This window comes from Rhizobium sp. 2YAF20 (genome assembly GCF_052114685.1).
Taxonomy (GTDB): domain Bacteria; phylum Pseudomonadota; class Alphaproteobacteria; order Rhizobiales; family Rhizobiaceae; genus Rhizobium.
On the sequence record NZ_JBFRFF010000009.1, the window covers coordinates 54,402 to 163,311 of the forward strand.

Here is a 108,910-nt window from a genome sequence, read left to right on the forward strand (position 1 = left end):
CCGGCTATGGCGGCGAGCTGGAGCTTGTCGCATGGGTGTCGCGCTACGACCGGAAAACGCGGTCGCGTCCCGCCGTCCTGTTCCTCCACGGCGGCAATGCCATCGGTCAGGGCCACTGGCCGCTGATGAAGCCCTATATCGACGCCGGCTACGTGGTGATGATCCCCTCGTTGCGCGGCGAGAACGGCCAGAAGGGCAATTTCTCCGGCTTCTACGACGAGGTTTTCGACGTTCTTGCGGCGTCCGACCGACTGCGGCATCTGCCAGGCGTCGATCCACAGCGGATGTTCATCGCCGGACACAGCATCGGCGGCACGCTTGCCATGCTGGCTGCAATGTCGACCAAACGTTTCCGCGCCGCAGCGCCAATCTCGGGCGTTCCCGATGCCTTCGCCTTCTTCGACCGCTACCCCCAAGACATTCGCTTCGACGACAGGAACCCGCGCGAATTCCAGATGCGTTCGGCGATCTGCTATGCCCACAGCTTCAAATGCCCGCTCAAGCTGATGTACGGCGCCGCCGAGACCCACGCCCCACCGCGCCTCGCCCTCCTTGCCAAGCGCGCCCGCGCTGCCGGCGTAGACGTCGAGGTCGCCGAACTCCCCGGCAACCACTTCTCCGCAATTCCCGCGGAAATCGAACAAAGCATCCAGTTCTTCAAGAGCGTGGCGGCTTGAGCGGTTCTGAATTGCATCCCGTTTTTGGCAAGCTGCTGGGGCTGGGACGTTGAGCCTCATCGAGAGGTGCAATTCGAAGAATTGCCTCGAAGGACGAGGGCGCTTGCGCCGATGTCTGTGGTTATTTCGGTCAATCAGCAGCCGGGCTACCCCTCGTGGTTCGAGACGGCCCTTTCTGCCTCATCACCACAAGGGTTTGAGCGAGTGTCCCGACCCGCCCGTCAGATATGGCATATCTGCTGTTCCGGTATCATACCTCGGTGAATTCCGAGGGCGCGGTTAGCCCACCATCAGCGTGTCGATCAGTGCGATCGCCGCCTTGGCGATCACTGTCCCGGGCGGGAATATGGCGTCGGCGCCGGCGATGACGAGCGCTGGGAAATCATCGGGCGGGATGACGCCGCCGACGGCGATCAGCGTCCTGTGACCGCCGCGGCGCGTCAGCGCCTCCTTGAGTTCGGGCACCAGCGTCAGGTGACCGGCGGCAAGCGACGACACGCCGACGATATCAGCGGCTTCGCGCATCGCAAGATCTGCCACCTCCTCAGGTGTCTGGAACATCGCGCCGACCACGACGTCGAAGCCGAGATCGGCAAAGGCCGTGGCGATGACCTTCTGGCCGCGATCATGACCGTCCTGGCCCATCTTGGCGACGAGGATGCGGGGCTTTTCGCCGCTTTTGCGTCGGAATTCCTCGACCTTCGCCACAGCCGCGTTGAACACTGGATCCCTGTCACCGACCTCGGTGCGATAGACGCCGGAGATCGTCTTGACCTCGGCGACATGACGGCCGAACGCCTTTTCCATCGCCAGCGAAATCTCGCCGACCGTCGCCCTGGCCCGCGCTGCCTTGATGGCGAATTCGAGCAGATTTCCGGTTCCGTCACGTGCGGCTGCACTCAGCGCATCGAGCGCACCTTCGACCGCAGATGTGTCGCGCGTGCCCTTCAACTGCTGCAGCTTTGATAATTGCCGGGCGCGGACTTCGGAATTGTCGACCTTCAGCACGTCGACCTCGATATCCGCTTCGGGCCTTGAGAAATTGATGCCGACGACGATCTGGTGGCCGCTGTCGATGCGTGCCTGGGTCTTCGCCGCGGCCTCCTCGATCCTCAGTTTCGGGATACCTTTCTCGATCGCCTTCGCCATGCCGCCGAGCGCCTCGATCTCCTCGATATGGCCAAGCGCGCGGGCGGCAAGGTCGTGGGTCAGCCGTTCGACATAGGCCGAGCCGCCCCAGGGATCGATGATGCGGCTGGTACCGGTTTCCTTTTGCAGCATGATCTGCGTGTTGCGGGCGATCCGGGCCGAATGGTCGGTCGGCAGCGCCAGGGCCTCGTCGAAGGCATTGGTGTGCAACGACTGGGTATGCCCCTGGGTCGCTGCCATCGCCTCGACCATGGTGCGCACGATATTGTTCATCGGGTCCTGTGCCGTCAGCGACCAGCCGGACGTCTGGCTATGGGTGCGCAGCGCCAGTGACTTCGGGTCCCTTGGCGCGAAGTTCTTCTTCACCAGTGCTGCCCAGATGAGCCTGGCCGCTCGCATCTTGGCGACTTCCATGAAGAAATTCATGCCGACTGCCCAGAAGAACGACAGCCTCGGAGCAAAGCTGTCGATATCGAGGCCCGCAGCAACCCCGGCGCGGGCATATTCGATGCCGTCGGCGATGGTATAGGCAAGCTCGAGATCGGCCGTCGCTCCGGCTTCCTGCATGTGGTAGCCGGAAATCGAGATCGAATTGAACTTCGGCATGCGCTGGCTGGTATAGCTGAAGATGTCGGAAATGATGCGCATCGAGGGTCGCGGCGGGTAGATATAGGTGTTGCGCACCATGAATTCTTTGAGGATATCGTTCTGGATCGTGCCCGACAGCTTGTCCTCGGAAACGCCCTGTTCTTCGGCCGCGACGATGAATAGCGCCATGATCGGCAGCACGGCCCCGTTCATGGTCATCGACACGCTCATCTCGTCGAGCGGTATGCCGTCGAATAGCTGGCGCATGTCGAGAATGCTGTCTATCGCCACTCCGGCCATGCCGACATCGCCGGCCACGCGCGGATGGTCGCTGTCATAGCCGCGATGGGTGGCGAGATCGAAGGCGACGGAAAGACCCTTCTGCCCGGCCGCCAGATTACGCCGGTAGAAAGCGTTGGATTCCTCGGCCGTCGAGAAGCCGGCATATTGGCGGATTGTCCAGGGCTGCTGGACATACATCGTAGGGTAAGGCCCGCGGATGAAGGGTGCGGCGCCTGGATGGGTGTCGAGGAAGTTCAAGCCTTCGAGATCAGCACTTCCATAGGTGCGGTTGACGGCGATGCCCTCGGGGGTCTGCCATTTGGCGCTGGATGTGTCAGCTGCGGGCGCTTTCGGGCGGGACCAGGGGAGGGCGGAGAAGTCGGGAATTTGGGTCATGGGGTGTATGCCTTTGATGATGCCAATTCCGCTGCACCCCCCTCTGTCACCGCAGGTGACAGAGGGGGGCATTCTTGCTCGATCTTCGCCTGCCACATCACGCCCGCACCCCCTCATCCAGCAGCACCGCCCTCAACCCGGCAACATCCACCATTTCAAGCAGGCCCAGCACCTTGGCCACTCGCTCGGCTTTTGCAGGAAACACCGTTGTTCCCACAATCAGTCTATCCGGCCGGTTTTTCCGCGCATCATCGATCATCACCTTGAGCGTCCCGTCGCTGATAACCGCAGCTAGTCCGCCGCGTCGCTCGATATCGCCGAAAATGTCCCAGGCTCTTTCCGCCAGCCCATCCGTCAGCGCCTCGACGCCGCCTGAGCCCGCTGCCGGGTCGTTGACGTGGTCGAGATGGCTTTCGGCGATGAGTATGGTCTGGGTGTTGCGGGCAAGACGGCGGGCGAGCGCGTCGGGGACGCCGTGGGTCAGCGTGTGCGGCAGGACCGAGATCTCGTCTGCCCCGCCCACACCGGCGGCAAAGGTGGCGATGGTGTTGCGCAGAATATTGGTCTCCGGGTCCAGCCGCGTCAGCATGCGGTAGCTGGTCTCCATGAACAGATGCGGCGTCAGCGACGGATCGCAACCGCAAGCCTCGACCATGCGCACAAAGATCAGCCGCGCGGCGCGCGCCTTGGCGATCGTCACGAACTGGTCCTGATCGGCGGAAAGGCAAAGGCTGACCGAGCCGAAGACCACCTCCGGTGCGATGCCGGCCGCGTCGAGCAGGCGGAGATAATTTGCAACGGCCGCGGCGATGACTGCAAGCTCTTGCGCCTCTGTGCCGCCGGCATTGTGCACGATCCTGCCATCGCCATTGAGGATTGTCCCCACGCGGGAGGTGTTCCGGAGATGCTGGAAGCGGTCCGCGAGCCCGGCAAGATCCGGCGCGGCTCCGCTATAGGCGGCGACCGACAGCGGATCGAGCCCGAAATGGACCGAATTGGCGCTGGCAGCCGTTGCCGCCGCGATATTGTCGGCCAACCCTTGATTGCGCGAGCCCGCCTCCAGCCGTAGCGATGAGGTTCGACCAGCCAAGACATCGGCAAGACGGGCAGGTCCGTCGGCCAGAGTGGCAAGAGCGATCCCCAACCCGAAGGATGAAGGGCTATCCCTGCTCACAAGGCTGATGCCGGTCGCCCCGTTGTCAAGGTCGTCCGTCAGCTGCGAAAAGGCACGATCCACTTTTGGGTCGTCCATGCGCTGGCTGATTGTCCAGGGGATCAGCGGCTTGCGGCGCGTCAGCGGCGCGGCGTCCACCCGGCGCTCGTAAAGCGGCTCGATCGCAATGCCGTCATCGCTCGCAGATGCCAGGCTTTCCGCAAAATCGGCGCCCTTCAGCGCCTTGGCGACCAGCTTCAGCCATACGTTGCGGTCCGTCGCTGCAAAAGCATTCGGGTCGAGAATATCAGCGTCCATGCAATCCTCCGTGGATTGCGTTTTAGAACAAGCCCGGCCGTGGGAAAACAGGACTTTGGCCTTCCGGCAAATTATCTTCGCACAGCTTGTGCAGAAATCGAACTCCAACGCCAGCCTCGCGCCAGCCGTGACTGGCATGGTCGTGATATGCGCTTGTCCTTCCCCGGGTTTCGATGATGGCTGATCCTATGTTCTTTTCCCGCCTTCTTCTGCTGGTTTCCGCCCTTTCCTGCCTCGGCCATCTCGCCAGCTGCAGCATCATTCCCGACACCGGTGCCACCGACCCTGATCGCTTTGCGCAGGAAACCGCGCCCGTCTTCTATCGGCCTGAAGGCATCGATCCCGACAAGGTCAAGCGCCTGCCGGTGCAGCCAGTGCCGCAGGTGCGCGACCTCTACCAGACGCAGTTCCACCAGACCTACGGCCTGCCGGTCTATAATCCGGTGCATGAGGCGATGTACGGTCAGCGCAGCGAAGACGATTTCACCTTGCCGGCCGTGCCCTACAAGCGCATCGACGAACGTTTTCTGCGCCAGGAAGTCAGCTATCAAACGACCGAAACGCCCGGCACGATCGTCGTCGATACCAAGCACTACTTCCTCTACTTCGTTGAGCCTGACGGCAAGGCAATGCGCTATGGCGTCGGCCTGGGCGCTGCCGGCTATGCCTGGTCTGGCAGGGGCGTCGTCCAGTGGAAACAGAAATGGCCGCGCTGGACACCGCCGACCGAAATGGCCGCGCGCGAGCCCGAAATCCGGCCGATTTCGGCTGAACGAGGCGGCATGAATCCAGGCCCGACAAATCCGCTTGGCGCCCGCGCGCTCTACATTTTCAACAATGGCAAGGACACGCTCTATCGCGTCCACGGCACGCCCGACTGGCAGTCGATCGGCAAGCCCGCCTCATCCGGCTGCGTGCGCATGCTGAACCAGGATGTCATCGATCTCTACAATCGCGTGCCGGCGCGCTCTGCGATCGTGGTGATGTGACGATCGCATGTCACAGAGGCCCGCAACAAATTTGTGTGATGTTGCATCTGCGTGATAGCGTAGGTTGTCAGACCTCTTTAAGTTCCTATTAAGCGTTGGCGATCTTCAATTGCGGGAACTGATTCGGCGCCATGCCGTTTCTGAGAATCCCGCCGCTCGCGCACCATGGAACGATGCCAGATGAACCTTCCTTCTTCTCTATCTCGCCGTAAGTTTCTGGCTCTGGCCGGCCTTGGAGCCGCCTCGACACTTGCCAGCTGTGCATCATCGGCAGGCCCCGGAATGCAGACCGTCGAATACCGCGACCCCATTGCGCCCGTGGGCGGTGGTCTCTTCGGCAGCGGCATGTTCGGCGGCGGGTTGGGCGAGCAGCCGGACCCGGCTGTCATCTATGCACCTGAGGAAGACAATGGCTTCCTGATCCCGGCCGTACCCTATCAGCAGATTGATCCGAGGTTCTATCGCCAGCGCGTCGCCAACACGACCGGCCAGCCTGCAGGCAGTGTTGTCGTCGATACCCGAACCCGCTTCCTCTACGTCGTCGAAAACGGTGGCGGGACCGCGATGCGCTACGGCATCGGTGTCGGCCGCGAGGGCTTTGCCTGGCAGGGCGAGGGCGTCATACAGTGGCGTCAGAAATGGCCGCGCTGGAACCCGCCGAACGAAATGGTCGCCCGCCAGCCGGAACTGGTCAAATACTCGATCGACAATGGCGGCATGGACCCGGGCCTCAAGAACCCGCTCGGCGCGCGCGCCCTCTACATCTTCCAGGGCAACCAGGACACGCTTTTCCGCCTGCACGGCAATCCCGATTGGCGCTCGATCGGCAAGGCCGTTTCCTCGGGCTGCATCCGGATGCTGAACCAGGACGTCATCGATCTCTACGATCGCGTTCCGAGCAAAGCACGTATCGTCGTCATTCAGTAGGCGGAAGTAAATTCACTCGGCTGCGGCAAGATTCGACCGTAGCCGGTGGAGCTGCTCGCGCAGGCTTGTTATCTCTTCCATGCTGCAGCCGGCCGCTTCGCCGATCGCGGTCATGATCATATCGGCTTCGCCTCTCATGGCGTTTCCCTTTTCCGTCAGCGAAACGTTGACCTGGCGCTCGTCTTTCGGATCGCGCGCCCGGGCGATCAGGCCGTTCTGTTCCAGCCGCTTCAACAGCGGCGACAGCGTGCCGGAATCGAGATCGAGTTGCTCGCCGATGGCCTTTACCGGCAGCCTACTTTTTTCCCAGAGCACCAGCATGACAAGATATTGCGGATAGGTCAGCCCGACTCGATCGAGGATCGGCTTGTAAGCGCGGGTGAAGGCATGCGCGGTCGCGTAGACGGCGAAGCAGAGCTGCCGCTCCAGCCGTTTTTCCTCCTCCGGTATTGTCTGTTTCAACGTCCTGTCTGTCATCTCGTCCTGCCGTTCAACATAGACATAGTGTCCCAGCTTCATTTTTCAAAAGCAAACGACAAAATCATATTGCGCACAATTTAATTGTACGATATACAAAGTCCATCCAGACACAAAAGGAGCTTGGACATGCCTATTCTCTACACCACAAGAGCATCCGCCACAGGCGGTCGTGCAGGCCACGCCGTATCCGAAAACGGCGTACTCGACGTAACGCTGACGGTTCCAAAGGAACTCGGCGGCGACGGCGCGACCGGTACCAACCCCGAGCAACTTTTCGCCGCCGGATACTCCGCCTGCTTCCTCGGTGCTTTGAAATTTGTCGCCGGACAACAGAAGATCAAGATCCCGGAAGACGCAAAGGTTACGACATCGGTCGGCATCGGCCCGCGCGCCGACGGCACAGGCTTCGGCATCGAGGTTTCACTCTCGGTTCACATTCCGGGGCTGGACAAGGCCGAAGCTGAAAAGCTCGCCGCTGCCGCGCACATCGTCTGCCCCTACAGCCACGCCATGCGCACCTCCACTGAAGTTCCGGTGACCGTGGCCTGACTTTTCATGCTCGCTGCGGGAAGGGGCGATGCAAGGTCTTGGGAAGTGATCTATTGTGACACCCAACGATCACCCGCAGCTTCGCTGCGACCTCCCCCATCAAGGGGGAGGTGAAGGGCCGCCGCTGCGGCATCGAACACCCTCCCTTTGATGGGGAGGGTCGGCACGCAGTGTCGGGGTAGGGTGACCTCTTGGGACAGGCAAGGCTCACCTACATCCACGCGTATCGCGCGACCTTCCTCATCAAGAAGCAAGTAAACCCTGTCTCCCATAGCCTGCGCTTTCGGAAACACCCACTTCCCGTCGAGAATCTCCCGATGTGGCTGGTAGAAGCGCACCATGTAGTTCCAGCCGCTCATGACAGGCAGGCAGTTCGGCGCCTTGCTGTCGCAGCCGCCGAACTGGATCGTATATGTGTCGACTGCGGCAGGCTTGGCGGTGATGTTGTTGAGCGTGTAGGCGTTCTGGTCGTTGGGCTCGTAGTAGCCCTTGGCATCGTAGACGCTGATCGACCAGAATCCATCGACAGCAACCTTGCCGACGTCAAGCTTGTAGACCGTCTTGCCGTCGTTCTTGTCGGGGGTGACGCTCAGATAGGTGGCGTCCTTCTGAGGGTTTCCGCCCCAGGCGGATGCCGAGCCGATCAACCGGCGAACAGGGTCGACCTGGTGTTTGGTACCGAACATTCCGTTGGTGTCAGGCAGCGTTTCGGCCAGCCCCAGCAAAGCGGTGCGCACCTTCTTCTGGCTTTCCTGATCCCACTTCGGCACCTCGAAGCTGCCGGGCGCCTTCTGCTCCACCTTGATCGCGTCCTGCAGTGCATGGGCCTTGGCGGCGTCTTCCGGCTCATTCGGGTTTATGAAAGTGCGAACTGCGGCGACCGTGTCCCGATGTTTTTGCGCGAAAGGACATATTTTCCGGATTTATAGGCGACCAGTGGGGTGTATTGATCCTCGTTGATGATCTGCATCGACATGAAGCGCTTGTCCGCGTCCGGCAAGTTGATCGTCACAGGTCCGGTATCGAGGTCGAAGACAGCGGCCGAATAGAGCGTGTCCCTGTTTGTCCTGATAACCAGCTGGTTCTCGATCGGACTTAGTTCGCGGTGGTGCTTGAACTTGCCGAAGCCGTCATCCTGGCGATGTTTCCGAAGTAGAGATCGGATTCGGCGCCGGGAAAATTGTCCGGTGTCACGGCGATGGTGTCACCGCCTGCAGATCGAGCGGGCGCACCGTTGAAAGCGACGGGCGTGAGAACGGCAGCGGTCGTCAAAAGCGTGTTGAGCATATCGGTATCCTCAAGGGTCAGCTTGCAAGCTTCAAAGGTGATACCTTCCAACAGGTGGCTCACAAAGGCAGTTCGAAGACTAGGTATCGGGCGGCGTCGCGCGTCCGCCTGCCGCTTGACATAACCGCGCCTCTTTGCGCATAATTTCGACATGGGGTTGCGATCACCCCACGAGGCGTCATGCTGGAGAATCGCGTCCGAAAGCACCGATCAACGGAGGACGCGTCATGCCGTCACATCTTGAAATTTCATCTGAAAAGCTCAGCCGGCTGGTGGGAATGCCGTCAGCGCCCGTCATCATCGACGTCCGCACAGCCGAGGACTTCGCGCTCGACCCGCGCCTGGTTCCAACTTCGCTTCGGCGCGACCACGTCGATGTCGGCTCATGGGCGAGAGAACTTGAACCGAGGCCGGTTATCGTCGTCTGCCAGAGGGGCGCAAAGCTCAGCCATGGCGTCGCCGCCTATCTCCGCAGCGCCGGCATTGCGGCGGAAAGTCTGGAAGGCGGTTTTGAAGCCTGGATTGCGGCGGGAGGGCCGGCTGTACCGGAAGAGAAACTGCCGCGCCGCGACATTCTCGGACGCACCGTCTGGGTCACACGCTCACGTCCGAAGATCGACCGCATCGCCTGTCCGTGGCTGATCCGCCGCTTCGTCGATCCCGATGCCCTGTTTCTGTTCGTGCCGACTTCGGAGGTCTCGGCGGTCGGCGACCGGTTCGGCGCAACACCCTTCGACATCGAGGACGTCTTCTGGAGCCATCGCGGCGATCGATGCACCTTCGACATCATGATCGAGGAGTTTGGCCTGTCCCTGCAGCCGCTGCTCCATCTGGCAACGATCGTGCGGGCGGCCGATACAGCAAGGTTGGATCTCGCGCCCGAAGCGGCTGGCCTGCTGGCAGCGTCGCTCGGCCTGTCGCGACTATATCAAGATGACCTCGAACAGCTTGAAGCAGGCATGCTCCTTTATGATGCCTTCTATCGCTGGTGTCGCGACGCCACCGAGGAAACGCATAATTGGCCCTCCGTGAAGAAGGGGGCGTGACATGGCAGAAATGGCTAGCAACACCTCTGCCGACCATGCGGGCGGCAGGCAGGATCACGGCGTCTCGCTAGGCGAGGCGTTCCTGGTCTGGATGCGCGTCGCAGCGCTCAGCTTCGGCGGCCCGGCGGGGCAGATAGCTGTCATGCACCGCATTATCGTCGACGAGAAGCGCTGGATCGGCGAGCACCGGTTCCTCCACGCGCTCAATTACTGCATGCTTCTGCCGGGACCTGAGGCGCAGCAGCTGGCCATCTATATCGGTTGGCTGATGCATCGCACCGTGGGCGGGCTCGTTGCCGGCATCTTGTTCGTCCTGCCCGGCTTCCTGTCGATCCTTGTTCTGAGCTACATCTACGCCGCCTATGGCAGCATCGGCGTCATCTCGGGGCTGTTCTTCGGGCTGAAGGCGGCCGTTCTTGCCGTGGTAGTGCAGGCCGTCATCCGCATCGGCAGCCGCGCCCTCAAGAACCGCGCCATGGTCGCAATCGCGGCTGTAGCCTTCGTGGCGATCTTCCTTCTGCATGTCCCCTTTCCGCTGATCGTGCTGACCGCGGGGATCGTCGGCTTTGTCGGCGGCAAGGCGGGCTTGTCGTCCTTCAAGATCGGCGGCGGCCACAAGGCGGGAAGCGGCCCGGCGCTGCTTGATGCGGATTCGGCGCTCGGCGAGGAAACGCCGGTACATGCGCGGCCGAATCTTGCCTGGTCGCTGCGGATATCGTCCATCCTGCTCGCCCTTTGGATCATCCCCGTCGCGGCGCTCTATGCGGTGCTCGGCCCGGAAAGCAGCTTCACCCAGATTGCGCTGTTTTTCAGCAAGATGGCCGTCGTCACCTTCGGCGGCGCCTATGCGGTTCTGGCCTATGTGGCGCAGGAGGCGGTCCAGCACTACGGCTGGCTGAAACCCGGCGAGATGCTCGATGGCCTGGGCATGGCGGAGACGACACCCGGACCTTTGATCATGGTCGTGCAGTTCGTCGGTTTCATGGGAGCCTACCGCGATCCCGGGTCGCTCAATCCCATGACGGCGGCGACGCTTGCCGCCATCCTGACGACCTGGGTGACCTTCGTCCCTTGTTTCCTCTGGATCTTTCTCGGAGCGCCGTTCATCGAGAAGCTGCGCGGCAACCTCGCGCTTGCAGGCGCGATGTCGGCGATAACGGCGGCCGTCGTCGGCGTCATCCTGAACCTTGCCGTCTGGTTCGCGCTGCACACGTTCTTTGCCGAGGTCGCGAGTTTTCGTTTCGGGCCCTTGTGGCTGGATATTCCGCTTCTCCGCTCGGCGGTTATCCCGGCAATGGCGCTGTCGCTGGCAGCGGCCGTCGCCATCTTCCGGTTCAAGGCTTCAACGATTGCGACCTTGCTTGCCTGCGCTGCCGCCGGAATGGTCTGGACGCTGGTCGCTCGATGAAGCGCTACCGCGTCGCCGCGCTCAGCGCGAACATGGCGCCCTGGGGATCGAGACACTGGACGATCCAAGTGCCACCTGGAACTTCCATCGGCCCGTTTATGATCGTTCCGCCTGAAGAGGTGACGCGCTCGGCGGCGGCATCGATTGCCGGGACGTTGAAGTAGAAGGTCCAGGATGGCGCTTGCATGCTGGGCGGTTTGACTATCATACCGCCCATGTCTCTGCCGTCGAGGCCGAAGATCTTGTAGACGCCCATCGGCCCCATGTCGAAATCGCGGCTCAGTTGCCAGCCGAAGGCGTTCGAATAGAAGGTGAAGGCTCCTTCGCTGTCGGCCGCATAGAGCTCATGCCAGCCGATATGGCCCGGGGTGCCTTGGGGGGCAGGGGGCTCCGGGCGAGATGTTCCCTTGAAAAGCGCGAAGGCAGCACCTTGGGGATCTCCGACGATGGCGAAGCGGCCGATGCCTGGAATATCGGCAGCGGCACGATGGACCACGCCGCCGTCGATGACGATATCGGCTGCCAGCGTATCGACGTCGTCAACGGCGATATAGCCGAGCCACAAGGGAGGAATGCCCATGCTGCGGGCACTGTCGGGCAGGCTCATGGCGCCCGAGACCGGACGCCCATCGACGGTGAACATGGTGTAGGCGACACCCTCAACGCCTGCGGCCTGCGTCTTCCAGCCGACGACCTCGGTGTAGAAGGTCTCGGCCGCGGCCATATCACTCGTCATCAATTCGTACCAGACGAACCTGCCATGCGTATGCGCCATTGCCATCTCCCCGGTCAGCGCCTACTTCCCGGCGAAATGGTATGGGGCAAACCCCGGGGATACAAGCTGCAAAACTGAATGTTTTCAGTCAAGGAGTGCTTTTCGGCCTATCGGGGAAGTTTGATTACCTTTCCGTTACACGCGACGGCGGTATTGCATCCGCATGAGCTGCCGCCAGCTGCCGTCCTCCGCCTGAATATGCGAGGTAAAGCTTCTGCTATTGTCGTTCTCGAAGGTGACGCGTTCCCGATAGCGCGCCGTGCGACCCTTGCTTTCCACATTGGGGCCCTCCGTCTCCAGAAGCAGCGTGCAGCCGTCATCCTCCAGCGTGCCTTCGTAGACCCACATGTAGTTGAGGATGCTGTCGATCCAGTTGCCGACATATTTTCCCTTGGACGGATCGTAGCCGAGCGTTAGCATCGTGGTTGCCGTGCCGCCGCCCGGCATCTCGCCGTGCGCTTCGGCCACGAACCAGAGGCCGTCAAGCGACCTGACGGTTTCCCGCCAGGTCGCATGTTCCGGATTGCTGGCCATGGCGTCGGCAACGATATCCCAGTTGCCGACGAGCTTTTGGAGAAAGTCGTGCTCTCTCGTTGGTTGCGCTGCTTTCATCTTCCAATCCCCCGGGGCGCCGATTGGCTAAAGTCAATGGATGTGAGCCTGCGACTTAGTTCCGTATTCGTCGTGGCGGCGAACGAAATCCATCGTCTTATCCTCGTTACGTCCCTTGGGCGCGCGATCGAGGATCATCAGGGTGCCGATCAATTCTTCCAGGCCGCGGCCGTAGCTCGAATAGGTATGGAAGACGTTGCCCGCCTCATCCTTGTAGAAGACGCTGAGGCCCGGAAGCTCGTCATGGCCTTGCGACGAGTCTATTGCCTCGTAGTTGTACATCACCTTGTCCTTGGCCAGGTCCTCCTTGCTGAAGGAGACGTGATAGTCGAAATTGAAGGAGCTTCCCGCGGACGAAACCCAAGGGAAGTGCCAGCCCATCCGCTTCTTGTAGGCATCGATCTTGGCAAGCGGTGCACGCGCAGCGACAACCAGCGTCACATCGTGATTGTTGAGATGCGGCAAGGAGCCGTCGAGGTGATCGGCCAGGAACGAGCAGCCGGGGCATCCGGCTTCCCAATCGGGGCCGAGCATGAAGTGATAGACGATCAGTTGACTGCGGCCATCGAAAAGCTGCGAAAGCGTCTTCTTGCCATTCCCGCTGTCGAAGACGTAGTTCTCCTCGACCTTGACCCAGGGCAGCGCCATGCGCTCGGCATTGACCCGATCGCGCATGTGGGTCATTTCCTTTTCCTTGGCGAGCAATGCGCGGCGGGCTTCCATCCATGCGTTGCGTGAAACGATCTGGTTCATCTTACTACGCCCTCCTCGGCGCGTTCGTTGTTCCCTATCTTGACATTTGCATTGATATCAATATTACTGGGGCATGTCAAACCCGATCCAGATTCCCTTCGCAACGACGCTGCTGGTCCGCGACAATTGCCTTTGCCTTCATGTCCAGCGCGCGGCCCGCGCACTTGCCCGCCGCTTTGACGTGGCGCTGCGTCCGCTGGGGCTGACCAACGGCCAGTTTTCACTGATGATGTCGTTGAACCGGCCCCATCCACCAGGAATGAAGCCCGTCGCCGATCTACTGGCAATGGATCAGACGACGCTGACGGCGGCGCTGAAGCCGCTGGCACGTCGCGGCTGGGTGACGATCACCCGCAATCCCGACGACAGGCGCGGCCGGCTGCTGTCGCTGACCCCCGACGGCAAGGCAATCCTCTCCGCCGCCGTCCCGATCTGGGAAAAGACCCACGCCGAAGTCGAGACCGCACTGGGCCAAGGCAATGCCGATAATCTGCGCATTGATCTGCTGGCGCTGTGCTGAGATTGGCCTGATCGGCGCAGATGACGTTGATTTTGAGAAACGGTCGCTCTATAAAGTGGTCATATATGACCTTTATAGAGGGCTAATATGTCAACTGTCAGCCTCAAGGATGCCAAGGCGGGGTTTTCGAACATGGTCGATAAAGCTGCCGCCGGTGACTTCGTGACGATCACCCGGCACGGCAGACCCGCGGCCGTGATCGTTAGCGTCTCGGCCGCCGAGGCAGCAAAGAAGGTACTTCAGAAGGAGCGCCCTAGTCTCGCAGAGTACCTGAAGAGCTTTCCCGCAGATTTTGATCTTGAGGATGATGTCTTCGCTAGGAACTCTGCACCGTCGCGAGACATTGACCTTTGAGCGGCTACCTTCTCGACACCAATGCGATTTCGATGTTCTCGCCATGGAAAGCAAACGTCTCATCGGCATTTTCCGACTGGATGGACGAATAGAAAAAGGCAAATAGCATCTATCTCTCTGCGGTGACGATCCACGAGATTGAAAAGGGCGTTCGTCTGCTTGAACACAATGGCGCAATCGCGAAGGCCAACAGCATTCATCTTTGGCTCCAAGGATTGGTCTCCGTATATGGCAACAACATTCTGCCACTTGATACCGGTGTCGCAATGGAATCCGGTAAACTCGAAGCCTTGGCGGTTGGCTCAGGATATAGGCCGGGAGCCGCCGATGCCATCATCGCAGGCACCGCGAAATTTCACGAAATGACGATCATTACACATAACCTGAAACACTTCCTTCCCTTTGAAATTGCCGTGGAAAGTCCGGACCAGATCGGCCTTTAAGAGGCTGGCGGAAGCGCTGAACAGAGCCCGCCCATCCTCCAGCCGATATCACCTCGCCCGGCGGGCCAACCTCGGGTCCCCGGCAAACTCCGCGCTTGCAAAACCAATCCGGGTTTTCGGGAATTCACAAAGCGCCTGCACGCCTGCGGCAGACAGGCGGATGCGCCATGTCTGACGCTCTACCGGCTCGCGGGCGGCAAAGCCTAAGGCGGTAAGCAGGGCAAGGTTTCGGCCGTTGTTCGGATCGCGGACGGAGCGGTAGAGGATCGCCTGGATGCCGGTTTCCCGCGCCGTATCGGCAAGCGACTGGCAGGGGCCATAGTCGAGCGGGTCGCACCAGGCATCGCGGTCTCGATCGAGCGGCGGCCGGGTGAGGTCGATGGCGGCGTTGGTAGCGATCGATGCTGCGAAGGCGGTGTATTCGGCGGCATTGCCTGGCAGCGGCGTCTCAGGCGAATCCGCGTAGAACAGCAACCGGTAGAATGCCATCTCGGCCAATGCCGTCTCAACCTTCTCTGATGCGTAGAATACGCCGAGCGTTCGCCCTGCCCGGCGAAAGCGCGAGCCATGCGGATAGACGGCGCCGTAGCGGAAAGGCGTTGCCAGGAGATAATCGAGGCCGGCGCATTCCGGCGGCAGCGACGGTTTGCTCTCGTCGAGCAATTGCTCGAGCAGCGCCTGCTCCTCGAGGCTGTCGACGAGTTTCAGGGTAGAAACCTGATGCTGCGCCTCCACCAGCCGCCAATAGCGCCCGGAGACCGCAAGCGATTCAGACGATAGCGCGGCGGGCGTCCAGATAGGCAAGAACATCGGTCAATCCGGAAATGGAGATGATCTTTTCGACCGGCGCTGCACCCAGCGCCAGGTTCCTGTTGCGCAGCCATTGCCGCGCCACCGCTTCATCGCCGCCGACAATGGCGTCGAGCGAGCGGAAAAGCCGCACGAGCAGGATGGCAAGCTCGAACGACTTGCTGCCGCGCTCCAGGTTCAGATCCTGCCGCTTCATTCGCGACACCGTCGCCTCCGAGACGCCGATGACCGCCGCAAGCGTGCGGGCGCTGAGGCCAAGCCTGTCCGCCGCATTGACCGCCGCCTTGGTTATGACGGCCGCCTCCTGTGCGCCGGGTCGCTCAGTTGGTTGCATGAGTGCCATCAGAACTCCTTTCTTCAGCAAAAATATAGCATAAAAATTGCAGAAGAAAAGGTATCGCGATGAATTTCGGTATGCAGGAGTAGATCGCGTGTGCCGTTTTCGCAAAGCCTGGGGTTGTCCTGATGCGAACGGTCCGGCATATTGGTCACGTTACGCAACGCCTGCCCAAAACGCCCGCCCACGGAGAGCGAAATGAGAAACTTTGTGTCCAGTCAGAAAGGAGCCGTTTATCAACAGGACATGAAGCTTTATGAACTTCCAATTTCCCTGGGCAAGGACGCATGCAGATGCGCGCCGTAGCCATCATCTAGAGAAACCGCCGCAAAATCCAGCTGCTCAAGCGTCGCGACCAGACCGTCGCGGGCGTCAGTCATTCGTCACCGCGCGGAAATTCCTGTCTTACTATCGACCGCATCTGCCCCTGCTCGCGGCCGATATTGCCTGCGCCGTGCTCGTGGCAGTGACCGCGCTGGCGCTGCCGCTTTGTGCCAACTACGCAACCCGGAGCCTTCTCGACGTCGCCGACATGTCGCAGGTCATCTGGAAAATCTACATCATGGGCGCCCTGATGCTTGGCATGCTGGCCGTGCAGGCGTTGGCCATCTTCTTCGTCGATTACCAGGGACACGTCATGGGCACCAGGATCGAGGCCACTGTCCGCAGGGAGTTGTTCGAGCACTGCCAGAAACTGTCGTTCAGTTTCTACGATCGTCATCGGACTGGGCAATTGATGAGCAGGATCACCAACGACAGCCTTTGGCTCGGCGAACTCTTCCACCATGGCCCGGAGGACCTTGTCATAGCGTTGCTGAAATTCGGTGGCGCCATGCTCGTCCTTGCCTTCATCGATCCGCTGCTGACAGTCTTCATCGCCGGGCTCACGCCATTTGCTGTGGTCTACGCGCTGTATTTCAGCCGCCGCATCAAGCTTGCCTCCCAAAGAGCCAAGGAACAGATCGCCAGCGTCAACGAAAGGGTCGAAGACTCATTGGCCGGCATAAGGGTTGTCCAGTCCTTTGCAAATGAAGAACTGGAAGCCGTGCGCTTTGGCGAAGAGAATGTTCGGTTTGTCGAGAGCCGGAAGGACGGCTACCGCGGCGAGGCCTATTTTTCGGTGGGAATGACCACCTTTGCCCAATTGGTGACCGTGACGGTGATTGTCGTCGGTGCCCTTCGGGTTCTCAGCGCCAAACTCGGCATCGCCGATCTGCTGACCTTTCTCCTCTGCGTCGGGGTGCTGGTCGATCCTGTTCAGCGCCTTGCCAATTTCGTCAGGCTTTGGCAGGACGGCTATACTGGCTTCACGCGCACCATGGAGTTGCTGGCCATTGCCGCGGATATAGAGGATAGCTCTGATGCCGTCGATCTCGGCCATGTGGCAGGCGCGATAAGTTTTCGCGACGTCTGCTTTCGCTATGAAGACGACGGGCCGCATGTTCTGAACAATCTGTCGCTCGACATCGAGCCGGGGGAGTTCGTCGCGCTGGTCGGCCCTTCTGGCGTCGGCAAGAGCACCCTCTGCGCCCTCGTTCCGCGCTTTTACGACACGACGTCAGGCGCAATCCTGATCGACGGCAAGGCCACGCGAGACGTCACGCTGGCCTCGCTGCGCCGCAGTGTCGGCGTCGTGCAGCAGGACGTCTATCTGTTCGCGGGCACCGTCGCCGACAATCTTCGCTACGGACGGCCGGATGCGTCGGACGAGGAGATCGTCGCAGCGGCACAGGCTGCCAATGCCCATGATTTCATCTCGTGCCTGCCCAACGGCTATCAGACCGATATCGGGCAGCGCGGAGTGAAGCTGTCCGGCGGGCAGAAACAGCGGCTGACCATCGCCCGGGCATTCCTCAAGAACCCCCAGATACTGATCTTCGACGAGGCGACAAGCGCGCTCGACAACGAGAGCGAGCGGGCCGTGCAGCAGGCCCTCGGCAAGCTCGCCAGGGGTCGAACCACGATCGTCATCGCACATCGCCTCTCGACGGTGCGCAATGCCGACCGTATCGTCGTGCTGACGGAGGAGGGGATCGGCGAAGAGGGAGGTCACGACGAGCTCATCGCAGCCGACGGGCTATATGCCGCTCTCCATAAGGTGCAAGCCAGCATCTGACTTTCTTCCTCCCCCATCAAGGCAGGGGAATCGCATATAGGAGACGGATTGGCGGTTGCACGCTCCAGCCCTCATGATGAGGAGGTCCGAAGGGCCGTCTCGAACCACGAGGGGTGGCCCCGAGGCCGCTTGCCTGCACGAAACCAAACACATCGGCGCAATCGCCCTCGTCCTTTGAGGCAATTCTTCGAATTGCACCCCAGGATAAGGGCTCGCCGTCTCAGCGCCGGTCCCGGCTGCTCTTCATATGCGATTCCCCTGCCATAAGGGGGGTGTTCGATGCCGCGCCGACCCACTCAAGGGATCGTGAATATGCTCATTTCGTCCGTCATGCCGCGAAGGGTGACGTTATGGGATATCGGCTTCAGCCCGCGTTCCGTCAGGAATGCGGAGGCGCGGGGATCATCGAGCACGGAGCCGGTGGCGAAGATTTCGCGCGAGGTCGCCAGATGCTGGACGCGCGAAGCAATGTTCACGGTCTGCCCGAAATAGTCCTGCCGCTCGTTGAGGCTGACGGCGATGCAGGGGCCCTCATGGATGCCGATTTTCAGGAGCAGGTCCTCGTTGCCGCGTTCTTGGTTGAGCGTGCGCATCGCATCACGCATCCGCATCGCCGCAATCAATGCCCGGTCGGGCGTCGGGAAAGTGGCCATGACGGCATCGCCGATCGTCTTGACGACGGCACCGGCCTCGGCGCTGACAATGTCGTTGAGAATGCTGAAATGCGTCTTGACCAGGTCGAACGCCGCAAGGTCGCCGACCCTGTCGTAGAGCTCGGTCGAGCCGCGCAGGTCCGTGAACAGGAAGGTGAGGCTGGTGATTTTCAGCCGCTGGTCGACGTCGATCGCGTCCGTGCGATAGATATCGCGGAATGTCTGGTTGGAGAGGACTCGCTTGGCGGTCAGGAATGAGCGGCGGCGCCCAAGCAGCTCGTGAAGCGCATCGTTGGCAATGCAGACCGACGGCAAGGTGCGAACGTCGGCATGGTTTTCCATCTGGATGCGCAGCGGACCCGGGCGCAGGGTCAGCGTCTCGGCATGGCGATGCGTCCGGTCATAGACGAGCGAAAGGCTTTGGCGCTCCTTCGTCGGCTCGCCCTTCACCTCAAGGAATTGCGCCGAATGTGTCACCGGCTCGAAGACGATGACGAACGCCTCCGGCAGCTGCAGCGACATGACGGCCTTCTCTCCAGCCGGAAGTTCGAGCGACTCGAGGATGAACTCGTCGACTTTCGCCCCATAGTCCTCTTCCGACTCCGGCAGGTCGACGCCCGAGCTCCAGTAGATCTGACGGAAATATTCCATTGGGGAGAGTTCGTGCGGATTGTGGGCGGCGATGCGGCGCAAACGCGGATCGACCGTGAACGTCACCTCGACCATCTCGTCGAGCGTCGGCTCATAGCCTGCTGCGCAAAGCGAGCAGGTGTATTCATCGCTCTGCACCGTCTTTAGCGAGGTATTGGCGTCGAGTACCCCGCCGCAGCCGGGGCAAAGGACGTTCCAAGACATATCGAACAGGCCGAGGCGGGACGCATGCAGGAAGCCGTTGATCGCCTGTTCTTCGTCGACGCCGTTCTCGGCGGCAAAGGCGAGCGCATTGACACGGCAAAGCTTGCGGTCCGGCGCCTCGTGGACCAGCCGCTCGAGAGCATCGACGAAATCCGGCTGCACCGTTTGGCGCAGCACTCCAAATAGGGATTGAGCTTCAGCCATAACTGCATTTTATACTCAATTCGACCCGCGTCCAGCAGATCAATTGAGCTACGGCACTCAATGCCGTTGCGCCATGAATTGCAGCGCGGCATGGATCTGCGCCACGACGGCCGCTCCTTCACCGACTGCCGCCGCCACCCGCTTGGTCGATGCCGCGCGCACGTCGCCGATTGCAAACAGGTTCGGCACGCTTGTCTCAAGCGGAAGCGCCGGGCGGGTACAGGCCGCGGCATCGCCCCGGAATGGTTGCCCGGTCAGCACGAAACCATTGCTATCGGTGTCGGCATGCTTGCCGATCCACACGGCGTTGGGGTCCGCGCCGATGAACAGGAACATGTGGCGAAGCGGGAAACGCCGCTCCTCGCCGGTCGTTCGGTCGCGCAAGACCGCCGCCGCGAGCCCGCCGATCCTGTCGCCCTCGAGTGCAACCACCTCGCAGCTGGTATGGATCTCGACATTCGGAAGGGCGGAAATCCGCTCGATGAGATAACGCGACATGGTTTCCTCCAGCGCACGCCGCACGATCAGCCGCAAGCGCTTGACCTGCGGCGCCAGGAAGACCACTGCCTGCCCGGCGGAATTGCCGCCGCCGATCAGCGCGATCTCCTCGCCTTCGCAGAGCTTTGCTTCGATCGACGACGCCCAGTATGAGACGCCCGCGCCCTCGAACATCTCGATATTGGCGATGTCAGGGCGCCGATAGCGCGCGCCGGAGGCGACGATGACGGTCAACGCCTCGACGGCACCACCGTTGGCAAGCTTCAGGGTGTGAAACTGTGGCTCCGAGCCCGGCGAAGCCGGCACGAGATCAAGGACTTGCAGCGGAAGGGCGATCTCGGCGCCGAATTTCAGGGCCTGGTTGAAGGCGCGTCCTGCCAGCGCCTGACCGGAAATTCCGGTCGGGAATCCAAGGTAGTTTTCGATCCGCGCCGATGCGCCCGCCTGTCCGCCGACCGAGCGCTCGTCGAGGACGATGACGCTCAAACCCTCCGACGCGGCATAGACGGCAGCGGCCAGTCCGGCCGGCCCGGCCCCGACGATCGCCACGTCATAGATCACATCCGACCTCAGCTCCGGCGTCATGCCGAGGCAAAGCGCTGCCTCGATATCGCTGGGGTTTCTAAGGACCGTTCCGTTCGGGCAGACCATCAGCGGCAGCTCGGCGGGCAGGACGCCGAGCCGCTCGATCAACGCGTGTCCTTCCTCGTCCGATGAGCCGTCAAGGATGATGTGGGGATAGGCGCTGCGGCTGAGAAACCCTTGCAGGCGGGTCAAGGCCGGACTGCCCGGCACGCCAATCAGCACGGAGCCTGCGCCGCCGGCATTGATCAAAGCAACCCGGCGAAGGATGAACGCCCGCATGATGATCTCGCCGACATCGGCCGAACCGATGACCAACGCCCGGATATGGGCGCCGTCAAAGGGGAGGAGGGTACAGCCGTCAGGACCCGCCCTACCGCGAACGAGCGAAGGACGGCCGGAAAGCTGATTGACTTCGCCCGTGAACTGGCCGGAATGATGGGTCGTGACATAGGCCTCGTGCGACAACCCCTCATGGCGAAACACATCGAGCGACCCCGCAAGCACCAGCCATGCCGGTGCGGTCCTGTCGCCGATCTCAAACACGGCTTCTCCAGCCTCGAAGCTGCGCGCCTCTCCACTGGAAAATCGCTTTGCCGTCTCCGCCTGATGAGCGGTCAGAACCGGAAACATCTGGTAGTCACGCGAGCCGAGATCTGCCATTGGGTCCTCCGAAGTCAGTAGTAGCGCGGTATCGGGCCGCGTTGCGCCGTTTGATCGGGCAACTCGACGAAAACCTCGTCGACAAAGCACCAGCCCCATCCTTCCGGCGGATCGTAGCCTTCGATAACAGGATGTTGCGTTGCATAAAAATGCTCGGTCGCGTGCTGGCCGGGCGATTGATCGCAGCAGCCGACATGCCCGCATTCACGGCAGACGCGAAGATGAAACCATTTCTGGCCGGTCGCCAGGCATTCCTCGCAACCAAGGGTGCGAGGCGTCACCGACCGGATCGTTCCCTCATGGCTACAGCCCGACATCATCAGCCTCCATCTCCAGTGCATCACCAGAATAGGCCAAGCCACAGCAGCGACAAGGCTGGAAGCTAAATTAGTGACGTTCGAATATCAGGCCGGCGCTTCATTCCGCTCAAAGGCTCTTGAACACGAGGCATATGCCTCCGGCTTTGCGGATGGTGAGGCAAGTCGAGGTTGCCTCTGCCCGCGTCTGCCGCCCGATCCTTGCCGAATAGCGCGGGCGAAAGCCGAAGTCGCGGTCGCGCTGGCGAATGATGAGCGGCTGTTCGTTCTTGAGAGGTGCTGGAAGCCGAGCGATGGCATCGGCAAATAAGGACCTTGCGATATCGTTGCGTGGGGCCGCCGCCAGCTGAACGCCCCAGGGCGCCCAGACGCCTTCCGCCTGCTCGATCGGCGCGCCGAGCCGCCGACTGCTTGCCAGCGAAACGCAGGCGTCGACAAACGGCTTGTTTCGGCTGAGGAGCGGCAGCGGCAGATCACTTTCCGGAGATTGCCATTCTTCCACCGTGTGGCCGGTGATCCCGAGCACGTAGCTTCGCGTCTCATAGGGGAGCGCGCCGGACGTCAGGAAATCGGAAAGGCGCTGCTCGCCGGCATTATAGGCAGCTGCCGCGAGACCGAGATTGCCGAAGCGGCCCCTCAATTCATCGAGATATTTCGCCGAGGCGCTGAGCGCTTCGAGCACGTCGAGACTGTTGGCAAGGCCCCTGAGCTCTGCTGTGCCTGGCATGAACTGCGCAATCCCGCGTGCCCCTTTCGGGCTGATGGCATCGGCGCGAAACCGGCTCTCCCGCCATATCAAACGCGCCAGATAGTCTGCCGGCAGCCGATTGGCGAGCGCGAAATGTTCGATGGCGACGCAAAGGTCATGGTTGAAATCATCCGCCTTGATGCAGAGCGTCTCTCCCGGAACAAATTCCGACGCGCTCGAATAAAGACAGGCGGGAGCGGCATCAGGCTGTTGCGCAAGGGCGACGGAAGATCCGAAGACAAGGGAGGCCAGCAAGACCGCCGCCGGCGCGTCTGTTGAAAGTCGGCAAAGCCGCCGAAAAACCGATATCGTCAACATCTCCCGCAGCCGTCTCCCGATCGAGCCCGCCGTGCCGATATAGCAGTTGCCGGCCAAGGCACGCAATCTGGTCGTGAGTTGGCGACAAGAGGCCTTCGTGCGGGAGGGCAATTGCATATGGGCGGCGGACTGGCAGCTGCACACTCAAGCCCTCTTTGGTGAGAAGGCCTGCAGGGCCGTCTCGAACCGCAAGGGCTGGCCCCGGGGCCGGTTGGCGGCGGACATCGGAGCAAGCGCCCCCGTTTTCGAGGCAATTCTTCGAATTGCACCTCAAGATGAGGGCTCGACGTCTCGGCCCCGGCGCTCTTCATAAGCGGGCGGAGAAAACTGGGCGAGGGCTTTTTCGTCGCCCTTCCTACCGCTTCAGGCTCCCCAATATCCCCCGCACCAAGGCTCGTCCCACCTGGCTGGCAACCGTCCGCGCGACGCTTTTCAGCGCCGCCTCGACGATGGTCTCGCGCTGATAGCCGGAGCGCCCGCTCGGCTTTGACTGGTCATTGTCCTTGTCCGAACCGAAGCCGGGGAGGGTCCATCCTCCGCTGGCATTGTCGTTGTCGGCGGGTTGGGCCGGCGGATGCTGCTTGTCCTCGTTCTGATCGCTCGCCTTACGGGCGCGGGCGACCAGCATTTCGTAAGCCGACTCGCGGTCGACATCCACGTCGTAGAGGCCGGCAACGGGGCTGTTGGCGATGATCTTCTGCCGCTCCTCGTCGGTGACCGGCCCGACCCGGCCGGACGGCGGGCGGATCAGCGTGCGCTCGACGATCGACGGCGCCCCCTTGCCTTCGAGTGTCGAGACCAGCGCTTCGCCGGTGACCAGGTTACTGATGACGGTGGCGCAATCGAAATCGGGGTTCGGGCGGAATGTATCGGCTGCCGTCTTCACGGCCTGCTGCTCGCGCGGCGTATAGGCGCGCAGCGCATGCTGGACCCGGTTGCCGAGCTGGGCGAGCACGGTATCCGGCACGTCAAGTGGGTTCTGCGTCACGAAATAGACGCCGACGCCCTTGGAGCGGATCAATCGCACAACCTGTTCGACGCGCTGGATCAGCACCTTCGGCGCGTCGTCGAAAAGCAGATGTGCCTCGTCGAAGAAGAATACCAGCTTCGGCTGATCCGGGTCGCCGATCTCGGGCAGGTCCTCGAAAAGCTCTGACAGCAGCCAGAGCAGGAATGTTGCGTAAAGCCGCGGGTTCATCATCAGCTTGTCGGCGGCAAGTACCGAGATCTGCCCGTAGCCGTTCTGGCTGGTGCGCATGATGTCGGAAATCTTCATCGCCGGCTCACCGAAGAAGTGGACCGCACCCTGTTGTTCCAACACAAGCAAGCCGCGCTGAATCGACCCGACCGACGATTTGGAGATCAGCCCGAACTGGTTGGAAAGCTCCGAGGCGTTCTCGCCCATGTAGTTCAGCAGCGCCTGAAAATCCTTGAGATCGAGCAGCGGCAACCCGCCCTGATCGGCGATCTTGAACGCGATGTTGATGACGCCTTCCTGAGCCTCCGAGGCGTCCATCAGCCGCGACAGAAGCAGCGGACCCATCTCGGCGATGGTCGTGCGGACGCGGTGGCCCTTCTCGCCGTAGACATCCCAGAAGATGACTGGGAACTGCTCGAATTCATAGGGCGAAAGGCCCACTTCCTCGGCCCGCTTGGCGAGGAAATCCTTCGGCTCGCCCTTGGCAGCGATGCCGGAGAGATCACCCTTGATGTCGGCGCAGAAGACCGGCACGCCGGCCTTGGAGAAACCCTCTGCCAGAACCTGCAGCGTCACCGTCTTGCCGGTCCCCGTCGCGCCGGTGACCAGCCCGTGGCGGTTGCCGAACTTGAGCGCCAGATATTCCGGCTTGTTGATGCTGTCGTCCGGCTTGCGGCTCGCCCCAAGGAAAATCTGTCCGTCCTGCTCAGTCAATTTTCGTCTCCCATGGAACCGGCGCTGCAATCGTTACGGTTGCCCCGTCGGCATTCATCCAAATGTCCTGAACTCGTTATAGGCAGGGACTTGCAGACGGACAACCTTCGGAGCAAGTTTAAACGACCGGCGGCAGCTTGAGTTGCATACGCAACTCAAATACGTTGACACCAACGTCAGATAGAGAGCGGAGAATGACATGAACGAAATCGTAGACCAGATTGCGGCCAAGGCCGGCATCGCCCCTGACGTCGCCGAAAAGGCAGTCGGCATGATCCTCGGCTTCCTGCAGCGAGAGGCGCCCGATGGCCCCGTTGCAAAGATGATCCAGTCCATTCCCGGCGCCTCCGACCTGGTGGCCCAGTATAACGGCGCTGAAAGCTCCAGCGGCGGCGGCATCCTTGGCAGTCTGATGAGCGCGGTCGGCGCCGGCGGCGGTGTCATGGCCCTCGGCCAGCAATTGATGAGCAGCGGTCTCGGCATGGGCGAAATCACCACGATCGCCAAGGAAACCATCGCCGTCGCCCGCCAGCACGCCGGCGACCAGGTCGTCGACGAGGTCGTCGGCTCGATCCCGGGCTTGAGCCAGTTTATTTGATGGGCTGCGTCACGCCCCTCACCACCAGGGCAGGGCGGCGTGGCAGGATGAAAGTTTCACCCTCCCTTTGATGGGGGAGGGTCGGCACAAAGTGCCGGGGTGAGGTGATCCCTTGTGACATCCAACGGTCACCCCCACCCGTAGCTACGCTGCGACCTCCCCCATCAAGGGAAAGGTCGAGGGCCAAACCACCGCGAGGCGAAGGGGCAAGAGAACGACGGCGCCTCCTAGTAGCGGAATGTGGAACTCGTTTTGAGACGGGCGGCAAGCGGCCTTCTTTTCCTTACCCCTTCACCGCCACCATGAATATTCGCGGAAACCGCAACAGCACCCGGCCGTCCGACATCTCGGGATAGGCCTTCTTGAGGCGCTCCAGGTAGGCGGCGGCAAAAGCGTCGCGGTGTTCCGGGCCGGCGTGGTCGAGATAGGGGCGCAGGCCGGTGCCCTTGACCCATTCGACGATGGCCGCAGCACTTTCCAGCGGATGATTATAGGCGGTGTGCCAGATGTCGATGCGGGCGGATTTGGCGATCAGGCTGTTGTAATAGACTGACGGTGCGGGCAGGGGTTTGCGGCGCACGCCCTGTCTTGCAAAGGCTTCCCGCCAGGGGCCGTCATGGGCGGTTTCCTCCATCAGGAGGTGGCTGGGTTCGTTGACGTTGTCAGGCATCTGCACAGCGAGGACGCCGCCGGGTGCAAGTCCGTCCATCAGCCCGGCGAGGATCTCGATGTGGTTGGGCAGCCATTGGAAGACGGCATTGGCAAAGAGAAGATCGGCCGGTTCGCTTGGCTGCCAGGTGGAAAGGTCGGCCTCGACGAAAGGCGTCGCCGGCAACCTCTTGCGCGCCGCTTCCAGCATATCCATGTCGCTGTCCAGGCCGGAAACGCCGTGAGCGCCGAAGCGTTCGACAATCAGCTCGGTCGAGTTGCCGGGACCGCAGCCGAGGTCGATCGCATGAAGGGCGCTTTCGAGTGGCACTTGTGCCAGAAGGTCGCGCGCCGGGCGCGTCCGTTCGTCTTCGAACTTGACATACTGGCTGGCAGACCATGCCATCGGGCGGCTCCTTTGTTAGATCGCCTCTTCTATACGCCTGATCTTCACCTTGTCGATATTGCGTCCGTCGAGCTGGACGATTTCGAAGGAGAGGTCGCCGGATTGAAGCTGCTCACCCTCCTGGGGCAAATGGCCGAGCCGCCAGAGAATGAAGCCGGCAAGCGTCGAGTAGCGGTCGGCATCGTCGACGAGATCGGCGTTGACGAGCCGCGAAGCGCGGCGAATGTCGATCCAGCCGTCTACGGTCAGCGATCCGTCGTTGGCCTTCTCGATCGTCAGCCGTTCATCGTCCTCATCGGGAAACTCGCCGGCGATCGCCTCGAGCAGATCCGTTGTCGTCACCATGCCTTCGATCTCGCCATATTCGTCGAGAATGATGGCAACTGCCTGGTTCGAGTGCCTGAGCTGCTCCATCAGCTTCAGTGCCGTGATGCTCTCATGGACGACCAGCGGCTGGCGGATCGAGCGTTCTGGATTGATTGCGCCTTCCTTCAGGATGTCGCGCATCAGGTCGCGGGCGCTGGCGACGCCGATGAAGTTGTCGAGACTGCCGCGGGCGACCGGAAAGCGGGAGTGGCCGACCTCTAGGATATGGTGCTGCAACTCGGCGCCCGGTTTGTCCAGGTCGAGCCAGTCAATATCGATGCGGGGTGTCATGATCGAGCGCGCCGAGCGATCAGCAAGCGTCAGCACACCTTGGATCATGTCCTTCTCCTCGGTCGAGAACACCTCCTCCTCGGTCGCATGTTCGGCAATGTGATCCGCCGTCTGGCCGAGCGTGCCCTGCGGACGCCTGCCGCCGAGAAGGCCGAGCACGGCATCGGCGGTGCGCTCGCGGATGTTGCTCGGGGTGATCAGCCGCTCCTTATTGTGGCGGGCAAGCTGGTTCAGCGATTCGATGACGACGGAGAAGCCGATCGCGGCGTAGAGATAGCCCTTGGGGATATGGAAGCCGAAGCCTTCTATGATGAGCGAGAAGCCGATCATCATCAGGAAGCCGAGGCAGAGAATGACGACCGTCGGATGCTTGGCGACGAAGGCGGTCAGCGGTCTGGACAGAAGCAGCATGAAGCCGACGGCGATGACGACTGCGATCATCATGACCGGCAGCTGCTGCACCATGCCGACCGCCGTGATGACGCTGTCAAGCGAGAAGATCGCGTCGAGCACGACGATCTGCACGATCACCTGCCAGAAAACGGCATGAACCAGCTTCTTCTGCTTCTCGTCATCGTGACCCTCCAGCCGCTCATGCAGCTCCATCGTGCCCTTGAAGAGTAGGAAGACGCCGCCGATGATGAGGATGATGTCACGCCCGGAAAAGCCGGAATCCATCAGGGTGAACAACGGGCTGGTCAGCGTCACCACCCAGGCGATAGATGCAAGCAGCGCCAGCCGGATGAAGAGCGCCAGCGCAAGCCCGATCAGCCGTGCCTTGTCGCGCTGGTGCGGCGGCAGCTTGTCTGCAAGGATTGCGATGAACACGAGATTGTCGATACCAAGCACGATCTCGAGGACGATCAAAGTCGCTAGTCCAACCCAGACGGAAGGGTCGGAAATCCAGTCGAAAATCATAGCTCAGTGACTGCGGCCGCAGTCATCCCAGACCGGCCGCTCCCCTGTTTGAAAATGCAATATGGGTCTCGGCTGCAGCGAAGCGTGGCTAGGTGCGGCGCCTGCGATATGTCGGGAATTCCATGTCCGAGATAGCGCAGACGTATCTGTCCGGCGCCAGTCGCTCCAGACCGTCTACAATGATCCGCGCCGTCATCGGCCGGAGTATCCCGGTCGCGGCGGGCAGTTGTGGCGCTGGAAGAGTCACTGTCGGGCATGCGCGCAATTTGGAGACGAAGACGCGATTGCGCAAGAGGGAAACGCGAAAAGCTTGCAGGGGAGCGGGCGTGATAGCTTCGTTCGTAAAGGAATGAACAGTGGAGCGTGTCGCTCATTGTTGACGAGTGTACGCATAAGCGTACACGCAAAGCGGGCATACTTCGGAATTGATATCCATTTTGGTTTTTAGAGGTCTTCTTTGAGGAGGTGAAGGTAATGTGGAGTTTGAATGGGATGCGAGTAAGCGCAGACAGGTAACGGAAAAACACGGCATAGACATTCCTTCATGCCGCTCAAATATTCGAAAACCCCGTTTTGACCAAAGCCGACAAAAGAATGGATTATGGGCAAGAGCGATGGATTTCGCTGGGCGTCATCAAAAACGAATGCTTCATCGTCGTGCATACAAAGAGAAAGGATGTGACACGGCTTATTGCGGGCATGGGAGGGAGGTCGGGTTGAATATCACCAATATCAAGCGAGCATCGCTCGAAGACATCAAGAAGATGACAGCGGAAGGTAAGGTCTTGCGTCCGACGACGACACCTGTGGCCGAGGAATTGCCCGACGATTTCTGGGCCGCCGCCGTTGTGGTCGAGCCGAAAGCCGTAAAATCGGTGCACCTAAAGATCGACGCCGAATTTTTCGACTTTTCCAAGCGCCGGGGAAAAGGCCATCTCACCCACATGCAGGACGTACTGAAAGCCTACGTACGGGCAAAGAGCCGGTAGCGCGGCGTAAGCACCAGCTCTCAACATTCCGTTAAGCCGCGAGTATGCGGATTCCAAAAGCACCTGCCGCAACGATGACCTGCTCGGCGGCTTCATCCTTGGGTGTTCCGGCAACGGGTTTGGCGGTGTCGGCAGCTTCGAAATAGAGGGCCATTTCCCTGTCGACGATCGCCGCGAATACAGCAGGAGCATGGCCTGGATTGCGGTAGCCGTGGGGAACATGCTCCGGGATGGTGACGATATCGCCGGCGACTGCGGTGACCTCCGTAAGTCCGCCATCCGTCATGCGCTGGATCGTCAGGCTGCCTTCGATGATGCGGAAAACCTCGGGGCTCGCATGGCTGTGGAGGGGCGTGCCGGCACTTGGCGGAACCGTGACGTCGAAGATATTGAGCCAGGTGCCTTCGAGGCGAGCCCGGCGTTCCACATGGTCGGCAAGCACGAAGGAGGCCTTCGCAGCCGTTGCCTTGGTGGCGGTGTTCGAGTTGGACATCATGTCGCTTTCTTGTTTTTCTTCTTAAGGGCGGCTGCGTTAAACCTTAAGTCCGCCTTTGGCAACTCCACTAAAGTCTGAGATGAGGCGGCCGCCGTCGCGGTCATCGCGTTGCTAGGCCAAGTCCGTGTGGGAAAAATCCTCACCCTGGTAGAGAAGGGGAATGCCCTGTGCTTTGGCGCAGGCATAGGAAAGGCAATCGGCGAGGTTCAATTGAGCGGGGTGGCCTGTTCCTTTCCCGTAGTCGGCAAAAGCCTTCATCGAGAGCACTGCTGTGCGCTCGCCCATCGGTGCAAAGCCGATGTCCGCCTCGCTGAGAAAAGCCTGGATGCGCTTCTTGACGGCAAGCGGATGGATCGCCGGTTTCGTCGAAAGGCGCATCGTCGCCTCAAGGAAAACGAGGGCGGAGGTGACGCGCAGGGGCGCTGCCTCCATGCGTTCGGCCAGGGCTGCGGCATCATCCTCGTTCGAAAGGACAGCCACGATAACAGACGTATCTATGAACATCAGGAATGACCCCAAAGCGCGTCAATCTCGTCGCGGCTTGGGTCATGGCCTCCCGGCTTTGGCTCGTAGGCGAGGTCGTTGGCGATCAGCGCCAGGCTTTGCCAAGCGGCGGCCTGGCGCTTCGTTGCAATTCCGCTTCCAGCGCGGCGATAACGGCGTCGGTCATCGAGCTGTTGCGCTTTCGGGCAAGTTCGCTTGCCAGTTCATGCGCGCGCGGATCGTGAATTTGCAGGTTCATGATGAAACTCCGTTGTCATGACATTACACATCCTTTGTCATGACAACGCCGGTGTCCTCGTCAAAACCGCGTGATAACGCTGATGCCGATGCCTTCCGCCTTGTCGAGCCTCGTCAGCGCGGGGGCGGCGTCTTCCAGCGAGATGCGGCGGCCGATCAGCTTTTGCGGCGCGATCTTGCCGGCCAACAGCATCGACAGCATGGCGTCGTAGCGCCAGGCCTGCATGCCGTGGCTGCCGTAGATCTCCAGTTCGTGACCGATGACCTGCGCCATCGGTATCTGAGGCGTCGCGTGCTCGCCGAGCATCAGGCCGATCTGCACATGGCGGCCCCGGCGGCGCAGGTTCCTGATCGAATTGAAGCAGGTTGCGGGGTGGCCGAGCGCATCGATAGAGACGTGGGCGCCGCCTTTCGTGATCTCGCGCACCGCTTCGGGAACGTCGGCAACTTCAGTGGCGTTAACGGTGGCGACAGCGCCGCATTCCCGGGCAAAGGCGAGCTTCTCGTGCGAGACATCGATGGCGATGGCGTTTGCGCCGAGCGCCGTTGCGATCATGATAGCCGACAACCCGACCCCGCCGCAGCCATGCACTGCGATCCATTCGCCGGGCCGCGTCCTTGCCTGGTCGGCGACGGCGCGAAACGACGTGGCAAACCGGCAGCCGAGGCTTGCCGCCGTCGCGTCGTCGATCGTCTCGGGCAGGTGAACGAGATTGGTGTCGGCATAGTCGATCGCGACATATTCGGCAAAGGAGCCCCAATGGGTAAATCCCGGCTGGAACTGGTTGGGGCAGACCTGTTGATTGCCGGAATGGCACTCGGAGCAGCGGCCGCAGCCGGAGACGAAAGGCACGGTCACCCGGTCCCCGACCTTGAAGTGCAGGACGCCGCGCCCGGTTGCCACCACCTTGCCCGCAAGTTCGTGGCCGGGCACATGCGGCAGGCGGATATCCGGATCGTGACCCATCCAGCCGTGCCAGTCGCTGCGGCAAAGACCGCTGGCCCCGACCGATATTACGACCCCGTCCTCATCAGGTGTCGGGTCGGGCAGGGTACGGATCTCGGGGGCCTTCCCGAAGGCGTCGTAGTACATGGCTTTCATCGCGTCGCTTCCTGGCTGGGCTGGGCTGGCGTGATTGATGATGACACGGCTCGCACGCCGGCTCCAGCGTTGAGATGCAGCGTTCGGCGACGGATCGGTCGAGACGCTCACTCCTGTCGAGCATTTCTCCGGAGTGCAACCAATAGCACTGACGTTGCAAGCGACGTGTGGAAAAACAAACATACAACATGATTCGGTATTTGCTCCCTACGCCCTTCTTGGAATATTAGTATTGTCTAATTTTTTATCAACTTATCACGCGGCGCAACTATGTGGGTGCCAAGCTTTGAAATGACTCTCAGATTGGGGATTGGGGCCCCCGCCGCCCTGGCGCTCTTCGGTTTGATGGTGACGACGAATGCCGCCCTCGGCCAAACGATTTTCTGCACAGTCTTCGGGACCGTGCCGCCGAGAACGCTGGATACCGGCAATGGCATATTTGCTTTCGGGGCTCGACGCCCGCCCTTTATGCGCTCGGGGTGACGGGAACCCAGCCCAACGAGATCGACGTGATCGGCGCAGGCGCCATTACTGCCAACAACCCTTCGGGAACCGGACTTGGCGCCGCTATTGCCTACCAAGGCGGGTTCACGATCTGGGAACAAGAAACCGCATCCTTGCAGCACTGCACTGCACGACACGAGGAAGGCGATCCGCAGGGCATCGATTCTTTGCGCTTGCAAACGGCTGGCGGATCGAACCGCAGTCGCAGCTGATCTATCAGGGCTTTGATTTCAGTTCGCTCAACGGCGGTGCGGCTAACCTCTCGTTCAGCGACCTCGCTTCGCTCGCCGGGCGAACCTGCGGACGGCTGTCGCGGTTGTGGGAGATAGAGAAGGCAAGCCCCTCCGACGCGCCGCGCACGGTATCGGTCTGGGCGTCGCCAATCTCTAGCACGAATTTCTCGGCCAGCCGGCCACCAGTTTTTCATCCGCCGATCGCCCCGTTCCGTCTATCGCGAATCTTCGGGACAGGTGGCGAGATCGGCCTCGGCGCCAGTGTCCAGCTGTCGGCACGCGCCAGTCTCTTTGGCAGCGTCGAAAATTCGTCCACATTCGGCGGAGACACGCACTCCTACGGCGAAAAGGTCGGTTTGCGTGTGAACTGGTAGAACCGGTTTCGGAGATCACGCAAACCTGGCCGGTCGGTGTCACAAAAAACGGACATCGGACGGCGGCCGGTCGAAATGATCGTGACGGCCGTCGAGGTAGCGGATCGGCGCTGCTGCCAATTCGTCAGGATCGATGTCGTCGAGCAAGGGGACCTGAACCGCGTAGAAGACGCCTCCCATCACTTCGAGATCGCCACGTCCAGGCGTACGGATGCCGCAGATCTTGCAAAAGTGAAATTGGATCGTCGGACCCGCGCGCCCCGGCGGTGTCCATTGATACTCCGCCTGGGATTCGATACCGGCAACAAGACGGAAGCGGTTGGCTGGCGCGATTACAAGCCAGGAACGAGCTTTGGTGCAGCTCGAACAGTTGCATTTTACCGTTCCCTCGGCGATATCGACGTCCGCCTCGAAGCGAACGGCGCCGCAGTGGCAGCTGCCGCTATGTGTTTTCAGGACCATTGAGCCATCTCCCTTGTAGTCGATGCTGGTTCGACGATGGTTGCGCATCTGTTACGCGCACCGACCGCCACAGGATACGCTAGGGCAGTGTTTCCTTGGCCGCTCGACGTACCTAAGCCGGTTCGACGGCAACCGAGCGAGCCGCCTCGAGAACCCAGGCGCTCTTGATGTAGTCGGTGATGCCCACAATGCGGCCGCCGGCAACGTCAAGGCGGATCGCGGAGAACGGCGTTTTCCCCGACGCGTCGGCCCCCAAGATGATGACGACCGTCTCACCATCGACCGTGCCGACCGCCATGCGCCAGGGGATGATGGGGCGCCCGTATTCGACGAAATAGGGTGAGTCGGCGAGACGCCCCGCAAAGCAATCCGCGACGCGCAGCCGTGCATCGGCGCTGGCGAGTTCACGCACGCCGTCCCAATCACGTCGATTGAACCGGTCGACATAGAGGCGGAGCAATTCCAGCGTCTCAGGGGTCGTTGCGGGCCTGTTTGCGGTTGTTGCGGGCAAGCTCTCCAGCTTGGCGCGGCCGCGACTGAGGGCGGCCTTCACCCCGCCGACAGTTGAATCGACCAGATCGGCGATTTCATCGAGCGAGTAGTCGAATACGTCCTTGAGAAGCACGCAGGCGCGCTCCTTGGGAGGCAGATTGACCACGAGGCGCTCGACAGCGCGATCGACCTCACGACCGGGAATTTCCAGAGCCGGAACCGTTTCCGGCTTCGCGGCGGCTGTCTCGGCCGCCTCCCGGACCTGACGCCGACGTAGGTAATCGATGCAGCGATTGTGGACGATCCGGAACAGCCACGGGCTGAGCGCACGATCGTCGTCATAGCTTTCCAATTTGCGATAGGCTTCGAACACCGCCTCCTGCATCACATCTTCCCCGTCGAGCACCGAACCGGTCATCCGCGCGCAGTAGCGGTGCAACTTTGGGCGGAGATGCGTGATGGTATCGAGAAATGCGACATATCGCGCCTCGAAGAGTCCGGTCGTGTCGAGCGCACCCAGGAGATCTGTTTCGGTTTCCATATCGATCCATACGCAGGCGAAGGTCTTTAGGATACGTCGAAGTTTACCCACCCTGCACGAATATTGCGCCCGCCCCGCCGCTTGCTGCCTTTTGTTGCGAAACCAGACCGTGTTGCACTTTCTGCTTGACCCTTTGATGGCGCGGGGATTTCACTTCCAGCGCTTTCAAGGAGACGTAAAATGGCAGTCGATACAACCCCACGGTCAACCACCTGGACCTTTGTCGAAGGCGAGTGGGTCTCTGGCAATCCGCCCTTGATCGGCCCGACCTCGCACGCCATGTGGCTTGGCTCGACCGTATTCGACGGTTCCCGCTGGTTCGACGGCATCGCCCCCGATCTCGACCTTCATTGCCAACGCATCAATCGCTCCGCTCTCGCCATGGGCCTTGATGCCGTCAAGACGCCGGAAGAGATCGAGGCGCTCGCCTGGGAAGGCGTCAAGAAATTTGACGGCCAGACGGCGATCTACATCAAGCCGATGTATTGGGGCGAGCATGGCTCTGCCGGCAGCGTCGTTGCGGTCGATCCAGAAAGCACGCGCTTTGCGCTCTGCCTGTTCGAGGCGCCGATGAACAATGCAAGGCCGATCTCGCTGACGGTATCGCCCTTCCGCCGTCCATCGCCGGAAACCGCGATGACCGATGCCAAGGCCGGTGCGCTCTACCCCAATAGCGGTCGTATGGTACTCGAGGCCAAGCGCCGCGGTTTCGACAATGCGCTTGCCCGCGATACGAACGGCAACGTCGCCGAGACGGCCTCCTCGAATATCTTCATGGTCAAGGACGGCGTCGTGTACACGCCCGTCGCCAACCGCACCTTCCTTGCCGGCATCACCCGTGCCCGCGTCATCGGTCTTTTGCGGCAGGCGGGCTTCGATGTCATCGAGGCGACGCTCTCAGTCGATGATTTCATGACGGCCGACGAGATTTTCACCAGCGGCAATTATTCGAAAATCGTCGGCGTCAACCGCCTCGACGACCGCGAGCTTCAGGAAGGCCCGATCGCCCGCAAAGCCCTCGATCTCTATTTGGACTGGGCCTACTCAAAAAACAGCATCGAGGATTGACGGGCCCGCGCCCTTTCGGCTGGGGGCGGGAGGGGCGCGTTTTCAGGAGCAGTATTTTGAAAGAATAATATGCCGATCCGGCAAATATTCTCGATTTAGTCCCCCATTTTTTCCAATATTGTGATACCTTCCATGTAAGTGACGCCCGTCGACGACGAAGTCACAACTGAAATAACCGTTCCGATCTATAGGGGACTATTCGTCCTCATCGGCCCCTCAACTGGCGCAGCTTTGCCTGTGCCGTCAAACGTGACTGTTCAAAGGTATCCGATCATGGCTCTCAGCTTTCCCAATCCCAGCCGCAGCTATGATGCCGCCGCCCATCGTATCCGCTTCATCGGTCATGACGGCATGTTTGAAGTGCCGTTTCTTGTCGAGGTCGATGTCTTTGCCGGCGCAAACACCGAAGCGGCCTATCTCGCCGCATTCGACAACGCCCGCGAAGGCATCCAGAATGTCGCCCGCAAGGCCTATTCCTATGCCCGCAAGCGCATGTATGTCCTGACCCAGGCCGATTTTCGCTGATCCCTGCGGGCGTGACGATGCTAACCTGACCTTTTTCAGCCTCCCGTCAAGAAGAGTAGATACGCCGGGCACGGTCCTCATGCTCGCCTTTCCGCCCTGGGGAGAAGGGCCGAGCAAAGCGAGGCGATGAGGGGGCGACACGACGGGAAGTTTCTGATTTCTTGATCGTACTACCTGCCCCTTCATACGCCCTTCGGGCACCTTCTCCCCGAGGAGAGAAGGAGAGGCGGCACCCGCCGTCGTCGACACTGCCCTTCGAACATGATAAATATCTAAAATACCAACGTACCCGCTCTGAACCAGCCTGAGCGGTGTTTCCTTGGGGAGGGGAGTGCCATGGCGGATACCAAATGGACCATTCACGGCCGCGAATTTGCCAATTGCAATTGCGCCTACGGTTGCCCATGCCAATTCAACGCCTTGCCGACGCATGGCAACTGCACGGCCGTGGTCGGCCTGCAAATCGATGAGGGTCATCATCGCGATATCAAGCTCGACGGCCTCAGGATTGCCGGCATCTTCGCCTGGCCCGGACCCATTCATTTCGGTAACGGCCAGGCGCTGCCGATCGTCGACAAGCGCGCCGATGCCGCACAGCGGGACGCAATATTGCGGATCATGAGCGGGCAGGACACCAAGCCGGGCGCCACCATGTTCAATGTCTTCGCGTCGATGCTGACCAAGATCCACGACCCTGTCTTCACCGACATAGACTTCGAGGTCGATGTCAAGCAGCGGCGGGCAAAGCTGAAGGTCGCCGGCTATATCGACCAGCGCGGTGAGCCCATCGTCAACCCGGTGACCGGCGTGGAATATCAAGGCGCCATTGTGCTCGACGACGGCTTCGAATATACCCGCGCCGAAATGGGGCGTGGCTGGACGAAGACGGAAGGGCCGATCAAGCTCGACCTTGCCGACAGCTACGGACAGTTTGCCGAACTGCATCTCTGCCAGGATGGTATCATCCATTGACAGCAGGAGCGGGTGCCGAGTTTGCCGCACTCCAGAGGCGAGACCGCCTGGTTGTCGCGGCCGCGCTGATAATGTTGACGCTCCTTGCGTGGGCATACGTACTCTGGCTTTCCGCCCACATGGTGACGCCGCCCCCCGCAGGCACGACAGGGATGGACATGAGCGCCGGCAATATGGCCGGCATGGATATGAGCGCACCTACCGATAGCGCAGTGGCAGGCATGATGGCGCCGGCCCTCCGGGCCTGGTCCCCTGCCGACTTCGCGTTCATGTTTTCGATGTGGTCGGTGATGATGGTCGGCATGATGACGCCATCGGTCATGCCGATGATCCTTCTCTATGCTGGCGTCGGGCGCAAGGCGGCGGCGGAGGGCGCCCCCTTCGCGCCGGCCGGATGGTTCTTCGCCGGTTATCTGCTGGTATGGATAGGCTTCAGTGCGCTCGCGACACTGGCCCAATGGGCCTTGACCGCCCTTGCCCTGCTGACGCCGATGATGGCGACCGCGAGTGCCACCCTTGGCGGCATCCTGCTGATCGCGGTCGGTCTCTATCAATGGACGCCGCTGAAGGACACCTGCCTTCGATCCTGTCAGGCGCCTCTCGGCTTTCTGATGGCAAATGGCGGCTTCCGCAGCGAGCCGCTCGGCGCTCTTCGTCTCGGCATGGCCCATGGCGGCTATTGCCTCGGCTGCTGCTCTGCGTTGATGGTCCTGCTCTTCGTCGGCGGCATCATGAACGTGCTCTGGATCGCTGGCCTGACGATCCTCGTACTTCTCGAAAAGATCGTCCCGGTGGGCCGGCTGATCCCTCGAATGTCCGGCACCCTCATCACCGCCGCCGGCATCTGGCTGCTCGCTGGTGCTGGTTGATTTGTGGAAGGCTTACCCTCCCCCTGATGGGGAGGGTCGGCACGAAGTGCCGGGTGGGGTGCCTTCTCGCGACACCCACCGATCGCGCCATCTGCAACTCAGAAACCTGCTACCTTGCCATGTCGAACGGCGAGAATGATGACCTCGTTGTCGTCAAATCGGTAGACGGTGATATTTCTGGAATGGCCGAAGCTTATCGGCCATTGTTTGTCTCGATGTCGAGTTTGACAGTCGTTGCGCGGTTTGTCGCCATGGCAGGTATTCCCGGGTATTACCTTTTATTCGCACAGCACACTGTCCGGCACAGTCCGGTTTCTACCCCTCAGCCTCCCTCGGCCGAACCATCCAGCTATAGCAGGCACATCCCGCCAGAAGCACAGCGGTACCCAGAAATACGGCGCGCATGCCGATGTGGCCGCCGATGAAGCCGCCGAGGACCGGCCCTGCGACCTGGCCGATATATTGCGACGAGATAGAGAGACCGAGGACGTTGCCGGCGGCGGCATCGGGAACATTATGGCGGATGACGGCAGTGATGCAGGGGAGCAGCCCGCCAAGCGCTACCCCCATCAGGAACCGCAGCCCGATCAACTGCCAGGCGTTCACGACGAAGGCCTGGGGTATCAGCAGCAACGCCGCGACACCGAGCGCTGCGGTGATCACCGTCCAATAGCCGATCCGGTCGGCAAGCTTGCCGAGCCGCGAGGCCGAGAGGATACTTCCGAGTGCTGCAACCGACATGACGATGCCCGAGACCAAGGTTACGCTTGCCTGACTTTCGACGATTTGGGCCACGTAAACAGTTATGATCGGCTCGATCGACATGTTGGCGAGCATCAGCATCAGCCCCGTCGCCAGCATGGCAATGACGGGCCCCTTATCGGGGACCGATTTCCAACCGCCGCTCGCCTTTGCCGCCTTCTTGCGCGCTGACGATTTCTCCTCCTTCAATAGGAAAGTCGTCGCGAGGAAGGTCACGAAGATCACCGCGCCTGCTGCGAGAAACGTGCCACGAATCCCGATGAACGGCGGCAGCGCTCCGCCGATCAGTGGGCCGACGAGATTGCCGGCCATGACGCCGGAGGCGAGCATGCCGAGCGCCCAGCCGGAGCGGTCCTTCGGCGTCTGGGTGGCGACCAGCACCATCGAGCCCGACGCATAGCCGCCGGCGAGCCCGGTAAAGAGCCTCAGCCCGACGAGTTCCCAGACATTGCCGGCCATGCCCATCAGCGAAATCGCCACCGCCATGCCGAGGCTGGCGCGAATGAGCATCAGCTTGCGGCCGTAGATATCGCCGAGCCTGCCCCAGAGCGGCGCGACGAGGGCCGCGGCAAAGAAGGTCGCGCCATAGGCGATGCCCGACCACTCGACGACGGCCGCCTTGTCGGTGACGCCGAGTTCCTCGACATAGATCGGCAGGAAGGGCAACAGAAGGGTCATGGCGACGATGGTGGTGAATGAACCGACGAGGCAGATCACCATATTCCGCATCCAATAGGCGGTTTCAGGTTCTGCCACTGAGGCGGTTTCCCATCGTGTCTCCGTCATTTTCGAGCACCTTCATTGACTGTGTAGTCGATCTCCGCTGTGCCGCTGGCCAGGATATGGCTCTTTGCTGCCGCTAGAAGATCGGCGCGCGAAAAGATCGGCGGCAGCGGCAGTTCGGCGACGTCGAGCGCGTACACCGTCACGACGTAGCGATGAATGCGCTCATCGTTCCAGGGCGGGCAGGGGCCGAGATAGCCGCCGTGCGGGCCGGTCTTCAACGTGCCGTCTCCCGTACCGTTCTGGCCGCGCAGCCCGTGAATGGTGCGCTTCAGCGCCAGTCCGTCCTTCGTAGTGCCTTCGCCATCCGCACCTTCGGCAAAATGCGTCACACCATCGGGGATATCCGCCAGCACCCAATGCACGAACTCCATCCGGGGGGCGTCGTGGACGATCATGGTTGCCGGCTTGTTGAAATCGGAGCGATCGACCGGCACCGACGGATCGACCATAGTCAGCGCATAGGAGCGCGTTCCCGCCGGCCCTCTGGACCAAGAGAGGGCGGGGCTTTCATTGCGGCCGGGCCTCGACTTGCCCTCGCGCGTGGCAACGCAGGAGGCGCTTTCCGGCGCGAGCATGTTGCCGGGCATCTTCTCGCCGAAGCGGACCGTGAGTTCAGCCGCGGCGGCCGGAAGGGCCGCCGTCGCTGTGGCTGCGGCAATCAGGATGGCGCCGATGTACCGGGTGGTGCTCTGCATGGTCTTCTGCCCTCTCATCTCGGTGGAATGTTGATGGGCGATACCTAGCAGGTTGCCCCGGATGGCTACGTACGGAAACGCTCAGGAATTGTCCAAGGCCGCTCAGTCTGATCTTTTCTCCCGGTCCGGCCCGGCAGCACGCATGCGCTCTGCAAAGCGTCGCGGCGAACGATACCCGGTCGCAAGCGCTGCCTCGCGAAGTGACAAGCCGTCATCCGTCAACATGGCATTTGCCAGCACCGCGCGTTCCGAGGCGACAAGGTCACGCAGCGATGCTCCTTCCGCCGAAAGCCGGCGGCGAAGCGTCGCGTTGCTAGTCACCAGTTCGGCAGCGATTATGTCGGCGGTCCAGGCCCGGTCCGGCCGCCAGCGCACCAGCGCCCGTACGGCCTCGGCCGTGGTTTCGGGCCTTGCCGGCAACGCCCCGCGCATGCCGAGCACCATCAGCACTTCCATCAGACGATGGTTGAGAACGGCGGCGGGCAGATCGCCGGAAGCGATGCCTTCGCCTGCATGGTGGATCGCCGCTGCAAGTGTCGCGTCGAGCCCGATATCAAGCCGTGCCGCTGCCCGCGTCGGCGGAAAGGTCGCTGAGGCTCGCCGGACGAGCACATCCGGGAAATCGATGAAGATGGCGCGATAGGCGCCGCTCGACGGGTCCGGATCGTTGACGACATCGCCGCACCACCCCGCAGGCAGCACCAGCACGGTGCCTGCCTGAAATCTCAAGTGACGGCCCATGGTCACCAGCTCCTTGGCGCCCTCGACGATCGCAACGATCGACAGGAGCGAAAAGGAAGCCCCGGCAATGCGCTCGCGTTCATGGGTGACGAAGGTGAAAAGAGACGACGAGCCGCCCCGACGCTCCGACAGTGGAACCACCGGTCTGTTGTCTCTCGCTGCCAGCTGGCGCAGTCGGTCGAGTATCACATATGCGCCGGGCATCGGAGGCAGCCTTTCCATGTCACGAATAAATGTCGCCAAACGGACTTGGCGCTTGGAGGATAGCAACAAGCGCAAAAGCAAATATCGCTGCACTTTGGACCATGGCCGCGAAGATGCCAAGGCACGGAAGCTCGCGTCGACTTGAGTTTTCGTCGAAAGACTGGTACAAACTGATTGCATATTGCAATCGGATTTTGGTGCGGGCCGGCGGAGCCCCCCATCCCGAAAGACTGCCCTGAGAAGGAGGAGATATGCCATGACCAATATCGATGGACCGCGAGCCGCCACGGCCCGCAGCTGTTATGAGGCCTACCTCGAAGGCCGACGCGACCGGGTCGCCGCGGTGCTGACCGAGGATTTCACCTTTTCCAGCCCTCAGGACGACCACATCGACCGGAAGACCTATTTCGAGCGATGCTGGCCAGAAAAGCAGCCTTTCAGGGTAATCGATATCGAGCACCTTGTTTTTGACGGCGACACGGCGATGATCGGCTACCGCGCCGAAAAGCTCGCTGGCGGCGCCTTCCGCAATGTCGAGCTCATGCGCTTCAAAGGCGACAGGATTGCCGAAATCACCGTCTATTTCGGCCGCAATGTCTAAACCTTGGGGTAGGCTGCCTGCTCGGTGATTGCAGCAAGCCCGATAAAGGGGCTGGAAAGCGGCATCTTCGATCCCATGGCGAAGCGGTCAGCCCCGGTCATCGAGGCCTGGGCAAGCGCGACGACCGAGGCGCCCTCGGCGTAGGCTTCGTCGGATGCCTCGGCGATCACCTTGAGATAGGCGGCTGTGTCGCCGGCCCTGAACAGATCCCAGGCGCCGGCCACCAGGCGAACTTCGACGTCGGCACTGGTCTCAAGCGCCGCCGCGCGAAACAACGCGGTCGTGGGAGCCAGCGTCGTTTCGACCGAGCAGAGAACGACGACCCGTCCGCCCCCTGCAACCGCCCTTCGCGCCAGCGCCCCATCGGCTCGCAATGTCGGGATCTCAGTCGCCGACGTGACGATATCGGCCGCAGGCCCGAGCGTCGAGCAGCTCAGAAGAACGCCGTCGGCATCCTGTCCAAGCGACAGAAGCACCAGCCGGGTCTCCGCCTCGATCTCCGGGGTCAGCCCGCCAGCCCTCTCCGCAGCCTGCAGGAGGTCGGCCCGGACCGTATGGCGCAGTGTGCCCGCCGGCAGCCCCAACCGCCCGGCCGCCTCTTCGAAGACGGCGATATTGCTTTCGGCGGTATGGAGGCAGGCTATGGTCATCGGTTTGGCCTATCGTAAAGTTGCGGTAATCTCCAGTCCCCCTTAATGGGGGAGGTCGCAGCGAAGTTGCGGCTGGGGGTGACCGTTGGATGTCTCAAGAGATCACCCCACCCCGGCACTGCGTGCCGACCTCCCCGGCAAGGGGAGGGTGTTCGCATATGAAGAGCGATTGGAACCGAGGCTGAGATGTTGAGCCCTCATCCTGAGGTGCAACTCGAAGAATTGCCTCGAGGCCCGCGGTTCGAGACGGCCCGTTGGGTCTCCTCACCATGAGGGCTGGAGCAAGCAACCGCCAATTTGCATCCCGCATGCAATTGCCCTGCCATCAAGCAGAGGGTGAACAGCCCCGGGCATTATCATCCCTATAGCTCAACAAAGCGCATGGCGGCAAATCCGGCACTCAACCGCCATCCATCCCACATATCCCTCATCTCGCGATTGTTTGTGACAGTTGCATGAACATATCATGACAGTCTTCACGCAGCGGGATTTTCAAATGAGCGACAAGAAACGTCAAAAAATCTACGAGGCGTTGGTCGAGGGTGCCTATCATGGCCTAACCGATGAGAGCCTCCACAAGTTCACAGTCGAGCGTTGTCCGAAGACGACCAAAAAGAACATCGTCCTCGCCTCGCGGCTGGCGCTCGAAGATCCACACGTCAAGGATGTAAACGCCCTCCAGGTGATCTACGCGCTCGCGATCAACCTCCGGCTGGAGGGGCGAACCGGGGTGGCCACCGAGGAAAACGCCACCCCGGCGGAAAGCCAGGGCGTGACCGCGCATTGAAGGGGCTTTATTCGCTCATCGCATCTCGAAGCGGCCGCGCAGCGTTGCGGGGTCGAGGCTGTGGAGGGAGGCGGCGGCGATTGTGGCTGGCATTTGGGTTTTGACGTCGTAGATCGACCAGGATCGGCTCCAGGCGCCGCGCCGGCCGCACTGGTAACGTTTCGCGGAGCGAGAGGGCGCGCCGCCTTCGTTTTCCCAGTTGTCGAGGGCTGCCTTCAGGGTAGGGTTTGGAGGCGGCGGGTGTTCCATATGCGTCAGGTCCTCTCGTTTGGATGATAGAGGAAGGCTCACGAAGCGGTCATCGAACTGACATCATAGCAGACTGAGGGCCTGCCGGGCCGGAAATCGGCAAAATTGACCCGGAGGCGAGGTGCTCAAGCGATTCCTGGAAAAGTGCGAAGCGGTTTCCCTAGGAATTGCGTTAAAACGAGCAGATAGAGCTGTGAAGCGTTTTCGTGGAACGGTGAACCGCTTTAGATCAGCCTGTTATTCTCCAGCGTCAATCGCGTGCGGCGAATTTCGCCTGAGGTATCAGCCTCTTCGCGTCTTACCTCGGCGCGCACTTTCATAAGGGCGATCCGGGCAGCCGAGACAGCCGGCTTCTTGACGACGGCGACAACGGCAATTGCGATCGGCTTGCGCTTGAAAAAAGACAACATGGTGACCTCCTGAATAGGATGAACCGCGCACGATAAGTCACCTCAGGCAGAATTGCCGAGGGGCCATGGCGGGTCGAATGCTGCGCGTCGTCCGGGTGCGTCCCGGGTCTTTATCCCAGCTTTTCAGGCTTGGGTCATCGCTCTCCCGTGAGCGGGAGTGGGCGGCAGAGGGTGTATGTCTGGTCTCAGCGACGCAAGCGTGCCTATTCGGCGGCTGCTGCTGCTGCGTCATAGGCCTCGATATCGCGCTCTTGCGACACGCGCTCCTGGGCGACCTCGTCGTTGCGCATGCGGTATTGAGGCGAATTATCTCTGACAGGCAAAAATGCGACGATCTGGTAGACGTCGGCAGCCTTGGGCGAGAGGCCGCGGCGGCTCTTGAGGCGAACGGTCTGGCCGATGGGGAAGCGATGCGCGGACATGTTTTTTCGTCTTTCCGGCCGGGTCGAGCGCTGCCGTCATGGCGCGCCTCGCGGGGCTCTTTGTTGGGACCGGTCTACGGGCCCAGGTGATGTCAGGCAGACGGTCAAAAACCGCCTGCCGACATTCGGCGTGATCGCTATCGGGACGAGCAGGCTGCCAGTACATCCGTGGTCAACACTACTAAAATCCCTGGTCGCTACCGCGACCCTATCGCTCACGCCAATTTCAAATTGCCGACGAAGCTTCGGCCCTTACCGTCCTGTTGGATCTCGAAGGTCAATTTCTGACCCTTGACCAGCGTTTCGATCCCCGAACCGGTGACCGCTTTCGCATGAACGAAGATTGCCAGGCTTCCGTCGCTCGGCTGTATGAAGCCATAGCCCTTTTCGGCGTCGAAATTCTTGACTATGCCGCTGAACATCTCGGTCCCCTTGAACAAGACACATCGAAACCACGACATTTTGCCGTGTTCGAGGCCATACGATTTGAGGAGATCAGCGGATTGAGACTGTCTCTCTCCGCGAAGAGCCAAGCTGCCCAAGACGATAGATCTCTACTAGAAGTCGAATAAGGTTTATTTGAGGCCGACTTCCGGTGATCCGTCGTTTCCGCCTCTATTTGGCCTTGATTGGTGGCCTTTGGCACGTTGCCGGTCAGCCCATCGCTCCCTAATATTTGCTCCTCAACTGTGCCGGACATCTGGCTGAAATAAAGGCAAATTTTCTGTCCGGCGAACGTTTTTTGGCATTTCGGCGGTTGCCTCCTCCGGGTTCCGCTCCTATGTTCCGGCTCACTTGCCCAAGGAAGCAATCTGTTGCCAAAAGGAGATAAGACCATGGCTTTCGAATTGCCTGCACTTCCCTATGATTACGATGCACTCGCTCCCTACATGTCCAAGGAAACCTTGGAATTCCACCACGACAAGCACCACAAGGCCTATGTCGACAACGGCAACAAGCTGGCGGCCGAGGCAGGCCTGAGCGACCTTTCGCTCGAGGATGTCGTCAAGAAGTCCTTCGGCACAAATGCCGGCCTCTTCAACAATGCCGCCCAGCATTACAATCACATCCATTTCTGGAAGTGGATGAAGAAGGGCGGCGGCGGCAACAAGCTGCCCGGCAAGCTTGAGGCAGCCTTCGCATCCGATCTCGGCGGCTATGACAAGTTCAAGGCCGATTTCGCCGCTGCCGGCGCCACCCAGTTCGGCTCTGGCTGGGCCTGGGTTTCCGTCAAGAACGGCAAGCTCGAAATCTCCAAGACCCCGAACGGCGAAAACCCGCTTGTCCACGGCGCCACCCCGATCCTCGGCGTCGACGTCTGGGAACACTCCTATTACATCGACTACCGCAATCTTCGCCCGAAATACCTCGAAGCCTTCATCGACAGCCTGATCAACTGGGACTACGTCCTGGAACGCTTTGAGGCCGCCACGAAGTAATTTCGTTATTCCGGTTTGATTGTTTGCATCCGGCGCTGAGAGCAGCGCCGGGTGTTTTTGTTTTGTCGACAGGACGAATAAAAGGCCTTTGGCCGGCGGCATTTTGCCGTAGCGTGTTCAGCCTTCACCCTGGGGCGCAATTCGAAGAATGGTCTCGAAGGGCGAAGCGCTTGCACCGATGTCTCCGGGCCAGCTGAAACTCCCGGGCTTCGGGGGCCAGCCTCGTGGTTCGAAGCCAGCTGCCTCCGCCTTCGCTGCGGTAGCGAAGCACCTCACCATGTTCGACTTCCGCCTAAGCCACTTCCGGCCTCGAAGTCCAGCCGCTGACCCATAGCTCCCGCAGCCCTTCTCCCTCGCCCTTGAACCACGCGCCCGTTTCTTCGCAATGTTCGATGCGGTCGCTACGGAAGTTGCGGATGGCCTGGCGCAGTTCGCACCAGGCGACGACATTGGCGGTTAGCGAATAGTAGATCAGCGCGATCGGGCGGATTGTGCGTTCGCTCGTCCGACCGGATTCGTCGCGGTAGCCGATCGCAAGCTTCTCCTCGTCGCGGATGGCGCGGCGCACCATTGCCAGGTCGATGCCGGGAGGCGAGGGGACGCCTGCTCCCCAGGCATGCAGCGCGTTGGCATCGAGCGCCTGGCGCAGCGGCAGCGGCACCGCGCCCGCGATCTTCCGGCTCACCCCTCTTGCCGCCTGCTTCAGTTCGCCGTCGCCAGTGCGCTCGAGAAGTGCCAGCGCCAGCACGATCGCCTCCATTTCCTCGATGGAGAACATCAGCGGCGGCAAATCGAAGCCGGGGCGCAGGATGTAGCCGATCCCGCGTTCCCCCTCGATCGGCACCCGCATCGCCTGAAGCGCCGCGATATCGCGATAGATCGAGCGCACGGTCACTTCGAGCTTGCCGGCGATGACGGCAGCCGTTACCGGCTGCCTGGCCAGCCGCAGGATCTGGATGATCTCGAACAGGCGCGACGCCTTGCGCATTTTTGATGCCTCTTGCCAAACACTACTGACAACACCCCGTCAGTTGGCCTGCCGTATAAAACCACCCATCACACTGGCAAACAAGAACATCCGGGGAAAAACTCCTTCGGATCACGATGGGCAACTGACATGGCTTACAGCGAAAATCTCTGGCTCTACTTCATCCTCCTCTTCGGCATCATCATCGTTCCGGGCATGGATATGCTCTTCGTGCTTGCCAACGCGCTGACCGGCGGCAGGAGTGCCGGCCTTGCGGCAACGGCCGGCATCATGCTCGGCGGTGCGGTGCATGCCTTCAACGGCGCGCTCGGCATCGGGTTGCTTTCGCGCTTCCTGCCGTTTCTCTTCAATCCGCTCTTGATCGTCGGCGCGCTCTACATGGGCTGGATCGGCCTGACGCTAATGCGCAGCTCGATCACCGTCCGCGACCCGTTGGCCGGCAGCCATTCCTCCTGGCGTGCCTTCCGGCAGGGTGCGGTCACCTGCCTGATCAACCCCAAAGCCTATCTTTTCATGCTAGCTGTCTATCCACAGTTCCTGAAGCCGGTCTATGGCCCGATCTGGGTGCAGGGCGTCATCATGGGGCTGATGACCGTCGGCGTGCAGCTTGGCGTTTATGGCACGCTGGCGGTCACCGCCGGTCGCAGCCGCGATCTCCTGGTGTCCAATCCCGGCGCCACGGCGTTTGCGGGCCGCATCGCCGGAGCCGTGCTGGTGATCGTCGCTGCGCTAGGGCTCTGGCACGAGTGGCGCGCGTCGTGATCAGGGATTTAGCCGAGCGGAAACAGGAGTTTAGCGCGATCGCTTTGAATCATTTTCGCAAGCCCCTAAAGTAAGCCGCGAATGACGGTGAGGTAGGGCGCTAGACACTACCCGCATCTGAATCGGCGTCGAATGTTTCGGAAATATGACCCTGATTTTGCTGGACTATCACCACTTTGTTACTTCATTGCCGTTCCCAAAACCGGCAAACATGACGCCGCGAATAAGACCGGCCGCCAAGCGGCGAGATCCAGGAGTGTGACTATGAATTGGAAAGCGATTGCGACCGCAGTGGTGTTGGCCGGCGTGGCCTTCGGCTCCGTCGTCGCGGCCGACGGCACCCATGACAGCCGGGTCGCGTTGATGAAAAAGAATGGCGCTGCGGCAGGCAGCCTCGGCGCCATCGCCAAGGGCGACAAGCCGTACGACGCCGATGTGGTCAAGACAGCGCTGACGACGATCGCCGAGACGGCAAAGGTCTTTCCGGACCAGTTCGGCTCGGACAGCGACAAGACCGACCAGGAGGTCAACCCCAAACTCTGGGACAATATGGATGACTTCAAGGCGAAGGCCGCGAAGCTTTCGACCGACGCCGAGATGGCGCTGGCGCAACTGCCCGTCGACCAGGCCGGCGTCGGCGCCACCCTGAAGACGCTCGGTGCCGACTGTGGCGCCTGTCATCAGGCCTATCGCATTCTGAAGCAATAATGCACGTCGCCCGAAGCTGCGTGGCGGTTTTGGGATGACACGTGCATGGGATCAGAAGCGGTAGGCCTTCCGCGAAACAACCGATCTGGTGATCGCGCCGGCCTTGCCGCCGGGGCGATCACTGCTAGTTTGTCGGTTGAGGCGTCCCAAAGAGGATAGAGGCATGGTTGCACGGTTCACAAGATGGCTTCTCTGTCTGGTCGGGATCGTCCTTGTCGGTTTCGCCGCCTTCTATTTCATCACCAGGCCGTCTCTCCTGCCGCAGAGCCATTGGGCAGGGCTCGGCGATCCCGACATAAGGAACGGCGAAATGGTCTTTTGGGCCGGCGGCTGCACCAGCTGTCACGCAGCCCCAGGCGCTGCCGGAGGTGCCAAGCTATTGCTATCGGGAGGCCTTGCGGTGAAGAGCCCCTTCGGCACCTTCCATGTTCCGAACATATCGCCCGATGAAAAAGCCGGCCTCGGCGCCTGGACGCTTGCCGATTTCGGCAATGCGATAAAGCGCGGCGTCGGCAAGGGCGGCGAGCATCTCTATCCGGCCTTCCCCTATGGCTCCTATGCGCGCATGAGCGACAAGGACGTCAACGACCTCTGGGGCTTCCTCAAGACATTGCCGAAAAGCCAGAATGTCGCCCCTGCGCACGAATTGCCGTTCCCGTTCAATATCCGGCTGGCGCTCGGCGGCTGGAAATTCCTCTATTTCAACGACCAGCCGCGCGTCGTCCTGGCCAATGCCGACGACAAGGTCAAGAGAGGCCAATACCTCGTCGAGGGGCCGGGCCATTGCGGCGAATGCCACACCTCGCGCGATGTGCTCGGCGGCTTCGTCAGGGATAAATGGCTGGGCGGCGCGCCGAACCCCGAAGGCAAGGGCCAAATACCCAACATTACGCCAGGCTCGAAAGCGGTCGGCTCCTGGAGCACGGCCGATATCGTCAATTATCTCGAGACCGGCTTCACGCCGGATTACGACAGCGCCGGCGGCACGATGGCCGAAGTCCAGCAAAACATCGCCCGTCTCCCGGCATCCGACCGCGAGGCGATCGCGGCCTATCTGAAAGCAGTGCCGTCACGGTAATGATTGACTGGAAATTGAGATTGAAGGGCCCGGTCATCGATCGGCCACCGCAACGCCGCCAGCTGCTACTCTGCGGCCAAGGAAGACGTCGAATTGCCGACCGACCTCTTGGCCACGCTCTTAACCGGGCGACGAATTACCCCTTCCGCCGCACTCCTCACGCCAGCGCCTGGAGATAGCGCATGCCGGTAACGGGGCGGGGGGTGAAGTCCAGTTGCTCGTAGAAGCGATGGGCCGCCACATTGCCGGTGGCGGCGCTGACCGAGAGGTAGCCGCAGCCGGCCTTGCGCGCCGTTTCCCGGGCACGGTCGACGAGATGCTGGCCGATACCGTGGCCGCGATGCCCGTCGCGCACGAACAGGTGATGCAGGTCCATGCCGCGCTGGCCTTCCTGCGCCTTGTAGAGCGGGACAAGAATGGCGTAGCCGAGAAGATGGCCGTCGGCTTCCGCCACCAATGCGGTGATCCAGGGCATCGCGCCGAAAAGGTCGCGTTCCAATTGTTCCGGGGTGATCACGGCCGCATCGCCATGGTGGGCGGCGAGAAGCTTGATCATCTCGTTGAGTTCGGGAAGATCGCGATGCTTGGCGGCGCGGATGGTTAGCACCGGTGAGCGTGTGAGTGAAATTTCGCTGTCTTCGAGCATGGTCCATGCGTCCTTTTTAAGATGCCGTCAGGACGCTGCTGTCGCATACAACAAGGCCGCCTGACGGCGGCCTGTTGACATGAAGATCTGTCGGCCGCCCTCTAGAGGTACAGCCAAAAATACGAGCTAACGATGTGCGCGTGCTTGATCATGCGGACTAGATGATCCCAAATCCTCGGTTTGTCAATGGGGCCCATTCCACCCAGTTGGCTTTCATATCACAACAAATTATACTATACCCTCCTATATTATATCTGGAGATCCACATGAGCCATACGATCCGCGACCAAGCAAAGCTGGTGTCCCGGGTCCGTCGCCTCAAGGGGCAGATGGAGGCGGTCGAACGCGCTCTGGAGGCTGAGAGGCCATGCGGGGAGATCCTCCAATTGCTCGCCTCGATCCGAGGCGCGCTGACGGGACTGACCGGAGAGATCCTGGAAGACCACCTTGAGGAGCACGTCCTCGAGGCTGAAAGCGATGCCGCTCGGCGACAGGCAGTCGCCGAGATTTCAGGCGTCTTGAAAACCTATCTTCGATAATGAAGCCTTGGAGACCGTACCGATGAGTACAACGGACGACACCCTGACGCACGAACACGTCTTTCTCGGTTCGGATCATCACCGCAACGAGCAGCGAGTCTGGTTCGTCATCGCGCTGACCACTGTCATGATGATCGCAGAGATCGTTGGCGGAACGATGTTTGGATCGATGGCGCTCGTCGCCGACGGCTGGCACATGTCCACACATGCCAGCGCACTGTTGATTGCTGCGCTCGCCTACCTCTATGCCCGCCGCCAGGCCCGCAATCCGCGTTTTACCTTCGGCACTGGAAAGCTTGGAGATCTCGCCGGTTTTGCGAGCGCTATCATCCTCGCGCTGATCGCCCTTTTGATGGCCTGGCAAAGTCTTGTTCGGCTGGAAAATCCCGTGGCAATCGACTTCAACCAGGCGATCTTCGTCGCGGTCGTCGGTCTTGGCGTCAATATCGCCAGCGCCTTTCTGCTGAGGGAGGATCATGGCCATTCCCACCACGGCCACTCCCACGGCCATAGCCATCACCACGATCACGCCCACGATCATCACGGCCACAGCGAGGCGAAGCCGGGCTCCGACAACAATCTGCGTTCGGCCTATACCCATGTGATCGCCGACGCGATAACGTCGGTGCTGGCGATCGCCGCGCTTGTGCTTGGCCGAAGCTATGGCTGGGTATGGCTCGATCCGCTGATGGGCATCGTCGGTGGTCTGGTTATTGCCCAGTGGTCGTGCAGCCTGATGCGCTCGGCGGGTGCGGTGCTTCTCGACGTCGTGCCGAGCAATGAGGATCTGCCCGCCGAAATCCGCGCCGCCATCGAGACCGCAGACGACACGATAACCGATCTGCACGTTTGGCAGGTCGGCCCCGGCCACCACGCGGCAATCGTCGCAGTGGCGACTTTTGAGCCGCACGCCCCTTCATTCTACAAGTCCAAACTGGCGTCGCTCGACGAGCTGTCGCATGTGACGATCGAGGTGACATCGCTGCGCGCAGCGTGATTTGCGCGCGACGGGGAGTGCGCCGGACAGACGCTTGCCATATTATTCCTGTAGCTCAGATCAGCCTGATTCTGCCGGAGGCTTTGCATGTCCGATATCATTTCCCGCCGCCGATTGCTTGTCGGCACGGCGCTGCTTTTCCCCGCCTTGGTCGTTGCCGATGCGGCGCGCGCCCAGACCGCAGGCGAGGTCGCGCCGCCTGAGGAGCCGGCGGCACCCGCCGACACCAAGATAGAGGACAATGTCGAAAAGCAGCTTGCCGACCTGGAAAAGAAGATCGGCGGACGGCTCGGTGTCTCCGTGCTCGACACGGAGACCAATATCTCGCTTGGCTACCGCGAGACGGAGCGTTTCCCTCTGTGCAGCACCTACAAGCTGCTGGCGGCGGGCTTCGTTTTGTCGCGGGTCGACAGCGGTGCGGAAAAGCTCGATCGCCGCATCACCTTCGGCAAAGACGTGCTGGTGACCTATTCGCCGGTCACCGAAAAACACGTTGACGCCGACGGCATGACGATTGCCGAACTCTGCGATGCCGCGATCACCATGAGCGACAACACGGCCGGCAATCTTCTGCTTGACAGCTTCGGCGGACCGCCGGCGCTGACGGCGTGGCTGCGCACGATCGGCGACACGGAAACCCGGCTAGACCGCAAGGAAACCGAGCTCAACGAGGCAAAGAAGGACGATCCGCGCGACACGACGACGCCGGATTCCATGCTCGATACCGTCGGCGCGCTGACGCTCGGCGATACATTGAGCGATGCCTCGCGCGACAAGCTCTCCGGATGGATGGCTGCCAATACGACAGGCAACGAGCGTCTTCGCGCCGGCCTGCCGAAGGAATGGAAAGTCGGAGACAAGACGGGCACCGGCAACAACGGTTCAGCCGCCGACGTCGCCGTCATCTGGCCCGCCGATCGCGGCCCACTCCTCATTGCCGCCTACGTCACCGAAGCCACCGCCCCGATCGACGCGATCAACGCCGTCTTCGCCGAGGTCGGCAAGATCGTGGCGGGTATGGTTTAGGGCGTCTACCCGGGTCTTTCTCCGAAGGGTTTTTTTATACAGGAAGATTCAAAATCAAGGCGATACCGCCGAGATGTGAATCAATGTCGCATCGCCTTCATGCCGTTTGGAGGCGGCCCGCCGAGTGAGGCGCCGGCGCGGGTCGTCCCAGTTCAGTCGTCCTTCGGTTTGCCGTCCGCACCGAGCTTCTGCTTGATCTGCGCGGCAATCTCGTCGTTGATTGCCTTCTGGTCGTCGGACGAAAGCTGACTGAACTGTTCTTCGGACATGTTATGGGCCGAGAGGTATTCGGCGCGGATCTTTTCGGCAGGCGTCATGCTTGCGAGCTTTGCGAATTCTGCGAGCAGGTCCTCGGAGGAATTGGCGGCGGCGCTGGTGTCACTGGAAGCGGTGGTGGCATCGGTCGCCGAGGTGGCCGCATTGCCGCGGGACTGGTTCAGCCAGAAGCCGGAAGAGATGGAGGAGGGGATGCTGGTCGATGCGACAGTCGGCGGCGTGGCTTTTTGAGAAGCCTCGTCGTCAGGAAGGGTAAACGGCGTACTGTCGTCGTTGGAACCGGTATCTGTCTTTGAAAGCGGCGTGTTGTAGTAGCTCTGAAGCGCGCGGTGGACTTTCATTGTCGATTCTCCCTGGGGCATCGGCCCGAAAGCAATTTCAGTTCTTGATAATGTGCCGCGGAATCAAGCGGCTAGAACGAAACGATGATTCTGGAAGTGATCGCCCGTTCTGGTGATGGAAGAACGGTGAGCGCACAAGCCTGCCCGGACCTTGCGGGTGGTCCTGCCTGTGTGGGAACGGGGCCGCTAGGGCGACCCCGCAGCAATCTCTTACTGGGTCACCTACACTGGCGGCGCAAGCGGCGTTGCGGTCGGCTGTGAGTAATAGGCATTCGGGCCGGAGGGCGGCGTCAGTTGCGGTGCCGCGCCCCACTTGGTTGGTGTCTTCGACGAGATGTGTCACAGTTTGCCGCGGTCCTTCATCTCGTCGAGCGACAGCCAGGTTCCTCGATACGTGTTGTGTGCATTGGCTGTGCTGACGCAAGAGATGCCAGCTCTCAGCTGGACGGTCGTGTCAGCGTCGGTCAGTTCGAATTGTCGCGACATCGCGGGCCGCGTCGGTGACGTTGACGACTTGAGGGGTTTGTCAAAGTTGCGTAGAAATAGACTGGCTACGACCATGTGCAAGCGCAGAATTTGCTGGCAACGGCATTGCCCGAGATCGACTTTCCGTCGCTTCCGATCCGGACATCGACAAGGTTCGAGGCGACGCCCGGCGTGGCGTTGTATTTGTAGCCACTGTTGTTCAGCTTCGCATTCAGGATGAGAAATGCCTTGGCTTCGTCGGGATAGGTCAGCCGCATCATGCCTGTCCGCGTCGTGGCCGTCAGCTCGGTTGTGATGTTGTTGTTTAACTTGACCTTGACCTTCTGCTAGCCAGGCTCGGCAGCTTCATTGGCACGCGAGTAGGCTACGCCCGAAATCAGGCTCTGGGTCGTAGTGTCTGCGAGAGGTGTCGCAACGGCGCCCTCACCGCGACATCCGGGGCCGTTCAGGTGTGTAAGCGAGAAGAACTGGATCGCGGTATTGTCGTAATAATATCCCCCCGTTGCCATTGCGGGTTGGCCCTTCCGACTGAAGAGGCAAGAGTTTCGCAAATGATCGCGAGGACTTACCCGCTGCGATGCGAACAGGGCAAGACTGGCCCCGCTGCCTCAGGGCAGTGTATAGGCCATCACGTAATCGCCGGGCTTGGTGCCGACCGAGCCGTGGCCTCCGGCGACGATCAGGACATATTGCTTGCCGTTTCCGGCCGTATAGGTCATCGGCGTCGACTGGCCGCCGGCCGGCAATCTGCCTTGCCACAGTTCCTGGCCCGTGGTGAGATCGTAGGCGCGCAGATAGTTGTCGACCGAGGCGCCGAGGAAGGCGACGCCGCCTTTGGTGACGATCGGCCCGCCGATGCCGGGTACGCCGATCTTGAAGGGCAGGGGCAGCGGTGTCATGTCGTAGACGGTGCCGTTCTTGTGCATATAGGCGATCTTGCCGGTCTTGAGGTCCGCGCCGGCGACATAGCCCCATGGCGGCGCCTGGCATGGCACGCCGAGCGGCGACAGGAACGGACCCATGAAGACGCCGTAGGGAGCGCCTTCATTGCGGTTCAGTCCTTCTTCGCTGCCCTTCTGGTCCTGCCCTTTGGGAGGAAGATCCGCGGCCGGCACCAGCCGCGAGGTGAAGGCAAGGTAGGTCGGCATGCCGAACATGACGTGCCGTTCGGGATCGACCGCGACGCCGCCCCAGTTGAATACGCCGAAATTGCCGGGGTAGATCAGCGAACCCTGCAGCGACGGCGGCGTATAGCGCCCCTCATATTTCAGCTGATGGAATTTGATGCGGCAGGCGAGCTGGTCGAACAGCGAAACGCCCCACATGTCCTTCTCCGTCAGCGGATCGGGAATGAACGAGAGATCGGAGAGCGGCTGCGTCGGCGACGCATGATCCTCTGGGATGGTGCCGCCGGGAGCGGGCACGTCCTTGATCGGGATCAGCGGTTGGCCGGTGCGCCGGTCGAGCACGTAGATGTCGCCTTGCTTGGTGGGGCCGACGAGCGCGGGTACGGTCGAGCCGTCCTTCTCCGTGATGTCAAGAAGCGAGGGCTGGGCCGGCACATCCATGTCCCAGAGGTCGTGATGAACGAACTGGCGGACCCAGCGGACCTTTCCGGTGTTGATATCGAGCGCTACGATCGACGATGAATATTTCTCGACATTGGCGCTGCGGTTCATGCCCAACTGGTCCGGCCCCTGGTTACCGAGGGGGACATAGATCAGTCCCAACGCCTCGTCGACGCTTGAGACTGACCAGCTGTTCGGCGAGTTCGTCGTGTAGAACTGGCCGGCCAGCAGCGGTGTCGTCACGTCAGGGTTGCCGCTATCCCAGTTCCAGACCAACGCCCCGCTATTGATGTCGAAGGCGCGGATGACACCGGATTGCTCCTTCGTTGAGGAGTTGTCATTGACCGCCCCGCCGACGACTATCTTGCCACCGACGGCGACCGGCGGCGACGTCGAGTAGTAGTAGCCGGCCGGATTGTACTTCATGCCCGTTTCAAGGCGCAGCGTACCCTTGTCGGCGAAGCCGGCGCAGACTTGTCCATTGGCGGCGTCGAGCGCAATCAGTCGCGCATCCGCGGTCGGAAGATAGACCCGCTCGGCGCAGGCGCTGCCGGGAGCCGCCGCAGTGTCGTGGTAATAGGTAACGCCGCGGCATGTCTGGTGTTGCCTCTCCGGGTTCATGCCGGAATTCGCGTCGTAGCGCCACTTCTCACTTCCGCTCGCCGCGTCGAGCGCGATGGCAAGGTTATGCGGCGTGCAGAGATAGAGCGTGTCTGCGATCTTGAGCGGTGTCACCTGATAGGTCGTTTCCCCGATATCGTCAGGACGCTTGACGTCGCCGGTCCGGTATTGCCAAGCAAGCTTCAGGTTGGCGACGTTCGAAGGCGTGATCTGGTCGAGCGGCGAATAGCGCTGACCGAAGGCCGTGCGGCCATACTGATGCCACTCGCCCGCCGGCACGTCCCCGCCTAGTGCTGCATTGGCCGTCACCGGCCCGGACAGTTGGCCGGCAAGGTCATGGGGGTCGGTGGTCATCGAATATAGCGCGACGGCAATTGCGATGATGACGGGGACTGCAAGCGGCCAGGGATTGGCTGGATACTGGCCACCCGTCGTACTGCGAAAGCCGAGCGGCCGACGAATCCGCGGCGTCAGCATCCAAATTCCAAGCAAGATGACCAGCCCGCCGCGTGGCCCAAGCTGCCACCAGTCGAACCCGACTTCCCATATTGCCCAGATCAGGGCTCCAAGGACAAGCAGTGCATAGACCCAGAGTGCCGCTGCCCGCCGCCTGAACAGCAGCGCGGCCGTGATGAGGAACATCAGGCCGGCAAAGAGATAGAACGGGCTTCCGCCAAGCGCGACGAGCCAAGCGCCGCCGCCGGCAAGCGCCAATCCGATAAGGGCGAAAAGGATCGAGGTGATGACAATCGCCATTTGAGCTATCTCCCTGACGGAACGGCCGAAATCAGTCAGAAGTGCTGAAACGGCGGCCGGTCATCTGGGGAAAATAGAGTGGCGCGCGAACCTTTCAATAGGCGCAATCAGGCATTGAATGTTTATCGAAGTGCCCGATAGACGCGGGATTGAGGGTTCAGGTCTAAGTCCCACAGAAGGTTTCGAGAACGCGCTCCGAAATCTCCGGCGGCCGCGCATAGGGCGCAAAGGAAGGCTGGTCCTCATAGGGCTTGGCAAGAACGGTCAGCAGCGCCTCGAACAGCGAAAAATCGCTGTCGTCGACCGCGGCAACGATCGCCTGCTCGATCCGGTGGTTTCGCGGTATGAAGGCGGGGTTGATCAGCCGCATCGCCTTTGCCCGCTTGGCAGCCGATTGCGGATCGCGGGCGAGCCGCTCGTGCCAGCGCGCAAGCCAGGGTTCCGCCGCTTCCGCTGACTTGAAGCTGCCTATAAAGATCGCCTTGTTCGAACTGCTTTCCGCCAGATCACAAAGCTTGCGGAACGTCAGCGTGAAATCCGCCTCTTGCGCCTGCATGAAAAGAAGCAGCGCCTGGATGAGATCGAGATCGCCGTCCTCCTGCGTCGCTAGGCCGATCTTCCCGCGCATGCCGCCGAGCCAGTGGGTCTGAAAGCGCTCACCAAAACCCTTGATCACTTCGTTGGCAAGCTCGACCGCCTTGTCCAGGTCAGGATCGAGCAACGCCAGCAGCGTTTCGCCGAGCCGCGCGAGGTTCCATTGTCCGATCGCCGGCTGGTTGGCATAGGCATAACGCCCGCGCCGGTCGATCGATGAGAATACGGTGGCCGGATCATAGGCATCCATGAAGGCGCACGGGCCGAAGTCGATCGTCTCTCCCGAGACCGTCATGTTGTCGGTGTTCATCACGCCATGGATGAAGCCGATCTGCAGCCAGCGCGCAATCAGCGCTGCCTGCCGTTCGGTGACGGCCTCAAACAGCGCCAGATAGGGACGAACGCTGTCGCGCACATGCGGATAGTGCCTTGATATGACATGGTCTGCCAGCGCCTTTAGACCATCCGTATCGCCGCGGGCTGCAAAGAACTGGAACGTGCCGACGCGGATATGACTGGCTGCCACCCGCGTGAAGACAGCGCCTGGCAGAGTGGTCTCGCGATAGACCGGCTGGCCCGTCGTCACCGCCGCTAGCGCCCGCGTGGTCGGAACGCCGAGCGCATGCATCGCCTCGCTAATGATATATTCTCGCAGCACCGGCCCGAGGGCGGCCCGCCCGTCGCCGCGCCGCGAAAACGGCGTCTCGCCGGCGCCCTTCAACTGGATGTCCCGGCGCCTGCCGTTCCGGTCGATCACCTCACCAAGCAGGATGGCGCGCCCGTCGCCGAGCTGCGGCACGAAGGTGCCGAACTGATGTCCGGCATAGGCCATCGCCAGGGGATCGGCGCCTTCAGGCACGAGATTGCCGGAGAAGATCTGCACTGCCTCGCGCTTCAGCCATTCGACATCGAGCCCGAGCTCGTCTGCAAGGGCTTCGTTCAGCTTGACCAACTGTGGCGACACAGCATTGGAGGGCGTCTGCCTGGCAAAGAACTGCGCCGGCAGCCGTGCATAGCTGTTGTCGAACGGAAAATGCGCTGCAAGCGCGGCGCTGTCGCGGAAAGATTGGCTCATGAACCTAAGGTAGGGCGGCGGGGCGGGCGACGCAAGGCGGAAGCGCCCGGAGTGGCTTTGGAAGCCCCGCCGAAAGACATCGTGCCGTGTGGGTTCGGGCTCTCGGGGTTCGGGCTCTATTTCAACGTCTGCAAAGCGAGATAAATTATTTATCACTACTAAAGCAATTTATGATGGACTGTTGCGAAGTAGGGGTGGGTTCTATGCTCGGTTTCTTCTTCGGCTTCAACATGCGGCTCGGCCGGCTGCACTATTTCCTCTGCAGCCTTGGCCTCGGCGTCTTCATTGCGGCGATTGTTTTTTCGATGTTCGCCTTCGTCTTCCGCAATGGCGCTCACGGAACGATGCCGTCAGCAAGTGGGCTGCTGATACCGGCACTCTTCTTCATTCTCGTTGTCTTGTGGGTCAACACCAGCCTGATGTCGATGCGGATCCGCGATATCGGCTGGAACCCCGCCTATGTCGTTCCGGTCTGGCTGCTGATCTTCTTCGTCGACGCCTTCGTCGCCTTCGAGATCCCAGCCTTCGGCGTCCCCAATGGCCACCAAACCATCGTCGGCGGCCTGGTCAATCTTGGTCTTTCTCTCGCTTTGCTCTTCTGGCCGGGCAGTTCCTATGACAGCTCGACGCCAACCTTTAGCGAGCCCCGCCGCGCAAGAACCGAACCTTATACCCCAGCGCCGCCGGCGCCAGCCCCCTCAGCGTCGATTGCAAGAGCAAGCTCCGGCAGATCGACGTTCGGCCAGCGCGGGCGGTGAAGTGGAAGCACCTTCTTCCCTCGTGGAGAAGGTGCCCGAAGGGCATATGAGGGGGCCTCCGCATATCATTCATTCGGAAATCCGTTGCCGTCGGTCAGGAGAATAGAAGCGGAGAACATCATCCCTTTCAGGAAATTTTCCCTCAAGCGCTGCCGGTATCGTATCCAGTACCGCGCGCCGTTCGGCAAGCACCTCGTGGTTTCAAAACCGCAGCACTGAACATTTGCGCCCCTCATCCGACCCTTTGGACCACCTTCTCCACGAGGGGAGAAGGAGACCGTGCCACACGGACGCTGTCCTCTTGAACCTCTGTCTATTGCGTGAATAGTGAAGGTATTCTCTCAAAGATTGAAACTGTCCGTTTTTCGGAGCAGGTGGCCCACCCCTTCTCCTCTCTGGGAGAAGGCGCCAGAAGGGCGGATGAGGTGGCAGTAAGGGTGGCACCGGAAGGCATTCTTACACCCTCGCCGGAGGGTCGGGTCGGCACGTGGTGCCGGTGTGGGGTGATTTTCCGAGACACCCAAGGATCACCCCCCGCCCGCGCGTTCCGCGCGACCTCCCCCATCAAGGGGAAGGTAAGGCCCCGTCCTCCATCGCCCGTGCCATCTCGGCCAGTTTGCGTACCGTGTTCAAATTTCGTGCGGTACCCGGCCTCAGCGCCGGCAGCTTGAGTTTGGAGCGGCCGGAGCCGTTGGGGAAGTGGATGTAGATCTCCCGGCCGATGATCCTGACCTCCTCGCCGTCAGGCGCGACAAGCTTTTCGAGCGCGTCCGCGGGCGGCGGCTCGGCCAGGAACGTGACGAGCAGATAGTTCGGCTTGGCATGCGGAAAAGGCGAGCCGGCGGCTGCGGTCGCAATTTCCCCGGCGCTGCGAAGAAGCACGCCTGGCGGCTTGCCCATCCGCTCGGTTATGGCCGCCTCGAGCAAACTTTGCACCTTCGTTTCGGGCTCGTCTGAGCGGAACAGCACGTTGCCGCTCTGGATGTAGGTTGCAACGTCTCTAAAGCCCAGCCGCTCGCAGATCGCTTTGAGGCCAGACATCGCAAGCGCGCCAGTGCCCCCGACGTTGACGGCTCGAAGCAGCGCGACATAGACCCGCATGACGCTCCTCCCGATCTCGCTTACATCTTGCCCGCCACCTTGATCGCGAAGCTGTATTCGAAGGCGATTTCCTCAAGCCGCTGGAAGCGTCCGGAGGCTCCGCCATGTCCTGCATCCATGTTTGTCTTGAGAAGGATCGGCGCGCCGCCGGTCGTCTTGTCGCGCAGCTTCGCGACCCATTTCGCCGGTTCCCAATAGGTGACGCGCGGGTCGGTCAGCCCGCCCAGCGCCAGGATCGGCGGGTAGGGCTTTTCGCCGACATTTTCAAAAGGCGAGTAGCTGGCGATATGGTCGTAGGCCTCGCGGCTCTCGATCGGGTTGCCCCATTCCGGCCATTCAGGCGGGGTGAGCGGCAGGGTGTCGTCGAGCATGGTGTTGAGCACGTCGACAAAGGGCACGGCGGCGATGATGCCGGCGAATTTCTCCGGCGCCATGTTTGCGATCGCCCCCATCAGCATGCCGCCGGCCGAGCCGCCCTCGGCGATGATCTTCGCGTAGGACGTGAACTTCTGTTGATTCAGATAATCGGCCGCGGCGATGAAGTCCTTGAACGTATTGGTCTTCTTTTCCATCTTTCCGTCTTCATACCAGGCAAAGCCCTTGTCCTTGCCGCCTCGGATATGGGCAATGGCATAGACGAAGCCGCGGTCGGCAAGCGACAGGCAGTTGGTGTTGAAACCGGCAGGAATGGTCATGCCATAGGCGCCGTAGCCGTAGAGCAGGCATGGTGCCGATCCGTCGAGCGGCGTGTCGCGGCGATAGAGCAGGGTGATCGGCACCTCGACGCCGTCCCAGCCCGGCGCAAAGACGCGGCGGGTGACGTAGTTTTCGGGGTTGTGGCCGGAGGGAACCTCCTGCGTCTTCAAAAGGGTGCGCTCGCGCGTCACCATGTTATAGTCGTAGAGCTGCGACGGCGTCGTCATCGACGAATAGGAAAAGCGGATCACATCCGTGTCGTATTCGGCCGCGCCCTGCAGGCCGAGCGAATAGGCCTCCTCGGCAAAGGCTATGGAATGCTCTTCTCCGCTCACGCGGTCGCGGATGACGATCCGCGGCAGGCCGTCCTTGCGCTCCAGCCAGAGAAGATGGCGGGCAAAGGCCATGTGCGAAAGGATCAGCGTGCCCGGCTTGTGGGCGACGACCTCGCGCCAATGTTCCTTCTCGGGGGTCGCTGCCGGGGCTTCCATGATCTTGAAGTCCTTGGCGCCATCGTCGCTGGTGAGGATGTAGAACACCTCGCCCCCCTCGGTGATCTCGTATTCGATGCCGGTTTCGCGCGCTGCGACGATCTTCGGCTCTGCCGTCAGGTCCTTGGTGGAAAGGATGCGATATTCGCTGGTCTCGTGGTCGTGGATGTCGATGAAGATATAGTCGTCGAGCAGCGAGCCGCCGACGCCCATGAAGAAGCCGGCATCCTCCTCCTCATAGACCAGCCGATCTTCCGATTGCGGCTTTCCGACGATGTGGTGGAAGACCTTCGAGGGGCGATGGTTTTCGTCCAGCGCCGAGTAGAAGAAGCTCTTGCCATCAGGCGCCCAGACGCCGCCGCCGCCGGTATTTTCGAGGACGCCGTCAAGATCCTCGCCGGTCTGAAGATTGCGGACCTTGAGATTGAAATATTCGGACCCCTTATCGTCATAGCCCCAGATGCCGTGGCTGTGGTCGCTGGAGTGGTCGAGGCCGGAAAGCCGGAAATAGGACTTTCCCTCTGCTTCCTTGTCGCCGTCGAGCATCAGCCTGCGCTCCCCGCCATCCCGCGGCTCGCGGAAATACCGCGGCTGTTCGCCGCCGGTGACGTAGAGCGTGCCATAGGCATAGGGCCCATCCTTGACCGGGACCGAGCTGTCGTCTTCCTTGATGCGGCCTTTCATCTCGGCAAAGAGCTGCTTCTGCAGGTCCTTGGTGTCGGCCATGGCGGCGGTCATGTAGACATTTTCGGCGTCGAGATAGGCGCGGATATCCGGGTCGAGGATCGACGGATCCTTGAACATCGCCTGCCAGTTGTCGGCCCGCAGCCAGGCATAGTCGTCGGTGCGCGAAATGCCATGACGCGTGTCGGTGACAGGCCGCTTGGGCGCAATAGGGGCGGCGGGAAGATCCTTGAATATCGACACGGCAATTCGCTTTCTGGGTGATCAACGGTGCTGAAGAGATAGAGAGCGGTGGCAAGCGGATCAAGCGGATTTCCATTGCTAATGTTATGGCCCGCTGTCCGCACGAGCCAAACCTTTCCGTGATCGTCGGCGACTTGCCTTGATGTCACCACATTGTTTAAGAAAGTCCGCAGGTGCTTCAAGAAGTCGAGCCACGCTTTGTCAGGCTATCGCGCCAGGTACGGTCGCTTTGGAGCTTGGAATGACTGAAGGGACTGGCTTACATGTTGAAATCGATTGTCGTTTCACTAGGCGTTGCCTGCGTCGCCACATCCGCCTTTGCGGTTGATACTGCAATCGAGAAGCAGTTGCAGAAGCTCGATCCATCCGAGCGCATGGAACAGAGCTGCGATACGGAAGCGATGAAGCAGATTGCCGACAAGAAGGACGGTTTCAAGCCGGACAAGGTGATCGCCTACACGTTCAGCGACCCCGACATGGGTGAGAACTCCATCAAGGCCCCGGGCGCCGTTTTCCGCAGCAAGGGCGACTGGTATCACCTGACCTACGACTGCGAGACAGGCCCTCAGCACATCCACGTCCGCTCGCTCAGCATCGAGATCGGCAGCAAGGTGCCCCGCGAGGATTGGGGTCCGCACTATCTCTACGATTGATAGGTCGGGCAGGCCGCCGCGCCTTATTTCCGTCGCCTTGGCGCGGGATGGCAGGGCGGTATGGCCGGTCGGTTGATTGGCCTGACCCGACATGCGCTATTTTTCCATTCCGAACGGTGGCCTGATGATGATCCGTCTGCTTCTCTCTTCCGCCATCCTTCTTGCCGCCCTGCCGGCCGCCTTCGCGCAAGACGCCATGTCATCTGCCCGGCCAGCGCCGGCGGCTGCAGAGCCGGTCACAACCGCGTCTCCTATCTCGAAGGTGAAGCTCGTCGAGCCGCACCTGCATGTCACCCGCGTCGGCAAGGGCGCGCCGCGCGTGGCCTTGACGTTCGACGCCTGCATGGGAAAGACGGATACCCGCATCCTGAACACGCTGGTCGAACAGCAGGTCCCGGCGACGATCTTCGTTACGGCCCGCTGGCTGAAAGGCAACCCCGAGGCGCTCGCCACCTTCCTTGCCCATCCCGATCTGTTCGAGCTTGAAGATCACGGGCTCAATCACATCCCCGCCGTCGACCAGCCGACGCTCGTCTACGGCATTCCTGCTGCCGGCTCGCCGGCTGCGGTCGCGCAGGAGGTCAAGGGCGGCGCCGACGCTATGGTGGCGCACGGCATCCCGCAGCCGCGCTGGTTCCGTGGGGCTACGGCGAGATACAGCCCGTCGGCAATCGCCGAGATCAGGGGGATGGGATATCGCATCGCCGGCTATTCGCTGAACGGCGACAGCGGTGCTTCGTTGCCGGCGAAGGTCGTCGAGAAGAATTACGTCTCGGCCAAGGACGGTGACGTGCTGATCTCGCATATCAACCAGCCGACGCATTCCTCCGGTGAAGGCGTCGTCAAGGGTATCCTGGCTCTCAAAGCCCGCGGCGCGCAGTTCGTCCGCCTTCAGGACATCGCCGAGCATGGCGACGACGCGACGACGGAATAGCCTTCCATCGTCGACAATTTTCAAATTGACGTAAAGCCAGTTTCACGGCGCCGGCGTGCGCAATTGTAGTTCAGCCATCGGTCGGCGGAGATGTGGACACCGGCGACGCTGCGATTCCCGGATCGACCAGTGCTGGTGGCGCTACGCCCCAGCGGCAGCGACGCCGAATCCGGCCGCGATGGCAAGCGCATTGTCGTTGAATGAAATCGGCACTCCCGTAAGACACCGCCACCGGCAATCGCAATTCTCTGAAAAGGATTCGCCTGCTGGTTATGTAATTTATAATATATTTCCCAATGATACGACGATAGATCGATAAAGCTTTCGTATCTCGTCGCAAAATCAAAATGACGAATATTTAATTGTCTTGATTTTCAACTTGTTGATTTAATATTAATATTACCTGCATTTATATTGATGCCGTCGCGGACAATTGCGAAAATGCCAAATTTAAACTGAAGTATACTGATAGGTCGTTGCTTTTGCATATCCGAATTGCGTTTCCTAAAAACTCGCGCCGCTGGCACGGAAAGCGCTGGCCTCGTTGTAGGAACCAAACCCTGGCGCCTCGCGGTCGAGTGCGAAATCGTCGAACCAGTCGCGCCGCGTGTCGGCAATCATCGCGCCGACCATCAGCGCCGCCATGAACGACAAGGTGATGCCGTTGCCGCCATAGCCGTAGGCGGCAAGCACGCGCGGCATCTCCGGCACCGGTCCGATGAGCGGCAAGCCGTCCGCAGTTTCGCCGAAGGTGCCGCACCAGCGATAGCCGACCGTCGCATCGGCCTGCGGCCAGAGCTGCTGCAGCTTGCCGCGCAGCATCTCGATCTTGGCCGCCAGCTTGCCGTCGCGGATCGCCGGATCACCGGTCTCATCGTCCTCACCGCCGATGATAATGCGATTGTCGGTCGAAGTGCGCATGTAGAGATAGGGATGGCTGTCCTCCCAGATCAGCGCGCGGTCGCGCCACAGCTGGTCCGGGTCCTGCGGCACGGTTGCCAAGGCCCAGCTTGATCTGGTCTGGTGCAGCTTCGGCATTGGGATTCCCGGCATGCTATATCCGGTCGCAAGCACCACGTGCCTCGCCTCGATGACATATTTGGTGTCGGTCTCGACGATCACGCGATTGCCCTCGGCATGCAGTTGCGTTGCCGACGCCTTGACCAGGTGAGCGCCGCGCTTGACGGCAATCGCCAGCAGTCCCCAGGTGAGCAGCAGCGGATCGGCCTCGGCAGCGCCCGACGACAGGATGCCGCCATCGCGTTCGATCTCGAATTCGGTCATCAGGTATGGATGCGACAGGAACTCGCCGGGCAATCCCGCCCGCTCACGAAACGCCATTTCCCGCTGCAGCTCCCTGACACCGCCGGCATTGCGGGTCAGATAGAGGGTAGACCGGGAACGCAGGCCGCAATGTATGTCGTGCCGCCGGATCAGCTTGGAGAGGCCCGAAACCGCGACGAGACTGCGGCGATAGATCGCCGCCGCCCTGTCGAACCCGTAGTAGAGCGAAAGCTCTGAAAGCTGGGTGTCGATTTCCCACTGCAGCATGGCGGTGCTGGCAGAGGTGCTGGCGAGACCCGGCTCCTCCCGGTCGATGACGCAGACGGAAAGCCCGCGGGCCGTCAGGTGTTCGGCAACCAGTGCGCCGGTAATGCCGCCGCCGATGATGGCGGCATCGAAGGACATGCTCTCGCGCAGCGGATTATACCAGGGATGCAGAGCAGTGCGCCCCCATGGCGAGCGGCCGCTGACCAGCGCATCGTGATCTGTTTCGTAGAGCGGAAGGTCGGTCGGCATTCTGTTTCGAAACTCCTGCGATTATTGATGCGAGGTCACAATAGTCATTTCGGCAGTTGCGGTTGCAGTTTTTCCTCGACGAACAGTTCGTTGATGACCGTCATGACGATCAGTGAGAGCGGCAGCGCCAGCATGGCGCCGACAGGACCCCACATCCAGGTCCAGAAGATGATGGCGACGAAGACAACGAAGGGGTTGAGCTCCAGCTGCCGCCCCATGATCGCCGGAAATATCAGGTTTTCCATCGTTGCGTGGACGCAGAAGAAGGCAGCGGCAGGCACGATACCGATGAGGAAGCTGTCATGCGTCAAAATGCCGGCGATGGCGACCGAGAATGTCATGAGCGTGATGCCGAGGAAGGGCACGAAGCTGGAGAGGAAGGCAAACACCCCCCACAGCGCCGGCACGCTCAGCCCGCCGAAATAGGCGATGATCGTCATGATCACGCCGAGGCCGGCATAGATCAGCGATGCGGTGGCGAAGTAAAAGCCGAGGACTTGTTCGACGGCATTGATGATGCGGATGGCAGCCAGCCGTTCCGACCGGCCCGAAAACGCCATGATGATCGTCTTGCGCAGATGAACCCGCCCGGCAAGGAAAAGCAGCAGCGCCGCAAAGAACACCAGTCCTTGCACGACTGCCGGTGTCAGGTTGGTGGTGACCACGTGGAGGATGCTGCCGGTGTTGTCGAGAAGCACGCCGATCGACATCGGCCCGCTCTGGAATGTCTGCGGCGTGATATGCAGCCATTTGATCCGCTGCATGAAGGGCATCAGCCGGTCGATCGTCTGTTGGACGACATCGGGCCCATCCTTGGCAAGCGACGATAGCGGTCCCGCCAGCGAATTGATCATGATGAAGATGATCAGCGCGACCGAACTCGACAGAAGAACTGCGTTGAGGATGCGCGGCACGCCGAGCTTGCTCAGCTTCTCGGCTAGGAGCCCGAGGATCATGCCGACGACGACAGCGAGTGTCACGGGGATGAGAATGGTCGACATCAGGTAGACACCAGCAATGGCCAGCATCAGGAAAATGCCGATGAGAGCCCATGCGGAAACAATGTCGAGGCCGTCCTTTTCCACCCGGCGGACCGGCGCAGTGCTTTCCATTTGCTCAGTGGCCGCCTTGAGCGAATTGGCCCAGCTGCTTAACCGCATCTCACGCTCTATCGCGATCTTGCGCGCCTGCTTGCGGATGCCGTTGGCGATGCCCATGTTTTTAAAGGTCCCCGGACGCCAGATCGCATCGCCACCCTAACGCGAAAAGCCCCGCCCTGGTTCCGGGGCGAGGCTCTAGCACGCGAAGAAATATTTAGACGGGTTACCTGCTGGATTTCAGCATCAAGCGGTCAGTGTCAGGCCTATGCCCCAGGGGTCCCTCAGCGAGACGCCGCCGTCGCGCTTTTCGGTCTTGATTTCCAGCTCGTCGAGCTTGGCGACGGCCTTGTCGAGCGCCGTCCTGTCGTTGAAACGCAGGGTGTAGTCGGAAAGCCCGGTCATGTCCTGATCCCTGGCGCCGGCGCCGTGGCTGTTCCAGATGTTGGCGCCGAGATGGTGATGGTAGTCGCCGGTCGCAAAGAAGCTCGCGCCGTTATAACGCGCTGCCATCAGCTTCATGCCCAGCACGTCGCGGTAGAAAGCGTTCGCCTGCGGGATATCGCCGACCTGCAGATGCAGGTGACCGATCGCCGTACCGTCGACCATGCCTTCCCAGTGATCCTGCGGCGCACTCTCGTAAAGCGCCTGGAGGTCGAGCCTGAGCGTCGCCATGTCGACGGTACCGTCCTCGTGGAATTTCCACTGCTCGTGCGGCCGGTCGGCATAGATTTCGATGCCGTTGCTTTCGGGGTCAGACAGATAGATCGCCTCGCTGACAAGATGGTCCGAAGCCCCCTCGAGCACGACATTGTTGTTGGCCGCGTGCCGCAGCCAGCGGGCAAGCTCGGGCCGGCTCGGCATCAGGAAGGCGGTGTGGAACAGGCCGGCCGCCGATTGCGGCGCGCGCCGCGCCTGGCGGTCCGTCGTCAGCGTCAAGAGCGGCACGCCGCCGACGCCGAGGATTTCGCCGCTCGCCGTCTTTTCGACGACTGCAAGACCCAGCATCTTCTGATAGAAGCTTGAAACCAGCGCAAGGTCGCTGACGATCAGATGCGAATGGCCGATATAGGCAGGACGGGTCAATGCATAAGACGGTGTGGTTTCGGTCATGCCTTCAGGCTCCAATTTCTCGAATGTTAATCGAAACGGCGGCAAAAATGCCGCCAATGGCAGCACGGAAAATCTGCCCTGCGCAGATAGTTTCCCTGCCACTGTACCTGGCTTCTATATGGCGGATTTGGATTGTTCACAGAAGTCCAGATTTTGACGATGAAGCGTGCACTCCATGTTGACAATCTCTCAAGGAAGATTTGAACTTGTTCGGATGCGAGGATCGCAGTCGGAGTATAATGCGGCCGGCGGATGGAACAGGTCGCCCAAAACGTCCGGAAGATATGGAGCGGGGGAATGTACAAGAAGATCATCGTGGCGGTGGACATGAGCGCCTTCGGCAAGGCGCAGCACACGCTGCAGCGTGCAGCGGCCCTTTCCGATGATGGCGGCGAGATTATCGTGCTCCATGTTGTCGAGGATGTGCCGAACTATATCATCATCGACGTACCGCAGGAGCTGGTGACCGACGCGATCAGGAATGCGGAGGAGAAGCTGGTCGGCCTTTGCCGTACGATGAAACTGACCGCCTTCGTCGACATCCGCACCGGCCCGCCGGCATCATGCATCCTCGCAGCCGCAGAAGAGCACCAGGCCGATCTGGTCATCGTCGCCTCGCATGTACCCAACATCTCAAACTATTTCTTCGGCGCCACCGCCGACCGGGTCGTGCGTCACGCCAAATGCTCCGTTCTTGTCGAGCGGCGTTGACGGGCGGGGGCGCATCCGTTTTCCCCCGCCTACCTGAAGGCCACCTCCAGGTGTTGGCGGTCTTGTGCGATCACCTGGCAGTTCGCTTCGAACCCGTCCGCCTCTATCGAGAGAATAAACTCCGAAGGAATGCCGAGTGAGTTGTAGACCGATATGCTGGCGCTGTCCGAGCCGAGCGATTTGACGGTGCAGTCCATGGTCGAGCGTCGATCGTTGAAAATGATCGACCCGGCCTTCAAGACCCGTCGTCGTTGAGCCATCGTGCTGTCTGCAGGGCTCGAACCCCACAACACGCAACGATTCCGTCCCTGGTGTTTGGCTTGATACATTGCAGCATCTGCCTGGGCCAGCAGGGTCTCGATGCCCTCGCCGACGATCGAGAGTGCCGAGATCCCGAGGCTCGCCGTTACCTTCAGCGAACCGAAACCGCCGCGAATGAGCTGTGAGGAGATAGCCGTTTTCACTTTCTCGGCGACCACGATTGCGCCGTCCCGGTTGACATGCGGCAGCACGATCGCGAACTCCTCGCCCCCGAGACGACCAAAAAGATCGCCTGCTCTGAGCGTTGTCTTGCAGACCGACGCTACAGCTTTCAGAACTTCGTCTCCTGCAGCATGTCCATAGGTGTCGTTCACCTGCTTGAAATGGTCGATGTCGAGGACAATGCACGACAGGCCAAGCTGGTGGCGCAGGGCGAGCGAAACGAGGTGATCGGCACCCTGCTTGAAGGCACGCCGCGTGAGGCCCCCGGTCAGGCTATCGGTTGCCGCCGATTGCTGCAGCTCGATGCGGTCCATCGCTGCCCCTGCCAATTCCTGGAGAACGCCAAGGTCCCTGCCGGTAAACGACCTCGGCTTGCGATCGATCGCACATACCGTTCCGATTGCATATCCCGCCCGCGTCTTCAGCGGTACGCCCGCATAAAACCGGATATGGTTCTCGCCGGTCACTGCCGGATGATGAGCAAACCGCGGATCGAGCGTTGCATCCTGCACGACGATCGGCTCCTCACAATCCACGACGTGGCGGCAGAAGGTTTCTTCACGCGGTACCTCGGTGGATAAGAGGCCCGAGCAGGCCTTGTACCATTGGCGGTGCGCGTCGATGAGGGAAATGAGGCCGATGTCAATCGCAAAGATGGCCCTTATCAGCCGCACAATCCGCTCGAAGCCTTCATCTCTTGGGGTGTCGAGAAGATCCAGTTGTTCCAGCGCAGCCAGGCGATCCTTTTCGCGCTGCATTGTGGCAGATGAGGATCTTCCAAATGATAGTGCAACCATAATTTAGTACCCATTCAAAAAGCAACCGAATTATGCGGTACATAAATTAACAAGCAATTGAGTGCGGCGGCTGCCCCAAATGGCCGTTCCCGGCACAGGCACCGGCCCATTCACGAAGATTTACCGGCCGCAGCTGTGGCATTTGTTGCGCCCTTCCGGCAGAGGTGCGACGATCGCCCGTGACCAATCAACTGGATGAAACGATCAATTGGATGGGGCGGCATGAAGGAGTTCAATGGCGTTCGCTGGGCTTATGATCGCTACGAGGTGATTGTCGATGGCATCGTCAACGGTGTCGGTGTGGTCTTCGCCTTGATCGGCGCGACGGTGCTGATCTTTTATGCGACGGTCTGGAGTTCCTATGGCGAGATCGCGGCAGCATGGATCTATGGTGTCGGCCTCGTGCTGACCCTTGCCATGTCGTTTTCCTATAACATCTGGCCCGTTTCGCGGACGAAATGGATATTGCGGCGTTTCGACCACTCGGCGATCTTCGTGCTGATCGCCGCGACCTACACGCCCTTCCTGCAACGGGGCTCCGACGATCCGCTGCTGTTTGCTATGCTGATTGCCATTTGGCTGTTTGCCGCCATGGGCATCGTGCTCAAATGCTTTTTCCCCGGTCGTGGCGACAAGGTGGCGATCCTGCTCTATCTCGCCATGGGCTGGAGCGGCGTGCTGGTCGCCAGGCCGGTCGCGACGCATATCCCCTATGCCTCGATGCTGTTGATCGTAATCGGCGGAGTGATCTATTCGCTCGGCGTCATCTTCCACGTCTGGGAAAAGCTGCGCTTCCAGAACGCCATCTGGCACGGCTTCGTCGTCGCGGCCGCCGCGGTCCACTATTCGGCGGTTCTGACGTGCTTCAGCGCATGATGCCGAAAAGCTAGCCGGTCGCCGAAAAACCTTTGGTCAGCTGTGTGCTGCTGATGCATTTCTCGGTCGGGTGCAGGCTGCGCGCCAGCCGCATGACGACGGCGTCATAGCGCTGCATGGCGGATTTGGGATAGTCCATCTGGAAGAAGGCGGCGCCGCCGTTGCACAACGCCACGCCGCGGACATAGACGATGCGGTCCTGCCGGACGCCTGAAAAGCTCATGCCCCGCGACGTCGTCTTCGAATAGGAAATCTGCCAGCCGTCGCCCTTGGCAAGCCGCATGCGGATCTTCGCCTCGGTCGAGAAATCTCCATCGAACATATGCGTGCCGAATACCAAGAGCCGTGCCGATTGGTCGGGAGGCGTCAGCGTCAGCCCGTCATTGTTGTCGGAGCGGGCGGCGAGCGCAAATTCCGCGGGCAGCTCGATCGCATAGCCGAAGCGGGTATTGTCATAGGGCCACCATTCAGATGCCGATGCCGGCCCGCTAGAAACGAGCGGGGCTGAAGCAAGCAGAGCTGAAACAAGCAGGATTGCGACAGGACGCGGGAGCATACGGTTTCCAGATGGGAGGATCCGGCCAGCATTATCGCATTTTTCAACGAAAATCTCGCGCCGATTTCACCACCATGCTGATAGCGCCGATTTGTTACCGTTTCATTGCCGCGACGTGCAATGACTAATTTACATAGGCGCAGTCGCGGAGTATCCCGCGGCAAATATTGGCGAGACGGACGAACATCGATGGATAGGACAGTTACCCTGCGTGACGCGACTGAGGGCGATATGCCGGCCGTTCGCGACATCTATAACCATGCGGTCGAGCACACGACTGCGATCTGGAACGAGACGTTGGTCGACGTCAAAAATCGTCTCGAATGGCTGAAGGCTAGACAGGCGAGGGGCTTTCCGGTTCTGGTGGCGGAAAAGGACGGCAGGGTCGCAGGCTATGCCTCCTATGGCGACTGGCGCGCCTTCGACGGCTACCGCCACACCGTCGAGCACTCGGTCTATGTCGACAAGGACCATCGCGGCCTCGGCATTGGCGAGGGGCTGATGCTTGAATTGATCGCCCGCGCCGCAAAGGCCGACATCCACGTGATGATCGCCGGCATCGAAGCCGAAAACGCCGCCTCGATACGTCTCCACAAAAAACTAGGCTTCCGCACCACCGGCACCTTTCAGGAAGTCGGCACCAAGTTCGGCCGCTGGCTGGATTTGACCTGCATGGAACTCAGGATAGAACCGGCCTCGGGGAAATAGGGGGCTGGATACCTATCTCCCCGTTGATGGGGGAGGTCGCGCGGAAAGCGCGGGTGGGGTGACCCTTTGGGTGTCTCAGGAAGTCACCCCACGCCGGCGTGCCGACCGTCCCCATCAAGGGGAGGGTGAGGCCCTCATCCTAGTGGAAATCGCTCTTACCAGGAGACCCGAAGGGCCGTCTCGAACCACCAGGGCTGGCCCCGAGGCCGCTTGCCTGCGCAAAACCGAACAAGCGCCCTCGCCCTTCGAGGCAAGTCTTCGAATTGCACCCTAGGATGAGCGCTCAACGTCTCTGCCCCGGGTCCAGTCGCTCATCATATGCAATTCCCCTGCGATCGCGGGGAGGGTAATTCCGATTATTTCCCCGGTTCGAACACCATCGAATGGCCGTTGATGCAGTAGCGCAGGCCCGTGGGTGGTGGGCCGTCGGGGAAGACGTGGCCGAGATGGGCGTCGCAGGTTCCGCAGCGGATTTCCGTGCGCACCATGCCAAAGGACGTATCCTTGATTTCACGGACGGAATCCGGCGAAACCGCTTCGTAGTAGCTTGGCCAGCCGCAGCCCGCGTCGAATTTCGTGTCGGAGCGAAAGAGCGGTGCATCGCAGCAGACGCAGCTGTAGAGCCCCTTCTCGAACTGGTCCCAATAGGGGCCGGTGAAGGCGCGCTCAGTGCCGTGCTGGCGGGTAACGCGATATTGCTCAGGCGTCAGCTGGTCTTTCCACTCGGCGTCGGTCTTCTCGATTTTCGGCTTGGTCGTCGTCGTGGTCATGAGCGTGATCCTTTCCTCAGCCGTAAAGATAGTGAGCAGGCCTTGCCGAAACAATGTGGCGCATGCCGGGATTAGGCAATAGCGCCCGCTGCCGGCCGACGCGGCACGCGATGCGTTTGAGATGGTTATACCGCGCTTTTTGATTGCCGGCTCTTGAGGCACGCTTTCCTTTGGCTTACTCCGGTCATATACATTCCGCATGATGAATTCTCGTCGATCGCCTCAAATGCGAGGTGCAAAAGGGCGAGCTGCAACAGGGAGACGACATGGCCGGTGCAACGGGCCTGACATTCCTGGTTTTGTGTCTGCCCTTCATCGGCGCGCTGATTGCACCGATCCTCACCCGCATCCTCGGCCACAACGCCGCCTGGCTGTTGGCATTGGCGCCGGGGCTTGCCTTTTTGCATTTCGCCTTCATCCTGCCGGGCATCGCGGCCGGTCAGCCGATCGCGGAGGGCTTCGACTGGGTGCCTGGCCTTGATCTGCGTTTTGCCTGGTTTCTCGACGGCCTATCGACCACCTTCGCGCTGTTGATCACCGGCATCGGCACGTTGATCATTCTCTATTCCGGCGGCTATCTGAAGGGGCACCCGCAGCAGGCCCGCTTCTTCACGTTCATCTTCCTGTTCATGGGATCGATGCTCGGCCTCGTCGTCTCCGACAGTTTTCTCATGCTGTTCGTCTTCTGGGAGCTGACGTCGATCACCTCGTTCCTCTTGATCGGCTTCGATCATGAACGCGAGGCGGCCCGCCGCGCAGCCCTTCAGGCGCTGGTCGTCACCGGCGGCGGCGGGCTGCTGCTTCTGGCCGGCTTGTTGCTGATCTGGCAGGTCACCGGTATCAACCAGCTCTCGACGCTCCTGGCATCGGGCGACATGTTGCGCGCCAGCCCGTTCTATCTCGCGGCGCTGATCCTCATTCTTGGCGGTGCCTTTACCAAGTCGGCGCAGTTTCCGTTTCACTTCTGGCTGCCGAATGCCATGGAAGCGCCGACGCCAGTCTCGGCCTACCTCCATTCCGCCACCATGGTGAAGGCCGGCGTCTACCTGCTGATGCGGCTGAACCCGGTCATGGGCGACACGCCGTCCTGGGCGACCATTCTGCCGGTCTTCGGCGGCACGACGCTGATCGTCGGCACGGTGCTCGCCATCCGCCAGACGGACCTGAAGCTGAAGCTTGCCTATACGACGGTCTCCTCGCTCGGCCTGCTGGTGCTGCTGACGGGTTTCGGTTCCTCCTATGCCATTGAAGCCGCTGTTCTTTATCTCGTCGCCCACTCGCTCTTCAAGGGTGCGCTATTCATGATCGCCGGCATCGTCGACCATGAGACCGGAACCCGCGATATTACCCGGCTGCGCGGTCTCGGCCGCGCCATGCCGCTGACCTTTGCTGCGGGGCTCGCAGCAGCGATCTCGATGGGCGGCTTGCCGCCGTTTTTCGGTTTCCTCGCCAAGGAGGAGATCTACACCGCGCTCGTAGGCGGCGATCTCAGGTCGATCCTGTTCACCGCGGTTGCCATCATCGGCAATGCGCTGATGTTTGCGATTGCCTTCGCAGTCGGGCTGAAGCCGTTCATCGGCTCCGCTGTCGAGAGGCCGCAGCATCCGCACCAAACGCCGGTGCTGCTCTGGGCCGGGCCGGTGGCGCTGTCGTTGCTCGGCCTTGCCGCTGGTCTGCTTTCAGGACTTTGGCATCGCTATATCTCCTCGCCGATGGCAAGCGCCGTCAAGGGCCAGGTGACCGACATTTCGATCTCGCTGATGCCGCATCCGGGGGTGCCGCTTGCCATGTCGGCGCTGACCATCGCGCTCGGCGTCTTTGTCTATTGGAAGCTCGATCGTGCCCGCTATCTCGCCTCTGTTCTGCTGCGCAAGCTTGGCCACGGTCCCAATCACGGTTTTGATGTCTTCATTACAGGCATCGTCGACCTGTCTGGCCGGGTGACGCGCATCCTCCAGCCGGGCCGGCTCCGGATCTACATTACCGTTACCTTCCTCTGCCTTGCCGCGATCCTGCTTCTGCCCCCGGCGCTCTACGGCGAATTCCCCGCCATGCCCGATTGGCCGAGCCAGATTCCCTGGCACGAGCAAGCGATATTCCTCATCGCCGTTGTCGGACTTGGTGCCGTCATCGCCGCCGGTGACCGGCTGACGGCCATCGTCTCGCTCGGCATCCAGGGCTTCGCGCTGGCCCTGATCTTCCTTTCGTTCGGTGCTCCCGATCTCGCCTTCACCCAGTTCATGGTGGAGACGCTCTCGGTCGTCATCCTGACACTGGTCATGACCCGGCTGAAACTGTCTCCCGCCGACCGCCGCCCGCGGGCAAGGATGCTCGGCGATGCGATGATTGCCATCGCCTGCGGTCTCGGCTTCACGCTGCTGCTCATGAGGGCGACCGACGCGCCGTTTGACGCGAGGCTATCTGACTTCTTCAACCACTACTCGAAGCTGATCGCCCACGGCCAGAATGTCGTCAACGTCATCATCGTCGACTTCCGCGGCACGGACACACTGGGCGAAATCGCCGTCGTCACGGTCACGGGGCTCGCAATCCTGGCGCTGATCCGTGTGCGCGCCGGCACGGCCCGCAAACTCGTCGACAACGATCCGTACCGAGCGGAGGAGAGGCTATGATGTCTGGTATAGATATTCTCTCACCCCGCATCTGCCGCACCACACCCTCATCCGCCCTGCCGGGCATCTTCTCTTTACGGGGGAGAACGGGGAGCAAGCGGGTGCCTCTTTCCCCTTCTCTCCTCGGGGAGAAGGTGCCCGAAGGGCGGATGAGGGGGCCTTTTGGTACACGGCTCTCCACGGGCAAAACTCCGGGAGCATACCGCCGATGAACACGCTGATTTTCCGCACAGCCGCCCCGTTCCTCACCGCCCTGATGCTGCTCTTCTCAGTATTCGTACTGTTGCGCGGACATAACGAGCCGGGCGGTGGCTTCATCGGCGGGTTGATTGCCGCCTCGGCCCTGGCGATCTATGGCATTGCCTGCGGCGTGCAGGCGGTGCGCAGCGCGATCATCCTTCATCCCCTGGCGATTGCCGGTTTCGGCCTGCTTGCCTCGACGCTGGCCGGGCTGCTGTCGGTGGTCTTTGCCGTGCCCTTCATGACCGGATTGTGGGTCTACCCCGAGATATTCGGCATTGAGGTTCCATTGTCCAGCGTCCTGCTGTTCGATGTCGGCGTCTATCTGGTGGTCGCCGGCTCCATCACCTCGATTGCGCTGGCGCTCGAAGAACGGGAGGTTGATTGATGGAGCCAGTCTTTGCAATCCTCGTCGGACTGTTCTTTGCCGCCGCCATCTATCTAATGCTGTCGAGGGTCACCATTCGCATCATGCTGGGCGTCGCCATCCTCGGCAATGCCGTCAACCTCCTGCTCTTCACCGCCGGCCGCGTGACTCGGGAAATACCCCCGATCATCCCCGATGGCCTCGATACTTTGCCGGCGGGCGCCGCCAATCCGCTGCCGCAGGCGCTGATCCTGACGGCGATCGTCATATCCTTCTCGCTCCTCACCTTCCTGCTGGTTCTGACCTATCGGGCCTATCAGGACCTTGAGACCGACAATACCGACGAGATGCGCTTCTCCGAACCCGAAGACCGGCCGCTTCCTCCGATGGGGTATTGAGATGGCGATAGAAAACGCGGCGCATCGGCAGATGGCGACCACCCCCTCAAGGTCAGGGCAACTGCATATGGGCGGCGGATTGGCGGCAGCCCACACCAGCCCTCATGGTGAGGAGCCACGAAGGGCCGTCTCGAACCACGAGCGCTGGCTTCAGGGCCGCCGCTTGTCTGCCCAAGACCGAACACATCGGCGCGAGCGCCTTCGTCCTTCGAGGCAATTCTTCGAATTGCACCTCAAGATGAGGGCTCAACCTCCCAGCCGCGGGTTCTGCAACTTTTCATTTGCAATTGCCCTGCTATTGAAAGGGACGGTCGGCACGCAGGGCTGGGGTGGGTTGATCCCAGCGACATCCAAAAGTCGCCCCCGCCCGCAGCTTTGCTGCGACCTCCCCCATCAAGGGGGAGGTGGAGAGCAATGAGCGCGCCCTTGGACAAGATCGTCGATCTCTCGGCCGCGATGCTAACGGCGCCAGTGCCGCCGGCCCATTGGCTGGTCATCCTGCCGGTGGCGCTGTGCCTCGTGCTCGGCGCGGCGCTGATGATGCTACGCGGTCGGGCGGTACTTCAGGCCTATATCGCTGTTCCCGGCCTTGCCGTGCTGGCGGTGATCGATGCCGCGCTGCTTCATGAGGTCTGGACCGAGGGGCCGGTGACGATGGTGATGGGGCGCTGGCTGCCGCCGTTCGGCATTGCGTTTACCGCCGACCTTCTCGGCGCATCCATGGCATTGGCGGGCGCGATCGCAGCCTTTGCCGGCGGCCTCTACGCGCTGTCCGACGTCTCGCCCAGCGGCAGGCGCTACGGGTTCTTTCCGTTTCTGCTGCTGCTGATGGCCGGCGTCACCGGCGCGTTCCTGACGGGTGATGTCTTCAATCTCTACGTCTGGTTCGAGGTGCTGCTGATCTCGTCCTTTGGCCTGCTGATCCTCGGCTCGGAACGCGAACAGATCGACGGCGCGCTGAAATATGCCGTGCTGAACCTGATCGCGACGACGCTCTTCCTCGTCGCCATCGGCTATCTCTACGCGATCTTCGGCACGCTCAACATGGCCGATATCGCCACCAAGGCAAAGGCCGTGCGCGGCTCGGCGCCGCTGATGACGCTGGCCTCGCTTTTCCTCATCGCCTTCGCCATGAAGGCGGCGGCCTTCCCGGTGAATTTCTGGCTGCCCGCCTCCTACCACACGCCGCGCATCGTCGTTTCCGCACTGTTTGCCGGCCTTTTGACCAAGGTGGGCATCTATGCGCTGATTCGCGTTTTGGTCATGCTCCTGCCCGTCGAACGCGGTAATCTCAGCCTGCTGATTGCCATTGTCGGAGCCGCGACAATGATATCGGGCGCGCTCGGCGCGCTGGCGGAAAGCGATGTCAGGCGCATGTTCGGCTATGTCGTGATATCGGGCATCGGCAACATGCTGGCGGGCATAGCGCTCGGCAGCGTCGAGGGCGTCGGCGGTTCGATCTTCTACGCGCTGCACTCGATCGTGCTGATGACGGCGCTCTATATGGCGGCGGGGCAGGCGGCGCGGCTCGGCGGCAGTTTCGCGCTATCCGACCTCTCCGGCCTGTGGCGGCAAAACTATCTGTTCGCCGGCTTGTCGCTCATCCTTTTCCTCGCCGCTTGCGGCCTGCCGCCGTTTTCCGGCTTCTGGGCGAAGGTGATTCTGGTGAAGGCAGCGCTCGACAGCAGCGCTTGGTGGCTGGCGGGAACCATCCTCTTTACCGGGTTCCTGACCACCATCGCCTTCGGCCGCGTCTTTCTCTTTGCCTATTGGCGGCCGGCAAACATCCAAATGAGAACCTCGCTTGGTGCTGCTGCGGCACCAAATCCGCAAGTGACCTGGCAGGCGGGGCTGCCGCTGTTGCTGTTGACCACGCTCGTCGTCGGGTTCGGCCTTTTTCCCGAGGCACTGTTGCGCCTGACGCAGCTTGCCGCCGCCGACCTCCTTGATCCCACCGCCTACCTGCATTCGGTCTTCCCGGGAGGTGCGTCATGATCCTCTTCGTCTTCAACCTTTTGCTCGCAATCGTCTGGATCGCCGTCACCGGCAGCGCCTCGTTCCTCAATCTCGTCTTCGGCTTCATCCTTGCGTCCGCGGTGCTCGGCGTTGTCAGGGAGCCCTATGCGGGCATCGTCTATTTGCGTCGCGGCTATCGGATAGCGGTGCTCTTCCTGGTTTTTCTCAAGGAGCTCGCAAGGTCCGCCTGGGCCGTCGCAGTGACCGTGATGAGCCCTCGCATGGCCATCAGACCCGGGATATTTGCCTTTCATCTGACCGTTGACCGCGACTTCGAGATCACCTTACTTGCCAACCTGATCACACTGACGCCGGGCACGCTTTCCGTCGACGTCTCCGATGATCGAAAGATCCTCTACGTTCACGCGCTGCACTGCTCCGATCCGAATGCCGCCAGGCGCGCCATTGCCGAGGGTTTCGAGCGCCGAATCCTGGAGGCCTTTCGATGAGCGCAGCACCTGCCATCGTCTCTGTGGCTATTAACCTGTCGTTGGCGGTCCTCAGCCTTGCCTTCCTGCTGACGGTCTATCGCGTGGTCATCGGTCCGACGCTGCCCGACCGGGTGCTGGCACTCGACATGCTGACTGCAATCGCCATCGGCTTCATCGCCGTCATGGCGGTCAAGACCGGGTTCACCCTCTATATCGATATCGCGATCTCGCTCGGTCTCGTCGGCTTTCTGGCCACGGTCGCCTTTGCGCGTTTCATTCTGACACATGGCGGCGAGCAAGCTGCGGGTCAGGCGCTGCCGTCCGACGCGGCAACCAGGAGAGCGGCTGGCGCGAAAGGCACTTCGCGCAAGACCGGTCCTGGGAAGAAAGGCGACCGGAAGAGGAAGGGAAAGAAATAATGGATATCGTTGTTGCGGTCGTTGTCTCGGTGTTGCTGCTCGGCGGGTCGCTTTTCTGCCTGGTGGCCTCAGTGGGAATCATCCGCCTGCCTGATATTTACAGCCGGATGCACGCGGCCTCAAAAGCCGGGACAGTTGGATCAGGTCTTCTACTGCTGGCGGCGGGAATTCATGCACAGGATTTTTCGACACTTGCTCGCGCTCTGGCCGGTTTCCTGTTTTTCATCTTGACCGCGCCTATTTCAGCCCATCTTCTAGCCAAAACGGCCCATAAGGCTGGCTATTTCCTCTCGACATTATCGGTTCGCGACGATCTAAAGTGAAAAATGCGGACCGCGCGATAGAAACGACTATTCGCTCCCTGTCAATGTTGCTTGCAAAATGAATACAAAATTCGAAACTTAATTACTTTTTCTGAATATGACGGCGTTTAGCCAAGAAATGGTAGAAATAATAACTGGACTTTCTCCGAAAGAGTGGTAATCCAGGTTCAAGTAGTGTTTTGATGTTTGAGTTAGTCTCAACCGAATTTAAGTTTGCAGTGCTTTGGTTTTTCTTCAAGCAAAAGCAGAGCAAACTTTCTTAAGGTTTTCAGATAGCGTCCAAAGGGCCGCTTCTGCTGATTCTGCCATCAAACGGTACAAGAGCAGGTTTCATCGCTCGAAGTCTAGGGGTGGACTTCGTGTTGTGCACAACATGGCGGTGAACGCCCTCCCTCTTTGCCGAAACTGCGACGAATACAGGCAGGTCGTTTTAAAGGCGAACTGCCTAGGCAAGCCTATGAACAGGAGAACACAATGACAGATATGGCTCTTGGCAGCGGGTCGGATTTACTGGTTGAACTGACGGCTGACATCGTTGCCGCCTATGTGAGCAATCATGTTGTTCCGGTTAGCGACCTCGCGAATTTGATTTCAGACGTCCATTCGGCATTGAGCAACACGTCGACGCCGGCACCGGCGGTTACCGTGGTAGAAAAGCAGAAGCCGGCGGTTTCTGTTCGCAAGTCCGTCCAGGACGATCAGATCACCTGCCTGGAATGCGGCGGCAGCTTCAAGTCCTTGAAGCGCCATCTTATGACACATCACACGCTCTCACCGGAAGAGTATCGCGAAAAATGGGATCTCCCAGCCGACTATCCCATGGTCGCACCTGCCTATGCGGAAGCGCGTTCGCGCCTCGCCAAGGAAATGGGTCTCGGTCAGCGCCGCAAGCGCGGCAAATAACAGATCCATTGACGCTGCATACATGATGAAAGCCGGGCCATTGCGCCCGGCTTTTGCTTTTTCTCGATATGCCTCGCGATAGGGCGCTAGCCAAGAGAGGAAAATAATCCCATATAAGCCAATTGTGAGGTTCGACGTCGAAGCCGGGGATGGATCCGTGCTGATATCAACCCTTCAGGCCATAGAGAAGGCCGCCGCCGCGGGCCTCGTCATCCGCAACCGGGCGCGGCTGACGCTCGCGCCGGCGGCGCGTCGTTGCCGAGAGCGAGGAGACGTTTATCGCCCGGCATGCCGATATCGTCACCGCAACCGCAACCGCAAGGTCGAGGGCGTGCGGCAATCGGTGTGTGCCGACCGTCCCCATCAAGGGCAGGGTGTTCGATGCCTCACCATAGCCTTCCGTGTTCAAATTGACGGGAGATCACGCCACCACCCGTACACGTGCCTCTTCGCGGATCCGCCTGATCATCGACCGCAGGCCGTTGGCGCGCTGGGCGGACAGGTGTTCGACCAGGCCGATCCTGTTGAAGACATCCAGAGCATCGAGATTGGCGATTTCAGACGCCGTCTTGCCGGAATAAATGGCAAGCACGATGGCAACGAGGCCGCGGACGATATGGGCGTCGGAATCCCCCTCGAACGTCATCAGCGGATCGCCCGGATCGCCTGATGTATGGGTGACCAGCCAGACCTGGCTCGCGCAGCCCATCACCTTGTTTTCGAGCACCTTCTTGTCCTCAGCCAGATCCGGCAGCGCCTTTCCGAGCTCGATCACATAGCGATAGCGATCGTCCCAGTCGTCAAGGAAAGCGAAGTCGTCGATAATCTGTTCAAGGCTGTTCATCACACCGGTCCAATGTCTCTCAACAAGGATATAGGCCATGGCGCCCGCAATTTGAACCGCGATCACAAAAAAGAACGCCGTGAGGGATGGGCTTCCTCACGGCGCAGCGAATGCTGAAATTCTAACAGGGCAGGCACGTCACAGACCGGAGAGGTCGGGCAGTCATTGCCGTACGGTTCCGGGCAGATTCCAACGGGATGCCGAGGTCGGCGCTCCCGAAATTCATTTGAAGGCGTATTTCAGATGGTCGGCTTGGCAAGCGGGATCGGGATGGAGCCGTGGGCTGCGACAGTACCGGTGACCACCGCATCGGCAGGCTCACTGCTGGGTGCGGGCTTTGCCGGCATCGGCTGCATCGCTGCCGCCACGACCTTGTTCATGGCAGTCTGGCCGGCCTTGGCTGTTGCGGCCTCGCCGTTCTTGATCGTGTCGGAAACGGCCGACTTCTCATCTGCCTTGTTGCCGCCGAACTGGCTGTCGAGGAACTGATAGGCGACGAGGGCGCCTTCGCGGGCCCTATAGCCGAGTGCTGTGAAGGTCTCGCCGCCCTTGACGCAGACGTCGGGCTTTTCGCTGCAGAGAGCGCTGACGTACTGGAAGGCGCCGGTCGCTGCGCCGAACGCGTCGGAAACCTGGACTTTCGGTTCATTCTGAAGGCGCGACGTGCTCTGCGAACTGAAAACCGGCAAAAGCACCAGTACCAGCGAGAACCAGAAGGCCGTCTTGATCAGAAACCACATCGTCTTGCCCATCCTGTCTGTCGTTCGGTCTTGGCGCCGATTGAGAAGCCGGGTGTCCGGTATTGATCGAAGCCTAAGCGGCAGATGCGAATATCGCTTTTCAAAACTCCACGGCATTTTTGGCAAATTTAGTTCAAATTCTAACGATCCGGAATTTATCCACATTTCATTCAAATTGTAGCGATTGCCGTTAAGCATGTCCAAAACCATCTGCCTGAAATGCCACGGTTTGGTCGGCAGCGCGTGAACACAAAGGTTAACAGGATACCGAAATAGCAGCGAAATCCATCGCTTACCCCCCATTAACCACAAATGCCAAAGCTGCTTCCCTCTGCGCCAAAACGGGATCTTCGGGGGTTTTGCCCAGTGCGCGAGGCCGTTGCTTTATTCTTTCCTTAAGTCGCCAAAGCCTATTGTGCGGAACGGTTGTAGTGCCGTTTTGGTGGGCTTTGGTGTGCGCGTATTGAGTAAATTGACTGGCAGGGCGATCGCCCTCGTGGACCGGGCGGGAGCCAGCTGGCTCTCTCGGACAAGCGGGAACGGGCAGGTCCGCGAGCAGGAACTGGCGATTTTACGCCGGCTTGCGCTGCTGTCGTCGGTTGCCCTTCTCCTCGTTCCTTCGGCGCTCTCCCTGGTCACCAGCCCGGCCGTAGCACTTCCCGCTGGCGTTGCCACCGTTTGCGCCGGCTTCCTGTTTTCAGCCGTCGGCAGCATCGCCCTGTCCCGCCAGAAGGTCCTGCCGCAAGAGCTTGAAACAACACCGGTGCGCGAGGAGCTGATGCTCGAGGCCGCCGCCGGCCTCGTCCTCATTTTTGACCCGCAAGGCAGTGTCACCGCTTTGGGCGGCCGCGACCGAAGCGATTTCCTTGCCTGGATGCGCCATCCGCGCGGTCGCGGCTTCCTGGAACAGATCCATGTATCCGATCGCATCGTCTTTCTTCAGGCGCTGGACGCGTTGCGCCAGGGCCGCGAGGCAATGTCCATCGACCTCAGGATCGACCGTCAGACGGTCGCCTTCGACGGCGATCAGTTCACCCATATCCGCATGGACATGACAGCCCGCCGCGACGCAGAGGGCGCGCTCCTTAGCATCGTCAGCCAATCGCGCGATATCGGCCATGAGCAGCGGTTGCGCGACGAGGCGGCGAGCAAGACTGCCGAGGCGCAATCGGCAAACGACGCCAAGTCGCGTTTTCTCGCCGCTGTCAGCCATGAATTGCGCACCCCGCTCAACGCGATCCTCGGCTTTTCTGATATCCTCGCCGGCGAATATTTCGGCCGGCTCGCAAACGACCGCCAGCGTGAATATGTCGGGCTGATCCGCCAATCGGGCGCGCATCTGCTCTCGGTGGTCAACACCATGCTCGACATGAGCAAGATCGAAGCCGGCCGCTACGAGCTGATCCTCGAGCCATTCGATATCGCCGCTGCGGTCAAGTCCTGCGAAGCCATGCTGGCACTGCAGGCAAAGGAAAAGGGCCTGACGCTGACGAGCCGTGTCCAGCGCGGCCTTGGCGACGTCGTTGCCGATCAGCGCGCCATCCAGCAGATCCTGATCAACCTCGTTGGCAACGCCATCAAGTTCACCGAACCCGGCGGCGCCATCAGCGTCGACGCCGGCGAGGCAGACGGTATGCTGAAGCTCACCGTCAGCGATACGGGTATCGGCATCGCCGAGGATCGGCTTGCCTCGCTCGGTCAACCTTTCGTCCAGATCCACAATGAATATACGCGCCGCTACGAGGGAACCGGGCTTGGCCTCTCGCTCGTCAAGGGTCTGGTTGGTTTACACGGCGGAAACTTCGCCATATCGAGCCGCCCGGGCGAGGGCACTGCGATTACGATCCTCGTTCCGCTCGATGGAGCGGGTGCGGCGAGCGAGCAAGACCAGGCCGATAAACTGAGGAAGGTGGATTTTCCACCGCGTCTCAGGCATGTCGTGGAGAACATCGCAAGTCAAACAGAGGTAGAGGTGAATGGCCCCGCGGAAGCGAAAATCGCCTAAGGGAAAGGCAAAGCGCCGCCAAACCGGCCTCGCCGCCAGGGGCGCGGTCGCCGTGGGTATGCTCGGGCTCAAAGGCGCGGGCGCGCTTGGGCATGTCGGCCTGCGTGGCGCCGGCCTGATGGGCACTGTCATCGCCCGCAATCCGTCGATTGCCGGCGGTGCGATGGCCTTTGTAGTGATTTTCAGTTTCGTTGCGGCCAATGCTTTGTGGTATCAGCCGGGCGTCCATCCTTCGCCCTTCTTCCGGACGCGCGATCCGGCCTCGACGGCGCTTGCCGGCCACAAGTCATCCCTGCATGGTGCGCAGGAGGCCGCCAACACCACCCTGTTCCGCATTGAACGGCCGGACGCCACTGCCGCAAAGCCGGCGGCAAATGCCGCATCCACCAGCGGCGCGACGCCTGCCGTTTCGTCCCCGCAAACACTCAAGCTGGTTGCCGATATCCAGGGCGAGCTGGTCCGGCGCGGCCTATACAACGGTGCTGCCGATGGCGTCATCGGCCCGCGCACGACCTCGGCCATCCTGTTCTTCCAGGAATCGGCAGGCATGCAGCAGACCGGCGAGCCGAGTGCGGAATTGCTGGCCGCGCTGAAGGCCGGTTCGACGGCAAATACAGCCGTGCCGATCGAAAGGCCGGCCGCGGACCTGACGTCGAAGGCGGCCGCAATCGATCCGGTCGCAGCAGCCATTCGCAGCTCGGAAAAAGACGTCAGGACCGCGTCCAATTCGCAGAAAACCCCGGCAGCCAGTGCCGCTGCGGCCAGCCCCGCCGTCAGCAATACGAACATGGTGATGCAGATCCAGAAGGGCCTGAGCAACATCGCCTATAGCGACGTGACCGTCGACGGCGTTGCCGGCGAAACGACGAAAACGGCCATTCTACATTTCCAGAAGCACTATCGCCTGCCCGAAACCGGCGAACCGGATGCAGCGGTCCTGAAGAAGCTCCGCGATATCGGCGCGCTATAGACGTTCCCTCGGCCCTCCATTGCCTGGCCCCTGTGTCGCGGCTATAGCTCGGCCATGAGATTGCGCAGCGACATCTTCGTTTCCGCCCTGATCCGCCGCCTTTTCGGCCGCGGTGACTTTGCCGCCGTCGAGCGCAAGGGCGCGGAGGCCGCGGGGGCGATATTTATCAGGCAACGGTTTCGCGACGGCCTGGAGACGCTTTACGCCCCGGCGCCGCAGAGCTTCTTTGACGGGGACGAGACCGGCGGGCGCCTCTTCGAAATCAGGCTGGAGCGAAACAGCCCGGAGACAGTCCGGCAGATGCTCGATCGGGAGATGAAGTTCGATTCCGATCTCTGGATCGTCGAGCTCGAGACCGACAATATCGCCGATATCGTCCCGATGGCGGATGGTGAAAACTAACCCTCCCCATGATGGGGAGGGTAGGTTGCTCCTACCGCGAGCCGCCGAAGGCGCGGGAGACGGTTTTCAGGTCTCGGCTTGGGGCGATCTGGCGGGCGAATTGCGGGCCGCCTGGCCGGGCGGCGGACTGGGTCGGGCGTTCTTCCGGCAGGTAGGTATAGCGATCCGCCCGGCGCCAGGCTTCGACGCGCCTTTCGCTGTCTTCTGGATCAACGTCGTCGAGCACCAACCATGCGCGGCTGACGCTGCCATGCGTGTCGGAAAGATGTGGATAGAACCGTTCGAGGACAAAGACGGCGTCGGCAAGCTGCATGCCGAGGCTGGTCAGTGTTACGGCCAGCTGCTGGCCTGACAGATCGAGCAATATCCGCTCGGCAAGCCAGCTGGAGGCCGAAAGCGCATCGGCAAGCGTGGTGGCGAAATGAGCCGCTTCGCGCTCGCGGGCAAAGCGCACGAGCAGGGCCTCCTGCAGGTCCGACAAGGTCCTGAGCCCCAGCCGATCGTTGTTCTCGTTGGTCAGATGCCGGGCTATCTGCTTGATTTCTTGCCGCAAGGCTTCTTCGCGGGCGTGCCGTGTCGCTTCCGTGGGGTCTGCCGACGAAAGGCCGTCAATATTCTGCGCGGGTGGCTGCTCTTCGATTGTCGCTGCCTCGCCGGGCCAGCTGCCGCGTCCGGGCTCGGCCTGCCGCAGGCTCACCAGCGCGTCGATGACCCTCGGGGAAATATGCTCGCGGCGCACGATCGCCTTGGCATGGGCAGCACCTTGCGTGCGGGCGATGGTGATCAGCGTGTCGTCGTCAATGGTCTGCGAACTGGCAAGGAAGGGGGCGGCAATCGCGATCGGCTGGCAGCCGATGAACAGGGCGACGGCGGGCGGTACATGCGGGCACTGCGAAAGTGCGGCCACAGCCTGGCGCTTGGCGTCATCCGACGAGGCCTGGAAGAGGGGGGTGAAAAGCTCGGCAAACTGTCGCAACGCCGATTTGGAAGGATGGGGCATGCTTTCGAAGCTGCTGACCGTCGCCATCAGTACTATATCTTTCTTTCGGACAGTCAGCGGTCCTTCAAGGTCTCGAAACCGGTCGCGCACGCCAACACCCATACAACTACGCAGAACAAAGACAGGAGCCGAACATTAAGGACACGCTACGCGACGCGCCGTTTCCACGTGAGCGGCAGAGCCGGCGCGGACGCGATCGTCCAGATCTGGCTTTCCCAAAAGGATAAGGCGGGCAGGGTTAATGGCTGGTGAAAACTTTATTAAAATCCGAATAAAAATTGCCCGTTTAGCTTGCGCAAGCCGACTGCCGCCGAGCCGCAAAATCTAGCAGCCCGCAAGGTCTGCCGCTCGACGGCAATCGCCATGTGAGGTTGCTCTATTTCAACCAGAAAGTGTTTGCGCCACAAGGCTCGCGCGAGAGCGAGATGGTTCAAACAAAAAGCGCCCCGAAAAGGCGGAGCGCTTGACTGTCCGGTCTGATTTGAAAGGCGCGTTACCCAGCACGCCCTTGCTCGATCATAATGTCCGATGCTCCCTGAGTGCCGCGAGCAGCTTCTCGCTGGTGTTGTGGCCAGACTGGAAAAGATCAATCGCGGCCGATGCGGCGAACTGTGCTTCGGCACTCTTGATACTCAGCCTCTTTTCGACGCACCAATGGTCTAGGGCGCCGCGCAGCACGTCCACATCGTCGGGAGAAAAGGGAGAGTTTACCATTAAAGACATCATCCGCCCTCCGTCATTGCGGCAAGCGCATACCTTGCAACGGTCGGCCATGTCTTGCTTTTGGCCGACGCCGGACAACATACGCCGTTTTTTGCTCCTCGCAAATAATATTTGCGTGACGTTTTTATGCAACAGGTTCACCCAGTGTCGAATCCCGACCTATGGTAACCACGTTTTTTCTAACGATCTGATTTCACGATATTTTAACGGTTCGTTCAATCGAACAAATCTTCCTCGCTCGGTGAAACCAATCGGGGGGCAATTGCGTTTAGTCTTCGAACGGCATCCGCCTGTCGCGTCGTGCCGTTCAAATTAGCATTCTGTTAACTGTCCTATGTCTCAATTCGGGTGTGAACAGCGCGATTTTTGAATTTCGGTCGTAAGATGTTCGCATGAACGCCGGCATTTCGACGTTCATGTCACGGTATTTTAAGCGTGAGTGAAAATGCCGTGAGAAAGGCGCGAATGCCCATGGCCTGGTGTCCAAATCATAAGGACACGATCCCAGGGGAGCGCCAGCCCGCACGTAAGTCGGGCAGGGTGAGATCAGTCGCAAGTTCATCCGTCTCGGGCTGCAAATGGAGACGAGAATGGCCACCATAATATCCCTTGGGGACAGACGGTCGCAGAGGCCGCGCCGGATCGCCAAGGAGCCGGTTGAAGCGAAAATTCTGCTGTTTACGGGCGTTCGCTACGAGCGCCTGGAATTCGTTGCGCCCCGCCCGGGATCCGGCGCCAAGCGTGCGAAGACCAAATAGTTGAGTTCCGTCTTCGCAAAGACGACCGACGACAGTCACTGTGTCGCGAACTCATCGCAACTTGCTTGCGAGAGGAAGCCGCGCGCGGCGTCATCGAAGCTTTGCTGCGGCGCCATTGTCCGCAGGACGACGTAACCCTCTGCCCTCGGCATTTCGACGAGGATTGACTGTGCAAGCGTGGCCGGCAGCGCCTTCCTGATGCCGGTGAGCTGGATCGGCGAGGCGACCAGCACGTCGAGCATCCCACCAACCGAGGTCCGGTCACTCATGCTGAAGACCTCGTTCGACGCCTTGTCGTAGACAGCCAGCGACCAGAACGGCACCTTTCCGCTAGCCGCCAGCCGGATCGGCTGGTCGGTGATATCGAAGGCGCAGACTGCCGTCCTGACATAGGGATCGCCGTTCGACAGCCCCGCATCGTCGTGATTATCGCCCAGCATATAGAAGTGGTTCTCGTCACCCTCGTCCTCGACCCTGACATAGGCGTCGCGATCGCTGTAGTGCGGCAGCGAAAGGATGATCACCAGATGCAGCAGGGCCGCGCCGAAGACGCCGGTGAGAACGGCAAAGACGATCTTAAGCATGGCCGCACCCGGTCTTTTCGAGCTTTGGCATCGACAGGTCGATCAGCCCGGAATTGCCGGCCGCCGGGGTGTCGAGCAAAGTCAGCACCAGCCGGAACTGGCCCGACGGCGGTAGCGCCAGCCAGTTGCCGGCGGTCGCGTCCTGCGAGACCGATATGACGAAGCTCGAATCCGGATTGCGCAGCACCGTCCAGGAATTCAGCGCCGATGGCTTGCCTGAAATGGACGGCAGCGGTTCGCCGTCGTCGCCGGCTGTAAACAGCGTCCACAATCGCGCCGGCGGCGTCTGGCCGCTGATCCTGTAGCTGCACCCGGCATTGAGCCTGTTGTGGCTGTCGTCGTCGATTGCGGCAAACGCCAGGCCCTCGGCCGTCCCGTAGAGCAGGCGGCCGGCGCGGGCGCGATGCGATTTCGCATAAGGATCGGCATCTGCCGTATGCAGGCTCGGAAAGGCCTCCCAAGAGCCGAGCTTGATCGCACCGAAGCCCGCGGTCGCGTTCAACGCATAAAGCGTGAACAGGATACCGCCACCAAAGGCAATGATCAGCGAAAGCGCGACCAGAAGGGGAACCCGAAACACCTTGCCGTCCTCGTGACAATTCAATGCCAAGCTTATCGCTGATTCTGGCAGGTGGGGGAAGGATGGGTTCGGGAGGCTTTTCGTCGGCGAAGCAAACTCCCGTGTGATCCTTCGAGGCTATTTCCGGCTCATGCCGGAAATAGCACCTCAGGATGAGGTCCACCAGCGTATGTCGCAGTTTTCGCACACAAAGCCCCGCCCGTCTCAATGCTTCGACCCATTTGGCTCTGAAAGAGGACACCCTCTGATCAGCCAACATCCTGAGGTGCAATTCGCAGAATTGCCTCGAAGGACGAGGGCAGGTGATGGAAACGGGAGCCTGAAGACTTCACTCCGCGCTTGCCACCTTTTGCGCAACCGGAGCAGCCGCTTCCCTAAGCTTGGCGCCGATATCGTGCAGGATCTTGGTGGAATCGGCCGAGAGCGAGCGGGGGCGGATGAGGGGCGGAAGTGCCGATGCGTCCGGGTTGGGCGGCTGCTTCTTTGCCGCGACCGCTTGCGGCTTCTGCGCCGGGAAGGGGTTCTCGATGCCGGGGATCGGTTTGAGCACGATGCCCTGATGGGCGTATTCCATGATCTTCTTGAAGGTCATCGCTGGAAGCGTGCCGCCGGTCATGTTGTTGGTCGAGGTGTAGTCGTCATTGCCGAACCACACAGCGCAGGTGTAGTTGCCGGTAAAGCCGATGAACCACGCATCGCGATAGGCCTGGGTCGTGCCGGTCTTGCCGCCGACGAGGACGCCGTCGAGCGCCGCATTTCGCCCGGTGCCGATAACAGGGATCTGCGTCAGCATCTGGTTCATGTAGGCCGTTGCCTGTTCGCTCAGCACGCGCTTGGCCGGCGGCTCGTCGTGATCGAAATCGTAGAGAACCTTGCCATCATAGCCAGCGATCTCGGTGATCCCGTGGCGGCGCGACTGCATGCCACCCGCCGGAAACACAGAATAGGCAGTCGCCTGGTCGAGAACGGTAACTTCCGAAGTGCCGATCGGGATGGTCTTGTCGTTGCGGATCGGCGTCTCGACACCCAGCGCCTTTGCCATGTCGCGGATCGGCTGGATGCCGAACTTCTCCTTGGCAAGCCTGACCGGCACGGTGTTGATCGACTTGGCAATCGCCGTCGTCAGTGTGATTTTGCCTTCATAGCGGTTTTCATAGTTATGCGGGCTCCAGTTGCCCCAGGTGATCGGGGCGTCGACGATGGTCGAGGTCGGCGTCATGCCGTTCTCCATGGCGACGGAGTAGGTATAGATCTTGAAGGAGGAGCCGGGCTGCCGGAGCGCCTTGGTCGCCCGGTTGAACTGGCTTTCGCCGTAGTCCCGGCCGCCGACCATAGCGCGTACCGCCCCGCCGTTCTCGATGATGATCGATGCGCCCTGCTTGGCGTTATAGTGCTCGCCATATTCGAGCAGGCTGGACTCGATCGAATCCTCCGCTGCCTTCTGCAGGCTCATGTCGATTGTCGTGTGGACGACCAGCGAGCGCTGGGTAAAGCGCGGCGAGAGGCGCTGCACTTCGTCAAAGGCCCAGTCGAGGAAGAAATCGGGGGATTCGACCTGCGCGCGGTCGACGACGTTCGCCGGATTTCGCCGCGCCGCAATGACCTGTCCCTCGGTCATGAAACCGCTCTGGACGAGGTTGCTGAGCACATCGTTGGCTCTCGCACGCGCCGCCGGCAGGTTGACGCTCGGCGCATATTTGGTCGGCGCCTTGAAAAGGCCCGCCAGCATCGCAGCCTCGGCGAGATTGACGTCGGTGATGCTCTTGCCGAAATAATACTGCGCCGCGGCCGCTGCCCCGAATGTGCCGCCGCCCATATAGGTGCGGTCCAGATAGAGGCTGAGGATTTCTTTCTTCGAAAGGTTCGCCTCGAGCCAGATCGCCAGGAACGCTTCCTTGATCTTGCGTTCGATCGAACGCTCGTTGGTCAGGAACACGTTCTTGGCCAGCTGCTGCGTCAGCGTCGAGCCGCCCTGGACGACGCCGCCGGCCTGCGCATTGACGGTGACGGCACGAAACAGTCCGAATATGTCGATGCCGAAATGATCGAAGAACCTGCGGTCCTCAGTCGCCAGCACCGCCTTGACGAAATAATCCGGCAGCTCGTCGACGGGTACGGAGTTTTCATGGATGATACCGCGATGGCCGATGACGTTGCCGTAGCGGTCGAGGAAGGTGACGGCGAAGTTGCCGCGATTGCGCCAATCCCCCTGCGTGGCGTCAAAGGCTGGCATCGCCAGCGCCAAGAGAACGACGAAGCCGGCAACGCCGAGCGTCATGCCCTCGCCGGCAAGCTCGAAGACGATGCGCTTCCAGCCGCGGACGCGGAAACGGCGGAAAAATATGGTAACGTCTTCCCAGAGTTCGGCAGCGCGGAACCCGGCATTCCAGACGCTGGAATCGATGAACGAATCGATCCGCAGCAGCAGATGTCGTTTTCTGCGCGGGCGCTCCGGCGGCTGGTTTTCTGTGTTTGAAGGATCCACGTCTCGAATTCCCGCCCGAAACTAACTATATCGGCGACAATGGCCGACAATGCATGCGATGGGTGGCGGCCGGGCGTAGTCGGGTTTTCCGGTCACGATCCCTTCATATGCGGGTTCGATTGAATAATTGGTTGATTTAGGAAAAAGAACAAGAGAATTGCATGCCGCCGCAAACCATTTGGTCAGCTGTGGCAAGGAAGCTGACATGGACGACATACCTTTCTGGAAGCGCAAGACGCTCGCCGAGATGACGACCCGCGAATGGGAAAGTCTCTGCGACGGCTGCGGCCTCTGTTGCCTCAACAAGATCGAGGAATGGGACAGCGGCGACATCTATTTCACCGAAGTTCGCTGCAAGCTGATGGACGGCGAGAGCTGTCGCTGCAAAAGCTATCCCAACCGCTGGGATTTCGTGCCAGATTGCGTTCAGCTGACCCCGCAGAATGTCACCGAGATCGAGTGGCTGCCCCCGACCTGCGGTTACAGGCTCGTCAACGAAGGCCGTGACCTCAACTGGTGGCATCCGCTGATTTCGGGCGATCCGGAGACGGTGCATGCGGCCGGCATTTCGGCGCGCGGCCGCACCATCAACGAGGAAGACATCGATCCCGAAAAGCTCGAGGACTACGTCGTCGACTGGCCGCTGAAGGTGGGCGACGCTGAGCGCGATGACGAGGATGAGGACGACGAGCAGAGCCGTTGATCCCGGGCAGGCAACTTGCCTAATCCTCTTTCGCAATCATCGATTTCGGTGCCGAATTCTTCCAGGCCTGCTGGACCAGTGCATGGATCGTCGCATCGTCGGCGGGCCGGTAGAATAGCCTGGTCGACCCGCGCTCTCCCCAGCCGCCCGGAACCGGAGCAACCATGTTAGGCGTACTCGCCAAAGCCATCTGCTGCTGGTCGGGCTTCAGCTGTACCACGCAGAAATCCTGCGAAGGCAACGTCAGGAAGATCTTGCCGCGCACACGAAAATCCCGAGTGCCGAAATGTGCGCTCTCGGTCGCGTCCGGCAATCCCAGTGCAAAGGCCACAAGTTCCTCTTCGGTCATCGGAAAAGTATAGCGCAATTGCGCATCGCCTAGTCGCCAAAGAAAATAGGAAAATAATCGCAGGCGCTGGCCGGGGCCGATTGCTTGAATCGCGAAGACGATCCCAGCCTTACGGTGCAACCACCGTTAGGACCGGGAATGACGGCTTGTCGTTCGGCCCAAGCGGTTCCGGAACCGTATGGCTGACAGGCGGCAGCGACTTCAGATAGAGCGCGATTGAGCGGGCATCGGCATCGGTCAAATGCGCAAGATCCCTCCAGGGCATGATCTCGGCCAGCGTCCGGCCTTCCGGCGTGACGCCGGTGCGAATAGCGGTGATGATATCCCCGACCGACCACTTGCCGAGCCCCGTCTCCTTGTCTGGCGTGAGGTTCGGGCCGACAAATGTGCCTGGAGGAATGCGAAAGCCTACATCCGAACCGCCGAGATAGCGGCTCATGTCGACTTTGCCGAGAAAATAGCCTGGGGTGTGGCAGTCGCTGCAGCCACCGAGCTGAACGAGATATTTGCCGCGAGCAACCGTTGCGCCGTCGGCCGCCTCGGTCGATGCCACGGGCAGGCAGAGGCATGCAAGCAGCAGATACCAGAAACCGGAACAGCTCGTTCGCATTGACATCTCCAAACTGTTTGAAACCGCTGCGATATTAGCGAGAGACAATTCATGTCACAATCATACGTATGGATTGCGCACCGGGGGATTGGATCGACGCCGTGCTAATCCGGACGGAATATTTTGATGGACCCGAGGCACAACGATGCGAGGTTCTGCCTTAGTGAATATTACGCCGAACTTGCCCGCCGCTTCGAGAACGGTTTCGAGGTATCGCTTTCCCGCGATCCGGACGCAGTCGACATGATCCGCCCGCGCGGCGCGTTCCTCGTTGCCATGTCGGACAGCCTGCCGATCGGTTGCGTTGGGCTGAAGGGTACCGGAAGCGAGGTTGCGGAAATCAAGAGACTTTGGGTCGCGCCCTCCGCTCGGGGGCTTGGGCTTGCACGGCGTCTGATGACGGCGGCGGAAGGCGTCGCCCGCAAGCTGTCCATAAATATCCTTCGTCTTGACACCAACAGCATACTGGCGGAGGCGCAACGGCTCTACCGCAACACCGGCTGGAGCGAGATTGACCGTTTCAACGACGATCCATATCCAGACACCTTCTTCGAGAAGCACCTTTGAGCCGCCACCAGGTGACTCACCAAGTATCAAGACATGAACAGCCGGCTCAAGCCCAGACAGGCCTAGCGGTGTTTCTCGATGATGAGAAAAAAGCCGCCGCTGCAAAGCGGCGCAAAACAACAAAACAAAAATCTAACGAAAACAGTCAGATGGAACCAGAAAGATGAAATGTGCTATCTCGACCCGGAAGGCCTGTTTACGGGCCGGTCGCCAGACCGGCTCGATGCGCTGGCCTGGGCTCTGACCGCGCTGATGCTGGAGGGCGGCGGAGAGCCGCGGGTACTGGGCATTTGATGCTTCGGTACCATCACTCTTTGGAAGGTTTTGGAGCCGGCTTCGGCGCGTGATCGCGGTTTGTCTGCATCTGACGCCATTCGCTTTCCAGACGCTCGAAAACGTGCTGCGGGATGGTGGTCTCGGAAATCGCTTGCTTTTGCATTCAGTCCTCTCTCGTTCAACGAGGTACATAACGTCAAGATGGTTTGGATGGTTCCACATCGTAAAGCGATTGTAAATCAGGGCTTTAGCACTCTAAACGATTGAATTTGTTTCAACCGATTGAATTGAGTGGACAACGTTTTGGGCGCCTCACGCCCGAATGGAGGTGCTGCATGAGCAGGATCAATCGCACGTTTTTTTCGGTCATCTCCAGCAGCCGCTCTACCCACTTGGGCTCGACAACTCGCAGATTGATGGCCACGAGGCTGTCCTGGATGAATGGGAAAGGAACCACGCTGCCGAGGACGATCGTTGGCTGGCCTATATGCTGGCGACTGCCCAGCGTGAGGCGGGTGCCGGGTTTCAGCCGATCTGCGAAAACCTGAATTACGGCGCCGAAGGGTTGCTTGCGACCTTCCCAAAATATTCTAGTGTCGCCGATGCTCGGGCCCATGCCAACCAACCGGAGAGAATTACCAATCGTGCCTATGCCAGTTGGATTGGGTACGGCAATGAAAAGACGGGCGATGGCTGGCACTATCGCGGCCGCGGCCTGGTGCAGATCACCGGGGAAGCCAATAATACGAAATTCGGCTGTGTGCAGAACCGGACATGGCGCTGGCGCCAGCAATCAGGATCCTGTTCGATGGCATGATCAATGGTGGCTTCACGGGAAAAAGCTTGCCAATTGCTTCAGCAGGACCACCGCTGATTGGATCGGCGCCCGGTCGATTATCAATCCGGGCAGTCTCGGCGACCTGATCGGCGCCAACGCTAAGGCCAACCATGCGGCAATCAGCTACACGGTGTAGCGCTGCCGCCCGCGACGATATGATTGAATGCACGCACGCTGCATGCTAACCGCTGGGGCAGGAGATAGTCCCCAGGAGTGTTTCGCGTGATCCGTCATATCGTGTTTTTCAACGTTCCCGACCGGGCCAATATCGAGGCGGTGCGGGCGGGCCTGTCGATCCTGACGGAGATACCGCATGCGCGCCTGGTAGAGGTCGGCACCAACGTCAAGACCGATCAACTGGGTACGGATGTGGATCTTGTGGTCTACGGCGAATTCGACGACGAGGCGGCGCTGGCCGCCTATAAGGCGCATCCGAACTATCAGATATCGATCGAGCGTGTCCGCCCGCTTCGCGAGATGCGGATCGCGGCCGACTACGATGCCGACAAGGCGGTCAAGACGCCTTTGGGTGAGGTGTAAGAGCGACTGCCAGGGGGGCGGAACGTTGAGGCCCTATCCCTAAGGTGCAATTCGCAGAATTGCCTCGAAGGACGAGGGCGTTTGCTCGGGGGCGTTTCATTTGTCTCCACGTCGAAACTCGGGGCCGGCCCTCATGGTTCGAGGCATGTCTCCGCTTCGCTCCGGCATACACCTCACCATGAGGGCTGGATGAGTGGCTGCTCGATGACTAAATTTGTTTTATATCAGCAGCTTGAAGCCGCAGTACGACTGTCTTGATCCCGTATCCGACTCAACTTGCGAACATCCGGATTCAACTTCCGAAGTTCCAGTGCCAACCGATTCAAAAGACAAAGAAAACACGTTGCCTGACGTAGCGTGAGGCAAATCGTGACCGGCCTTACGGCACGGGCTGTAGGCGGCTGTCGATGCGCCTTTCTGCGACCATCATATCGAGGGGAGATTAAGGAATGGCTGCATTTTCCAGCGATGCCGGACTGTGGACGGACAGGGCGACCGGCGCGTCTGAAGGTGTTGCCGTTTCATGATTCATTTGTTGCCGAAGAGCCGGCGAGAGGCGGCGAACCGCTTTTTCAACCGGTCTTGCCTGCGGGCTGACCTTCGGCAGTGGAGCTTTAGGCCATGCCGGCTGCGATCCAGGCCCTGCTCGACGACGCGGCTGTCGACATTGAAACCTGGATCGCCAGCGAGGTCGACGTCGTCCTTGCTGAGCAGGAAAGTGCGGCTTTGGCTTCCGGCGATGGTGTCAACAAGCCGAGAGGCTTTCCTGTCCTGCACGGCGATCGCCGATACCGCGTGGAGCTCGGGCAATCTCGGTTATGTTGCAACGGGTACAGCAAGCGCGTTCAAGGCTGGGATAAAGCCCAGCTAAAGTATCTGCCCTTGTGGATTCCTATTCCGCCGCACGCTGGACGGGCAGAAAATTACCGCCCATTCATTTGCCATTCAGGCGGCTTTTGATAACTATTCACTCAAGTTGGTATCCCTTGTGGAAGTATCGAGCATGGCATCACTCTTGAGCGTAGCAGCGGTCATCGCCACAGTGGCGGGTTCGGCTGTGCTTCCAGGCACGAAGCCGATGCTCGTCGCGCGCGCGAACAATGACTGCAGCGAAGCTGCCGCCGAGGTGGTTGCTAAGACGGGGGGGCAGCTTCTTTCCGTGCAGCCGTCAGGGGATAGCTGCGTCATCACCGTCCTTGTTCAGGGAAACGGCGAGCGGCCCCGCAAGGTGACCGTGAAGATGCCAATGTAGTAAGCTCGTTCAGGCCATCGCGAATCGGTTAGGAATTGGGCGGAAACATGCGCATTCTCGTAGTTGAAGACGACGTCAATCTGAACCGGCAGCTCRCCGACGCCTTGAAGGAGGCGGGCTATGTTGTGGACGTCGCGTTTGACGGAGAGGAAGGACACTTCCTCGGCGACACCGAGCCCTATGACGCTATCATTCTCGATATCGGCCTGCCTGAAATGGACGGCATCACAGCTCTTGAGAAATGGCGCGCCGCCGGGAAGGGCATGCCCGTCCTGATCCTCACGGCCCGCGACCGCTGGAGCGACAAGGTTGCCGGCATCGATGCCGGGGCCGACGACTACGTGGCCAAGCCGTTCCATGTCGAAGAGGTGCTTGCGCGCATTCGCGCCCTGATCCGCCGCGCGGCCGGGCATTCCTCGTCGGAAATCACCTGCGGCCCGGTGCGGGTCGATACCAAGAGCTCGAAGGCCTCGGTCAATGGCAAACCGCTGAAGCTGACGTCGCACGAATACCGCCTGCTTGCCTATCTTATGCACCACAAGGGCGAGGTCGTGTCTCGAACCGAGCTGGTCGAGCACATGTACGATCAGGATTTCGACCGCGATTCCAACACGATCGAGGTGTTTGTCGGCCGCTTGCGCAAAAAGATGGGCGTCGATCTGATCGAGACCGTCCGCGGTCTCGGCTACCGCATGCAAGCGCCGACCAATGCAAATTAAGTCGCTCACCGCTCGCGTCCTCCTGCTTACCACTTTGTGGTCGACAGTGGCGCTAGTGGTGATCGGCCTCGTCATATCGACACTTTACAGCAAGAGCGCCGAGCGCGGCTTCCAGGACCTTTTGCGGGCGCAGCTCTACAACGTCGTCAATTCGGTGACGATCGGCGACCAGGGCGTGCTTTCGGGCAGCCCGCAACTCGGCGACCTGCGTTTCGCGCAGCCGAAGACTGGCTGGTACTGGATGGTCGAGCCACTCGGAACCTATACGGCGGCTCCGCTGGTCTCGCCCTCGCTCGGCGCCTCCAATCTTCCCGTACTTTCCGTTCTCGAAGCCCCGTTCGACAAGAATTACGAGCGCTATTACATCGTCACCGACAGTTTTGGAAACCGGGTTCAGGTGGCCGAAACCGAAGTCGTGCTCGATACCGATGGACGGGCGGCGCGTTTTCGTGTCACCGGCAATGTAGCGGTCGTCGAAGACGATGTCGGCACGTTTTCCCATAGCCTCTACCTGGCGCTGGCAGGCTTCGGCGTCGGCAGCCTGATCGTCAATGCGCTGGCGATCCTTTATGGCCTCAGACCACTCGACAAGGCGCGCGGGGCGCTGGAGCGTATCCGTGCCGGCGAGAGCGAGCGACTTCAGGGTGATTTCCCGCGCGAAATCTTGCCGCTTGCCAATGAGGTCAATGCGCTGATCGAGAGCAACCGCCGCATCGTCGAGCGTGCCCGCATGCAGGTCGGAAATCTCGCCCACTCCCTGAAAACGCCCATCGCCGTCCTCCTCAACGAATCACGCGTGCTTGACCGCTCGCACGGCGATCTGGTCAAGCTGCAGGCGGAAGCAATGCAGGGACAGGTCCAGTCCTATCTGAATCGCGCCCGGATCGCCGCTCAGCGCGAATCCGTTCTCGCCCGCACCGAGGCGGAGCCGGCGCTGGAGCGGCTGGTGCGCGTCATGCGCCGGCTGAATGCCGACAAGGAATTCGAGCTGTCGGTGACGCCCAATCTGGCGCTCGCCATGGAGCAGCAGGACCTCGAGGAGACGGTCGGCAACCTTCTGGAAAACGCCGCCCGATTTGCTGACCACAAGATACGCATAGCGGCGAGCGAAGCGCCGGCCGAACTCAAGGGTATCGATCCTGCGCGCCGTCTCTGGGTCGAACTCATCGTCGAGGACGATGGTCCGGGTCTCGAACCAGACCAGATCCGCGAGGCGATGAAGCGCGGCCGCAGACTAGACGAAAGCAAGCCCGGCACCGGCCTCGGCCTTTCGATTGTCAGCGAGATCACCAATGAATATCAGGGGCGACTGGAGCTGTCGCGCGGCGCCTGGGGTGGACTTCGTGCAAGCCTAATTCTACCAGGGGTGACAAAGGATGTTGCGTGAGGAATGGCTTGATGCCAAAAAGACAAGGTGCGCCATGGGGATGACCTCCATGAGCAGCAAGGCGGCAATCGCGTGTTGGTCTGTAAATTCTGGTTCGGCTGAATGAATCTTCGCATCGCACGTCTGATCGTCCCATCCCTATTGTCCGCCATTCTCCTTTCCGCTTGCGCTGCAACCCATGGCAGCGGCGCTGCAGGCGCGCTGGCGGCCCTCTCGCCGATCAAGACAAATTCGTCCGCGACCTACATCAAGGCGCTCGAGGGCGGCATTGTCAGCCGGACAGGCGTCAAGATCAGCGACAGCGACTTGCAGCGCGCGCTCGAGGCGGAATACCGGGCCTTGGAAGCAGCGCCAGGCGGCCAGCCGGTGGTTTGGAGCGGCCGCGGCATCAGCGGCCAGGTGGTGGCGGCAGCGCCCTATCAGGTCGGCTCCCAGAATTGCCGTCAATATACCCACACGGTGACCGTCGACGGCGAGGAGAAGAAAGCGCGCGGCGCTGCCTGCCGCAACGACGACGGGACCTGGACGCCGTTGAGCTGAGAGGCGGCTGTGGACGAAATAGGGGCGTAGCGCCTCGAATAATTGCGGCGAAACGCCTCAAATATTCGTCATTTCAGCTTTCGCGGTTGGAATAGGAGCCCCGTTAAAGTATTGGGCTTTCCATGCTGTTCTGGATAATCGTGGCCGTTCTGACGGCGGGCGTCGGCGCCATTCTGCTCCATCCGCTTCTGCGCGGTGCGCAGGCGGCTGAGGGCAGCCGTGCCGGTGAGACTGCTGTCTACCGCGATCAGCTCCGTGAACTCGATCGCGATTTGGCCGGTGGGCTGATTTCGGCCGAGCAGGCCGACTATGCACGCGCTGAAATCGGCCGTCGCCTGCTGGCCGTATCTTCCAGCGCGCCACGTGAATTACAAGCCTCCCGCCCCAGGAGCTACCGATGGGCACAGGCCTTCATCATCATCGTGTTGCCCGTCATCGGGCTCTGTCTTTATCTGCAGACCGGCAGTCCTGGCCTTCCCTCCGAGCCGCTCGAAGCCCGGCTTGCAAACCCCGGCAACGACATGGCGATCCTCGTCGTTAAGGCTGAACGTCATCTGGCGGAAAATCCCGACGATGGCAAAGGCTGGGAAGTGCTTGCGCCGATCTATTTCAAGATGATGCGGGTTGCGGATTCGGAAACGGCCTATCGCAATGCCATCCGCCTGCTCGGCCCGACGCCGGAGCGGCTCGGCAGCCTTGCGGAAGTGCTGATGGCGGTATCCGGAGGCTTGGTCACGGCCGAGGCTCGTGAAGTGCTTCAACAATCCGTCAAGCTGGACCCGAACAACCCGCGTGCGAAATTCTATCTCGCCTTGGCATTCGAGCAAGATGGCAAGGCTAGCGAGGCAAGGGATGCCTTTGCAGCGCTTGCAAGGGAATCGCCCCGCGACGCGCCTTGGCTCCCGCTGGTCAACGAGCATATCGCCCAGAACGGCGGCGCACATGAGATGGCGGCCAATCCGAATGCGCCCGGCGGTCCGACCTCAGATGACGTCGCCTCGGCCGAAACGATGAGTACCGGCGACCGCCAGCAGATGATCCGCGGCATGGTTGAAAGCCTCGACGCCAAGCTCAAGGAAAATCCCGATAATTTCGAGGGATGGGTTCGCCTCGTTCGCTCCTACGCGGTGCTGAACGACAGGGATCGGGCAGTGGATGCGCTGAAGCGAGGCCTTGCCGTCTTTCCCATAGCCGGCGAACAGGGGCAACAGCTTGTGGCCTTGGCCCGCGAACTGGGTCTTCCCGTGGAGGAAAAGCAGCCATGACGCGCAAGCAGAAACGTCTTGCCGTCATCGGCGGCGGCATGACCTTTATCATAGCAGCGGTCCTGCTCGTGCTGTTCGCCTTCAGCCAGTCGGTGGCCTATTTCTACATGCCGGGCGATCTTGCCAAGAACCCTGTCGGACCGGGCACGTTGATTCGTCTTGGCGGGTTGGTCGGCGAGGGAACGGTCGTTCGCGGCGAAGGGACGACCGTCCAATTTGCCGTCACCGATGGCACCGGTGCGATAAAGGTTAGATATACCGGCATCCTGCCCGATCTTTTTCGCGAGGGGCAAGGCGTCGTCACCGAGGGCAGGTTCGAGCCGGGTGACGATGTTTTCATTGCCGATACGGTGCTTGCCAAGCATGATGAACGCTACATGCCGAAGGAAGTGGCCGACCGTTTGAAAAAGGACGGCGTCTGGAAAGGCCAGGAAGCAGGGCAATGATTATCGAGCTTGGACATTATGCACTGGTTCTGGCGCTGGCGACCGCGATCATCGTCTCGATCATCCCGGCGCTTGGTGCCCGCCGTCTCGATCAGTCGATGATGGACCTGGCCCAGCCCGGCTCGCTTGTGATGTTTGCCCTCGTCGCCTTCTCCTTCGCCGTCCTCACCTACGCGCATGTCGTTTCCGATTTCACGGTCGCCAATGTCTGGGAGAATTCGCACTCGCTGGTGCCACTGGTGTTCAAGATCTCCGGCGTCTGGGGCAATCACGAGGGATCGATGATGCTCTGGCTGCTGATTCTGACGCTGTTCAGCGCGCTGGTTGCCTTGTTCGGCCGCAATCTCCCCGACACGCTGCGCTCCAATGTGCTGTCCGTTCAAGCCTGGATCTCGGTTGCCTTCCTGGTCTTCATCCTTCTGACCTCGAACCCCTTCACGCGCCTGAGCCCGGCACCGGCAGAGGGCAAGGACCTCAACCCGGTGCTGCAGGATATCGGCCTCGCCATCCATCCGCCGCTTCTCTATCTCGGCTATGTCGGCTTTTCCGTATGCTTTTCCTTCGCCGTCGCCGCGCTGATTGAAGGCCGCATCGACGCAGCCTGGGCTCGCTGGGTACGCCCCTGGACGCTTGCTGCCTGGACATGCCTGACAGCAGGCATCGCCATGGGATCCTACTGGGCCTATTATGAGCTCGGTTGGGGCGGCTGGTGGTTCTGGGATCCGGTTGAAAATGCGTCTTTCATGCCCTGGCTTGCGGGCACGGCGCTTCTTCACTCGGCGCTGGTGATGGAAAAACGCGACGCGCTGAAGATCTGGACTGTCCTTTTGGCGATCCTGACCTTTTCGCTGTCGTTGCTCGGCACCTTCCTGGTGCGCTCGGGCGTCCTGACCTCCGTCCACGCCTTTGCCAGCGACCCGACACGCGGCGTGTTCATCCTGTGCATATTGCTGATCTTCATCGGCGGCGCGCTGTCGCTCTTTGCCTTTCGCGCCCCAAGGCTCACCTCCGGCGGCCTGTTCGCTCCGATTTCGCGCGAAGGTGCGCTGGTCCTCAACAACCTCATCCTGACCGTCGCCTGCGGCACCGTGCTCACGGGCACGCTATATCCATTGGCGCTGGAAACGCTGACCGACGACAAGATTTCCGTCGGTCCGCCGTTCTTCAACCTGACCTTCGGCCTGTTGATGATCCCACTGCTGGTGGCAGTGCCTTTCGGCCCCCTGCTGTCCTGGAAGCGCGGCGATCTGCTTGGCGTGCTGCAAAGGCTCTATGTAGCGGCCGGCCTTGCCTTCGCGGCTGCCGTCGTCTGGTTCTACATGCAGCACGGCGGCCCCGTCATGGCTATCCTCGGCCTTGCCGCCGGGCTGTTCCTGATATTCGGAGCGCTGACCGATCTGTGGTTTCGCGCCGGCGTCGGCAAGGTCGCGGGCGACGTAGCCTGGCGCCGGCTTGCCGGGCTGCCGCGTTCGGCCTTCGGAACGGCGCTTGCCCATGCGGGCCTCGGCGTGACCGTCCTCGGCATTATCGCCGTCTCGACATTCCAGACGGAAAACATCACCCAGTTGAAGCCGGGCGCAACGGCGGAGCTTGGCGGCTACATATTGCGTTTCGACGGCACGAAGCCCGGCATCGGACCCAATTTCACCGAGGACCGCGGCCATTTCACGGTCAGCCGTGGCGGCGTTGCGGTCGCCGAGGTCTCCTCCGCAAAGCGGCTCTTCACCGCCCGCAAATCGGCAACGACCGAAGCCGGCATTCTTACCTTCGGTCTGAGCCAGCTCTACGTGTCCCTTGGCGACGCAGGCACTGACGGTAGCATGGTGGTGCGCATCTGGTGGAAACCCTACATCGTCTGCATCTGGGGCGGCGCTATCATCATGGCGCTCGGTGGAATGGTCTCCCTGAGCGACCGCCGCCTGCGGGTCGGTGCACCCAGCCGGCGCGCCAAAGCCGCAGCTCCTGCGGTCATGGAGCCGGCGGAATGAGGGGCGCGCCACGGTTTTCCTTCTCCCCTCGGGGAGAAGGTGCCCGTAGGGCGCACGAGGGGGGCTCTCGACCGGATTCTGCCCCAGCCGCCTGCCGCATCCGGCCCTTTGGGCCACCTTCTCCCCGAGGGGAGAAGGTGAGGTCGGCGCACTCTTTCCTTCTCAAGCTATCCTTCTTTCTCGTCCTGCTTCTGGCCCCGTTCGCGGCAAACGCCGTCAATCCCGATGAGGTCCTGCAGGACCCGGCGCTGGAGATGCGGGCACGGGCGATTTCGACGGAACTGCGCTGCATGGTCTGCCAGAATCAGTCGATCGACGATTCGAATGCGGACCTTGCCCGCGATCTCCGTTTGCTGGTGCGAAAGCGTCTGGTGGACGGTGACAGCGATCGACAGGTGCTCGACTATATCGTTTCGCGTTATGGCGAGTTCGTACTTCTGAAGCCGCGTTTCAGTGAGAAGACATGGCTGCTCTGGGGTGCCCCGGTGGCGTTTATTGCAATCGGCGGCGTTGCCCTCTTTATCTACGCCAGGCGGCGCAGCGGCAGGCCGACGGGGACGCGGCTAACTGCTGAAGAGGAAACGCGGCTCAACGAAATCCTCGAGCAATGACGCACGGCCGTTCTCCGGTTTTGCTCCCCTCTGGAAACATTTTACAACATTACCAATTTTTCATTGGCTGGACAGTTCGCTGTAACTTCTGAAACCCTATATCTTTATCCATCGACCGATCATCGCCCTCCCGGCATCGTAAGTCGGAAAAGAAAAAGAGAAGGTAAGACCATGTTCAGGACTATCAAGGAACGTCTGTCCCGCAGCACCGCTTTGAAGGCATCCGCCGCAGCGGGCCTTGCGGTCGCCGTGCTTGCAACGGGCGTTCCGTTCGAAATTTCCCGGTCATATGCGGACGCTGTGACCGTTCAGGCGCCGCAGGTTCCGAGCTTCGCCAATGTCGTCGATGCCGTCTCGCCCGCCGTTGTCTCAGTCCGCGTCGAATCGCGTGTCAATCCGGTCGCCGACGATGACGAGAGCTTCGGCCTCGGCCGCGGCTTCGACGAGCTTCCCGACGACCATCCGCTGAAGAAGTTCTTCCGCCAGTTCGGGCAGGACCAGAACGGCCATGGTCCGCAGGATCATCAAAAGGCCACCCCGGATGGCAAGGGTCGTCTGCGCCCCGTCGCCCAGGGCTCCGGTTTCTTCATCTCCGAAGACGGCTATCTCGTCACCAACAATCACGTCGTTTCCGACGGCGCCGCATTCGTCGTCGTCCTCACCGATGGCACGGAACTCAGTGCCAAGCTCATCGGCAAGGATCCGCGCACCGATCTCGCCGTCCTCAAGGTCGACGACAAGCGCAAGTTCACCTACGTGAAGTGGGCCGACGACGAAAAGGTTCGTGTCGGTGACTGGGTGGTTGCTGTCGGCAATCCCTTCGGCCTCGGCGGCACAGTCACTGCCGGCATCATCTCCGCCCGCGGCCGCGACATCGGCTCCGGCCCCTACGACGACTATCTCCAGGTCGACGCAGCCGTGAACCGCGGCAACTCCGGCGGCCCGACCTTCAACCTCAGCGGTGAAGTGGTCGGTATCAACACCGCAATCTTCTCGCCGTCGGGCGGCAGCGTCGGCATTGCCTTCGCCATCCCGTCCACCACGGCCAAGGACGTCGTTGCAGATCTCATCAAGGATGGCTCTGTCTCCCGCGGTTGGCTCGGCGTCCAGATCCAGCCTGTTTCCAAGGACATCGCCGATTCGCTTGGCCTGTCCGAGGCAAGCGGCGCACTGGTCGTGTCTCCGCAGGAAGGTTCGCCTGGCCAGAAGGCCGGCATCAAGAACGGCGACGTCGTGACCGCGGTCAATGGCGAAACCGTGAAAGATCCGCGCGATCTGGCCCGCCGCATTGGCGCAATGGCGCCGGGCAAGAAGGTTGAAGTCTCGCTATGGCGCGACGGCAAGCCGACCTCGGTGACCGTCGATCTCGGCACGCTGCCGGCAGAACAGAAGCAGGCATCGAACGACAACACCACCCCCGAGCAGGCAGCGCCGCCAAAGCCGGCCACTGAAAAAGCGTTGACCGACCTCGGCTTGACGGTCGGTCCCTCCGATGACGGCAAGGGGGTCGCAATTACCGCTGTCGATCCGGACTCCGACGCGGCCGACAAGGGCGTGAAGGAGGGTGAGAAGATCACCTCCGTCAACAACCAGGAAGTCGCCAACGCACAGGATATCGCCAAGGTGATCAACCAGGCCAAGAAGGACGGGCGCACCAAGGCGCTCTTCCAGATCCAGTCCGACAGCGGCAGCCGCTTCGTTGCCCTCCCGCTGACCCAGGGCTGATCTGCGATCCAATGACAAACGGAGCCGTGCAGGCCGACCGCTTGCACGGCTTTTTCGCTTCTTGATCGATGATGGGTGAAAACATGACCCCTGCCAGCCAAGATACCTCCGAAGTGCCCGATTCCGGTTGTGCAGAGACGCGACCGGCGAGTATTATCGTCCACATGAAGATTTTGATCATTGAAGACGACCTCGAGGCCGCCGCCTATCTGACGAAGGCGTTCCGGGAAGCGGGCATCGTTGCCGATCACGCAAGTGATGGCGAAAGCGGCCTCTTCATGGGGACCGAAAACAGCTACGACGTAATCGTCATCGACCGCATGCTGCCGCGCCGCGACGGACTGTCGGTCATCGGCGAACTGCGTCGCAAGAGCGTGCACACGCCCGTCTTAATCCTCTCCGCCCTCGGTCAGGTGGACGATCGGGTGACCGGCCTGCGCGCCGGCGGGGACGACTACCTGCCAAAGCCCTATGCCTTCAGCGAGCTGCTTGCCCGTGTCGAAGTGCTTGGTCGCCGCAAGGGTACCCCGGACCAGGACGTGCTCTATCGCGTCGGCGACCTGGAACTGGATCGCCTGTCGCATGAGGTGCGTCGCGCCGGCAAGGAGATCATCTTGCAGCCGCGCGAATTTCGCCTGCTCGAATATCTGATGAAGAATGCCGGCCAGGTCGTGACCCGGACGATGCTACTCGAGAATGTCTGGGATTATCACTTCGATCCGCAGACCAACGTCATTGACGTTCACGTCTCGCGGCTGCGCTCGAAGATCGAGAAGGACTTCAACATGCCGCTTCTGAAAACGATCCGGGGAGCAGGCTATATGATCAAGGACGAGGGATGAGTCGCTTCCGCGTCCTCTTTAAGTCCACTGCGGTTCGCCTTTCTGCCCTTTACATCCTCCTTTTCGCACTCTGTGCCGCGACGCTGGTCTTCTATGTCACGGCAATGTCGGAACGGCTTCTGACCGGGCAGATCCGCGACGCCGTCCAGCAGGAAGTCAACCAGGTCAAGCGCGCCTATGAGAACGGCGGGCTGAACCTGCTGTTGCGCACAATGGAGCGTCGCGCCCGGCAGCCGGGTGCCAATCTCTATATCATCGCCGGTCAATCGGGCGATATCCTTGCCGGCAATGTCGCGTCGGTGCAGCCCGGCGTGTTTGACGAGCAAGGCTGGACGGAGCTTCCCTTTCTCTATGAGCGTTATGCCGACACAGTTGCCGAGAAGCAGCATCTGGCGATCGCCAATATCTTCACCCTCGACAATGGCCTGCGCATTCTGATTGGCCGAGACCTCGGGGAGCCGGAGCGGTTCCGGGTGCTCGTCCGACAGGCGCTGATGCTGGCGCTCGCAATCATGGGTGTCGGCGCGCTGGTCATATGGTTTGCAATCGGCCGTAACGCGCTGAAACGCATCGACAAAATGACCGATGCCAGCCGCAAGATCATGGCTGGCGACCTGTCGCAGCGCCTGCCTTCCGGCGGCTCCGGCGACGAGTTCGACCGCATGTCCGACTCGCTGAACACCATGCTCGAACGCATCGAAAAATTGAACGAAGGCCTGCGGCAGGTGTCCGACAACATCGCCCACGACTTAAAAACGCCGCTGACCCGACTTCGCAACAAGGCAGCCGACGCGCTCGGCAGCGCCGACGGCGAAGGCCGCCGGGTAGCGCTTGAAGGCATCATCGGCGAGTCCGATCAACTGATCCGCACTTTCAATGCGCTTTTGATGATTTCGCGCGTCGAGGCCGGTTCTGTCGCCGCCGAGATGACGTCGGTGGACCTATCGGCGATCGTGGCAGACACGGCCGAACTCTATGAGCCCGTAGCCGAGGAAGCCGGCCTGACGCTGAAGACCGATATCGAACCCGGAATCGAGATGCAGGGCAATCGCGAATTGATCGGTCAGGCGATTTTTAATCTTATCGACAATGCCGTCAAATACGCCCCCGGCGGCTGTGGCAAGCCGGAAGTGACATTGAGGCTCTTGCAGCGGCCCGATGGCGTTCATCTCTGCGTTGCCGATCACGGAGCCGGCGTTCCGGAGCAGAAGCGCGAGGATGTGGTGAAACGCTTCTTTCGCCTGGACGCGAGCCGCTCCAAGCCAGGCACCGGCCTCGGCCTCTCGCTGGTCGAGGCGGTGATGGAGCTGCATGGCGGACGACTGGAGCTTTCAGATACCGATCCCGAAAGTGTTGATGCACGGGGGTTGACGGCCAGCATCGTCTTCCCGGCCAAAAAGGTCTGACGCCTCTTCGTTGCAGACGCCTATTGGCGCTGTCGGCGCCCCGCTCTAGGTTATCCAGCGCATCGCGATTCCCCGCGAGCGCGAAGCCAGGCTTCATCAGGCCGGAGAGCCGCATGCCGACATCCGATCATCGTCTTCACTCGGTTCCCAAAGGGATGCTGCGTCCCTTCAATCAGACGGAAGCAAAGTCCGTACTAGTGGACCTGAAGGACATCGGCAAAACGCAGCCGGCAATCGCAGCGCTGCTCGAAGGTGAAACGCCTCTTCGCGACTTTGTCGTCAGTGCCCTGACGCTGTCGCCCTATCTGCGCGAGATCGCCAATCTCGACCAGGGCCTGCTTGCCACTGCCGTCGAAGAGCCGCTTGAGCCGCAGATCGAGCAGCTTGTCCGCACGGCGCGCGGGGCATGGGCGCCGCTGCCGGGCGAGGGGCAGCTTTCCGAATCCGAGGTCATGGGCCGTCTGCGCATCGTCAAGCGAAAGGCGTCCTTCCTGATCGCGCTCGCCGATCTGGCGCGGGTTTTCGATGGCCGCGCCACGACCCGCTGGTTGAGCGCCCTTGCCGAGGCAGCGATTTCCGCTGCCATCGATCACCTGCTGCTTTCCGCTCACGAGGCAGGGAAAATTGCCCTGAAAGATCGTGCGCGTCCAAGCGAAGGTTCCGGCCTGATCGTCCTTGGCATGGGCAAGCTCGGCGCCGAGGAGCTGAACTACTCCTCGGATATCGACCTTGTCATCTTCTTCGACGAGATGGCCGGCATCGTTCCCGATCCGGACGACGCGATCGACATTTTCCCGCGATTGATGCGCCGGCTGGTCCGTATCCTGCAGGAGCGCACCGCAGACGGTTATGTGTTTCGCACCGATCTGCGCCTGCGGCCCGACCCCGGCGCGACGCCACTGGCCATGCCCGTCGACGCAGCGATGATCTACTATGAGGGCCGGGGCCAGAACTGGGAACGGGCCGCATTCATCAAAGCTCGCCCGGTCGGCGGCGACAGGGAGGCGGGTGCAGCCTTTGTCCAGGACCTGGTCCCCTTCGTCTTCCGCAAATACCTCGATTATGCCGCCATTGCAGACATCCATTCGATCAAGCGCCAGATCCACGTCCACAAGGGACACGGCGCGATCGCGGTGAAGGGCCACAACGTCAAGCTTGGTCGCGGCGGCATCCGCGAGATCGAGTTCTTCGTGCAGACCCAGCAACTGATCGCCGGAGGCCGTATGCCCGCCTTGCGCTCGCGTGCGACCGAGGCAACCCTTGAGGAACTGACCAAGGCCAGATGGATCGATGAGGATACACGGCAGGAACTGACGGAAGCCTACTGGTTTCTTCGCAATGTCGAGCACAGGATCCAGATGGTTCGCGACGAGCAGACGCACCTGCTGCCTGAAACCGATACGGAGTTGAAGCGCATCGCCTTCATGATGGGCTTCAGCGATACCCAAAGCTTTGCCGAGGCCCTGGTAGCAATTCTGAAAACCGTCGAGCGGCGTTATGCAAGGCTCTTCGAGCAGGAAGCAAAGCTGTCGAGCGAAGCGGGAAACTTGGTTTTCACCGGCCAGAACGATGATCCGGAAACGCTGGAGACCTTGAGCAAGCTGGGCTTCGAACGCCCGTCAGATATTTCCCGGGTCATCCGGACCTGGCACTACGGCCGTTATCGGGCCACACGGTCCGTCGAGGCGCGCGAACGACTGACGGAGCTCACGCCCGAACTGCTTCAGGTGTTCGGCGCAAACAAGAGAGCCGACGAGGCCTTGCTGCGCTTCGACAATTTCCTTTCTGGCCTGCCGGCCGGCATTCAGCTTTTCTCGCTTCTCGGCAACAATCCCGCTCTTCTTTCCCTCATCGTCAACATCATGTCCGCGGCACCGCGGCTGGCGGACATCATTGCCGCCAAGCCCCATGTTTTCGACGGAATGCTGGACCCGGGGCTGATGGCGGAGCTGCCGACGCGAGAATATCTTGCGGAGCGGATCGGCAGCTTCCTGATCTCGGCGCGGCACTATGAGGAAGTCCTCGACCGGCTG

The 108,910-nt window shown here is 60.9% G+C and carries 118 protein-coding genes and 4 pseudogenes (2 of these 122 only partly in view); 63 read left to right on the forward strand and 59 right to left on the reverse strand.

All coding sequences use genetic code 11. The features are described from left to right. Positions 1–677: the 3' portion of an alpha/beta hydrolase family protein gene (locus AB4Z52_RS13905; RefSeq protein ID WP_442218511.1), read on the forward strand. It extends 292 nt beyond the left edge of the window; only the last 677 of its 969 coding nucleotides appear in the window; its start codon lies off the left edge, out of view; its stop codon occupies positions 675–677. 279 nt (positions 678–956) lie between these two features. Here the strand turns inward: AB4Z52_RS13905 and scpA are convergent, their stop codons facing one another. After that, positions 957–3,092, reverse strand: a complete 2,136-nt coding sequence (scpA, locus tag AB4Z52_RS13910; protein ID WP_442218512.1) for a methylmalonyl-CoA mutase — start codon at positions 3,090–3,092, stop codon at positions 957–959. Between the two features lie 97 nt (positions 3,093–3,189). After that, entirely contained in the window at positions 3,190–4,563 is a 1,374-nt protein-coding gene (locus AB4Z52_RS13915) for a methylmalonyl-CoA mutase family protein (protein WP_442218513.1), read from the reverse strand. A gap of 188 nt (positions 4,564–4,751) precedes the next feature. Between AB4Z52_RS13915 and AB4Z52_RS13920 the strand changes: the two genes are divergently transcribed. Then, positions 4,752–5,552: a L,D-transpeptidase gene (locus tag AB4Z52_RS13920; protein WP_442218514.1), complete on the forward strand. Its 801-nt coding sequence runs from the start codon at positions 4,752–4,754 to the stop codon at positions 5,550–5,552. Between the two features lie 180 nt (positions 5,553–5,732). Further along, positions 5,733–6,479 (forward strand): L,D-transpeptidase, encoded by a 747-nt coding sequence (locus AB4Z52_RS13925; RefSeq protein WP_442218515.1) that lies wholly within the window; start codon positions 5,733–5,735, stop codon positions 6,477–6,479. Between the two features lie 12 nt (positions 6,480–6,491). Here AB4Z52_RS13925 and AB4Z52_RS13930 read toward each other — a convergent pair whose 3' ends face one another. Further along, the gene (locus AB4Z52_RS13930) at positions 6,492–6,956 is read right to left on the reverse strand and encodes a MarR family winged helix-turn-helix transcriptional regulator (RefSeq protein WP_442218516.1); all 465 of its coding nucleotides are present in this window, start codon (positions 6,954–6,956) and stop codon (positions 6,492–6,494) included. 129 nt (positions 6,957–7,085) lie between these two features. On the opposite strand from AB4Z52_RS13930, the gene AB4Z52_RS13935 reads away from it, so the two are divergent. Further along, entirely contained in the window at positions 7,086–7,508 is a 423-nt protein-coding gene (locus AB4Z52_RS13935) for an organic hydroperoxide resistance protein (protein WP_442218517.1), read from the forward strand. Between the two features lie 50 nt (positions 7,509–7,558). Here the strand turns inward: AB4Z52_RS13935 and AB4Z52_RS13940 are convergent, their stop codons facing one another. From AB4Z52_RS13940 to AB4Z52_RS13955, 4 genes and pseudogenes are all read right to left on the reverse strand, one after another. Further along, positions 7,559–8,308, reverse strand: a complete 750-nt coding sequence (locus AB4Z52_RS13940; RefSeq protein ID WP_442218518.1) for a DUF1214 domain-containing protein — start codon at positions 8,306–8,308, stop codon at positions 7,559–7,561. A 56-nt stretch (positions 8,309–8,364) separates the two neighbouring features. Then, entirely contained in the window at positions 8,365–8,520 is a 156-nt protein-coding gene (locus AB4Z52_RS13945; RefSeq protein WP_442218519.1) for a hypothetical protein, read from the reverse strand. Next, positions 8,521–8,673, reverse strand: a pseudogene (locus AB4Z52_RS13950) (DUF1254 domain-containing protein); the annotation flags it as partial. Further along, complete coding sequence (locus AB4Z52_RS13955) at positions 8,604–8,858, reverse strand: hypothetical protein (protein WP_442218520.1); 255 nt, start codon at positions 8,856–8,858, stop codon at positions 8,604–8,606. The gene AB4Z52_RS13955 and the pseudogene AB4Z52_RS13950, both read right to left, overlap by 70 nt. 164 nt (positions 8,859–9,022) lie before the next feature. On the opposite strand from AB4Z52_RS13955, the gene AB4Z52_RS13960 reads away from it, so the two are divergent. Further along, on the forward strand, positions 9,023–9,841 hold the full coding sequence (locus tag AB4Z52_RS13960; protein ID WP_442218521.1) for a chromate resistance protein ChrB domain-containing protein: 819 nt from the start codon (positions 9,023–9,025) through the stop codon (positions 9,839–9,841). Between the two features lies 1 nt (position 9,842). After that, positions 9,843–11,249, forward strand: a complete 1,407-nt coding sequence (gene chrA, locus AB4Z52_RS13965; RefSeq protein ID WP_442218522.1) for a chromate efflux transporter — start codon at positions 9,843–9,845, stop codon at positions 11,247–11,249. Between the two features lie 4 nt (positions 11,250–11,253). Here the strand turns inward: chrA and AB4Z52_RS13970 are convergent, their stop codons facing one another. From AB4Z52_RS13970 to AB4Z52_RS13980, 3 genes are all read right to left on the reverse strand, one after another. Then, on the reverse strand, positions 11,254–12,024 hold the full coding sequence (locus tag AB4Z52_RS13970; protein ID WP_442218523.1) for a VOC family protein: 771 nt from the start codon (positions 12,022–12,024) through the stop codon (positions 11,254–11,256). Positions 12,025–12,159: 135 nt separating this feature from the next. Beyond that, positions 12,160–12,636 carry a DUF1579 domain-containing protein gene (locus AB4Z52_RS13975; protein ID WP_442218524.1) on the reverse strand — a complete coding sequence of 159 codons (477 nt, stop codon included), beginning with the start codon at positions 12,634–12,636 and terminating at the stop codon, positions 12,160–12,162. Between the two features lie 33 nt (positions 12,637–12,669). Next, the gene (locus AB4Z52_RS13980; RefSeq protein WP_442218525.1) at positions 12,670–13,389 is read right to left on the reverse strand and encodes a DUF899 domain-containing protein; all 720 of its coding nucleotides are present in this window, start codon (positions 13,387–13,389) and stop codon (positions 12,670–12,672) included. Between the two features lie 73 nt (positions 13,390–13,462). Between AB4Z52_RS13980 and AB4Z52_RS13985 the strand changes: the two genes are divergently transcribed. From AB4Z52_RS13985 to AB4Z52_RS13995, 3 genes are all read left to right on the forward strand, one after another. After that, positions 13,463–13,909 carry a MarR family winged helix-turn-helix transcriptional regulator gene (locus AB4Z52_RS13985; RefSeq protein ID WP_442218526.1) on the forward strand — a complete coding sequence of 149 codons (447 nt, stop codon included), beginning with the start codon at positions 13,463–13,465 and terminating at the stop codon, positions 13,907–13,909. Between the two features lie 87 nt (positions 13,910–13,996). Continuing rightward, a complete protein-coding gene (locus AB4Z52_RS13990) occupies positions 13,997–14,263 on the forward strand; it encodes a type II toxin-antitoxin system Phd/YefM family antitoxin (protein WP_442218527.1) in 267 nt (88 codons plus the stop codon). A gap of 107 nt (positions 14,264–14,370) precedes the next feature. Next, on the forward strand, positions 14,371–14,706 hold the full coding sequence (locus AB4Z52_RS13995; protein ID WP_442218632.1) for a PIN domain-containing protein: 336 nt from the start codon (positions 14,371–14,373) through the stop codon (positions 14,704–14,706). A gap of 48 nt (positions 14,707–14,754) precedes the next feature. On the opposite strand, the gene AB4Z52_RS14000 is transcribed toward AB4Z52_RS13995, so the two are convergent. Further along, on the reverse strand, positions 14,755–15,516 hold the full coding sequence (locus tag AB4Z52_RS14000) for an RES family NAD+ phosphorylase (protein WP_442218528.1): 762 nt from the start codon (positions 15,514–15,516) through the stop codon (positions 14,755–14,757). Continuing rightward, the gene (locus AB4Z52_RS14005; protein WP_442218529.1) at positions 15,476–15,859 is read right to left on the reverse strand and encodes an antitoxin Xre-like helix-turn-helix domain-containing protein; all 384 of its coding nucleotides are present in this window, start codon (positions 15,857–15,859) and stop codon (positions 15,476–15,478) included. The genes AB4Z52_RS14000 and AB4Z52_RS14005 overlap by 41 nt, the downstream gene beginning before the upstream one ends. A 250-nt stretch (positions 15,860–16,109) precedes the next feature. Here AB4Z52_RS14005 and AB4Z52_RS14010 point away from each other — a divergent pair, with 250 nt between their 5' ends. Continuing rightward, positions 16,110–17,969, forward strand: coding sequence for an ABC transporter ATP-binding protein (locus tag AB4Z52_RS14010; protein WP_442218530.1), 1,860 nt, complete (start codon positions 16,110–16,112; stop codon positions 17,967–17,969). Between the two features lie 296 nt (positions 17,970–18,265). Here AB4Z52_RS14010 and AB4Z52_RS14015 read toward each other — a convergent pair whose 3' ends face one another. From AB4Z52_RS14015 to AB4Z52_RS14035, 5 genes are all read right to left on the reverse strand, one after another. Beyond that, complete coding sequence (locus AB4Z52_RS14015) at positions 18,266–19,681, reverse strand: adenylate/guanylate cyclase domain-containing protein (RefSeq protein WP_442218531.1); 1,416 nt, start codon at positions 19,679–19,681, stop codon at positions 18,266–18,268. Positions 19,682–19,738: 57 nt separating this feature from the next. Further along, complete coding sequence (locus AB4Z52_RS14020; RefSeq protein ID WP_442218532.1) at positions 19,739–21,424, reverse strand: FAD-dependent oxidoreductase; 1,686 nt, start codon at positions 21,422–21,424, stop codon at positions 19,739–19,741. A 14-nt stretch (positions 21,425–21,438) separates the two neighbouring features. Next, on the reverse strand, positions 21,439–21,741 hold the full coding sequence (locus AB4Z52_RS14025; protein WP_442218533.1) for a UBP-type zinc finger domain-containing protein: 303 nt from the start codon (positions 21,739–21,741) through the stop codon (positions 21,439–21,441). A gap of 109 nt (positions 21,742–21,850) precedes the next feature. Next, positions 21,851–22,807, reverse strand: a complete 957-nt coding sequence (locus tag AB4Z52_RS14030; protein WP_442218534.1) for a lytic transglycosylase domain-containing protein — start codon at positions 22,805–22,807, stop codon at positions 21,851–21,853. A gap of 355 nt (positions 22,808–23,162) precedes the next feature. Further along, positions 23,163–24,719, reverse strand: a complete 1,557-nt coding sequence (locus tag AB4Z52_RS14035) for a helicase HerA-like C-terminal domain-containing protein (RefSeq protein ID WP_442218535.1) — start codon at positions 24,717–24,719, stop codon at positions 23,163–23,165. Positions 24,720–24,918: 199 nt separating this feature from the next. Here AB4Z52_RS14035 and AB4Z52_RS14040 point away from each other — a divergent pair, with 199 nt between their 5' ends. Further along, positions 24,919–25,317 carry a hypothetical protein gene (locus tag AB4Z52_RS14040; protein ID WP_442218536.1) on the forward strand — a complete coding sequence of 133 codons (399 nt, stop codon included), beginning with the start codon at positions 24,919–24,921 and terminating at the stop codon, positions 25,315–25,317. Between the two features lie 283 nt (positions 25,318–25,600). Here AB4Z52_RS14040 and tam read toward each other — a convergent pair whose 3' ends face one another. Together tam and AB4Z52_RS14050 are read right to left on the reverse strand one after the other, a co-directional pair. Further along, the gene (gene tam / locus AB4Z52_RS14045; RefSeq protein ID WP_442218537.1) at positions 25,601–26,371 is read right to left on the reverse strand and encodes a trans-aconitate 2-methyltransferase; all 771 of its coding nucleotides are present in this window, start codon (positions 26,369–26,371) and stop codon (positions 25,601–25,603) included. Positions 26,372–26,386: 15 nt separating this feature from the next. Then, the gene (locus AB4Z52_RS14050; protein WP_442218538.1) at positions 26,387–27,946 is read right to left on the reverse strand and encodes a TerC family protein; all 1,560 of its coding nucleotides are present in this window, start codon (positions 27,944–27,946) and stop codon (positions 26,387–26,389) included. 476 nt (positions 27,947–28,422) lie between these two features. Between AB4Z52_RS14050 and AB4Z52_RS14055 the strand changes: the two genes are divergently transcribed. Continuing rightward, positions 28,423–28,935, forward strand: coding sequence for a hypothetical protein (locus AB4Z52_RS14055; RefSeq protein WP_442218539.1), 513 nt, complete (start codon positions 28,423–28,425; stop codon positions 28,933–28,935). Between the two features lie 31 nt (positions 28,936–28,966). On the opposite strand, the gene AB4Z52_RS14060 is transcribed toward AB4Z52_RS14055, so the two are convergent. The 4 genes from AB4Z52_RS14060 to AB4Z52_RS14075 form a co-directional block, all read right to left on the reverse strand. After that, entirely contained in the window at positions 28,967–29,431 is a 465-nt protein-coding gene (locus AB4Z52_RS14060) for a cupin domain-containing protein (protein WP_442218540.1), read from the reverse strand. A 111-nt stretch (positions 29,432–29,542) separates the two neighbouring features. Next, positions 29,543–29,935, reverse strand: a complete 393-nt coding sequence (locus tag AB4Z52_RS14065) for a type II toxin-antitoxin system VapC family toxin (protein WP_442218541.1) — start codon at positions 29,933–29,935, stop codon at positions 29,543–29,545. 85 nt (positions 29,936–30,020) lie between these two features. Further along, entirely contained in the window at positions 30,021–30,173 is a 153-nt protein-coding gene (locus tag AB4Z52_RS14070) for a type II toxin-antitoxin system VapB family antitoxin (RefSeq protein WP_442218542.1), read from the reverse strand. Positions 30,174–30,233: 60 nt separating this feature from the next. After that, positions 30,234–31,274: a zinc-dependent alcohol dehydrogenase family protein gene (locus tag AB4Z52_RS14075; protein WP_442218543.1), complete on the reverse strand. Its 1,041-nt coding sequence runs from the start codon at positions 31,272–31,274 to the stop codon at positions 30,234–30,236. A 479-nt stretch (positions 31,275–31,753) separates the two neighbouring features. Here AB4Z52_RS14075 and AB4Z52_RS14080 point away from each other — a divergent pair, with 479 nt between their 5' ends. Both AB4Z52_RS14080 and AB4Z52_RS14085 read left to right on the forward strand, forming a co-directional pair. After that, positions 31,754–31,990 (forward strand): hypothetical protein, encoded by a 237-nt coding sequence (locus AB4Z52_RS14080; protein WP_442218641.1) that lies wholly within the window; start codon positions 31,754–31,756, stop codon positions 31,988–31,990. Beyond that, the gene (locus AB4Z52_RS14085) at positions 31,990–32,385 is read left to right on the forward strand and encodes an autotransporter outer membrane beta-barrel domain-containing protein (protein ID WP_442218633.1); all 396 of its coding nucleotides are present in this window, start codon (positions 31,990–31,992) and stop codon (positions 32,383–32,385) included. The genes AB4Z52_RS14080 and AB4Z52_RS14085 overlap by 1 nt, the downstream gene beginning before the upstream one ends. 39 nt (positions 32,386–32,424) lie before the next feature. Here the strand turns inward: AB4Z52_RS14085 and AB4Z52_RS14090 are convergent, their stop codons facing one another. Together AB4Z52_RS14090 and AB4Z52_RS14095 are read right to left on the reverse strand one after the other, a co-directional pair. After that, complete coding sequence (locus AB4Z52_RS14090; RefSeq protein WP_442218544.1) at positions 32,425–32,847, reverse strand: GFA family protein; 423 nt, start codon at positions 32,845–32,847, stop codon at positions 32,425–32,427. 112 nt (positions 32,848–32,959) lie between these two features. Beyond that, positions 32,960–33,880, reverse strand: coding sequence for a sigma-70 family RNA polymerase sigma factor (locus tag AB4Z52_RS14095; protein WP_442218545.1), 921 nt, complete (start codon positions 33,878–33,880; stop codon positions 32,960–32,962). Between the two features lie 180 nt (positions 33,881–34,060). Here AB4Z52_RS14095 and AB4Z52_RS14100 point away from each other — a divergent pair, with 180 nt between their 5' ends. From AB4Z52_RS14100 to AB4Z52_RS14115, 4 genes are all read left to right on the forward strand, one after another. Then, entirely contained in the window at positions 34,061–34,948 is an 888-nt protein-coding gene (locus AB4Z52_RS14100) for a branched-chain amino acid aminotransferase (protein ID WP_442218546.1), read from the forward strand. A gap of 273 nt (positions 34,949–35,221) precedes the next feature. After that, entirely contained in the window at positions 35,222–35,473 is a 252-nt protein-coding gene (locus AB4Z52_RS14105; protein WP_442218547.1) for a DUF1488 domain-containing protein, read from the forward strand. Between the two features lie 336 nt (positions 35,474–35,809). Continuing rightward, positions 35,810–36,445, forward strand: coding sequence for a DUF1326 domain-containing protein (locus AB4Z52_RS14110; RefSeq protein ID WP_442218548.1), 636 nt, complete (start codon positions 35,810–35,812; stop codon positions 36,443–36,445). Further along, positions 36,442–37,314: a DUF2182 domain-containing protein gene (locus AB4Z52_RS14115; RefSeq protein WP_442218549.1), complete on the forward strand. Its 873-nt coding sequence runs from the start codon at positions 36,442–36,444 to the stop codon at positions 37,312–37,314. The genes AB4Z52_RS14110 and AB4Z52_RS14115 overlap by 4 nt, the downstream gene beginning before the upstream one ends. Before the next feature lie 315 nt (positions 37,315–37,629). On the opposite strand, the gene AB4Z52_RS14120 is transcribed toward AB4Z52_RS14115, so the two are convergent. The 3 genes from AB4Z52_RS14120 to AB4Z52_RS14130 all read right to left on the reverse strand — a co-directional run bounded on the left by AB4Z52_RS14120 (position 37,630) and on the right by AB4Z52_RS14130 (position 40,502). Further along, complete coding sequence (locus AB4Z52_RS14120; RefSeq protein ID WP_442218550.1) at positions 37,630–38,862, reverse strand: multidrug efflux MFS transporter; 1,233 nt, start codon at positions 38,860–38,862, stop codon at positions 37,630–37,632. Further along, on the reverse strand, positions 38,859–39,557 hold the full coding sequence (locus tag AB4Z52_RS14125; protein ID WP_442218551.1) for a YbhB/YbcL family Raf kinase inhibitor-like protein: 699 nt from the start codon (positions 39,555–39,557) through the stop codon (positions 38,859–38,861). The genes AB4Z52_RS14120 and AB4Z52_RS14125 overlap by 4 nt, the downstream gene beginning before the upstream one ends. Positions 39,558–39,659: 102 nt before the next feature. Continuing rightward, positions 39,660–40,502, reverse strand: a complete 843-nt coding sequence (locus AB4Z52_RS14130) for an AraC family transcriptional regulator (protein ID WP_442218552.1) — start codon at positions 40,500–40,502, stop codon at positions 39,660–39,662. 256 nt (positions 40,503–40,758) lie between these two features. Between AB4Z52_RS14130 and AB4Z52_RS14135 the strand changes: the two genes are divergently transcribed. Then, positions 40,759–41,103, forward strand: coding sequence for a nuclear transport factor 2 family protein (locus AB4Z52_RS14135; protein ID WP_442218553.1), 345 nt, complete (start codon positions 40,759–40,761; stop codon positions 41,101–41,103). On the opposite strand, the gene AB4Z52_RS14140 is transcribed toward AB4Z52_RS14135, so the two are convergent. Beyond that, complete coding sequence (locus tag AB4Z52_RS14140) at positions 41,100–41,753, reverse strand: aspartate/glutamate racemase family protein (RefSeq protein ID WP_442218554.1); 654 nt, start codon at positions 41,751–41,753, stop codon at positions 41,100–41,102. The two genes, AB4Z52_RS14135 and AB4Z52_RS14140, sit on opposite strands and share 4 nt — an antisense overlap. A 496-nt stretch (positions 41,754–42,249) precedes the next feature. Between AB4Z52_RS14140 and AB4Z52_RS14145 the strand changes: the two genes are divergently transcribed. Continuing rightward, positions 42,250–42,540, forward strand: coding sequence for a hypothetical protein (locus tag AB4Z52_RS14145; protein WP_442218555.1), 291 nt, complete (start codon positions 42,250–42,252; stop codon positions 42,538–42,540). 15 nt (positions 42,541–42,555) lie between these two features. Here the strand turns inward: AB4Z52_RS14145 and AB4Z52_RS14150 are convergent, their stop codons facing one another. From AB4Z52_RS14150 to AB4Z52_RS14165, 4 genes are all read right to left on the reverse strand, one after another. After that, on the reverse strand, positions 42,556–42,789 hold the full coding sequence (locus AB4Z52_RS14150) for a hypothetical protein (RefSeq protein ID WP_442218556.1): 234 nt from the start codon (positions 42,787–42,789) through the stop codon (positions 42,556–42,558). 224 nt (positions 42,790–43,013) lie between these two features. After that, positions 43,014–43,199 (reverse strand): hypothetical protein, encoded by a 186-nt coding sequence (locus AB4Z52_RS14155; RefSeq protein WP_442218557.1) that lies wholly within the window; start codon positions 43,197–43,199, stop codon positions 43,014–43,016. 203 nt (positions 43,200–43,402) lie between these two features. After that, positions 43,403–43,621 (reverse strand): hypothetical protein, encoded by a 219-nt coding sequence (locus tag AB4Z52_RS14160; protein WP_442218558.1) that lies wholly within the window; start codon positions 43,619–43,621, stop codon positions 43,403–43,405. Between the two features lie 215 nt (positions 43,622–43,836). After that, positions 43,837–44,043, reverse strand: a complete 207-nt coding sequence (locus tag AB4Z52_RS14165; protein WP_442218559.1) for a cold-shock protein — start codon at positions 44,041–44,043, stop codon at positions 43,837–43,839. A 414-nt stretch (positions 44,044–44,457) separates the two neighbouring features. On the opposite strand from AB4Z52_RS14165, the gene AB4Z52_RS14170 reads away from it, so the two are divergent. Beyond that, on the forward strand, positions 44,458–45,060 hold the full coding sequence (locus AB4Z52_RS14170) for a superoxide dismutase (RefSeq protein WP_442218560.1): 603 nt from the start codon (positions 44,458–44,460) through the stop codon (positions 45,058–45,060). 292 nt (positions 45,061–45,352) lie between these two features. Here AB4Z52_RS14170 and AB4Z52_RS14175 read toward each other — a convergent pair whose 3' ends face one another. Beyond that, positions 45,353–46,048 carry a helix-turn-helix transcriptional regulator gene (locus AB4Z52_RS14175; protein WP_442218561.1) on the reverse strand — a complete coding sequence of 232 codons (696 nt, stop codon included), beginning with the start codon at positions 46,046–46,048 and terminating at the stop codon, positions 45,353–45,355. Between the two features lie 129 nt (positions 46,049–46,177). Here AB4Z52_RS14175 and AB4Z52_RS14180 point away from each other — a divergent pair, with 129 nt between their 5' ends. The 3 genes from AB4Z52_RS14180 to AB4Z52_RS14190 all read left to right on the forward strand — a co-directional run bounded on the left by AB4Z52_RS14180 (position 46,178) and on the right by AB4Z52_RS14190 (position 48,596). Further along, a complete protein-coding gene (locus AB4Z52_RS14180) occupies positions 46,178–46,810 on the forward strand; it encodes a LysE family translocator (RefSeq protein ID WP_442218562.1) in 633 nt (210 codons plus the stop codon). 264 nt (positions 46,811–47,074) lie between these two features. Continuing rightward, positions 47,075–47,518: a c-type cytochrome gene (locus AB4Z52_RS14185; RefSeq protein WP_442218563.1), complete on the forward strand. Its 444-nt coding sequence runs from the start codon at positions 47,075–47,077 to the stop codon at positions 47,516–47,518. Positions 47,519–47,681: 163 nt separating this feature from the next. Then, a complete protein-coding gene (locus tag AB4Z52_RS14190; protein ID WP_442218564.1) occupies positions 47,682–48,596 on the forward strand; it encodes a c-type cytochrome in 915 nt (304 codons plus the stop codon). A gap of 157 nt (positions 48,597–48,753) precedes the next feature. On the opposite strand, the gene AB4Z52_RS14195 is transcribed toward AB4Z52_RS14190, so the two are convergent. Continuing rightward, positions 48,754–49,242, reverse strand: a complete 489-nt coding sequence (locus AB4Z52_RS14195; RefSeq protein WP_442218565.1) for a GNAT family N-acetyltransferase — start codon at positions 49,240–49,242, stop codon at positions 48,754–48,756. 266 nt (positions 49,243–49,508) lie between these two features. Here AB4Z52_RS14195 and dmeR point away from each other — a divergent pair, with 266 nt between their 5' ends. From dmeR to bla, 3 genes are all read left to right on the forward strand, one after another. Then, positions 49,509–49,781 (forward strand): Ni(II)/Co(II)-sensing transcriptional repressor DmeR, encoded by a 273-nt coding sequence (gene dmeR, locus AB4Z52_RS14200; RefSeq protein WP_442218566.1) that lies wholly within the window; start codon positions 49,509–49,511, stop codon positions 49,779–49,781. A gap of 22 nt (positions 49,782–49,803) precedes the next feature. Next, positions 49,804–50,778, forward strand: a complete 975-nt coding sequence (dmeF, locus tag AB4Z52_RS14205; RefSeq protein WP_442218567.1) for a CDF family Co(II)/Ni(II) efflux transporter DmeF — start codon at positions 49,804–49,806, stop codon at positions 50,776–50,778. 87 nt (positions 50,779–50,865) lie between these two features. Next, positions 50,866–51,804, forward strand: coding sequence for a class A beta-lactamase (bla, locus tag AB4Z52_RS14210; protein ID WP_442218568.1), 939 nt, complete (start codon positions 50,866–50,868; stop codon positions 51,802–51,804). A 152-nt stretch (positions 51,805–51,956) separates the two neighbouring features. Here the strand turns inward: bla and AB4Z52_RS14215 are convergent, their stop codons facing one another. The 5 genes and pseudogenes from AB4Z52_RS14215 to AB4Z52_RS14235 form a co-directional block, all read right to left on the reverse strand. Further along, positions 51,957–52,421: a hypothetical protein gene (locus tag AB4Z52_RS14215; protein WP_442218569.1), complete on the reverse strand. Its 465-nt coding sequence runs from the start codon at positions 52,419–52,421 to the stop codon at positions 51,957–51,959. 551 nt (positions 52,422–52,972) lie between these two features. Next, positions 52,973–53,212: pseudogene (locus AB4Z52_RS14220) on the reverse strand (hypothetical protein); the annotation flags it as partial. Positions 53,213–53,233: 21 nt separating this feature from the next. Continuing rightward, positions 53,234–53,416: a hypothetical protein gene (locus AB4Z52_RS14225; RefSeq protein ID WP_442218570.1), complete on the reverse strand. Its 183-nt coding sequence runs from the start codon at positions 53,414–53,416 to the stop codon at positions 53,234–53,236. A 99-nt stretch (positions 53,417–53,515) separates the two neighbouring features. Then, entirely contained in the window at positions 53,516–55,852 is a 2,337-nt protein-coding gene (locus tag AB4Z52_RS14230) for a glucose/quinate/shikimate family membrane-bound PQQ-dependent dehydrogenase (protein WP_442218571.1), read from the reverse strand. Positions 55,853–56,015: 163 nt separating this feature from the next. Beyond that, positions 56,016–57,521 (reverse strand): protein adenylyltransferase SelO, encoded by a 1,506-nt coding sequence (locus AB4Z52_RS14235; protein ID WP_442218572.1) that lies wholly within the window; start codon positions 57,519–57,521, stop codon positions 56,016–56,018. 203 nt (positions 57,522–57,724) lie between these two features. Between AB4Z52_RS14235 and AB4Z52_RS14240 the strand changes: the two genes are divergently transcribed. Beyond that, positions 57,725–58,279: a DUF805 domain-containing protein gene (locus tag AB4Z52_RS14240; RefSeq protein WP_442218573.1), complete on the forward strand. Its 555-nt coding sequence runs from the start codon at positions 57,725–57,727 to the stop codon at positions 58,277–58,279. 564 nt (positions 58,280–58,843) lie between these two features. Here AB4Z52_RS14240 and AB4Z52_RS14245 read toward each other — a convergent pair. Then, positions 58,844–59,380, reverse strand: a complete 537-nt coding sequence (locus AB4Z52_RS14245) for a DUF1697 domain-containing protein (protein WP_442218574.1) — start codon at positions 59,378–59,380, stop codon at positions 58,844–58,846. A 20-nt stretch (positions 59,381–59,400) separates the two neighbouring features. Then, positions 59,401–61,494 (reverse strand): S9 family peptidase, encoded by a 2,094-nt coding sequence (locus AB4Z52_RS14250; RefSeq protein ID WP_442218575.1) that lies wholly within the window; start codon positions 61,492–61,494, stop codon positions 59,401–59,403. Positions 61,495–61,757: 263 nt separating this feature from the next. Between AB4Z52_RS14250 and AB4Z52_RS14255 the strand changes: the two genes are divergently transcribed. Next, on the forward strand, positions 61,758–62,147 hold the full coding sequence (locus AB4Z52_RS14255; protein ID WP_442218576.1) for a DUF930 domain-containing protein: 390 nt from the start codon (positions 61,758–61,760) through the stop codon (positions 62,145–62,147). A gap of 127 nt (positions 62,148–62,274) precedes the next feature. After that, positions 62,275–63,081, forward strand: coding sequence for a polysaccharide deacetylase family protein (locus AB4Z52_RS14260; RefSeq protein WP_442218634.1), 807 nt, complete (start codon positions 62,275–62,277; stop codon positions 63,079–63,081). 504 nt (positions 63,082–63,585) lie between these two features. On the opposite strand, the gene AB4Z52_RS14265 is transcribed toward AB4Z52_RS14260, so the two are convergent. The 3 genes from AB4Z52_RS14265 to AB4Z52_RS14275 all read right to left on the reverse strand — a co-directional run bounded on the left by AB4Z52_RS14265 (position 63,586) and on the right by AB4Z52_RS14275 (position 67,091). Next, positions 63,586–64,881 (reverse strand): NAD(P)/FAD-dependent oxidoreductase, encoded by a 1,296-nt coding sequence (locus tag AB4Z52_RS14265; protein ID WP_442218577.1) that lies wholly within the window; start codon positions 64,879–64,881, stop codon positions 63,586–63,588. A 44-nt stretch (positions 64,882–64,925) separates the two neighbouring features. Then, positions 64,926–66,098, reverse strand: coding sequence for an AI-2E family transporter (locus AB4Z52_RS14270; RefSeq protein ID WP_442218578.1), 1,173 nt, complete (start codon positions 66,096–66,098; stop codon positions 64,926–64,928). Positions 66,099–66,224: 126 nt separating this feature from the next. Then, positions 66,225–67,091, reverse strand: coding sequence for a VOC family protein (locus AB4Z52_RS14275; protein WP_442218579.1), 867 nt, complete (start codon positions 67,089–67,091; stop codon positions 66,225–66,227). 297 nt (positions 67,092–67,388) lie between these two features. On the opposite strand from AB4Z52_RS14275, the gene AB4Z52_RS14280 reads away from it, so the two are divergent. Beyond that, positions 67,389–67,802, forward strand: a complete 414-nt coding sequence (locus tag AB4Z52_RS14280; protein WP_442218580.1) for a universal stress protein — start codon at positions 67,389–67,391, stop codon at positions 67,800–67,802. A 29-nt stretch (positions 67,803–67,831) separates the two neighbouring features. On the opposite strand, the gene AB4Z52_RS14285 is transcribed toward AB4Z52_RS14280, so the two are convergent. Then, positions 67,832–69,085: a diguanylate cyclase gene (locus AB4Z52_RS14285; RefSeq protein WP_442218635.1), complete on the reverse strand. Its 1,254-nt coding sequence runs from the start codon at positions 69,083–69,085 to the stop codon at positions 67,832–67,834. Between the two features lie 219 nt (positions 69,086–69,304). On the opposite strand from AB4Z52_RS14285, the gene trhA reads away from it, so the two are divergent. Then, positions 69,305–69,958, forward strand: coding sequence for a PAQR family membrane homeostasis protein TrhA (gene trhA, locus AB4Z52_RS14290; RefSeq protein ID WP_442218581.1), 654 nt, complete (start codon positions 69,305–69,307; stop codon positions 69,956–69,958). A gap of 10 nt (positions 69,959–69,968) precedes the next feature. Here trhA and AB4Z52_RS14295 read toward each other — a convergent pair whose 3' ends face one another. Beyond that, complete coding sequence (locus AB4Z52_RS14295; RefSeq protein WP_442218582.1) at positions 69,969–70,514, reverse strand: hypothetical protein; 546 nt, start codon at positions 70,512–70,514, stop codon at positions 69,969–69,971. Positions 70,515–70,703: 189 nt separating this feature from the next. On the opposite strand from AB4Z52_RS14295, the gene AB4Z52_RS14300 reads away from it, so the two are divergent. Beyond that, a complete protein-coding gene (locus tag AB4Z52_RS14300; protein ID WP_442218583.1) occupies positions 70,704–71,222 on the forward strand; it encodes a GNAT family N-acetyltransferase in 519 nt (172 codons plus the stop codon). A gap of 356 nt (positions 71,223–71,578) precedes the next feature. On the opposite strand, the gene msrB is transcribed toward AB4Z52_RS14300, so the two are convergent. Beyond that, positions 71,579–71,992: a peptide-methionine (R)-S-oxide reductase MsrB gene (gene msrB / locus AB4Z52_RS14305; RefSeq protein ID WP_442218584.1), complete on the reverse strand. Its 414-nt coding sequence runs from the start codon at positions 71,990–71,992 to the stop codon at positions 71,579–71,581. Between the two features lie 266 nt (positions 71,993–72,258). Here msrB and AB4Z52_RS14310 point away from each other — a divergent pair, with 266 nt between their 5' ends. From AB4Z52_RS14310 to AB4Z52_RS14345, 8 genes are all read left to right on the forward strand, one after another. Continuing rightward, the gene (locus AB4Z52_RS14310; protein WP_442218585.1) at positions 72,259–74,625 is read left to right on the forward strand and encodes a putative monovalent cation/H+ antiporter subunit A; all 2,367 of its coding nucleotides are present in this window, start codon (positions 72,259–72,261) and stop codon (positions 74,623–74,625) included. Positions 74,626–74,833: 208 nt separating this feature from the next. Next, positions 74,834–75,253, forward strand: a complete 420-nt coding sequence (locus AB4Z52_RS14315; protein ID WP_442218586.1) for a Na(+)/H(+) antiporter subunit B — start codon at positions 74,834–74,836, stop codon at positions 75,251–75,253. Beyond that, the gene (locus AB4Z52_RS14320; RefSeq protein WP_442218587.1) at positions 75,253–75,630 is read left to right on the forward strand and encodes a Na+/H+ antiporter subunit C; all 378 of its coding nucleotides are present in this window, start codon (positions 75,253–75,255) and stop codon (positions 75,628–75,630) included. The genes AB4Z52_RS14315 and AB4Z52_RS14320 overlap by 1 nt, the downstream gene beginning before the upstream one ends. Positions 75,631–76,044: 414 nt before the next feature. Further along, on the forward strand, positions 76,045–77,625 hold the full coding sequence (locus AB4Z52_RS14325) for a Na+/H+ antiporter subunit D (RefSeq protein WP_442218588.1): 1,581 nt from the start codon (positions 76,045–76,047) through the stop codon (positions 77,623–77,625). Further along, on the forward strand, positions 77,622–78,095 hold the full coding sequence (locus AB4Z52_RS14330; RefSeq protein WP_442218589.1) for a Na+/H+ antiporter subunit E: 474 nt from the start codon (positions 77,622–77,624) through the stop codon (positions 78,093–78,095). Before AB4Z52_RS14325 ends, AB4Z52_RS14330 begins: the two co-directional genes overlap by 4 nt. Further along, a complete protein-coding gene (locus AB4Z52_RS14335) occupies positions 78,092–78,496 on the forward strand; it encodes a cation:proton antiporter (protein ID WP_442218590.1) in 405 nt (134 codons plus the stop codon). Before AB4Z52_RS14330 ends, AB4Z52_RS14335 begins: the two co-directional genes overlap by 4 nt. Beyond that, positions 78,493–78,819 (forward strand): monovalent cation/H(+) antiporter subunit G, encoded by a 327-nt coding sequence (gene mnhG, locus AB4Z52_RS14340; RefSeq protein ID WP_442218636.1) that lies wholly within the window; start codon positions 78,493–78,495, stop codon positions 78,817–78,819. The genes AB4Z52_RS14335 and mnhG overlap by 4 nt, the downstream gene beginning before the upstream one ends. Before the next feature lie 474 nt (positions 78,820–79,293). Next, positions 79,294–79,722: a MucR family transcriptional regulator gene (locus AB4Z52_RS14345; protein WP_442218591.1), complete on the forward strand. Its 429-nt coding sequence runs from the start codon at positions 79,294–79,296 to the stop codon at positions 79,720–79,722. 166 nt (positions 79,723–79,888) lie between these two features. Here AB4Z52_RS14345 and AB4Z52_RS14350 read toward each other — a convergent pair whose 3' ends face one another. The 3 genes from AB4Z52_RS14350 to AB4Z52_RS14360 form a co-directional block, all read right to left on the reverse strand. After that, a complete protein-coding gene (locus tag AB4Z52_RS14350; RefSeq protein ID WP_442218592.1) occupies positions 79,889–80,131 on the reverse strand; it encodes a hypothetical protein in 243 nt (80 codons plus the stop codon). Positions 80,132–80,143: 12 nt separating this feature from the next. Continuing rightward, positions 80,144–80,566 (reverse strand): SufE family protein, encoded by a 423-nt coding sequence (locus AB4Z52_RS14355; RefSeq protein ID WP_442218593.1) that lies wholly within the window; start codon positions 80,564–80,566, stop codon positions 80,144–80,146. A gap of 239 nt (positions 80,567–80,805) precedes the next feature. Next, positions 80,806–81,306, reverse strand: a complete 501-nt coding sequence (locus tag AB4Z52_RS14360) for a DUF5330 domain-containing protein (protein ID WP_442218594.1) — start codon at positions 81,304–81,306, stop codon at positions 80,806–80,808. 454 nt (positions 81,307–81,760) lie between these two features. Between AB4Z52_RS14360 and AB4Z52_RS14365 the strand changes: the two genes are divergently transcribed. The 3 genes from AB4Z52_RS14365 to AB4Z52_RS14375 are packed head-to-tail and all read left to right on the forward strand — an operon-like array spanning position 81,761 to position 84,683. Further along, positions 81,761–83,311, forward strand: coding sequence for a sensor histidine kinase (locus AB4Z52_RS14365; RefSeq protein ID WP_442218595.1), 1,551 nt, complete (start codon positions 81,761–81,763; stop codon positions 83,309–83,311). Beyond that, the gene (locus AB4Z52_RS14370; protein WP_442218596.1) at positions 83,283–84,281 is read left to right on the forward strand and encodes a peptidoglycan-binding domain-containing protein; all 999 of its coding nucleotides are present in this window, start codon (positions 83,283–83,285) and stop codon (positions 84,279–84,281) included. Before AB4Z52_RS14365 ends, AB4Z52_RS14370 begins: the two co-directional genes overlap by 29 nt. A gap of 54 nt (positions 84,282–84,335) precedes the next feature. Then, entirely contained in the window at positions 84,336–84,683 is a 348-nt protein-coding gene (locus AB4Z52_RS14375; RefSeq protein ID WP_442218597.1) for a DUF1491 family protein, read from the forward strand. Between the two features lie 31 nt (positions 84,684–84,714). Here the strand turns inward: AB4Z52_RS14375 and AB4Z52_RS14380 are convergent, their stop codons facing one another. Next, positions 84,715–85,773 (reverse strand): DUF2336 domain-containing protein, encoded by a 1,059-nt coding sequence (locus AB4Z52_RS14380; protein WP_442218598.1) that lies wholly within the window; start codon positions 85,771–85,773, stop codon positions 84,715–84,717. Between the two features lie 426 nt (positions 85,774–86,199). Next, the gene (locus AB4Z52_RS14385) at positions 86,200–86,406 is read right to left on the reverse strand and encodes a hypothetical protein (RefSeq protein WP_442218637.1); all 207 of its coding nucleotides are present in this window, start codon (positions 86,404–86,406) and stop codon (positions 86,200–86,202) included. A 590-nt stretch (positions 86,407–86,996) separates the two neighbouring features. Between AB4Z52_RS14385 and AB4Z52_RS14390 the strand changes: the two genes are divergently transcribed. Beyond that, positions 86,997–87,164, forward strand: a complete 168-nt coding sequence (locus tag AB4Z52_RS14390; RefSeq protein WP_442218599.1) for a hypothetical protein — start codon at positions 86,997–86,999, stop codon at positions 87,162–87,164. 35 nt (positions 87,165–87,199) lie between these two features. Here AB4Z52_RS14390 and AB4Z52_RS14395 read toward each other — a convergent pair whose 3' ends face one another. The 3 genes from AB4Z52_RS14395 to AB4Z52_RS14405 form a co-directional block, all read right to left on the reverse strand. After that, complete coding sequence (locus AB4Z52_RS14395; protein ID WP_442218600.1) at positions 87,200–87,748, reverse strand: DUF1254 domain-containing protein; 549 nt, start codon at positions 87,746–87,748, stop codon at positions 87,200–87,202. Beyond that, a complete protein-coding gene (locus AB4Z52_RS14400; RefSeq protein ID WP_442218638.1) occupies positions 87,741–88,328 on the reverse strand; it encodes a DUF1214 domain-containing protein in 588 nt (195 codons plus the stop codon). Before AB4Z52_RS14400 ends, AB4Z52_RS14395 begins: the two co-directional genes overlap by 8 nt. A 328-nt stretch (positions 88,329–88,656) precedes the next feature. After that, complete coding sequence (locus AB4Z52_RS14405) at positions 88,657–90,813, reverse strand: transglycosylase domain-containing protein (protein ID WP_442218601.1); 2,157 nt, start codon at positions 90,811–90,813, stop codon at positions 88,657–88,659. A 205-nt stretch (positions 90,814–91,018) separates the two neighbouring features. Here AB4Z52_RS14405 and AB4Z52_RS14410 point away from each other — a divergent pair, with 205 nt between their 5' ends. After that, positions 91,019–91,516 (forward strand): YcgN family cysteine cluster protein, encoded by a 498-nt coding sequence (locus AB4Z52_RS14410; RefSeq protein WP_442218602.1) that lies wholly within the window; start codon positions 91,019–91,021, stop codon positions 91,514–91,516. Between the two features lie 19 nt (positions 91,517–91,535). On the opposite strand, the gene AB4Z52_RS14415 is transcribed toward AB4Z52_RS14410, so the two are convergent. Together AB4Z52_RS14415 and AB4Z52_RS14420 are read right to left on the reverse strand one after the other, a co-directional pair. Further along, positions 91,536–91,883, reverse strand: coding sequence for an MmcQ/YjbR family DNA-binding protein (locus AB4Z52_RS14415; protein ID WP_442218603.1), 348 nt, complete (start codon positions 91,881–91,883; stop codon positions 91,536–91,538). 91 nt (positions 91,884–91,974) lie between these two features. Next, positions 91,975–92,475, reverse strand: coding sequence for a c-type cytochrome (locus AB4Z52_RS14420; protein ID WP_442218604.1), 501 nt, complete (start codon positions 92,473–92,475; stop codon positions 91,975–91,977). A gap of 129 nt (positions 92,476–92,604) precedes the next feature. Here AB4Z52_RS14420 and AB4Z52_RS14425 point away from each other — a divergent pair. Both AB4Z52_RS14425 and AB4Z52_RS14430 read left to right on the forward strand, forming a co-directional pair. Then, positions 92,605–93,042, forward strand: a pseudogene (locus AB4Z52_RS14425) (GNAT family N-acetyltransferase); the annotation flags it as partial. A gap of 78 nt (positions 93,043–93,120) precedes the next feature. Beyond that, on the forward strand, positions 93,121–93,336 hold the full coding sequence (locus tag AB4Z52_RS14430) for a hypothetical protein (protein WP_442218605.1): 216 nt from the start codon (positions 93,121–93,123) through the stop codon (positions 93,334–93,336). A gap of 13 nt (positions 93,337–93,349) precedes the next feature. Here the strand turns inward: AB4Z52_RS14430 and AB4Z52_RS14435 are convergent, their stop codons facing one another. Further along, positions 93,350–93,481, reverse strand: a complete 132-nt coding sequence (locus tag AB4Z52_RS14435) for a hypothetical protein (RefSeq protein ID WP_442218606.1) — start codon at positions 93,479–93,481, stop codon at positions 93,350–93,352. A 159-nt stretch (positions 93,482–93,640) separates the two neighbouring features. On the opposite strand from AB4Z52_RS14435, the gene AB4Z52_RS14440 reads away from it, so the two are divergent. The 15 genes and pseudogenes from AB4Z52_RS14440 to AB4Z52_RS14510 all read left to right on the forward strand — a co-directional run. Continuing rightward, entirely contained in the window at positions 93,641–94,135 is a 495-nt protein-coding gene (locus AB4Z52_RS14440; protein ID WP_442218607.1) for a hypothetical protein, read from the forward strand. 243 nt (positions 94,136–94,378) lie between these two features. Beyond that, positions 94,379–94,696 (forward strand): Dabb family protein, encoded by a 318-nt coding sequence (locus AB4Z52_RS14445; RefSeq protein WP_442218608.1) that lies wholly within the window; start codon positions 94,379–94,381, stop codon positions 94,694–94,696. Positions 94,697–95,314: 618 nt separating this feature from the next. Continuing rightward, positions 95,315–95,543, forward strand: a pseudogene (locus tag AB4Z52_RS14450) (phage major capsid protein); the annotation flags it as partial. A 156-nt stretch (positions 95,544–95,699) separates the two neighbouring features. After that, entirely contained in the window at positions 95,700–95,948 is a 249-nt protein-coding gene (locus tag AB4Z52_RS14455; protein WP_442218609.1) for a hypothetical protein, read from the forward strand. A 47-nt stretch (positions 95,949–95,995) separates the two neighbouring features. Then, on the forward strand, positions 95,996–96,667 hold the full coding sequence (locus AB4Z52_RS14460; RefSeq protein ID WP_442218610.1) for a response regulator transcription factor: 672 nt from the start codon (positions 95,996–95,998) through the stop codon (positions 96,665–96,667). Continuing rightward, entirely contained in the window at positions 96,657–98,054 is a 1,398-nt protein-coding gene (locus AB4Z52_RS14465) for an ATP-binding protein (RefSeq protein WP_442218611.1), read from the forward strand. The genes AB4Z52_RS14460 and AB4Z52_RS14465 overlap by 11 nt, the downstream gene beginning before the upstream one ends. 102 nt (positions 98,055–98,156) lie before the next feature. Continuing rightward, complete coding sequence (locus tag AB4Z52_RS14470) at positions 98,157–98,594, forward strand: hypothetical protein (RefSeq protein ID WP_442218612.1); 438 nt, start codon at positions 98,157–98,159, stop codon at positions 98,592–98,594. 122 nt (positions 98,595–98,716) lie between these two features. After that, a complete protein-coding gene (gene ccmI / locus AB4Z52_RS14475; RefSeq protein ID WP_442218613.1) occupies positions 98,717–99,859 on the forward strand; it encodes a c-type cytochrome biogenesis protein CcmI in 1,143 nt (380 codons plus the stop codon). Continuing rightward, positions 99,856–100,305: a cytochrome c maturation protein CcmE gene (gene ccmE / locus AB4Z52_RS14480; protein WP_442218614.1), complete on the forward strand. Its 450-nt coding sequence runs from the start codon at positions 99,856–99,858 to the stop codon at positions 100,303–100,305. Before ccmI ends, ccmE begins: the two co-directional genes overlap by 4 nt. Then, the gene (locus AB4Z52_RS14485) at positions 100,302–102,293 is read left to right on the forward strand and encodes a heme lyase CcmF/NrfE family subunit (protein WP_442218615.1); all 1,992 of its coding nucleotides are present in this window, start codon (positions 100,302–100,304) and stop codon (positions 102,291–102,293) included. The genes ccmE and AB4Z52_RS14485 overlap by 4 nt, the downstream gene beginning before the upstream one ends. Positions 102,294–102,430: 137 nt before the next feature. Beyond that, a complete protein-coding gene (locus tag AB4Z52_RS14490) occupies positions 102,431–102,904 on the forward strand; it encodes a cytochrome c-type biogenesis protein (protein ID WP_442218616.1) in 474 nt (157 codons plus the stop codon). A 171-nt stretch (positions 102,905–103,075) separates the two neighbouring features. Then, positions 103,076–104,629: a Do family serine endopeptidase gene (locus AB4Z52_RS14495; RefSeq protein WP_442218617.1), complete on the forward strand. Its 1,554-nt coding sequence runs from the start codon at positions 103,076–103,078 to the stop codon at positions 104,627–104,629. 83 nt (positions 104,630–104,712) lie between these two features. Beyond that, entirely contained in the window at positions 104,713–105,471 is a 759-nt protein-coding gene (locus tag AB4Z52_RS14500) for a response regulator transcription factor (RefSeq protein WP_442218618.1), read from the forward strand. Beyond that, a complete protein-coding gene (locus AB4Z52_RS14505; protein WP_442218619.1) occupies positions 105,468–106,877 on the forward strand; it encodes a sensor histidine kinase in 1,410 nt (469 codons plus the stop codon). The genes AB4Z52_RS14500 and AB4Z52_RS14505 overlap by 4 nt, the downstream gene beginning before the upstream one ends. Before the next feature lie 113 nt (positions 106,878–106,990). Beyond that, positions 106,991–108,910 carry the 5' portion of a bifunctional [glutamine synthetase] adenylyltransferase/[glutamine synthetase]-adenylyl-L-tyrosine phosphorylase gene (locus AB4Z52_RS14510; protein ID WP_442218620.1) on the forward strand. It continues 1,035 nt past the right edge of the window, so only the first 1,920 of its 2,955 coding nucleotides appear in the window; the start codon lies at positions 106,991–106,993; the stop codon falls past the right edge of the window.

Excerpts from the sequence above, each read along its gene's own strand:
- scpA (WP_442218512.1), bottom strand. The coding sequence starts at position 3,092 with ATGACCCAAATTCCCGACTTCTCCGCCCTCCCCTGGTCCCGCCCGAAA.
- AB4Z52_RS13915 (WP_442218513.1), bottom strand. The coding sequence starts at position 4,563 with ATGGACGCTGATATTCTCGACCCGAATGCTTTTGCAGCGACGGACCGC.
- AB4Z52_RS13920 (WP_442218514.1), top strand. The coding sequence starts at position 4,752 with ATGTTCTTTTCCCGCCTTCTTCTGCTGGTTTCCGCCCTTTCCTGCCTC.
- AB4Z52_RS13925 (WP_442218515.1), top strand. The coding sequence starts at position 5,733 with ATGAACCTTCCTTCTTCTCTATCTCGCCGTAAGTTTCTGGCTCTGGCC.
- AB4Z52_RS13930 (WP_442218516.1), bottom strand. The coding sequence starts at position 6,956 with ATGACAGACAGGACGTTGAAACAGACAATACCGGAGGAGGAAAAACGG.
- AB4Z52_RS13935 (WP_442218517.1), top strand. The coding sequence starts at position 7,086 with ATGCCTATTCTCTACACCACAAGAGCATCCGCCACAGGCGGTCGTGCA.
- AB4Z52_RS13960 (WP_442218521.1), top strand. The coding sequence starts at position 9,023 with ATGCCGTCACATCTTGAAATTTCATCTGAAAAGCTCAGCCGGCTGGTG.
- chrA (WP_442218522.1), top strand. The coding sequence starts at position 9,843 with ATGGCAGAAATGGCTAGCAACACCTCTGCCGACCATGCGGGCGGCAGG.
- AB4Z52_RS13970 (WP_442218523.1), bottom strand. The coding sequence starts at position 12,024 with ATGGCGCATACGCATGGCAGGTTCGTCTGGTACGAATTGATGACGAGT.
- AB4Z52_RS13975 (WP_442218524.1), bottom strand. The coding sequence starts at position 12,636 with ATGAAAGCAGCGCAACCAACGAGAGAGCACGACTTTCTCCAAAAGCTC.
- AB4Z52_RS13980 (WP_442218525.1), bottom strand. The coding sequence starts at position 13,389 with ATGAACCAGATCGTTTCACGCAACGCATGGATGGAAGCCCGCCGCGCA.
- AB4Z52_RS13985 (WP_442218526.1), top strand. The coding sequence starts at position 13,463 with ATGTCAAACCCGATCCAGATTCCCTTCGCAACGACGCTGCTGGTCCGC.
- AB4Z52_RS13990 (WP_442218527.1), top strand. The coding sequence starts at position 13,997 with ATGTCAACTGTCAGCCTCAAGGATGCCAAGGCGGGGTTTTCGAACATG.
- AB4Z52_RS14000 (WP_442218528.1), bottom strand. The coding sequence starts at position 15,516 with ATGTTCTTGCCTATCTGGACGCCCGCCGCGCTATCGTCTGAATCGCTT.
- AB4Z52_RS14005 (WP_442218529.1), bottom strand. The coding sequence starts at position 15,859 with ATGGCACTCATGCAACCAACTGAGCGACCCGGCGCACAGGAGGCGGCC.
- AB4Z52_RS14010 (WP_442218530.1), top strand. The coding sequence starts at position 16,110 with ATGAACTTCCAATTTCCCTGGGCAAGGACGCATGCAGATGCGCGCCGT.
- AB4Z52_RS14015 (WP_442218531.1), bottom strand. The coding sequence starts at position 19,681 with ATGGCTGAAGCTCAATCCCTATTTGGAGTGCTGCGCCAAACGGTGCAG.
- AB4Z52_RS14020 (WP_442218532.1), bottom strand. The coding sequence starts at position 21,424 with ATGGCAGATCTCGGCTCGCGTGACTACCAGATGTTTCCGGTTCTGACC.
- AB4Z52_RS14025 (WP_442218533.1), bottom strand. The coding sequence starts at position 21,741 with ATGTCGGGCTGTAGCCATGAGGGAACGATCCGGTCGGTGACGCCTCGC.
- AB4Z52_RS14030 (WP_442218534.1), bottom strand. The coding sequence starts at position 22,807 with ATGTTGACGATATCGGTTTTTCGGCGGCTTTGCCGACTTTCAACAGAC.
- AB4Z52_RS14040 (WP_442218536.1), top strand. The coding sequence starts at position 24,919 with ATGAACGAAATCGTAGACCAGATTGCGGCCAAGGCCGGCATCGCCCCT.
- tam (WP_442218537.1), bottom strand. The coding sequence starts at position 26,371 with ATGGCATGGTCTGCCAGCCAGTATGTCAAGTTCGAAGACGAACGGACG.
- AB4Z52_RS14050 (WP_442218538.1), bottom strand. The coding sequence starts at position 27,946 with ATGATTTTCGACTGGATTTCCGACCCTTCCGTCTGGGTTGGACTAGCG.
- AB4Z52_RS14060 (WP_442218540.1), bottom strand. The coding sequence starts at position 29,431 with ATGATGTCCAACTCGAACACCGCCACCAAGGCAACGGCTGCGAAGGCC.
- AB4Z52_RS14065 (WP_442218541.1), bottom strand. The coding sequence starts at position 29,935 with ATGTTCATAGATACGTCTGTTATCGTGGCTGTCCTTTCGAACGAGGAT.
- AB4Z52_RS14070 (WP_442218542.1), bottom strand. The coding sequence starts at position 30,173 with ATGAACCTGCAAATTCACGATCCGCGCGCGCATGAACTGGCAAGCGAA.
- AB4Z52_RS14075 (WP_442218543.1), bottom strand. The coding sequence starts at position 31,274 with ATGAAAGCCATGTACTACGACGCCTTCGGGAAGGCCCCCGAGATCCGT.
- AB4Z52_RS14090 (WP_442218544.1), bottom strand. The coding sequence starts at position 32,847 with ATGGTCCTGAAAACACATAGCGGCAGCTGCCACTGCGGCGCCGTTCGC.
- AB4Z52_RS14095 (WP_442218545.1), bottom strand. The coding sequence starts at position 33,880 with ATGGAAACCGAAACAGATCTCCTGGGTGCGCTCGACACGACCGGACTC.
- AB4Z52_RS14100 (WP_442218546.1), top strand. The coding sequence starts at position 34,061 with ATGGCAGTCGATACAACCCCACGGTCAACCACCTGGACCTTTGTCGAA.
- AB4Z52_RS14105 (WP_442218547.1), top strand. The coding sequence starts at position 35,222 with ATGGCTCTCAGCTTTCCCAATCCCAGCCGCAGCTATGATGCCGCCGCC.
- AB4Z52_RS14110 (WP_442218548.1), top strand. The coding sequence starts at position 35,810 with ATGGCGGATACCAAATGGACCATTCACGGCCGCGAATTTGCCAATTGC.
- AB4Z52_RS14120 (WP_442218550.1), bottom strand. The coding sequence starts at position 38,862 with ATGACGGAGACACGATGGGAAACCGCCTCAGTGGCAGAACCTGAAACC.
- AB4Z52_RS14125 (WP_442218551.1), bottom strand. The coding sequence starts at position 39,557 with ATGCAGAGCACCACCCGGTACATCGGCGCCATCCTGATTGCCGCAGCC.
- AB4Z52_RS14130 (WP_442218552.1), bottom strand. The coding sequence starts at position 40,502 with ATGCCCGGCGCATATGTGATACTCGACCGACTGCGCCAGCTGGCAGCG.
- AB4Z52_RS14135 (WP_442218553.1), top strand. The coding sequence starts at position 40,759 with ATGACCAATATCGATGGACCGCGAGCCGCCACGGCCCGCAGCTGTTAT.
- AB4Z52_RS14140 (WP_442218554.1), bottom strand. The coding sequence starts at position 41,753 with ATGACCATAGCCTGCCTCCATACCGCCGAAAGCAATATCGCCGTCTTC.
- AB4Z52_RS14145 (WP_442218555.1), top strand. The coding sequence starts at position 42,250 with ATGAGCGACAAGAAACGTCAAAAAATCTACGAGGCGTTGGTCGAGGGT.
- AB4Z52_RS14150 (WP_442218556.1), bottom strand. The coding sequence starts at position 42,789 with ATGGAACACCCGCCGCCTCCAAACCCTACCCTGAAGGCAGCCCTCGAC.
- AB4Z52_RS14155 (WP_442218557.1), bottom strand. The coding sequence starts at position 43,199 with ATGTTGTCTTTTTTCAAGCGCAAGCCGATCGCAATTGCCGTTGTCGCC.
- AB4Z52_RS14160 (WP_442218558.1), bottom strand. The coding sequence starts at position 43,621 with ATGTCCGCGCATCGCTTCCCCATCGGCCAGACCGTTCGCCTCAAGAGC.
- AB4Z52_RS14165 (WP_442218559.1), bottom strand. The coding sequence starts at position 44,043 with ATGTTCAGCGGCATAGTCAAGAATTTCGACGCCGAAAAGGGCTATGGC.
- AB4Z52_RS14170 (WP_442218560.1), top strand. The coding sequence starts at position 44,458 with ATGGCTTTCGAATTGCCTGCACTTCCCTATGATTACGATGCACTCGCT.
- AB4Z52_RS14175 (WP_442218561.1), bottom strand. The coding sequence starts at position 46,048 with ATGCGCAAGGCGTCGCGCCTGTTCGAGATCATCCAGATCCTGCGGCTG.
- AB4Z52_RS14180 (WP_442218562.1), top strand. The coding sequence starts at position 46,178 with ATGGCTTACAGCGAAAATCTCTGGCTCTACTTCATCCTCCTCTTCGGC.
- AB4Z52_RS14185 (WP_442218563.1), top strand. The coding sequence starts at position 47,075 with ATGAATTGGAAAGCGATTGCGACCGCAGTGGTGTTGGCCGGCGTGGCC.
- AB4Z52_RS14190 (WP_442218564.1), top strand. The coding sequence starts at position 47,682 with ATGGTTGCACGGTTCACAAGATGGCTTCTCTGTCTGGTCGGGATCGTC.
- AB4Z52_RS14195 (WP_442218565.1), bottom strand. The coding sequence starts at position 49,242 with ATGCTCGAAGACAGCGAAATTTCACTCACACGCTCACCGGTGCTAACC.
- dmeR (WP_442218566.1), top strand. The coding sequence starts at position 49,509 with ATGAGCCATACGATCCGCGACCAAGCAAAGCTGGTGTCCCGGGTCCGT.
- dmeF (WP_442218567.1), top strand. The coding sequence starts at position 49,804 with ATGAGTACAACGGACGACACCCTGACGCACGAACACGTCTTTCTCGGT.
- bla (WP_442218568.1), top strand. The coding sequence starts at position 50,866 with ATGTCCGATATCATTTCCCGCCGCCGATTGCTTGTCGGCACGGCGCTG.
- AB4Z52_RS14215 (WP_442218569.1), bottom strand. The coding sequence starts at position 52,421 with ATGAAAGTCCACCGCGCGCTTCAGAGCTACTACAACACGCCGCTTTCA.
- AB4Z52_RS14225 (WP_442218570.1), bottom strand. The coding sequence starts at position 53,416 with ATGGCAACGGGGGGATATTATTACGACAATACCGCGATCCAGTTCTTC.
- AB4Z52_RS14230 (WP_442218571.1), bottom strand. The coding sequence starts at position 55,852 with ATGGCGATTGTCATCACCTCGATCCTTTTCGCCCTTATCGGATTGGCG.
- AB4Z52_RS14235 (WP_442218572.1), bottom strand. The coding sequence starts at position 57,521 with ATGAGCCAATCTTTCCGCGACAGCGCCGCGCTTGCAGCGCATTTTCCG.
- AB4Z52_RS14240 (WP_442218573.1), top strand. The coding sequence starts at position 57,725 with ATGCTCGGTTTCTTCTTCGGCTTCAACATGCGGCTCGGCCGGCTGCAC.
- AB4Z52_RS14245 (WP_442218574.1), bottom strand. The coding sequence starts at position 59,380 with ATGCGGGTCTATGTCGCGCTGCTTCGAGCCGTCAACGTCGGGGGCACT.
- AB4Z52_RS14255 (WP_442218576.1), top strand. The coding sequence starts at position 61,758 with ATGTTGAAATCGATTGTCGTTTCACTAGGCGTTGCCTGCGTCGCCACA.
- AB4Z52_RS14260 (WP_442218634.1), top strand. The coding sequence starts at position 62,275 with ATGATCCGTCTGCTTCTCTCTTCCGCCATCCTTCTTGCCGCCCTGCCG.
- AB4Z52_RS14265 (WP_442218577.1), bottom strand. The coding sequence starts at position 64,881 with ATGCCGACCGACCTTCCGCTCTACGAAACAGATCACGATGCGCTGGTC.
- AB4Z52_RS14270 (WP_442218578.1), bottom strand. The coding sequence starts at position 66,098 with ATGGGCATCGCCAACGGCATCCGCAAGCAGGCGCGCAAGATCGCGATA.
- AB4Z52_RS14275 (WP_442218579.1), bottom strand. The coding sequence starts at position 67,091 with ATGACCGAAACCACACCGTCTTATGCATTGACCCGTCCTGCCTATATC.
- AB4Z52_RS14280 (WP_442218580.1), top strand. The coding sequence starts at position 67,389 with ATGTACAAGAAGATCATCGTGGCGGTGGACATGAGCGCCTTCGGCAAG.
- trhA (WP_442218581.1), top strand. The coding sequence starts at position 69,305 with ATGAAGGAGTTCAATGGCGTTCGCTGGGCTTATGATCGCTACGAGGTG.
- AB4Z52_RS14295 (WP_442218582.1), bottom strand. The coding sequence starts at position 70,514 with ATGCTCCCGCGTCCTGTCGCAATCCTGCTTGTTTCAGCTCTGCTTGCT.
- AB4Z52_RS14300 (WP_442218583.1), top strand. The coding sequence starts at position 70,704 with ATGGATAGGACAGTTACCCTGCGTGACGCGACTGAGGGCGATATGCCG.
- msrB (WP_442218584.1), bottom strand. The coding sequence starts at position 71,992 with ATGACCACGACGACGACCAAGCCGAAAATCGAGAAGACCGACGCCGAG.
- AB4Z52_RS14310 (WP_442218585.1), top strand. The coding sequence starts at position 72,259 with ATGGCCGGTGCAACGGGCCTGACATTCCTGGTTTTGTGTCTGCCCTTC.
- AB4Z52_RS14315 (WP_442218586.1), top strand. The coding sequence starts at position 74,834 with ATGAACACGCTGATTTTCCGCACAGCCGCCCCGTTCCTCACCGCCCTG.
- AB4Z52_RS14320 (WP_442218587.1), top strand. The coding sequence starts at position 75,253 with ATGGAGCCAGTCTTTGCAATCCTCGTCGGACTGTTCTTTGCCGCCGCC.
- AB4Z52_RS14325 (WP_442218588.1), top strand. The coding sequence starts at position 76,045 with ATGAGCGCGCCCTTGGACAAGATCGTCGATCTCTCGGCCGCGATGCTA.
- AB4Z52_RS14330 (WP_442218589.1), top strand. The coding sequence starts at position 77,622 with ATGATCCTCTTCGTCTTCAACCTTTTGCTCGCAATCGTCTGGATCGCC.
- AB4Z52_RS14335 (WP_442218590.1), top strand. The coding sequence starts at position 78,092 with ATGAGCGCAGCACCTGCCATCGTCTCTGTGGCTATTAACCTGTCGTTG.
- AB4Z52_RS14345 (WP_442218591.1), top strand. The coding sequence starts at position 79,294 with ATGACAGATATGGCTCTTGGCAGCGGGTCGGATTTACTGGTTGAACTG.
- AB4Z52_RS14355 (WP_442218593.1), bottom strand. The coding sequence starts at position 80,566 with ATGAACAGCCTTGAACAGATTATCGACGACTTCGCTTTCCTTGACGAC.
- AB4Z52_RS14360 (WP_442218594.1), bottom strand. The coding sequence starts at position 81,306 with ATGTGGTTTCTGATCAAGACGGCCTTCTGGTTCTCGCTGGTACTGGTG.
- AB4Z52_RS14370 (WP_442218596.1), top strand. The coding sequence starts at position 83,283 with ATGGCCCCGCGGAAGCGAAAATCGCCTAAGGGAAAGGCAAAGCGCCGC.
- AB4Z52_RS14375 (WP_442218597.1), top strand. The coding sequence starts at position 84,336 with ATGAGATTGCGCAGCGACATCTTCGTTTCCGCCCTGATCCGCCGCCTT.
- AB4Z52_RS14385 (WP_442218637.1), bottom strand. The coding sequence starts at position 86,406 with ATGTCTTTAATGGTAAACTCTCCCTTTTCTCCCGACGATGTGGACGTG.
- AB4Z52_RS14390 (WP_442218599.1), top strand. The coding sequence starts at position 86,997 with ATGGCCACCATAATATCCCTTGGGGACAGACGGTCGCAGAGGCCGCGC.
- AB4Z52_RS14395 (WP_442218600.1), bottom strand. The coding sequence starts at position 87,748 with ATGCTTAAGATCGTCTTTGCCGTTCTCACCGGCGTCTTCGGCGCGGCC.
- AB4Z52_RS14410 (WP_442218602.1), top strand. The coding sequence starts at position 91,019 with ATGGACGACATACCTTTCTGGAAGCGCAAGACGCTCGCCGAGATGACG.
- AB4Z52_RS14420 (WP_442218604.1), bottom strand. The coding sequence starts at position 92,475 with ATGCGAACGAGCTGTTCCGGTTTCTGGTATCTGCTGCTTGCATGCCTC.
- AB4Z52_RS14430 (WP_442218605.1), top strand. The coding sequence starts at position 93,121 with ATGATGAGAAAAAAGCCGCCGCTGCAAAGCGGCGCAAAACAACAAAAC.
- AB4Z52_RS14435 (WP_442218606.1), bottom strand. The coding sequence starts at position 93,481 with ATGCAAAAGCAAGCGATTTCCGAGACCACCATCCCGCAGCACGTTTTC.
- AB4Z52_RS14440 (WP_442218607.1), top strand. The coding sequence starts at position 93,641 with ATGGAGGTGCTGCATGAGCAGGATCAATCGCACGTTTTTTTCGGTCAT.
- AB4Z52_RS14455 (WP_442218609.1), top strand. The coding sequence starts at position 95,700 with ATGGCATCACTCTTGAGCGTAGCAGCGGTCATCGCCACAGTGGCGGGT.
- AB4Z52_RS14465 (WP_442218611.1), top strand. The coding sequence starts at position 96,657 with ATGCAAATTAAGTCGCTCACCGCTCGCGTCCTCCTGCTTACCACTTTG.
- AB4Z52_RS14470 (WP_442218612.1), top strand. The coding sequence starts at position 98,157 with ATGAATCTTCGCATCGCACGTCTGATCGTCCCATCCCTATTGTCCGCC.
- ccmI (WP_442218613.1), top strand. The coding sequence starts at position 98,717 with ATGCTGTTCTGGATAATCGTGGCCGTTCTGACGGCGGGCGTCGGCGCC.
- ccmE (WP_442218614.1), top strand. The coding sequence starts at position 99,856 with ATGACGCGCAAGCAGAAACGTCTTGCCGTCATCGGCGGCGGCATGACC.
- AB4Z52_RS14485 (WP_442218615.1), top strand. The coding sequence starts at position 100,302 with ATGATTATCGAGCTTGGACATTATGCACTGGTTCTGGCGCTGGCGACC.
- AB4Z52_RS14495 (WP_442218617.1), top strand. The coding sequence starts at position 103,076 with ATGTTCAGGACTATCAAGGAACGTCTGTCCCGCAGCACCGCTTTGAAG.
- AB4Z52_RS14500 (WP_442218618.1), top strand. The coding sequence starts at position 104,713 with ATGACCCCTGCCAGCCAAGATACCTCCGAAGTGCCCGATTCCGGTTGT.
- AB4Z52_RS14505 (WP_442218619.1), top strand. The coding sequence starts at position 105,468 with ATGAGTCGCTTCCGCGTCCTCTTTAAGTCCACTGCGGTTCGCCTTTCT.